Here is a 109482-nt window from a genome sequence, read left to right as displayed (position 1 = left end):
AAAGCGAGCTATTCCCCTTCGCCCCTATCCACTCAATAAAAGTCTCGAAACTGAGTCTTCCCCAATACTGCCATATAGCGAAATAAAAACCCGAAAGTCTCTGGAAAGACTTCCGGGTCACTTCTTTTACTTGCGTAGAAGTTTTTGGTCGATTTCGTTTCTAATTTCTTGTTTGAAAGTATCCAGTGGTTTAGTTGCGGAGTCTTGTTCTCCATAACGACGGACATTGACCGCATTGTCCTGGATTTCTTTGTCACCAACCACAAGCTGGAACGGAATTTTTTGCATTTGAGCTTCACGGATCTTATAACCAATCTTCTCATTACGCTCATCGACTTCGACACGCACACCTGCTTCACGCAACTCATCTTCAAGTTTCTTCGCATAATCGAGATGAACATCTGCGGAGACAGGGATGATTTTCGCCTGAACAGGAGCAAGCCACGTCGGGAATACACCTTTATATTCTTCAATAAGAAAAGCAACAAAGCGTTCCATTGTTGATACCACTCCACGGTGAATAACAACCGGACGGTGATCTTCTCCATCTTCTCCAACGTATGTCAGATCAAAACGCTCTGGCAGGTGGAAGTCAAGCTGAACAGTGGACAATGTTTCGTCTTTTCCAAGAGCTGTCTTCACTTGAACATCCAGTTTTGGACCGTAGAAGGCCGCTTCTCCTTCTGCCTCCACATACTCAAGCTCCATATCTTCCATTGTTTCTTTCAACATCGCCTGCGCTTTATCCCACATCGCATCATTGTCTACATACTTTTCTTTGTCCTCAGGATCTCTGTAGGAAAGACGGAAGTAGTAATCATTGATACCAAAGTCGCGATACACTTCCTGTACGAGACGAACAACACGTTTGAATTCATCCTTTAATTGATCCGGACGAGCGAAGATGTGGGCGTCATTCAATGTCATTGCACGTACACGCTGCAATCCTGCAAGTGCGCCGGACATTTCGTAACGGTGCATCATGCCGAGCTCCGCAATACGAACAGGAAGATTACGATAGCTGTGCAATTGATTTTTGTAAATCATCATATGGTGCGGGCAGTTCATTGGACGAAGGACAAGATCTTCGTTGTCCATTTCCATTGTTGGGAACATGTCATCCTGATAATGATCCCAGTGTCCACTTGTTTTATACAAATCCACACTTCCCAGAACAGGTGTATAGACATGATCATAGCCAAGACGTTCTTCTGTATCTACAATATAGCGTTCAATCGTACGACGGATTGTCGCTCCTTTTGGAAGCCACATCGGCAACCCTTGACCAACCTTTTGATTAACTGTGAAAATATCGAGTTCTTTTCCTAACTTACGATGATCCCTTTCTTTTGCTTCTTCGAGCATTTTCAGGTACTCATCAAGGTGGACTTTCTTTTCAAAAGCTGTCCCATAAATACGCTGCAACATTTGATTGTCGCTGTCTCCACGCCAGTAGGCACCAGAAATACTCAACAGCTTGAAGACTTTGATCTTACTTGTCTGTGGGACGTGTACCCCGCGGCATAAATCGAAAAACTCTCCCTGCTGGTAGATTGTCACTTGCTCTCCTTCAGGGATCGCTTCGATTAGCTCAAGCTTCAAGTCATCGCCGATCTCTTTATACTTTTCAATCGCTTCTTCACGGGAAAGTTCGATACGTTCAATCTCTAAATTCTCATCAACAATGCGCTGCATTTCTTTTTCAATCTTAGGAAGGTCCTCTGGTGTAAGGGATTCTTCCATATCGATATCATAATAAAACCCGTTTTCAATGACTGGACCGACACCAAGCTTCACATTGCCATAAAGACGTTTAATCGCCTGTGCCATCAAGTGAGCGGAAGAGTGGCGGACCACTTCCAACCCTTCAGGATTTTTATATGTCAAGATTTCGATGTCACCATTTTGTTCAATCGGCCTTCTCAAATCATAAGGTTCGCCGTCTAATTTGATCGCCAGGGCTTGTTTTTTCAAGCCAGGGGAGATCGACTGTGCGATTTCTTCACCTGTCGTACCTCTCTCAAACTCCTTGATGTTACCGTCTGGAAATTTGATTTGAATCGCATTCGACATGTTTAACACTCCTTTATCTAAAATAAATATAAAAAACGCCCGTCCCTCAGCATATAAGCTAAGGGACGAGCGTTATCACTCGTGGTTCCACCCAAATTCCCGCAACGTTAGACCATGCGGCTTCGTTCTCCTTAACGCGGATCAGACGCTGTCTATTACTAATGGTATGTTCACAGACAGAGCTCCAAGGTGGTAAACAGTAAAGCCGTCAACAAGGAGCTTCCAGCCGATGGCCCCTCTCTCTGGTCTTGCGCCACTTTATGTTCGTGTCCTTTTCCAAGCCGTTGTTTAGATATGTACGTTATTATATCCATTTAGGAAAAGGAAATCAACCCATTTTAAAAGGAAATTGTGATTTAGGCCTCCACGAAGCTTTTTCTTCGAAAATATTCATCAATAACTCTAAGTTTGAATGGTCCGTTGCATCCGAATAGATGATTAACTCATCTGGTGCATGAGCTAGAGCTGGAGTGACCGGCCATTCAATAGGCAGATGAGCAATACAGTCATCCGGGTATTGCTTCATGTACAGTTTTGTTTCTGATTCACTGATTGGATTCCCTTCATCATGATAGTAAGTTAAACGACCATCATCCAGCAAATGAAGCAGCTGAACACCTGTATCCTTATGATGGACACGGTAACGCCAAGAATCCACCATCAGTTGATAGGACTCTTCTTGCTTATATTCATCAATGATTTTCCCGGTGTATTCAATAAGCGAGTCATGCACGGACTGCAAACAAGCAGCACTGAGTTCATCAAATTCCACAAAGCTTCTGGCAATCAAATAGTCCTGAATAAAAGCGCGTAAATAGTGATAGATCGGTGGAAGCTTAAGTCCTGCGGGTGGTTTATCTTCGAAGTCTTGTCCAATTTCAAGCATCCGTTGAACTTCTTGTGCATCCTCGTAATAGTAACGGTATTTCAATACGCCTTCCATCCACCCGAGCATTTTCCTTTTCCGTATTAATTGTAAAAAGGCACGGATCGCCTCCACATAAGCCGCTCCACTCAATGAAGCATTCATCAACCTCACATCAAAACCGTCTTTATGTTCCTTGAAAATCCAAAGCTTTTGTTCTGAGACAATTGCATTATAGAATAGGATCGCTTCCGTACGATTAGAAAAATGAATGCAAAACACCAAGATTCCCCCTCGTCCCGACTTCATTCAACCACTATGTTCAATGGAAGAAACCAGGAATCATCCCTGATCATCAGCCATTAAAAGTTGACGCTTCTATGACATAAAGTTGGCTATTCCCTGTTATATTTATGTGACAGGAGAGGGAATCATGCTATTGTCTTCTGTTTTGTAATCGTTATCCTCGTCTATTCCTACCATTTACATGGACACCTTCACTCAGTTGGCGGATCCGCTCTGTAATTCTTTTGGCTTTTACTTGTTCTACATCGCCACGGTTACTCGTCATCAACACTTTTTCCAACTCGTTCAAGTTGTAGTTGGAGGTGAAGAAAACGGGGAGTCTTTCCATCATTCGATAGTGGAGAATACTTCCGAGAACTTCATCTCTGAACCAAGCCGACTGAGATTCTGCACCTATATCGTCAAGCATGAGTACAGGGATCTCTTTGAATGCTTCGATCTTTTCATTCATGGAGTCGTCTTTGATGGATGCCTTAATCTCTCTTACAAATTCCGGCATATAGATAACCATAGATGGGATATTCTTAGAGCTTAGTTCATTAGCGATAGCTCCCAGGAAATAAGTTTTCCCCACACCAAACGGCCCATGAAAGTAAAGTCCCTTACTTGGCAGTTCATCATTGAGACCTTCAATGTATTGGACGGTTCGTTCCACAGCAGCTCCCCGATCCGGGTCTTGAAGATCCATCCGTTCTAATGAAGCCTCAAGGATTTCACGTGGCATATGGAGACTTCTCACTAAGGATTTCTGCTCTTCCTGCTGTTCATGTTTCCGCTGACGGCGACATTTGTCATAGATCAGCTTCACATCAGAACCTTCCACTTCTACTCTTGGAACGTAACCAGGAAGGATATTGATACACTCTTCACGTGTTGGACATTTCTCGCAATTTTTTGATTGAGTCCGGTATTCATAGAGTTTGATCAACTGTTTCTCGATGGCTTCTTCCGTTAACTCTTCATGCTCCTGCATTAACTTTTTTACTTCCGAGGATTCCATCACTTCCGTTTTCATATGGTTCATTCGTTTTTGAAACTGCTCGTTGTTACGCATCCATTTTTTTAACGATTGTTGAATAGGTTCCATTGGTATCCCCCCTTTTTAATTCCCTTTGTTCGTCAGCTTCTTAATCCTTGCCGCTATGTCATCCGTATTCACTTGTACCGCTTCTTTTTTCTCATGCTGAGAGTCCTCTTGCTGTTTGAACCAGGCAGGGATAACTTCTTCCTTTTGGTTTTTCCGCTTTTGAGACTTCTGTTTGCCCCATTGCTGATATTTCTGGTGCTCAGCCTTGGCCAGGTTCATCGCTTGTCTCACGGTCGTTACATTTTTTCTGGCCCAGTGACTTGCAATTTTCTCAAGGTAAGGCTTCGACAATTTCATATCCGTTTTTAAAAGAACGTAATGGACAAGCACATTCATAACCCCTGGTGCGATTCCCTGTTCTGTCATCACGTCACGAATCATTTTTAAGTCTTGTTCAGACGCACGATTACCATTGGATACATCCTCAAGCAATTCCCTTGGAGAGATTTCCTCAAGCATCTGAATAAATTGATCCTCTTTTGTCCCGCTTGTGGACGTGTTTTCCACTTTCATTTTCTCTCTGCGGTCTAGAGTTGAATCTCTCTCCCTGCCATTCTTCTGTTCTTTCATGAAATCATGACAGGCTGCCTTCAGTTCCTCTTCCACTAAATAATGATTTTCATCAATAGCCCACGTGATCGCTTTTTCAAGCTCAGTGTTTGAGAGGTCATACAACGTTGCCAACTGGACAATCAATTTCTTATTGCGCCCATTTAGTATTTGTTCTGATGGATACATGCGCTTTTTTAATGCATGGTTCAGCCACTGGAAGTCCACTCGGTCCATAGAAGCTATCGGCCCTCTGGATTCTTGTTGGTGTTTCTGCTGCTTCGCAATGGTTTCCGTTTCTCTTTGGACAGATTCAATCATTTTGTTATGGAAAACTTCATCAAAAGTAGCTGTTACTTCAGTAAAACCCTCAAAGGATTGTCCGGCGTTCAAAAACCGTTTTTTCAAACGCTCATACTTTTCCTTTCCCAACTCATGATGCAGCAACAAAGAGAGCATATCATCAAGGAAAAACTCTTCAGGGGAGAAAGGGGGATGAACTGAGTACAGATATACCACCTGGTGATCTTCATCCATGGAGCGAAACGTTCGTAGTAGACCAATAGCCTCCAGTTTCCCTCTCGCTTCATAAATTTTGTCCAATGGCGCAGACAGGTAAGACATTAATGTATGGTGAGACTGTACCTGTTCCTCTTCCATCATATCCGATTCCGATATAAGGATATGATAAAGTGAAATCGCCAGCCTCCCAACAATCGGCTGGTATAAATGTGACAAGGAACGATGAAAACTACGAGGCAGCTCTCCATTACGTATGATTTTAAAACCGTCCACAGGGAGGAGTTTGCCAATAGAGTAACTCACCGCCTCCACCTCCTTCAATCATTAAAGCTTATTCATTATATTCTAAACAGGAAGCCGGAATTTCACGTGAAACAGACGGCCTCCATCATCTATGATCCTAGAAAAAGAAAATGAGCCGGAACAGGCTCATTCATTGTCTTCATGTTTAATTAGTTCTTTTAATTCGTCGATGAAAACATTGATGTCCTTGAACTGTCGATATACGGAAGCAAAACGAACATAAGCAACTTCATCAATGTCAGAAAGACGCTCCATCACCATTTCACCAATATCTTCACTCATGACTTCAGAAACGCCACGATTTCTTAATTCCTTTTCGATATCCATGGTCACTCGTTCCAGTTCCTCCACGGCCACCGGTCGCTTTTCACATGCTCGAATCAGTCCACGCATCAATTTTTCACGACTGAATTCTTCTCTTGTGCCTTCTTTTTTCACAACAATCAACGGGACTTCTTCAATCCGTTCAAAAGTTGTGAACCTGAATTGGCATTGTTCACACTCACGGCGTCGTCTAATGGACTGTCCTTCTTCAATCGGCCTGGAATCAAGGACTTTTGTACTTTTATAGTGGCAATTCGGGCACTTCACGTATGATCAACTCCACATCATCTTCTTTTCGGCAGTAGTCAGGAAGGATCCACCGTTGTAAACTGACTGTCCAATTTTTTATAAAGCTGAACGATTAAATTCCGGCTGTATCCAAAATCAACAGGACCTCCTGAATCCGTTGTGACAGAAAAGTCTACGGCTGTTCGAAAAGGGCGCACCATGATGATCGTCGCCACTATAAACGCGCGTCTGTTCCCTTTATATTTGACGGTCAGTTCTCCACGTTCTTTAGAACTTGCTACAATTTCTGAAGGCGATGTAAACAGTCCTTCAACAGCACGGAAAAGATCATCATGCTTCGCTTTATAATAGTGTGTGACAAGCGCAGAATCCTTATGCTCTTCACTCGTTTCGGAATGATTGCTGAAATACCTGGAAATAAATGCTTTCACTTACCTAACCCCTTCAATTCCATTCGACATAATCTCCCTTTATTTTAACATGACTTATACAAATAAGAAATAATTATTGAAACCTAAGGTCTTAAACAGATTTTAGTAGGGGTGATTACGAAAGGAGGAGAGCCCTTGACAGCTTCCATAATTATCAATCAGCTTTCCAAGTGAAGTCTTTAGGAGTAACTATCCTTTGATTGGAACAACCGATAAAAGAAGCAGGACGATCTATAATGATAAAAGAAGCCACGCAGATCTCCCTGCGTGGCTTCCCTTTCTATTATAGGGCACGAGACTGCTGTACTTCTACAGGTCCCATTCCTCTTGGTACTTCTACCGTTTCATTCTTACCTGCTTCTAGTGCATCAACAATATACTGTGCAGCGACATTAGGATCAATGCGGTCTCCACATGTATAAACATCAATGCTTGCATATCCATGCTCTGGAAAACTATGAATTGTCAAATGTGATTCAGATATGATGACTACTCCACTAACTCCATGAGGGGCAAATTTATGAAATGCAACTTCCCGCACTTCCGCACCAGCTTTAAGAGCAGCATCTACAAAAACTTGTTCTATATACGACATATCGTTCAATTTTTCTTCATTACAATTCCATAATTCAGCAATTACGTGTCTTCCCATTGTATCCATATTAAGGATCCCCCTTTGTACATTCACTTCAATACCTCTGAAATAACAGCCATGAACTACCACGGGGGAAAGTTAGTCCTGAGAGGTCCTAACCCTTTGAGTAGACATGAATTTATATGAAATTCAGAAGTTCAAGAGAAAGTATATATGGTTTACCCCTAATTTGCAAGAAATATTTTACTCGCTTTTGGACGACTCTTCTTGCTGCTCCCCTGGGGGATTCAGATACAACAGGAGATTGTTGATTATGATACGCGAGCCTCTTTTTCTTGTTTCATCATGTTCCCCACATACTTAGCAAGATCTACCACACGGCAGGAATAGCCCCATTCATTATCATACCAGGCCAGCACTTTCACTTTACGGTCATCAATAACTTGTGTAGTTAACCCATCGATGATCGCGGAAGATGAAGAAGTCGTGTAATCAATGGAAACGAGTGGCTCTTCACTGTATTCCAATATTCCTTTCATTTCACCCTTTGCCATTCTCGCAAAGGTTTCATTCACTTCGTCTGCCGTAACTTCCCTTTTTAAATCGACCACAAGATCAACAAGAGATACATTTGGAGTCGGTACACGCAAGGCCATACCATTCAATTTCCCTTGAAGACTTGGGATTACTTCTCCTAAGGCTTTTGCTGCTCCTGTTGACGTTGGAATGATCGATTGAGTACACCCGCGGGCCCGTCGTAAGTCTTTATGTGGGTTATCTAAATTCTTCTGATCATTGGTGAAGGCATGGACAGTGGTCATCAAACCATTTTCAATGCCGAATTCATCCTCCAACACTTTTACTACAGGGGCAAGACAATTGGTTGTACAGGATGCATTTGAGATGACATCGTGACTGTCCGGCATATAAGTCTCTTCGTTAACACCCATTACAATCGTTGCATCTACTTGTTTTCCAGGTGCTGTAATGATGACTTTTTTAGCTCCAGATTCTAAATGAAGACCTGCTTCTTCTTTTGTTTTAAACTTTCCTGTTGCTTCAATTACAATATCGATATCCAGTTCGTCCCATGGCAGCTCCAATGGGTTCCTTGTTGAACACAGCTTCACTTTTTTCCGATTGACGACCAAGTCCCCATTAACGACATTGACCTCACCTTGAAAACGTCCGTGGACACTGTCGTATTTAATCATGTGAGCAATTGTTTCAGCTGGATAACTTGCATTAACGGCTACCAAATCCATAGATTCATCCGCCACAGCCTTTCTAAATACCATGCGACCAATTCTTCCCAAACCATTAATAGCAATCTTTGTTTTCCCCATGCTGTTCCAGCCCCCTATATATGATATACTTTTACTCTGTAATTCCTAGATTAGTATAACATATTGTAAGCGGTTTTACATACAGAACGAAAACTTTCCACAAAAAATAACACGCCTGCCCAGACGTGTTATTATACGATGCCCCAACCCTGAAGTATGTCTTTTAATTGGTGTAAACTTTCGTTGATTGTTCCAGTATTATCAATGACCGCATCCGCCATCTCTGCTTTCTTTTTTACAGGGATCTGCGCTTGGATCCGCTCTTCAGCATCCTTACGTCCTGACTGGTCTCTTTCCATCAAACGCTCCATTTGCGTTTCTTCATCCACATACACCACAAGAATTTTCTCTACATAATCAGTTAAGTTGCTTTCGAACAGCAATGGAATATCCAGGACGACTGCTTGATATTGCTGCTGTTTATACTGCTCACGTCTCCTGATCATTTCTTCTCTTACTTTAGGGTGGACAATGCCATTCAGCTGTTTTCGCTTCGTCTCATCGCTAAATACGATCTTACCAAGTTTTTTTCGATCCAGATCCCCGTCTTCTTCCAGCACCTGCTCTCCAAAGGTTTCAACAATTTCTTCGTAAGCAGGTTTCCCCGGCTTGACGACATCCCTTGATATTTGATCCGCATCAATAACAGGAATATCCATGTCTCTGAACATTTCTGCTACGGTACTTTTTCCACTTGCAATACTTCCTGTTAATCCGATGACTAAAGTCATCCTGCCACCTCCTTAAGACAACTTAATCAGTCCGATGATGATGAGTAACACTCCAGGTAAAATGGACAAACTTTCTGCTTTATCACTAAGCTTTGAGCCGCTCAAAATTCCACATCCAAGCATGCAGAAAGTCGCTACAGTAATCATAACCGCTGTAAATAAAATAGGAATTCCGATGAGCGCTCCACTGATTCCAGCACCAATGGTATCGAGGGATAGCGCGGCCCCAAGCAGCCATACTTCTTTCCCCCGGATGCCACCGGAGTGGTCCACATCCGCAGCTAAGGGGTCGTTCAGTACTTTTGCCGGATTAAGCCAGGGCTCTTTCTTTTCTTCACTATCCTTCTCTTTCTTGAAAAATTGCCATAAAAAATAGATACCGATTCCGATTAATGCAAGTGCTCCCACGCGTTCGGCTTCTTCTGCTGCCACCACCGCTGCCAGCAAATGTCCAAAATAAGAGGACAATAGAAACATACAACCGGAAACACCCGCAATTAAAAAGACGCCTCTTAAAGTAAGGCCAACCTTTTTCAAACCCAATACGCAGCCGATTCCAAAGCTATCAATGCTGACTGCTGTAACGAACAAAAAAATGAACATGCCAATCCCCATGCATCCCACACCTTCATATCTTAAGCTGTGGGATAGTATATGGGGGTTTACCTAGGAGTGTGTAAGGGTTGACACTTAGGACAAATGTGAGTCCCTCTTCCACTGACCTTCAACTTCGTAATCGGAGTACCACATTGGACACACTCCGAATCCTGTTTTCCATAAACTCGGAGCTTCTGCTGAAACATTCCGATTTCTCCCTGACTGTTCAAATAAGAACGAATGGTCGTCCCGCCCTGTTCGATAGCCTCAAGGATGACCGATATACTCGCTTCACGAATCTTTTCAACCTCAGCTTTTGATAAAGTATTGGCGATTCGCTCAGGGTGAATGCCTGCCCTAAAAAGGGCTTCGTCTACATAAATATTCCCAAGGCCTGCTACAATCGATTGGTCAAGCAGGACCGCTTTCATATTTCTAGACGTTTTCCTCAGCCTCTCATGAAAATAATCGACGGTGAAAGCTTCATTGAATGGATCAGGTCCTAATTGAATAAGCGGTTTGTTTTTAAGCTCCATTCCTTTTGGAAAAGCGTGCATGGTCCCAAATTTCCGCACATCGTTATATCGAAGTTCTGTTCCATCAGTAAAATGGAAGATCACGTGGGTATGCTTCGGCTTTTCGGTCGCACCCTCATAAACGCCGAACTTCCCCTCCATGCGCAAATGAGAAACGAGGGCAATGTCATCCATATGGAAGATTAAAAATTTCCCTTTACGATCAATGTCCTGAATGGTCTGCCCCACCAATAACTGCTCAAACTCTTTAGGATCTTGGGGTTGTTTGATGATATTCCCCCAAAACACGGATACCTTTTCAATCTCTTTTCCTAAAGCGAGATGTTTCAATGTTTTTCTAACTGTTTCTACTTCAGGTAACTCTGGCATTGTTTCATTCTCCTCTTACTTTGCATCATACCAAGTGTCCCCATAAGAAGAATCGACTTTTAGAGGAACATCTAAATTTACGGTATTTTCCATGACAGATGATACAATCTCTTCTAGTTGTTTCACTTCTTCTTTTGGTGCTTCAATGATCAATTCGTCATGCACTTGAAGCAGGACTTTGGCTTGCATGTTCTCTTCTTGAAGTTTTTCTTCAAGGTCAATCATCGCTTTTTTAATAATATCGGCTGCACTTCCCTGAATCGGTGTGTTCATCGCCGTCCGCTCAGCAAAGCTGCGCTTATTAAAGTTCCGGCTTTTAATGTCAGGAAGGTACCGCCTACGGTTCATAAATGTGGATACATATCCTGTCTCTTTCGCTTCCCTCACGGTCTCATCCATATAAGACTTGACTCCTGGATAGCTTTCAAAATATTTATCAATGAAAGCTTGCGCTTCTTTCCGTGTAATACCAAGGCTTTGAGACAGGCCATAATCACTGATTCCGTAAACGATCCCAAAGTTTACGGCTTTCGCCTGTCTTCTCATTTCACTTGTAACGTCGTCCCTCGATACACCGAAAACTTCACTTGCTGTTTGGGTGTGGATATCTTCCCCTTCTCTAAACGCCTGCATAAGCTTTTCATCCTGAGCAATATGGGCGAGGACACGAAGTTCAATTTGGGAATAGTCACTCGCAAACATAACCCACCCTTTTTGAGATGGGATAAAGGCCTGTCTTATTTTACGCCCTTCTTCGAGGCGGATCGGGATATTCTGTAAGTTAGGATCCGTGGAACTTAATCGACCCGTTTGGGTTAAAGCTTGGTTAAAGCGTGTATGAATTTTCCCGGTCTCTTCATGAACGACCTTAAGTAGACCTTCGATATATGTCGACTTCAGCTTCCTGAGCTGACGGTTAAGAAGGATTTTAGGAATGATCTCATGTTGATCTTCCAATTGCTCTAAAACATCCGCAGAAGTGGAATAACCGGTCTTCGTCTTTTTGATTACTGGAAGCTCCAGCTTTTCAAATAAAATGGGCCCTAGTTGTTTAGGGGAATTGAGGTTGAAACTCTCTCCTGCAAGTTCATAAATTTCCTGTTCAACCTTATTCAACCGCTCTTCCAGTTCCTCCCCCATATGTTCCAACCTCTCAACGTCCACACACACACCACGATGCTCCATCCGACCAAGAATAAGCGCTAATGGCATTTCAAGTTCTTTGAATAACTGATATTGTTCATTTTCTTTCAGTTTCTTTTCCATATCCTCTTTCATGTTATAAAGAAGAGATGCTTTTCTTCCAATATGCTCATAGAACTCCTGATCATCATCTGGACGTTTCATTTTAGCGCCTTTTCCATACACTTCTTCATCGTATTTGACGGCTGTTTCACCTAAACGGTGGCCAATCGCAGGAATATCATGGTTATTCTCAGCGGGGTTGATCAAATAAGAAGCAAGCAATAAGTCAAACGTAATCCCCTTCATCTCAATGCCATGACGCAAAAGGGCCACACTGGTCCGCTTCGCATCAAAGACCCATTTTTCATTTTCTGCACTTTCCGCCCACGTTTGAAACGCGTCCGAGTTTTTAGCATTTTCCAAAGTAAGGACAAATTTTCGTTGGTCATTTACAATAGCAATGCCTTCCACTGGCGCCGTATGGTAATTGTCGTAAAGCATTTCGACTACCACCGACTCTTTCCCTGTAAAAAGATCTGCTGTTATTTCCTGCACCACTTCTACATCAATCTCCGGGAGTTCATGAGCTTCTTCAGATTCTGCACCGCCTTCCTGGACACGGGATAGCAGGGATTGGAATCCAAGCTCTTTAAAAAACTCGCTCACTTTTTGAGATTGATAACCGGAATAACCAATATCAGAGATGTTGATTTCGATTGGGGCTTCACGCTCGATGGTAACCAGCTGCTGACTCATCAACGCCTCTTCCTTATTTGTTTCCAGTTTCTCTTTCAACTTCTTCCCACTCACATCACTTAAGTTCTCATAAAGGTTTTCCAGCGTATCAAATTGCTTCAAAAGTTTGACCGCCGTTTTCTCACCAACCCCGGGGACACCAGGAATATTATCAGAACTATCTCCCATGAGCGCCTTCAGGTCAATAATCTGATCTGGCCGTACTTCCATCTTCTCCATAAGGAAAGAAGGGGTGTATGTATCCACATTAGTAATCCCTTTTTTCGTCAGGCTCACGGTTATTTTCTCATTCACAAGTTGAAGGAGGTCCTTGTCCCCTGAAATAACTTTAACTTCAAGGCCCTTTTCCCCCGCCTGTGTCGCAAGAGTTCCTATGATATCGTCCGCTTCATAATTCTCAAGCTGATAATAATTGACTTCAAACGCATCCAGAAGCTCCTTGAGGACAGGGAACTGTTCAGATAGTTCAGAAGGAGTTTTCTGCCGGCCACCCTTATAATCCTCATAAGTTTTATGACGGAATGTTGTTTTACCGGCATCAAAAGCAACGAGCAGATGATCCGGTTGATCTTCTTCCAGAATTTTCAACAACATAGTTGTAAATCCATACACGGCGTTCGTGTACACCCCTTTATCATTGTTCAACAGGGGCAGTGCAAAGAATGCCCGGTACGCAATACTGTTCCCATCAATTAATACCACTTTCTCAGCCATTGGCTCACTCCTCGTTATAGAAGATGCTCGATGGAGGATCTTCGTCTGTTTCTTTTTCCTTAGTCTTCGTTGGTTTAATGAATCAATGTATGCTTATTCAATCGAATCTGAGGTTTCAACACCTGATAAAAAACGCCTTTTTCATCATTCTACCATGTTTACAGTAGAGAGGAAAAAGGCGTGCCTGATCGTTTATTCAAAATAACCTAAAAGTAATTCAGCATAAGGAGAATCCTGAGGAAGGATAATGGTCGTCTCACCATCGATCGTCTTCTTATAGGATTCCAGGGTTCGATAAAGTTGGTAGAACTCTGGATCTTGAGAAAAGGCATTGTTATAGATCTGTGCCGCTTCCTGTTCGCCTTCTGCTCGAATCTTTTCAGCATTGGCTCGAGCTGTAGACAACATCTCCTGTACTTCACGATCTACTTCTGCACGGATTCTGCTCTTATCCGCTTCTCCTTCGGATAGATACTGTTGAGCAATTTTCTCGCGGTCTGTAATCATTTGATTAAAAACCGCTTCTTCATTGGCTTCCGGTAGATCTGAACGCTTGATTCGCACATCATCTACAACAATGCCGTAATGGTCTCTTTGTAAGTATTCGTTTACTTTAGCTGTAATTTCTTCGTTCAATACTCCTCTGGAACTCTCTTCCTCATTAATAATCTCAGAAAAATTCATCTTCCCTAATTCAGATCGGACAATGGAGAAAATAAACTCTCCCATTCTCGCTTCTGCATTCATCTCAGTACGGGCGTTTGCAATCATATTTTCTGGGTCCGTGATGCTCCAGATGGCATAATTATCTATAATCATCCGCTTTTTATCCAATGTGGTAATCTCTTTTTCATCGACATCATAGACCATTTTCTTTTTGGAGAGTGTGGAAACCTCTTGTACTAATGGGATCTTGAATTTAAGCCCCGGTTCTTCGTGAATCTTCACAACGTCTCCAAATTGACGAACGACCTTATACTCTCCCTCTTTAGCAATCACGATCGAATTAATACCGATAAGGAGAATCCCTATAATGACGAGTAATGGAACTCCAGCTCTTACGTACTTCCTGAGATCCTTCTTTTGTTTTTCATTTTCATTAAAAAATTCTTCACTCATGATTCTTCACTCTCCTCATCTTCCGCCGAACTAGGAGGCGCTACATTCTGAACCGTTCCTTGATTTAAAGGCAGGTATTTCATTGTGTTTCCATCATCATTCATAATGTACACGTTAGCCTCTGGTAACACTTCTTCAAGTGTCTCCATGACAAGACGCTCACGGGTAATCGTTTCGTTACCCTGATACTCATCAAGCAAGGCATTAAAACTAGCAACAGCACCGGTAGCCTCTTGAATTCTCTCTACTTTCGCCCCTTCCGACCGTTGAATAATCGCGTCCTTTTCACCCAGCGCTTCCTCGCGCTTCTGATTGGCATATTTTTCCGCTTCGTTCACTTTACTTTGCTTTTGTTCCCGAGCATCTGTCACTTTTGTAAACGCAGAGCGCACTTCCTTGTTCGGAAGATCGACCTCTTGAAGTCGTACGTCTATAATAGATACACCAATTTCATAGCCTTCGACCAAGCTGACCAAGCCTTCCCTTACTTCATTTTCTATCTCTGCTTTACCGGAAGTTAGAGCCTCATCAATTTCACTACTCCCAATCACACCTCGAAGTGAAGAGGATGTGGCATTGAATAAAACTTGTTCAGGGTTTTCTGAAGCAAACAAGTAAGCCGCTGGATCTGTAATCTTCCATTGGACGACAAGGTCTGCCTGTAAGATCATATCGTCTCCTGTAATCATCGTTACTTTATCCGTTTCTTCTCCGCTGTCATCGAAACCGAAATCCAAGCTGAACGTTTCTTTCGACATTTTTTCTACTTCTTGAATCGGCCATGGCATTTTGAAGTGCAAGCCTGGTTCGGTGATGCCGTCTTCAGCTTTCCCAAACGTAAGCACCACGGCTTGCTCCGATTCATCCACGGTGTACCAAGTCGTGATAAGCGCAATAACCAGCAACACACCCACAACGACAAGGCCCGTCCATTTGTAAAATTGTTTAAGACTCATATCGACTTCCCCTTTATCTTTTTATGGATACTATAATTACGGTTATGTAACAAAAAGGTTTCAAAAAAGTAACCTTCATTTTCCAAACTCCCGATTGTGGAAAACTCAGTTTGGATATGTTTTCAGGGTTCAAATACCTAGGCATGGGAGTTTTAATCTTATGCTCGAATCAAACGGAATAGCTGTTTATTCTGGAAGTGGTTTCGAGACACTGATATAGCAAAGGGGCGGAGGGGAATGGCGAGACTCCTGCGGGAAAAGAGTGCTAGGTGAGACCCCGCAAGGCGTCAGCCTGAGGAGGTTCATCGTGCTCCCGCAGAAAGCGATCTATTCCCCGTAGCCCCCATCCACTCAATAAAAGTCTCGAAACTGAGTCTTCAACAAACGTGCCATATAGTGGATTATTGGGTTAAGGGATTGAATTTTGAATGGGGAGTATGGGGGTGTATTTTTACAAGATCATAACGGAATCGAAACAAAAAAAAGGCAGAAGCGAGGGAAGCTTCTGCCAAAAAGAGAAAACACCTTGGATGAAAGGGTTTCAAAGGTATTCTATCGAAGTATTGTTAACCTTAATTTAATGAAATATTAATTTTCCGTAAAATTCTTTGGAATCTCGACATAAAAGGCTGTCCCGACATCCACTTCACTTTCGACATGGATGGTTCCATCATGAGCTTCTACGATATGCTTAACAATGGCAAGACCTAAACCTGTGCCTCCTGAATTCCTACTTCTCGCCTTATCCACACGGTAGAACCGTTCAAAAATCCTTGATATTTCTTCTTCTGGTATTCCGACACCATTATCAGTGATTTTAATCGTTACATGGTTTTTAAGTTCCTGAAATTCTAATGTAACTTCTCCTTCATCACCAGAGTAATTAATGGCATTTGTAAGCAAATTCATGAACACTTGCTTCAAACGGCTGGAATCCCCTTGGATCCATGTACTCCCTTGCACGGATGCATGGAGCTTGACATGTTTTTGCTCGGCATGCTGTTCCACAATGGGCAGTAAATCATTTAATAACCGTTGGACTTCAACCTGTTCTACATTTAAAAGGAAGTCATCTCTTTCAAGTTTGGACAACTCCAGAAGGTCTTGAATCAAGGACTGCAAACGGCCACTTTCCTTCAAGATAATCTGTAAAAACTGCTCAAGCATCTTTTCATCTTTCATAGCCCCGTCAAGCAGGGTTTCTGAAAAGCCGCGAATAGAAGTAATCGGAGTTTTCAATTCATGTGAGACGTTGGCTACAAAGTCTTTTCTCATCTGCTCCAATTGTTTCAGCTCTGATATATCATGGAAAACCAATACGACACCTCTCCACTTATGATCTTCACTGAAAATGGGAGCTCCGGTCACTTCTAGGTGCTTCCGGTCAATATTAACAGGCAGCACAAACGTTTCGCTAACCGTTTCTTCAAACATATATATCTTTTGTACAGTTTCGTGAATGGTTGTGTAAGGAATAGCATCGTGATACAAATGACCGATAAAATCTTTTTGCTCTCCTTTGAACGTTTCTAAGAAAGCACGATTCAAAAGAAGAATATAGCCTTTTTCATCGATCAGCACTAACCCATTCCCCATATTGTTTATAACCGCTTCTAATTGATTCTCCTGCATACCCTTTGTACTCGTCATCTCCTGCAAATTCCTAGCCAGAATATTGATCGACTGGCTAAGCTGTCCTGCTTCACCAAAATGCCCTTCATATGTTCTTGCTTTATAATTTCCTTTCGCAAGTTCTGTAGCGACATTAGCGGCTGATCGAATAGGGCGAATGTATTTAGAGAACACGTTAAACCCAATAACAAAAATGACCAAAAGCCCTAGAAGTAACGTAAATCCAATTAAAAGCCAAATGTTTTTTGTAATATTGGTCAAAGCCTCTACAGGTGAAAGAAGAATAAGGGTGCCATTTATACCATCTACACTATTATTCACAGGGTAATAGAAGATTTCATCCAGCATCTGCCCTTCATTCATCGGGGAAGTGCCACTTTCCACCCGTGTAATCACTTCCTGCTTCTCATCTCTACTTATAACAGGTACAGCATCCACCGTATCAATCATTCTTTGTCCGGAATCTGATATAAAAATCATGCCTGTATTCAACTGTTCACTAAAGTTATATAACTCATCCTGACTTACTTCCCGGTCTTCTGTAAATCGATCCAAATACGTGATGAAATATTGACTTTCTAGCTCTACACGCTGTTCAAATATGTTGATAAAATAGCCGCGGGTCAGTTGAGCAAGAATGATCCCCAGCCCGAGCATGACAATGACCACTAAAACCGTATAGGTCATTAGTGGCCTAGTATTGGAGGTCATTTACTTAGGTTCCTCCATCTTATAACCGAGACCGCGTATCGTTTTTATATACACTGGCTTTTTCGTCTCAGGTTCAATTTTCTCACGTAAATGGCTAACATGAACATCGACAATACGAGTGTCACCGGCAAAATCATAATTCCATACGGCACTTAAAAGTTGGTCCCTTGAAAGAACACGGCCTAAGTTTTGTGCAAGGTACAGGAGAAGTTCAAATTCTTTAGGAGTAAACGTTAAAGGCTCGTCCTTTATTGTTGCTTCGTATTGTTCGGGGTAAATAGATAGATCGGCAATCTGGATGATCTTTTGATCGTTTACAGCATTTTCTCTAACCATTCTTCTTAAGATCGCTTTGATTCTAGCTACGACCTCTCTAGGACTGAATGGTTTGGTCAGATAGTCGTCTGCGCCAAGCTCAAGACCAAGAACTTTATCAAATTCATCGTCTTTTGCTGTCAACATTAGAACAGGAGTATTCACTTGCATTTGCCTTAATTTCTTACAGACTTCCATACCATCCATCCCTGGAAGCATGACGTCAAGAACAATTAAATCAAAGTGATCTTTCGATGCTTTTTCAAGAGCATCCGTCCCGTTATAGGCCACATCTGTCTCATATCCGGCTTGATCAATATTATATTTTAATAAAGTTACAATAGACTCCTCATCATCTACGATTAGAATTTTTTGTTCCAATGCCATCACCTCTACTACAAGTTACTTTCATCATACAATGAAGTTTACAATTTGAATACGGATCTTTACCATTTTTACTTAATCTTAATATAGACACTAAGCTCTTTTTCATCCGCTTAAAGAATCTTAAACGAATAGGAAAAAGAAGCAGGTGGTGCTACGATCTCTAGAGGTATATAGAAAAGAGAAAAAGCCACTGGTCTCTTTTGAGTCCAAGCGGCTTGTGGTATGGAGTAAAAACTAAAAGACACTTCCAAATTTAATAAAAGTTTTCCAACGAGATTGAATTCATAGAATCGGGCTCATATGGGGGTTGAACGATCAGTGTACCTTTCACAACCTCGTCGCCTTCCTCATCATATCCTACTACTTGAAGTTCAACTTGATGGTCTTCTTTATGGATAGCTGTCACTTCGGCATGAAAACGAACATCTGCATAATGATAAACAGGCTTAGGGTATTCTAGGTTTTGCTGAATAATGTGACTACCTGGACCTGGTAAATGCATGGACACAATAGAAGACACCATACCAAACACCATAACTGTCGGTACTACCGGACGCTTAAAAGGAGTCTGCGAAGCATAATCATGCTGGATGTACAAAGGATTTGCATCATCGGTCAAACCTAGGTACATGAGTAGATCACGGTCTTCGACTGTAAAAGAAGTTGTGAATTTTTCGCCCGTTTTTATATCATTGATCTTCTTTCCAAGCTTTCTTTTTTTGCCTAACATATCCTCACCTCTTGTAAACGTTTTCTTCACCGTTTAAAAAAGGGATTCGAGGGTTCCCCCCGAATCCCTTCTTCTTTATTTTAATACATTCAATACATTTTTAACAGAATCCGCCGATTTATCCAACTGCTGTTTTTCTTCTTCTGTCAGTTCAAGCTCAATGACCTCTTCAATTCCATTTCCACCAAGGATCGTAGGAACTCCTAGATAGATTCCATCATATCCATATTCACCTTCTAAATAGGCAATGGAAGGAAGAATTCGACGCTGATCTTTCAAGATTGCTTCTGCCATTTGAACTAACGAAGCAGCAGGTGCATAATAGGCGCTTCCATTTCCAAGAAGACCTACGATTTCTCCTCCACCTTTACGCGTTCTTTCTACAATCGCATCTAAACGTTCTTTTGAGATTAATTTCTCTAAAGGAATGCCGCCGGCGAAAGAATAACGTGTAAGTGGGACCATATCATCACCGTGACCACCCAGGACAAAGCCTGTGACGTCTTTGATGGATACATTAAGTTCTTCAGCAACAAACGTGCGGAAGCGGGCTGTATCTAGAACGCCGGACTGCCCGATGACACGATTCTTAGGTAAACCAGCTTCCTGGAATACTGAATAAGTCATGGCATCAACAGGGTTTGTCAATACAACGATAAAACAATCTGGAGAGTTTTTGACGATCTCTTTAGTCACACTCTTCATGATCTTTGAATTTGTATTGACTAGATCATCACGACTCATACCAGGCTTACGAGCAATCCCTGCAGTGATGATGACAAGGTCTGAATCTTTCGTATCCTTATAGTCAGAAGTTCCAGTAACCTTCGCATCAAATCCCTGAACAGGACTCGCTTCCAACATGTCCAGAGCTTTTCCTTTCGTTGGATCTTCCATATCGGGAATATCAACGAGTACAACATCTCCCAGCTCTTTTTGTGCGAGCATAAGCGCTGTCGTAGCACCAGTGAAACCAGCACCGATTACGGATACTTTGTTTCTACGAATAGCCATCATGACCCACTCTCCCTTATTGATTAGTCCATATTCTTAATCAGTTCATCACCGAACTCAGAGCATTTCACTTCTGTTGCGCCTTCCATCATACGAGCGAAATCATATGTGACAACTTTACTTCCGATTGTTTTGTCCATAGATTTCGTGATTAAATCAGCCGCTTCTCTCCAACCAAGGTGCTCAAGCATAAGCACACCAGAAAGGATAACAGAAGATGGATTCACTTTATCAAGACCAGCATACTTCGGAGCTGTACCATGTGTCGCTTCAAAGATCGCGTGTCCTGTTTCGAAGTTGATGTTTGCACCTGGAGCAATTCCAATTCCACCCACTTGTGCAGCAAGTGCATCAGAAATATAATCACCATTCAGGTTCATCGTTGCAACAACATCGAACTCTTTCGGACGAGTAAGGATCTGTTGAAGGAAGATATCTGCAATCGCATCTTTCACGATGATCTTACCTTCAGCTTCTGCTGCATCCTGAGCTTTGTTTGCAGCGTCTTTGCCTTCTTTTTCTACAATGCGGTCATATTCTGCCCATGTAAATACTTTATCACCATACTCCTCTTCAGCAACTTCATAACCCCAAGCCTTAAAGGAGCCCTCTGTGAACTTCATAATGTTTCCTTTGTGTACGAGCGTGACGTTTTTACGTCCTTCGTTCAATGCATAATCAATTGCTGCACGAACTAATCGCTTCGTACCTTCTTCGGATACCGGCTTAATTCCGATTCCGGAAGTTTCAGGGAAACGAATGTTATGTACACCCATTTCATTTTGAAGGAAGTCGATCACTTTCTTCACTTCAGGTGTTCCTTTTTGCCACTCGATACCTGCATAAATATCTTCAGTGTTTTCACGGAAGATTGCCATATCTGTGTCTTCTGGACGCTTAACCGGGGAAGGTACACCTTCGAAGTAGCGTACAGGACGCAGGCATGTAAACAAGTCCAACTCTTGACGAAGAGCTACGTTCAATGAACGAATTCCGCCACCAATTGGAGTCGTCAAAGGACCTTTGATTGCAATCTTGTAATCTCTGATTGTATCCAGAGTTGCTTCTGGAAGCCACTCACCAGTTTCATCATAAGCTTTCTGACCAGCAAGTACTTCTTTCCACTCGATGGATTTCTCACTATTATATGCTTTATCAACGGCAGCTTCGATCACACGGCTAGCGGCTGCCCAAATATCAGGACCGATTCCATCACCTTCGATGTAAGGAATAACCGGACGCTCTGGTACATTTAGTGTTCCGTTTTGTTCTACTGTAATTTTTTGTGCTTGTGTCACAATAAACCCTCCTAATATTTTGTAAGAAATATGGATGGATCATCCTTTTCTATCATACGTTAAAATAAGTTGAATAAAAAGGGAGGCTTGCCGGCGTACCGGCTGCTCTCTTATCGATCCTCAATTGGTGTATAGCTTTGGCCTTTAGGTCCTACGTATTCAGCACGTGGACGAATCAGACGATTGTTGGAGTACTGCTCGAGAATATGCGCCAACCAGCCGGATACACGGGAAACGGCAAAGATTGGTGTAAAAATATCGTGATCGATTCCAAGACTATGATAAACAGAAGCTGAATAAAAGTCCACGTTCGCTGGAAGACCTTTATTCTCTTTGATATAGTCCTCAATTTTAATAGACATTTCATAGTATTTGGAGTGACCTGTAAGTCCTGTCAATTCACGGGACATTTCTTTCAAGTGTTTTGCACGTGGATCTCCTGAACGGTAGACACGGTGCCCCATACCCATGATTTTTTCTTTATTTTCAAGTTTTTTCTCAATGGCAGGAATCGCGTTCTCTACGCTTCCAATTTCGGTCAGCATCTTCATAACGCGTTCATTTGCACCACCATGCAATGGACCTTTCAAAGCTCCGATTGCCGCCGTCACTCCAGAATACACATCAGAGAGCGTAGCCACACAAACACGGGCTGTAAAAGTAGATGCATTCAGTTCATGATCGGCATGAAGGACAAGTGCTTTGTTAAAGGCTTCTACTTCTAAATCTTCCGGGTCTTTTCCGTTAAGCATATAAAGGAAATTTCCTGCAAAACTTAAATCTTTTTTAGGTGAAACCGGCTCTTCTCCTTTACGGATACGAGCAAATGCAGTTACAACCGTAGGAATTTTCGCTTGTAAACGCAGCGCTTTTCGTTTATTCGCTTCCTCTTCCATGACATCAGACTCAGAATCATAAAGTCCAAGCATAGAAACAGCCGTACGTAAAGCAGCCATAGGGTGTACTGTCGATAGATCATAAGACTTCAGATGATCGACAACCTCAGTCGGAATGTCCATATTTGAAATAAGTTCTTCTTTAAAAGCATCTAATTCTTCTTTTTTAGGTAGCTTCTGATTCCAGAGAAGATAGACAACCTCTTCAAAACTGGAATGATCGGCCAGGTCATCGATATCATATCCGACATATGTCAGTTTATCGTCGATGATAGAACTTATGGATGATTCAGTTGCTGTAATTCCTTCAAGACCTTTAGTTGATGATGACATACAATCTCTCCCTTTCAAAAAATTCCATTTTTCTTGACATTCTCGATAAGAAAACGCTTTACTATTTGCTTATTTAGCTTTATAGGAAAACTACCCCACAGACAATTATAAAGTATTCTGAAGAGAATGTGAATTGAAACCGTTTAATTTTGCAGGATTTTATCGAATATTCCTACCTGATTGTTAGGAATATATAATCATTGATAGCTCCAGATTCATTGTCCGATCAAATCTCGAACTCTTTTTACGCAGGGGAGGTGGATGATATGAATAACCAAATATTGCAAGTGTTCCTGCGCATTATTTTCGTTGTACTTATCACAATCAGCCTTCTATTTCTAATTTATTTCTCATGGATCTACTTGCAGCCATTTATTTTTGCTATAGTGTTATCGTTTTTCTTCCAGCCCTTTATTCGATTGTTAACCATACAGTTGCGAATTCCAAGGGGAGCGGCTATTTTGCTAGTCCTGTTTATTTTCGGCGGGCTTGCAGGTGGAGTCTTTGTGTTATTAGTGGCAGAAATTATTCGAGGTATTCAATATCTAGCATCTGGGGTTCCTGGTCACTTTTATCTACTAACGAACTACTTAACTCAAGGGGCAATGAATCTCTTGAGCCCTCTGGTATCAAGGGGAGAGGCATTCACCGACAAGTTGAGTGTGACTCAGCAACAAAGATTGGAAGAATACTTAGGAATGGCCCAGGAGAAATTCAGTGAGACAAGCCTTTCTTTGTTAAACAGTGCTCTTGAAGCAACAGGCCTTTTCCTTGCAGAGCTGCCATCTTCTTTTGCCTTCACCTTTATTACCCTGCTTGCTACTTTTTTCATATGTAAAGACTGGAATATAATCGTGAAGTTCTTAAGAAAAACCTTCCCCGTAGCTCTTGCTGAACGTATGTACATCTTCCGTGGTGAATTCATCCAAACCATCAAAGGACTGATCCGCGCTCAGTGCATGCTCGTTATGATTTCAACTTCAATCATTGCGACAGGTTTACTGATTATTGGTGCTCCACACCCTCTGACCATAACATTTCTTGCTGCTCTTGTCGATTTCATCCCTTATGTAGGAACAGGTATCATCTTCATCCCATGGATCATCTATCAATTCCTGACGGGAGAATTTATGATGACGATTGGTTTATCCATTCTTTATATGATTGTCATGATCACAAGACAAACTTTAGAACCAAAATTGCTGGCTGATCATTTCGGAGTCCCTCCAATCATCCTTCTCATCAGCCTTTTTCTCGGTTTTCAACTTTTTGGAGGTTTAGGAATGCTGATCAGCCCTATGGTGCTCATGACAATACAGACATTAGTTAAAACAGGAGTGACTAAAGAAATTTGGACATATATCATTGGAAAAACCTAACGATTGTTTCTATTTAGAGAGAGAACTTCAAGCGTTGGTATTCAACACTTGTTAGGCGCCGTAACCGGATACCGAAGAGGCTCAAAGAATAGAGGAATTTCGATTAAGTCCGGCACGTCCTGTGCCAACATCAAATGCCCTCACCTTGTGTTGGGCACCGCATCCCCCGCAGACCCACCCACTCGACAAAAGCCTCAAAACTGAGTCATCAAGTATAGAGAGCTTTTGTGCAATTGAAAGTGAGAATTAGAAAAAGGAAAAAACTCAGAGAAATGAATCTCTGAGTTTGCATTTATTTTCTGTATATTGTAATCGTCCCTTTTTGCATGGCTTTTTGAATCGCATTTCGGATCACGCGTTTAATAGGGAGTCTGGTTGCTGGGAACAACAGTAAAAAACCAATCGCATCTGTGATGAAGCCAGGTGTAAGCAATACCGCACCACCGACAAGTATACAGGCACCATCCAAAAGGGTATCTTGAGGCATCTGTCCATACTGTACGGACTGTTGAAAGTTCCTAATCGTTTCTAATCCCTGCTTCTTCGCCAGCCATGCACCTAACACACCCGTCATAATAATTAATAAAATGACCCATAATGGTCCAATTAAGTTTCCTGTCCATATGAGCACGCCAATCTCTAATGCGGGTACCACTAAAATAAACAGCAATAACCAACGAAACATAGCATCTTCCCTTCTTTCCATTTCCTCTATTATACCTTTTTTCAGAACACAATGAAAAGAAAAGGCAGGGAAGTTAATACTCCCCTGCCTTTTTCAATCGATCTCTTACTTATAAAACACTGGCATGACCTTCGTAAATATCTCCGCGTGAACTATCAATAGTAATATCAGAGCCATCCTTGATCAATTCAAGAGCATCATTAACCCCAACAATTACTGGAATACCAAGACTTAATCCTACAACAGCTGCGTGAGATGTAAGTCCACCTTCCATTGTAATAATACCGGCCGCTTTTTCAATGGCTGGCATCATGTCACGGTCAGTACCTTGGGTGACCAGGATGTCTCCATCCTCGATGCGGTCGATGGCCTCTTGTGCATTTTTAGTAACAATAGCACGTCCATAAGCACTCTTCTGGCCTACGCCTTGTCCTTTGACAAGGACATCTCCAATGACGTGTACTTTCATCAAGTTTGTCGTACCACTTTCACCAACAGGTACCCCACCAGTAATGACTACACGGTCACCGCGAATGGCAAGACCGGAAGCAAGACTGCGTTCAACAGCAACGTCCAGCATATCATCCGTAGAGTAAGCGCGAGGTCCCATCACAGCATAAACACCCCAAACAAGTGATAGCTTACGGTTTACTTCTTCATCAGAAGTGATCGCTACAATCGGGGCTTTTGGACGGTACTTAGAAATCATCCGTGCCGTGTGCCCGCTCTCAGTAGGTGTAACAATCGCTGCTGCATTCAAATTAATAGCGGTATGAGTAACCGATTGACTGATCGCATCTGTGATTGTCATATCGCTATGTTTTGAACGTTCCTGCAATAGAGCCATGTGATTTAAGCCTGTTTCTGTTTTGCTTGCAATGTTATGCATGGTTTGAACGGCTTCAACAGGGTAATCTCCTGCTGCAGTTTCACCTGATAGCATAATAGCATCTGTACCATCAAAGATGGCGTTCGCAACGTCTGACGCTTCTGCACGTGTTGGACGTGGGTTACGTTGCATAGAGTCAAGCATCTGAGTAGCTGTAATGACAGGCTTACCTGCTTCATTACACTTACGAATTAAACGCTTTTGAACAAGCGGTACATCTTCAGCTGGAATTTCGACACCAAGGTCACCACGAGCAACCATCAAGCCATCGCTGACTTCAAGAATATCATCGATGTTGTCGACACCTTCTTGGTTTTCGATTTTAGGAATGATTTGAATGTGACTGGCGTTATGCTTCTCAAGAAGTTCTTTAATTTCCAGGACATCTGACGCACGACGTACGAAAGATGCAGCGATAAAGTCAACGCCTTGCTGAATTCCGAACTCGATATCCTTCGCATCTTTTTCTGTAATTCCAGGCAAGTTGACACTTACGTTAGGAACATTGACACCTTTTTTGTTTTTTAATGGGCCATTGTTCAATACAGTCGTCTTAATTTCATTTTTCTCTTTGTCGATTTCTTCTACCTGAAGTTCAACAAGGCCATCATCCAACAAGATCTTAGAGCCTGGGTGAACATCGTTGATCAATCCAGGATAAGTAACAGAGAAGCGTTCAGCATCTCCTTCAATTTCATCCATAGAAACATAAGTCGTCGAGCCTTTTTCCAAGTAAGCTTCTCCATCTTTCAATATTCCCGTACGAATTTCCGGGCCTTTTGTATCAAGTAGAATAGCTACAGTCTTTCCTGTCGCTTTAGAAGCTTCACGGATGTTGTCAATTCTAGCTCCGTGCTCCTCAAAATCTCCGTGAGAGAAATTCAAACGAGCAACATTCATCCCTGCTTCAATAAGCTGGGTCAATTTTTCTACAGACTCAGAAGCAGGTCCGATTGTACTAACGATTTTTGTTTTTCTAAACATTTTATTTCCTCCTCAAGTGCCTCTTGCATTATATAGATAGTTCTTTGGAAAGACGATACATATCGAAGTCGATCTTGTGCTTCGTGTTCAGGATTTCTACAATATCATGATCTACCAATTTATTCTCCTGTATACCTACCATACGACCGGCATGTCCGTTCAACAATAAGTCCACCGCATAAGCGCCAAGACGACTTGCCAATACACGGTCAGCAGCACTTGGAGAACCACCTCGCTGCGTATGCCCAAGAACGGTTACACGTGATTCTAAACCAGCAGCTTCATCAATTTTCCGACCAAGGTCTACAGCACTGCCGACACCTTCAGCTACAATAATAATGCTGTGCTTCTTGCCACGATCATGACCGCGCTTCAAACGATCGATGATGTCTTCAAAATCATCCTCAGCTTCTGGGATGATGATGCTTTCAGCTCCGTCTGCTAGTCCAGCCCAAAGGGCAAGATCACCAGCGTCACGACCCATAACTTCGATAATAAATGTACGTTCATGGGACGTAGCTGTGTCACGTATTTTGTCAATGGCATCAATAATCGTATTCAAGGCTGTGTCAAACCCAATTGTGAAATCAGTTCCAGGGATATCATTATCGATCGTTCCTGGAACACCAATGCATGGGTATCCTTTTTCCGTGATTTTTTTAGCCCCCATAAAGGTACCATCACCACCGATGGCTATCAAGCCCTCGATGCCATGTTTTTTCATTTGTTCGATCCCTTTAAGCTGACCTTCTTCTGTCTTGAATTCCTCACAACGAGCAGAGTAAAGCTTTGTACCTCCTCGTTGAATGATGTCCCCAACAGAACCAAGCTCCATCTTTTCAATGTCACCATCAATTAAGCCCTGGTATCCGTACTTAATCCCATAAACCTCTAAACCATGATAGATCGCCTTACGAACAACTGAACGAATGGCTGCATTCATTCCTGGAGCGTCGCCCCCACTGGTAAGTACTCCGATTTTCTTCATTCTCATCACCTCAAAAGTTTTCTAATTATGTTGTCCCCAACCAAAGATGAATCGAAACCTCCGTCTATTTTTATAAGGATAGCCTATCCTCTAGTCTATACAATTAATAAAACTTCAACATTCCATTCATCAATGATAGCGTTACCATCCTGTTAAGATGCGAAAAGTCGCACCAAAGTGCGACCTTTCTTTACGGACTTATTATTTTCAACCATCCTATTATAAATCAAGATAGGTGTAATCGCCAATATTTTTATATTTTAAGAAACGTTTTTCTAATAGTTCGTCAACTTCAAGAGCGCTCAACGTTTCTAAAGAGTTGGAAAGGATTTTCTCAATTTCCTGGGCCTGGGCCTGGATATCCCTGTGTGCTCCTCCTCTTACCTCTGGAATGACACCATCGATCACATTTAATTTTTTCAAATCATAAGATGTGATTTTCATGGATTCTGCTGCTTCTTGGGCAAGGCCTGCATCCTTCCATAAAATAGAGGAAGCCCCTTCAGGAGATATTACGGAATAAGTGGAATTTTCAAGCATGAAAATGCGATCTCCGATGCCAAGACCGAGGGCACCCCCACTACCACCTTCACCGATCACTATACAAATGACCGGAACTGTGAGTCCTGCCATTTCCATCAAGTTTCTCGCAATCGCTTCACTTTGACCTCTTTCTTCTGCTGCTTTTCCTGGGTAAGCTCCTTTTGTATCAATAAATGTAATGATCGGTCTTTTGAATTTATCCGCCTGTTTCATTAAACGGAGAGCTTTTCTGTACCCTTCAGGATGCGGCATACCAAAGTTACGACGAATGTTTTCTTTTGTATCTTTTCCTCTCTGGTGACCGATTACGGTTACGGGCTGACCTTTGAACTTAGCAATTCCAGAGACAATCGCGGCATCGTCCCCAAAATTACGATCCCCATGAAGCTCAAGGAAATCTGTGAATAGATATTCAATATAATCAAGCGTTGTCGGTCTTTCAGGGTGGCGTGCCATTTGTACACGATCCCATGGAGCCATCCTGTCATACACATCTGTTTCAAGTCTTTCCAATCGTTTCTCTAGTGTGACGATTTCGTCGCTTAGATCCATTTCACTATTCTCAGTCAGCCGCTTCAAATCAGAGATCTTCTCTCTTAATGCAATGACAGGTTTCTCGAATTCAAGTACGTGCTTCACGATTGGTCACCTCCCACATTATGAAGATCAAGAACCGTCGTTAATGTCTTTTTCAAGTCATGTCTGTGAATGACTTTGTCTAATTGACCATGCTCTAGAAGAAATTCAGCAGTCTGGAAGTCTTCTGGCAGTTTTTCGCGAATCGTTTGTTCAATGATTCTCCGACCCGCAAATCCAATCAAAGCACCTGGCTCTGCAAAATTATAATCTCCAAGTGAGGCAAAGCTCGCTGAAACTCCACCAGTTGTCGGGTGAGTCATGACTGAAATGAAAAGACCACCATCAGCATGGAGGCGCTGGAGAGCAACAGATGTTTTCCCCATCTGCATAAGGCTGAGAACACCCTCCTGCATCCTTGCTCCACCGGATGCTGTAAAAATGATAAATGGAATATTTTCCTTTCTAGCATTCTCGATGGCATTCGTGATCTTTTCACCTACGACCGAACCCATACTCCCCATTCGAAAACGGGCATCCATTACAGCCACTGCTGTTTCCATGCCATTCAATTTTGCCTTTCCGGTAACCACTGCTTCATTCAGGTCAGACTTCTGACGGTCTTTTTCCAGTTTTTCTTCATATTCCGGGAAATGCAATGGGTTATTTGAGATCATGTGCTTGTCCCATTCTACAAAGGATTCCTCATCAAATAAATGTTGGATGCGTTCATAAGCACTAAGACGATGATGATGATCACAATGAGGGCAAACATTCATATTTCGATTTAATTCTTTTCTATAAAAGATTTTTTGGCAGTTTGGGCATTTCTGCATCAAACCTTCAGGTACATCCTGCTTTGCTTCTTGGCTGGGAATGGATGCGTATCTTTTTTTCTTGCTGAAAAAGTCTCTTAGCAAGGTGATTCCTCCTTTGGGACAAAGCTTCCTTTCTTATCAATATACATAAATTCCATTTCGTAATATGACTCATTCTGTCGAAGTAGATTCGACACGATACGATTATTGAAATAGACGTATAATTTTCAATGTATCTTCTTCCTCCATGACGTTCACCAATTCTTCATACCATTCATCCGAATAGTTTACATCATGGACAGTATGGGTAAATCCTGAGATGAATTGCCACATCGAAAGAAGGAGAGGTTGATCACAGAGGCTGAATAAATATTCAAATACCTTTTGGTGTCTCTGTGTGTATGAATGGCCGGAAATGATTGCTTTTAACTCAATCCAATTCCGGCTGTCCAAATTCCCGTTCAACAAGAACAGAACTTCTTTTTCTATCATTTGTTTAGCGGTCATCAACTCACTCTTGGTCCTCGATTCATTAAGTAAAAAATTGGAAAGCAGTTCAACCATATGGTAAGGGCGATAGGCTCTCATATAGGTGCCCTCACCCCTTCTGGTTTCAATCAACCCAAGAAGCTCCATCGCTCGAAAGGCCTCACGAATTGATGATCTGCCTACATTCAACTGTTCACTCAATTCTCGTTCTGAAGGGAGCTTATCTCCAGGCTTTAACCGATGCTCTTCAATGTATGATTTCAATTGTTGAAGAACACCTTCATAAACTTTTCCTCGCTGCTCCTGGGTCACGTTCCCGGACACCTCTTTTCATCTCTAACCACAATCAATTTATGTAGAAGGAGAAACCGAAAGGCTCCCCCTTCTCATATCAATCTTCGTCAATTAAAGTCAGTTGTCTAGTTTTTTCTGCCACTTCTTCAGGGTCTACGTGATGACGGGCGACCCCGGACTCCATCGCCGCTTTCGCTACACTTGCAGCAACTGCTGGTGCCACCCGTGGATCGAATGGTGCAGGGATTACGTAATCCTCACTCAACTCATCCTCACTTACTAAGGAGGCAATGGCTTCGGCCGCAGCAATCTTCATCTTTTCATTGATTCGAGTTGCTCTTACATCCAATGCACCACGGAAAATCCCCGGGAATGCAAGCACATTATTTACCTGATTAGGAAAGTCAGAACGGCCTGTCCCGATGACACGCGCTCCGGCTTCTTTTGCATCTTCCGGCATAATTTCAGGTTCAGGATTCGCCATGGCAAAGATGATCGAATCATCGTTCATTTTAGATACGGTCTCTTTTGATAGCAGCCCTCCGACGGATACCCCAATGAACACATCCGCACCTTCCATGACTTCTTCAAGATTCCCTTCTGTACGGTCTTTATTCGTAATTTTAGCAATTTCATCTTTTACATCGTTCATTCCATAATCGCGGCCTTCGAAAATAGCTCCTTTGGAGTCACACATGATGATGTCACGAACACCGAAATGATAGAGCAATTTAATAATAGCAATTCCTGCAGCTCCGGCGCCATTAGCCACCACTTTGATTTCTGAGAAGGTTTTTCCAGTTATTTTTAATGCATTCATTAATCCTGCTACTGTAACGATTGCCGTCCCATGTTGGTCGTCATGGAAGATTGGAATATTCGTTTCTTTCTTTAGTCGATCTTCGATGATGAAGCAGTTGGGTGCAGCGATATCTTCCAAGTTCACACCGCCAAAAGTAGGTTCCATCAATTTCACTGTCTGAACGATCTGGTCAATATCACGCGTGTTCAAACAAATGGGGAATGCATCTACTCCTGCAAAGCTCTTGAATAAAGCAGCTTTCCCTTCCATGACTGGCAGGGCAGCCTCAGGACCAATATTTCCAAGACCAAGAACAGCTGATCCATCACTAACAACGGCTACCATATTGCCTTTCATTGTATAATCGTACACCGTATCTTTATGGTCATAAATCTCTTTACAAGGCTCTGCCACTCCAGGGGAGTAGGCAAGACTCAAGTCTCTGGCATTTCTGACAGGAACTTTCGAATGGGTTTCAAGTTTCCCTTTATTGACACGGTGTATATGCAAAGCTTCATCTCTTAAATTCGACACGACGACACTCTCCTTTTAAACTTATAGTGAACCGACCTTGGTGGTCTGACCACCATTAACCTCTTAATTATAACAGATGAATATAGCGTGTAAAGAAATACAAAAATCCGGACTGAGGTTTTATTGATCTGGCCCTGCTTTCACAGGTCTGACTGCTACGGATGACTCCCCGAAAAATTCATTCAATTTCCCCATCGAGACGTCATTCACTTCAAGACAATAGGTTTCATCCAGTTTATAAGTCACTCGATCTTCGGATCGAAAAATGAAGATTGGTGTATTCCCCGGGAAATATTCAGCAAGCTTTTTCAATTTTTCTATAGAATAGCGCTCCTGTTCTTCCGTCACCTTGATAAAAAGTCGTTGTTTTTGTCTCTGTGGAACTTCATCCATCCCTAAAGGGGCCGCATGGTTAATGATCAATTGTTTCTGTCCTTTTCTTTCATCGACTTTCCCCTGTAAATGGACGAGCATCTGTTCTTTCATCCAAACTTTTAAATTTCGATAGTTTTCCGGAAAAAGAACAGCATCCATTTCCGCGGTTTCATCACTAATGGTCAAAAACGCCATCGGGTCGCCTCGTTTTGTGCGTATTTCGCGGAGACCATCAATAACTGCGGCAACCTCGACTTGTTTCCTTCTAAGACGGTGCGCCTGTCGAACCGGAAGAACCCCCTCCTCATCAAGTTCTTTCCGTTGATGTCCCAATGGGTGTTGAGACATGTAGGTGCCTAATACTTCTTTCTCCATCGACAAACGCTTCAAAGGTGGGAAAGGATCCACTTCCACCATTTCCATGTCCAGCTCATTTCCGAAAAATCCAGGTTGATCTTGAAATTCCTTAAAAAGCTCGCCCTGCTCTAAAGCTTGGTCAATGCTTGCAAGAACGCTCGCTCTATTTTGGTGAAGGTCGTCGAAGGCGCCCGCAAGAACAAGGTTTTCAATCACCTTTCTTGAAACAACCTTTCCGTCAACACGGAGGCAGAAATCGTTAAGGTTCCGAAAAGGTCCCTTCATTCTCTCTTCAATGATTGCTTGGGCGGCCTGGTAGCCAACCCCTTTGACAGCTGTCATTCCAATTCTGATTTCTCCTGAGTCATCGTGATTCAAAGCTTGACTTTTATTCACAGATGGAGCCTTAACCTTAACGTTCATATCTCTGGCTTCACGAATATATAACGTCATCTTTTCATGATCTCCTAGATGAGCATTCATCAACTCTGCCATAAAATAAGAAGGATAATGGGCTTTCATGTATGCTAGTCTGTAAGAAATCAAGCTGTACGCAACGGCGTGGCTTCTGTTGAATCCATAATTGGAGAACTTGACAATCCAATCGAATAACTGTTGAGCAATCGAATCAACATAGCCTTTTTCCTTACAACCGTGGACAAAGGTCAACCGTTCTTCTTCCAAAACATTGCCTTGCTTTTTACTCACTGCCCGTCTTAAGAGATCAGCTTCACCTAAAGAGTATCCTGCCACACGACGAGCGACTTCCATGATCTGCTCTTGATAAACCAGTACCCCAAACGTACGGTCAAGAATCGGCTTTAAATCAGGATGTGGGTATTCAATCTTTTCCCTTCCATGCTTCCGATCAATATACAAAGGAATATATTCCATCGGGCCTGGTCTGTACAGCGCGTTAACTGCAACAACATCTTCAAAATGACTCGGTTTTAAACGAAGCAGCACATTTTTCATTCCTTGAGACTCCAATTGAAAAACTCCATTGGTTCTTCCTTCTTTTAAGAGATCAAAAGTTGGACCGTCATCCAGCGGAATATGATTAATTGAAAAATCCTTTTGACGATATCGTTTTACTTTCCGTTCCATTCTTTCAAGGAAAGAAAGATTCCTGAGACCTAAAAAGTCTATTTTGAGAAGTCCCACTTTTTCCAGGTCCCCCATGGCATATTGGGTTAAAGATACAGGACCCTGACTTTTCAATAGAGCCGTATAGTTCACTAGTGGTTCTTCACTTAAAACGACACCGGCCGCATGGGTTGATACATGTCGCGGAAGCCCTTCAAGCTTCGTAGCCACTCGAAACAACAACTTTAAACGTTCCGAGTTTCTAATATACTCTTTCAGATCCTCCGATTTCTTCACGACTTCCACGAGTGAAGAAGTAGTCGTTTTAGGAATTTGATGAAGGATGAAAGAGGCATCACTTTCATCTATTTTCAATACCTTGAACAACTCTCTTAAAACACCCCTGGCCGCAAACGTACCAAATGTACAAATTTGAGCCACATGATCACTCCCATATTTCTCAGCTACATAGGAGATCACCTCGTCCCTACGATGATCCGGAAAGTCAATATCTATATCAGGCATCGTAATTCTTTCTGGATTGAGAAATCGTTCAAATAACAAGTGATACGCTACCGGATCCACCTGAGTAATCCCCAGCAAATAGGAGACGATGGATCCCGCCGCAGAACCACGACCCGGACCTGCATGAATCCCATTTTCCCTCGCGTAACTGATGAAATCCCAAACGATTAAGAAATAATCACTGAAGCCCATTGATGCGATGATGGATAGCTCATGATTCAGTCGCTCCTCTGCTTGATGGCGAACATCTGCGTCGTATTTTTGAGGCAGTGAAGCTTTACATAGCTCGCGTAAGTATTCATCTGAACTTTTATCTTCTGGAGAAGGATAAGAAGGAAGCAATTGCCTGTTCAATTCCAATTCTACCTGGCACGCATCCACTATTTCCTTCGTTGTTTCAAGGGTTTCCGGCCACCATTCTCCAAAAAAGTTCTCCATGTCTTCTTGAGACTTCATATAGTAATGATGATCATTGTTTTCAGGGCTATACCGTACTCCTTCTTCAATGGCACGCAAACATTGGAAAGCATCCGCATCCCCGCGATCCAAATAACGCACATCCCCAATGGCCACGACCTTCATTCCGTTACTATTCACCCATTCTTTTAGAGGTGTATGTAAGTGGCGCTCTGACTGAAGATCACGATCCTGGATACTCAAGTATAAACGATTCTTCCCTAAGAGATTTACCCAGCGCGCTCTAGAATCCTCTATTTTGTCAGCCATACGATTAGAAATCGACTCGGCCCACGGAGAACTTGAGGTGATCTGAATGAAAATCAACCCTTCTTTGTACGTAGCCAATTGCTCTAGTGTAATATTTTCCTTTTCTGTTTGTACGATCGTACTTATTTCGAGCAGGTTGTGGTACCCTCTGTTTGATTCCGCCAACAGAATCATTGGAAAGGAGAATGATTGATCAATGACATTGGTCTTCAGACCAATGAGCGGTTTTACCCCCTCGTTCTTACATTCTTCATAAAAGGAAACCGCTCCGCTCATCGTATCCTGATCAGTAAGAGCAACAGCACCAAATCCGGATTTTTTGGCTGTTCGTACAAGATCCTTGATTTTAATCGTACTGTTCATCAAGCTATACCCCGATTGCACATTCAAATGGGTAAATGTCATTTCGCACACCTTCTTTCATGTAAATTATAGCTACTCTTGAGTTTGGATGAAAGCCTTCTGCATAAAGAAAGAGTTGAAAGAATAATGGTTAGGTAAGAGACAATTTTCAGATAGCGAAAAGAGGGACAAGATGGAAGATCGTTTAGTCATATCCATGATTCAATGCTTCTTTATCGCGTTCGGTGTAATCGTAGGCGGAACCATTATCGGAAGTATAGGAAGTTTATTAACTGGGGAAGCCGCTTTAACATCCATGTTTCGGATTGCAAAAGGGTTGAGGATTTGGGCCATCGTGGCAGCCATTGGTGGAACATTTGATGCCATCAGCAACTTTGAAAAAGGAATTTTTGACGGTTCCACTTTTGATATCTTCAAGCAGGTGATGATTATTATTGCCGCGATGGGTGGAGTGAAAACAGCGCTGCTTCTTTTTGAATGGTTATTGGGTGATGAGGTGACATAATGCATTTTCCTGCCTATCATAAAAATAAGGAATGGAGACGTTTTTTTGCAGGTCTTGTGTTGGGTGCAATTATTGGTTATGCCTTTTTCATTTATGTTCATGGGCAACTCCAGCAAAAATATACAGAAGAACATATAGAAATGACGGCACAATTAAGTGAATGGGAAACCAAATATGAAGCTCTCCTAAATAACCAGGATCAACAATCAGAAGGGAAGCCCATGAATGTTAAAGAAATAAGTGTCGTGTTTACAAATGCAAAAAAACTTGAGGTGGACCTGTTGACCCAGCACCAATTGAATGCGTTGGTCAAAGATCAACTCGTCACTGTATCAGGAAAAGATGTCTCCATCGTTGCTGATCAAGTCGACCTCATTATTTCAACGATTGAAAATAAAAACTACGTTGTCGATGATTTCACTTATGAGTTAAAAGTGACGAGATTAATTGTAGCTGAAACCATGCAGCTGCATCTAGAAATTAAACTGAAACGTTAGAAACTTGAGCAGGCTTAGTCCGCCTGCTCGTTCTTGTACTTCTGACATTCCATTTCAAGTTCTTTAGCAATTTCCTCCGTTTCTTCCCAAGAAGAAGCTGAAGCACCTGAGGCCATCGGGTGGCCGCCTCCATTATGGTTGGCTGCAATCCCATTAATTACCGGCCCTTTCGAGCGTAAACGGACGCGTATGGTTTCTTCTTCCTCCACGAAAAATGCCCATGCAAGCATTCCTTCTATGTCCCCAAGCAAACCTACGAGCTGACTCGTTTCCGAAGGAGAAACGTTAAACTCATCCAACGTATTACGGTCGAGCCGAATCGTTGAATACCCAGCCTCATGCACGGTGAAATTCTGTAAAACATATCCTTTCAACTTGGCAACATGAACAGGAGTCTTATACATCTCATTATATAAAGTTGGTCGATCGAACTCAAAATTCACAAGATTCGCTGCATAAGACAGCGTCTGTTTCGTCGTACTCGGAAAAAGGAATCGCCCCGTATCCCCTACAATTCCTGCGTAAAGAAGTCGAGCTGCCTCATCATTAAGGACCAACCCTTCCTCTGAGAACTCAGAGTACAATTGATAGATCATTTCCGAGGTGGAGCTTGCGGTTGTGTCCACCCATTGGATATCTCCATAGGCATCTACTTCCGGGTGGTGATCGATTTTTATTAGTACGTCTCCCTGATCATAGCGTTGGTCATCGATACGAGCCTGGTTTGCGGTATCGCACACGATCGTAAGAGCTCCTTTAAAGGCTTCATCAGGAACTTCATCCATCGAAGCAAGAAACTCAAGAGAAGGTTCACCTGTGCCGGTAATGAACACTTGCTTTTGTGGAAAAGTGGCTTGAATTAATGTAGCTAAACCAGCCTGCGATCCATAGGCATCCGGGTCTGGACGCACATGACGATGGATGATGATGACTTCGTGATCCTTGATAGCTTTCATAATGGCCTGCTTACTCATATAAAAGTCCTCCTCTTTTGCTTTGCGTGTTATTTAATCATAGAATTCTATGCACAGGTAGCCTTTTCCGAAAAAAAAAGCTACAATAAAAGAGAAATTTAAACACAGGAGTCGATCAAATGATTATTTTTCCGATCCTTATATTAATCTCTTTTGTGCTTTACATCTACTACAAGGTGATGATTGTTCGTTCCAACGATCCTTTAACTCAAGAATACTTAAATAGTAAGTCCAAGCTTTTCCTTGGAAGTTTCATTTTCTTTTTTGGGATTAACCAATATGTATTCTACCAAACGAAACTTTCCCTTTTTGTAGGCCTCGTATTCATTACCCTTGGTATTTTCCAAGCCCAGCAGGGGTGGAAAGCAAGCAAGCATTACCGGGCAGAATTTCAAAAGCACCGTACAAGTCCCCAATCTTAAATATCTAAGAAAAAGTCGCTGTTGTTCAGCGACTTTTTTTATCGGTCAATGAGCTGGGCCATGAGGAGAGCTTTTCCAACAATGGACTTCTCATGATGAACCTCGATGTCTACTTTTGCAAATTTCCTTCCGACCTCCAAAATCTGAGGACGCACTTCGATATCGCTTTCAATTTGAACAGGTTTAATAAAATAGACCGAAATGTTTTCAACCACAAGATCGCCCTTTTTATATTTCCTTAATAATCTACTTGAGGCTTCTGTAATTAACGAAATGAAAACACCATAAGACATCGTTCCTAGTGGGTTCGTCATCTGGGGTGTTACTTTGGTCTGCCATACAGGATTTGAGTCATCTTCTGCAATGACCTCCATACGGTTTGTCGCCAGATCATCAATCGTTTCGCCTACCTGAGGCTGCCTTTGGATATGCTGCAAAGCTTTTAACACGTCCTGTCGGGAAATGATCCCTTGAAGTTTATGAGAAGGATCAACAACGGGCATCAGTTCAATCCCTTCCCAAACCATGACATGGGCAGCATTCGCAAGAGAGGTTTTCGCATGTACGGTCATTGGATTTCGAGTCATGACTTTTTCAATCCGTGTCTCTTTATCTTTACCGATCACATCTCTTGATGTGACGATGCCGACCACACGATTCTGTTGATCTACGACTGGATAACGGCTATGGCCAGTGGCTGTGTTAAATTCATGCCACTTGGCAACCGGATCCAATGACTGCAGGAACTTTGATTCCTCAAAGGAAGTATAAATATCATCAACAAGTACAATTTCTTTTTTTATCAATTGATCATAAATGGCTCGGTTGATCATCGTTGCGACTGTGAATGTATCATAGCTGGTAGAGATGACGGGAAGCTTCTTTTCATCAGCCAGCTTCTTAACCGTTTCACTCGTATCGAATCCACCCGTTATTAAAACGGCTGCCCCTTCTTTAACCGCAAGCTCATGAGCATTTGTCCGGTTCCCTACGATAAGAAGAGAACCCGCTTCTGTATAACGCATCATCGCTTCAAGCTTCATCGCACCTATGACGAATTTACTTAGGGTTTTATACAAACCCTCCCGTCCGCCAAGCACTTGACCATCGACGACATTCACAATTTCAGCAAACGTCAATTTTTCTATGTTCTCTTTTTTCTTCTTTTCAATTCTGATGGTTCCGACACGTTCCATCGTGCTGACAAGGTCCTGATTCTCCGCTTCTTTGATGGCCCTGTAGGCTGTACCTTCACTGACATTCAATGCTTTCGCTATTCTTCTGACAGATATTTTACTGCCGACTGACAGGGATTCAATATGTTCCAGGATCTGTTCATGTTTTGTTGCCATACGCCCACCAAACTTTCTAACTGTACTAATCCAATTTCTTATAATTGTTATTATACAGTTGATACAGATGATCCGCAATTTCTTCCTGAAGTTTCAGAAAAAGCCGTTTGTCATTGAGTAGACAAACGGCTTTGAATATTGCAGGCTTAAAGCTCGATGGATTCTCCCGGCTTTAACGCCGTACCTTTTCCTGGTTTCACTTCTTGAGCAAATGCATCCCCGTCCTGAGCAATTAAATCAAAGGTGTTGTAGTGGACAGGCACGACCTGTTTCGCTTGGATCCACTCAGCAGCAACGAGCGCATCAGAAGGTCCCATCGTGAAATTGTCACCAATAGGGAGGAAAGCAAGATCAATGTCATTCCTTTCCCCGATCATCTTCATATCCGAGAATAAACCAGTGTCTCCGGCATGGTATATGGTTTTTCCATCAATCGTCAGTAAAATACCCGTAGGCATCCCAGTGTACACGATGGTTCCATCCTCTTCCTGATAAGAAGAGCCGTGAAATGCCTGGGTGAATTTCACCTGTCCAAAATCAAATTCGTGACCTCCACCAATATACATTGGATGAGCATTCAAGCCTTTATTTCCAAGGTAAGTAGCTAACTCGAACGGAGCGATAACCTGAGCATCATTTCTTTTTGCAATCTCAAAAGTATCCCCGACGTGATCGTTGTGACCATGAGTAAGTAAAATCACATCTGCTTTCACTTGATCTGCATCCAGATCTGTATTCCCGTTGTCTGAAATGAACGGATCAAAAAGAATGGTTTTTCCATTGGCTTCAACTTTCACTACAGCGTGACCATGATAAGAAACTTTCATCCATAACACTCCTTTTATCGATTGCTAATTTAATAGTTCCGCCAAGCTTCTTCATACTTTTGAATGAGATGTGGATGGATAAGGGTATTGGGTTCCATCTTGACCACTTGGCCTTCACCATTCAAGATTTCCCCATCTTCATCTTTTCCAAACACTGTCATGGATTGAAACACTTCCTCTGTCAGATATTCAGTTTCCACAGTAAATTGGACCTCTTCAATCGCTACCGGTTCCCGTGCAGCCATAATGAATCCCCAATTTCCGAAGCTCGGAACGTCCACATGAAAATTTTCCGTGTACAGACCCGTGGAAGCCACCGTTTTATCAATTGTCCAATACACTTCTGTCGCAAAAAGCGGACTAGTCGCCTGGATCATTACTGCGCCTCCAGGGGATAGATGGTTTCTCACTAAAGAATAAAACTCCCGCGTATAAAGTTTGTTCAGGCTTTCGTTATTCGGATCAGGAAGGTCGATAATGATTACATCATAAAATTGATCTGCATTCTCTAAAAACTCGAACGCGTCTTTATTTAATACGTTAACCCTTGAGTCATCAAGAGCTCCCTTATTTACTTGCAGCAGATGATAATTGGATTGTGCAAGATCTGTGACAGCTGGATCAAGGTCAACGAGCGTGATCTCTTTGATTTCCTGATACTTCAATAACTCATTAGCCGCAATCCCATCTCCCCCGCCAAGGATAAGGACATTGTCTTGCTTATCAGAAAAAGCGACGGGAGGGTGGACAAGTGTTTCATGATAGCGATGTTCATCTGTTGAACTGAACTGCAAAGAACCGTTTAAATAGAGGCGTGTATCCCCTTGCTCTTTTGTAAGTACAATTCGCTGATAAGCGCTCTCTTCCATATGAATGATTGGATCTTTATATAGCTTTTGTTCGAAAGAGAAGGCCATTTCTTCACCGAAAAATAATCCACCAATAAGAAGTGCCCCGATTAGGATGGCTCCTGTCAGATGGATAGAGAAGCGCTTAATTTCAGAGCGGAATAAATACAAGACTAAAACGGCGACGGCTAAATTAATACAAGCCACAAAGAATGCACTTTTCACCATGCCCATTTGCGGCCTGAGATAAAAAGCAAAAAGTAGCCCACCAATCAATCCACCTGCATAATCAGAAAATAGTACCCTGGCCGTGCTTCTGTTGAGCTCCACACCTATTTCATTGGCCTTTCTAATCAGGATCGGCAGTTCAAGACCAGTCAAGGCTCCAATGGTAAATGTGACCAAGTATAGGAACAGTGCATCCGTTCCTGCAGGAGCAAAAGCCGTCATACCAAACATCGTGAAGCTTGAAAAACCTCCGATCAAGGCCACCATGAATTCAATCCAGATGAACGTGACAATCAGCTGCTTCATCACTCTCTCACTTATACTCGCACCGATCCCCATGCCGGTAAGGAACAAACTGATCGTTAACGTGTACTGCTTTACACCATCACCGAGAATATAGGAGCCAAGCGCACCAAATAAAACTTCAAAAATAATCCCGCATATGGAAACAATGCCTGAGGCCCAGTATATAAAATGACTTTTTCTAATATTCGCTTCCACTTTGTTCACTCCACTTAAACTTGTATGTTAAAAAGCCACTATGAGAATGATTCATAGTGGCTTCTCTCAAATATTCTCAGGCCGTTATGTAATGGACGCACCGATTACAAAGGCTAAACCAATCGATACACCCATCGTAATGATTCCGACCGCTGTATTATTTTCCTTCAATTTCGTTTCCACAGAAAACTTACGTGTGAACAGTTCAAATAAAAGGTAGGCAATCATTTGGAGGACAACTCCGTACGCTCCCCAAACCAACGTATCCCATACAGTGAAACTATGATAAATGGCGAATGACAGGACAATACAGATTCCAATGATTTTCCCTGCAATCGACATCGCCACTGCCTGATTCCCCTGCTTTACCTCTTCCCAATCCTTATACTGTCTGGTTAACCACTCAAAGATAACCAATCCAATTACAACAATCACAACAGCCATCACAAAATAGCCTAACGTAGCCAAAAATGGTTCCATAATGATAACCTCCTTTATTTTCCTGTACCAGGACCGCCCCCGCGGGTTGATGACCCTCTCATAGAAGTGGTTCCACCTGAATTATAATTCCCGTACATCCCATATCCACCATAACAGTTCCCTGTCTGCTGGCAATTTGCCCTTCGGCGCTCATACCAATCATTCGATCCCAAAGAACGGTTAAGAATAGATCCTAAAAATAAACCACTAAAGAAACCGGGAGAATAATGATTCCTTACAAAATCATCGGATGCAAGTTCAATCGTAATGACCCCGGGTTCCTCCGTACTTTCCTGGAGGATAACAAAATGATCTGGATAAATGAGAGCCTGCTTATTTTCCTGCCTTTCACTTATTTCTTCAGGAGGTATCGCTGAGGACAAAGAATCTGAGACCTCTTTTAACGTCAGTTCTCTTGTCATATAAATTCTCGAGATGCCCTGTTCGGATCGAACCGTATCCAATAGAGGGAAATGATCCTCAATCAATGATTCGATATCGTTCTCTTCCGAATTTTCAATTCCACTTAAAATTTCAGACCGATCGGGCTCTGAAGGTAGTTCACCATATGTATCTTCGGTATAAGAACCTGACATTCCTCTTTGGTCATCTCCGCCAAATACATTGAACAATAAGAAAAAGGCAATGATTCCTACGACTATGATCCCTGCATAATCTTTCAACACACATCCTCCTTCCACAGAACAAAGGCTCAAGGAGCGACCCGGAGTCAACACACGCATAATCAAACGGCCGCAAGAAGGTGATTCCCCTTTGCAAGCCGGATGCCTTATATCATGAATACCGGGCGCCGGAGCCGGATGCCGCTATATTGGAAAATCCTATCCTTAACTCGGACTTCGCTAAAATCCCAGGCCATAAAACAACCGTGCCTGACCACTTGGCCAGGCACGAATCATGGACCAGAGATTACTCTTTGTTCATCTTTCTCTTCAGTTCTTCTAACTCATTATCTACACTATCTTTGTTATCCAAATCTTCGAATTCATCGTCCAGGGAGCGGCTTTGGGAAGACATATCCTCACTCGTTTCAGCCTCTGCTTCATAGTGCATGACTTTTTCTTCCATACGCTCAAAACCTTGTCGGGACTGATCCCCACCAATGTTAGACATCGTGCGGTTCATCTTCGTGCGCGTTTTGGCGGACTCGGCACGCGCTTTCAAGGAATCTTTCTTCAGCTTCATCTCCTGATATTCCTTTTTCATTTCGTCTAGTTTTTGACGAAGGTTGTTCGCATCCTGCTGAGCACGCTCCCATGAAGCCTTGAATTGGTCCGCCTGGTCCTGATGATTCTTCTTGTCTTCGAGGGCACGGCGAGCCAAATCTTCATTTCCAGCCTCAATGGCTTTTTCAGCCTGCTTCATGCGCTTATCTACAAGAGCTTGAGAGTCATCGTATTTTCGTTTCAACATCTTTTCATTTGCGATCTGCTTCGCTACCGCACTTTCCGCTTCGCGGATGTCATTCTCCATATCACGCATGAATTGATCAAGCATTTTCACAGGGTCTTCTGCTTTATCCAACATGGCGTTCAACTCTGAACCTACGACTGTTTTTACACGATTAAAAAATTTAAACATTTTTCTTCCTCCTTATTTTGAACCAGCCAAAATTTTGATTTCATAGGATTCGATCTCATACCCAACACTCGCTTCTACTTCACTGCCCCATGATTCAAGGCTTAGATACGTCGCTTCATCTTCAGACATATACTCTGCATAACGGGACGTCCGGCCATTAATGTTTGTACTTCTTCCCTCTCCCGTTACGCGTGCTTCCCCTTCTTCATCTTTAAAGAAAGTTTGACCCTCGTATTCGAGTTTTTCAGGGAAGGGCAGAGATACGGGGAGTTTGACCGTCTCATATACCCCTAATTCAAGCTCATCATCCATTTCAGCAGCCAGCCACTTCGTTCTCATACCTTCTAATAGCTGGTATGAGAACCACTCATAACCACCGTCACGATACGTAATTTTCCCTACAACTTCATAATCCACAAGATCGTACGTGACAATGTCACCGACTTGGATATTCAACGGTGTCCGTTCTTTTACTTCTGGTGCCTGTTTTTCACTTTTTGAAAACAATCTAGAAAAGAAACCCAAATCTTCACCTCTCCTTCAACTGTGACCCTGTGTACCTGTATGTACGTGTCTCGTTCTTAAAAGGTTTCACTTTTTCTTTTTATTTTACGCTGGAACTTTAAGAATCTCAAATTCTTGGCCATATCGTGATTTTTTTCATTTTTTTCTGTATCAAGAACCTTTGTTTTTTCTGAAAAGAGCGTATAATCAGAAAATATCTTTCTACATAAGGAGTTGAATATGATGAAAACATTAGAAAAAGTAAGTCAATTTGCAGGCAGCACTTTCGCCATCTGGGTTCTCCTTTTTGCGGCCTTATCTTTTTATCTTCCAGGAGGATTCACATGGATTGCTCCCTATATTGTTCCCTTATTGGGAATGATCATGTTTGGAATGGGACTGACTCTATCTAAACAAGACTTCCAGGAGGTATTCAAAAGGCCGAAGGATGTAGCGATAGGTGTGGGAGCACAGTTTACGCTCATGCCGCTTCTCGCTTTTCTATTAGTGACCATCCTTCCTGTCTCACCAGAAGTAGCGGTAGGTGTCATTCTTGTAGGATGTTGTCCGGGTGGGACTTCCTCCAATGTTATGACTTACCTTTCCAAAGGCGACACGGCTCTTTCCGTTTCTATTACAGCTGTATCGACTCTGCTTGCGCCTATTTTCACCCCTTTACTCGTTTGGGTATTCGCCAGTCAGTGGCTCCCGGTTTCAGCAGGGGCTCTTTTTGTCTCCATTGTTAAAATCGTTCTTGTACCGATTATACTAGGTTTGGTCGTCCAAGCCATTTTTAAGAAAAAAGTACAAGCAACGGTGAAGGCTCTACCACTTATATCAGTGATCAGCATTGTAGCTATTGTCGCTGCTGTCGTAAGTGTCAATCAATCTCAAATCGCCAAGACGGGGGCAGCTATATTCGCGATTGTTGTCGTTCACAACATCCTTGGTTATCTAGCTGGCTACGGTTTAGGGAAGCTGTTCCACATGGAACCGGCCAAACAACGAGCAATTTCCATTGAAGTTGGTATGCAAAACTCAGGTCTTGGAGCGTCTCTTGCAGCTGTTCACTTTAACCCACTCGCTGCTGTACCCAGTGCTATTTTCAGTGTTTGGCACAATATTTCCGGCCCCATCATTGCAACCATCTTTAGAAAACAGAAGGATACTGATATAAAAGATACAAAACAAAATCACATCAAATCTGCCTAAAAAAACACCGTTAAAGATTAATATTCCAAAAACTCCCGATGATCTAACTCTCAGGTTTTCTGACAGCCATAGTTCAACACTGAGCCTGGAAACAGGGGGGTTAGAGGATATAAAAAAAAGCGTGGACGTGAGTGAAGTCCGCGCTCTTTATATATATCTTTATTTATTAAAAAGTTGCTTGGCCTCTGTATATTCAAGACCTTGAGCTTCAGCAACCGCTTTGTAGGTCACATGCCCTTCAAGCGTGTTAAGACCCTTATAAAGTGCCTCATTTTCCTGACAGGCCCTCTTATATCCTTTGTTCGCTAACTGAAGAGCGTATGGAACCGTAACGTTCGTTAACCCGATGGTGGACGTCCTCGGAACAGCGCCCGGCATGTTAGCTACCGCATAGTGAAGAACCCCATGCTTTTCATAAGTAGGATCATCATGAGTGGTGATTCGATCAGTGGTTTCGAAAATGCCGCCTTGGTCGATGGCAACATCAACAATGACAGATCCTTCATTCATCGATTTGACCATATCCTCTGTCACGAGGCTTGGCGCTTTAGCCCCTGGAATAAGAACAGCTCCAATAACTAGATCGGACTCTTCCAAGGCCTCTTGAATATTTAGCGGGTTCGACATCAACGTGTTGATATCAGAACCAAAAATATCATCAAGCTGGCGCAATCGTTCAGGGTTCAGGTCAATGATGGTGACATCCGCTCCAAGTCCCATGGCAATCTTAGCTGCATTTGTACCTACAACGCCTCCACCGATAACAGTGACTCTTCCGCGTCTTACACCCGGGATGCCTCCTAACAGAATTCCTTTTCCACCTTTTGACTTTTCAAGGTATTGGGCACCAATTTGGGAAGCCATCCTTCCTGCTACTTCACTCATCGGCGTCAAAAGCGGGAGTGATCCATTCGGCAATTGAACGGTCTCATATGCAATTGAAGTAACCTTCTTACTTACAAGAGCTTTCGTCAATTCCGGTTCCGGAGCCAAGTGCAAGTAAGTAAATAAGATCAGTCCTTTATAAAAATATCCGTACTCTTCCAGAAGAGGTTCTTTTACTTTCATTACCATTTCCTGACTCCATGCTTCCTGAGCTGAACCAACGATTGAAGCACCAGCTTCCCTGTACTGATCATCGGTGAAGCCTGAACCTAGTCCTGCACTTGTTTCTACGAACACTTCATGCCCTGCGTTGGTCAAGCTGACCACCCCAGCAGGCGTCATCGCTATACGATTCTCATTGTTTTTGACTTCTCTTGGTACTCCTATTTTCACTGCAGCCCATCCTCCTTATTCTATACATGAAATTTACTTCATCCTGAAATGCTTTTCATACAAGTCTTCAAAAATAAGAAAAGAAAGCCCTTTTATTGTACCAAATGTTTTCTATAGGATGAAGAACATCCAAAATTCGACTATTTCTTTATGACTTATCGGTGCCTGTGGATAACGTCCAATCCCCCGGTGACTTCATAAATCGTAGCTGTAATCATATCCGAATCTTCCTGACATAAAAAATCGATGGTTCGTGCTACATCTTCCCCCGTCCCCGGGCGGCCGATCGGAGTTTCTTCATCTCTACTTTTTCTACTCACTTCGATGCAAGATTCCTTCCACTCTCCTGTTATGTTTCCCGGACAAATCATATTTGAAGTGATTCCATATTCTGCTTCTTCATAAGCAATCGTTTTAGTCAGGGATACAAGACCAACTTTTGCTGCTGCAAAAGCAGAACGATAGATCCACCCTGAAGCCGATTGTGCCCCTTGGAAGCCGTAGTTAATGATCCTACCGAAATTTTGTTTTCTCATTTGAGGAACAATGGCTTTCATAAGGTGAAACACCGCATCAAGGTTTCCTCGAATCATCGAATTCCATTCCTCTTCTGTGTAGTCTATTAATTTTTTTCTTTCAAAGATATAGGGACCTGCATTATTAATTAAAAAATCAACTCTACCAAAGCGCTTCAAAGTTTTTTCTATAAGGTAATGGATCTCCTCCTTCTTTGTCACGTCAGCTTTTATAATTTGAATTCTGTCTTGATCTTCAGGGAAATCGTCTAGCAAAGAAAGGGCTTTAGCTTCATCACTTCTATATGTAACAGTAATGGAATGATTTTGTTTCAGCATGTGCTCGGCTACTTTCCTCCCTAGCCCTTTGGTGCCAGCTGTAATCAGTGCATGCCTCATATTTTAAAAACCTCCTTAAGTCTCTATTTTCATTTACACTTGAGTCGCCTTTCTGTACAATGATTGGGTCAGAAAGGACGTGAATGTTTTGAGAGCTTATGCTCCCCGGAAACAATTAATTGAACATTATGGTTTAGAGGCTGTTCCTGCTGAAAAACGGGACACCCCTTGGTACCGCTTTGCTTTCATACAGATTGCCATAGCTGCCAATGCAGGCAACTTCCTCGTTCCCGCATTGGCTGTCTTGGAAGGAGGACTTTCCTTCTGGGCAGGGGTCATCTCGACGATCATCGGAGCACTTCTCGGCTTCTTACTAGTATCTTTCTTATCCTTACCAGGTGCCCGACTTGGCATCCCGGCTCAATATGCACTGCGTACAATTCTCGGAGTAAATGGTACCCGATTTTTATCTGCCCCGATCCGGAGCCTCACTTCCCTTTATTGGTTCAGTGTACAAACCATCGGTGGGACTTATGTCGTCCAGCAACTAATCTTACGTCTGACCGGAATAGATCTTCCATTTTGGGTCTACTCTATTCCGCTTTCGATACTCATGGTTACACTTGCGATTGTTGGTTTTAATGCGGTAAAACAAGCCATGAGCTATTTTTTACCTTTATTACTTATCGGTGAAGCAACGATCTTGTATGTTTACTTTACTACAAATCAAACCCCCGGTTCACTGATGATGCTTCATAATGGAGGGATGGAAGGGTCATTCTCGTCCATGTTATTTTTTGCAAGCCTCGCGTTTGTTCAGTATGTATCAGGCGTAAGTGCATCAGCGGATATGACGAGGTATGCAAAATCCCCTTCTCATGGTTTTTATGGATTACTCATTGGTAATGGTATCGGCTTTTTCATTACAGCGGTCATCGGGTGTGCCTCTGCTTATCTGTTTCACGATCTTAACCCGTATGTATCATCCACTGCCTTAACGAATTCTCCGCTTCTTATAGCGATTATTACAGGGACGGCCATTATTTCCATGATCAGCATTAATGTCAGTAATGCGTATACAGGTGGATTCAGCCTTTTGAATACCTTTCCAAAACTTTCTAGAGTTCAAGCCGCTGTTATGTTCGGCGCAGTAGGTGTGATGCTCAGCGGTTTCCCTGCTCTTGTAAATGAAGCAGAATCTTTTATTTCTTTGCTTGGTGGATTGATTATTCCTATCTCAGCTGTTATTTGCAGTGATTACCTCATTGTAAAAAGAACCCGTTTAAACGACGAAGATTTGTCTCTATTAACGAAACCACGATACGTGAACATCTTAGCCATGGGAGCGATTTTGACAGGAAGCCTGCTTTATTTCCTTCTTCCTGATGCATGGTCACCAGGTTTTTCAACATTCTTCGTCATTTTCACGATTTACCCTATCTTTATAAAGAGAAGATAACGTAATTACCCCAACAGCGTAAAGCTGTTGGGGCTTTTATTAACGGGAGTCTTTTTTCTTATTTCCGGATTGGTAACTTTCATTGATCGACTGCATAAGTTGTTGTTCCTGCTCCATATCTTTTTCTCTCTCGATTGGATTCTTCGGTTTCTTCACGTGTACCACCTCCCTGTTTAGTTTTCTCAAAATTGTTATAATTATGCGTCAATTGCGCGTCTATCCAATAAACAGGCATGATATAATAAGAATATAGAAAAGAGAGGAGGCATCCAGCATGACTTTTGAATATAAGGATATTGTTGTGGCAGTCGACGGCTCCGTTACGGCAGAAGTGGCCTTTAATAAAGCCATTGACATTGCGAACCGAAATGAGGCGAAGCTGGTACTAGCTCACGTGGTGGATACACGAGCCTTTGCAACCGTAGAAGCCTATGACCGTTCCCTCGCGATCCGCGCCGAACAATATGCGACCGAATTATTAAATGACTACCAGGAAAAAGCAGAAAAAGCCGGTGTGAAGAACGTAGTTGTTGATATTGAATACGGTTCCCCAAAAGTAAAAATTGCTAAAGATGTCGCTCCGAAATATAATGCTGATCTTATTATCTGCGGCGCAACAGGCTTAAATGCGATGGAACGTTTCTTTATCGGTAGTGTATCCGAACATATCACAAGATACGCGACCTGCGATGTACTTGTAGTGCGCCCGGATAATGCGAAAGAAAAAGAAGACAAATAAAAGAACCCCGGATCCGGGGTTCTTTTATTTGTCTTTATTCAGTTCTCCAACAATGTGTGGTAGTTCAGGAAGTATCAATCGATCCATCGCGAGCTTTACGGCGCCAGAAGAACCTGGTGTAGAAAATATAGCCGTTCGTCCAGATACACCAGCAATGGCACGTGACAAGATCGCTGCAGATCCGATATCCTCCGTGTAGCTAAGCATTCTAAAAATTTCTCCAAAGCCAGGCATCTCTTTCTCAAGCATCCCTTCAATCACTTCAATCGTTATATCCCGTTTGGCAACCCCTGTACCGCCGTTTATTAAAACCGCATCGATGTCGGGATCGTCCACCCCACTCTTCGTATAGTCACGAATTTCACTTTGTTCATCTTTTACAATATGGTATTTACTTACCGTGTGTCCGGCATTCGTAAGCTTTTCGATCATCAACCTACCACTTTTGTCGGTTTCTTCTGTGCGTGTGTCGCTCACGGTGAGCACAAGGCAGGAAACTGAATCACTTCCTCTTGCTTTATGTTCTTCAACAGCCAATCAAGACGCTCCTTCCTGGTTCATAAGGTGACGGTATTGATAGAATTTCATGGCAAACTCTGTCACCTGTTTGGTTAGATGGTAGTTCGAATAAGCTCCTATCGCGATACTGATGAATGGTAAACCTTGAACGAGCTTTTTTCTGAACATGAGGATGAATAAGGATTTAAAACACTGTTTCATCGGTTGTTCCATCCAACCTTCATCTGTCAATTGATCCTCCCCTGCAAAGATGAAAGGGTGTTCTTTCTTCTTCACTTCTTCAATCAACTCGTTCCAAGCACTCGCTTTTAACCTTTTCGGTAAAGTAGCAGCATGAAATACTTTGAGGGAAATCATCATTTCATAAGGATGGTTCATTTCATGTCCAAATGTTAAACCAATCAGCTGTATCGCTCTTATATTCATGAGCATCATCAGAGGGTAATCCATCCCTAGAAAAAGCCAGCCGCCGGCCCCTGTCAAGCCACCCTGCGCAAATGAATAAAGACGCCCCCTGGCCATCTGCTGCTCAGCTATGTAGGTTAACTGTTCTACGGTCAGCTCTTTCTCCATATCTTCAATTTTTTCAATCTGATTGGAAAAAATTCTCCCCACCGTTAGAATCCGTTCTCTGGCCTCGTATTGATAAGAGGTTCCTTGTAAAAAAGCATGGGTATGAAAAAACCAGGCATCTAATTTTGAGAAAAATGCTTTTTTCACTTGAGGATCCACATTCGCCAAGCTTTGTTGAACCCAATGATCATAAACCATTTCAAAATCATTCGGCTGATACTGCTGGTATTGCTCCAACCATGTTTTTAATTCGGTACGTATTCGTTGGTGTGACAAAGCGCTCCCTCCTCGTCTTTGTTCCTTACCATATATTGTAGACTGAAAGCTCAAAAAAAAGCAATCGCACCCGGGTGCGATTGCTTTTCCTATTATAGTCCTTTTTCAACGGTGTCACGAGCAATCATGACTTCTTCGTTTGTTGGAATAATCATGACCTTCACTGGGGAGTGAGGGTAGTTTACAAATGCTTCTTTTCCACGAACTTTGTTAAGAGCAGGATCCCAATATACGCCCATGAACTCAAGACCCTTGAGGACACGTTCCCGCATAGCCACACTGTTTTCACCGACACCAGCTGTAAAGATAATTCCATCGATGCCGTGCATACGTGCAGCGTAAGAACCGATATATTTGTGGATACGAGCGGAAAAGACTTCAAGAGCGAGCTCCGCACGCTCGTCCCCATCTTCAGCACGCTTTTCGATATCTCTCAAGTCACTGGAGAAACCAGAAAGAGCAAGCATCCCACTTTCTTTGTTCAAAACATTCATGACTTCGTTCGCTGTTTTGCCTGTTTTCTCCATGATAAATGGAATCAATGCAGGGTCGATGTTACCAGAGCGCGTCCCCATGGTAACCCCAGCAAGTGGGGTGAAGCCCATAGATGTGTCAATGGACTTGCCGCCTTCGATGGCTGCAATACTCGCACCATTTCCTAGGTGGCAGGATAGAAGTCGAAGCTCTTCCACTGGGCGTCCCAACATCTCAGCAGCACGTTCTGAAACATACTTGTGGGAAGTACCATGGAAACCATACTTACGGATGCCATAGTCTTCATAATACTCATATGGCAGGCTGTACAGATAAGACTGTTCCGGCATGGACTGGTGGAATGCCGTATCAAATACAGCTACGTGAGGTACGTTCGGAAGCACTTCACGGAAAGCGTTGATTCCAGTTAAGTTTGCAGGGTTATGCAATGGAGCCAAGTCGGATACATCCTCGATTTCTTGGATGACTTCATCCGTAATGAGTACAGATTCGCTGAAACGCTCGCCTCCGTGAACGACACGGTGCCCCACACCATTGATCTCATCAAGAGATTCGATGATTCCATTCGCAGTCAATTTATCAAGAAGCATTTTCACAGCTTCTCCATGATCAGGGATATCAGTTACGGTTTCATCTTTTTCATCATTTACTTCAATTGTAAATACAGCATCATTCAAGCCGATACGCTCGACTAGTCCTTTGGTAATTACAGTTTCTTCAGGCATTTCAATCAGTTGGAATTTCAGTGATGAACTACCTGCATTTATAGCAAGAATTTTATTACTCAACGTTGCTCATCCCCTTAAAAATATAGGTTCGTAATTTTCTACCACTACTATTTAATCACCCGTTATCATCGATTTCAAGGTCACTGGGCTATGATAACGTTTACTTGTTATATTCGTTATTTTCTCACAATTGCGTTCTTTTATATTCATCAAACCATTGGTTCATTTGAGCAAGGATATCCGCCATTCCATTCGGATTCTTAAAGGAAGGAAGCTTGGCCAACAATGCTTGCTTAGGTGCTTTCGTTTCTTGACCTTTTTTCTGTAAAATCAAGATGCTCTTTCCATGCTTTTCATCTTTAAATAAGCTGTCGGAAAGCTGCAGCATTCCCACGATGTGAGCATGCTCACGTAAGAATTCATTCAGCGCCTTAGACTGCTCACTTTCAAAAAGGAAGTTCGGCACAATAAACATAAGGAAGCCGCCTTCTTTTGTATAATTCAATCCCTGCTCAATAAACAGGTGGTGAGCATACGACAAGCCTTCGTCCGCTTTCAGCTTATATCTTGCTGCTTGAGCGTCATCCGGATAATATCCGACAGGGAGATCAGCCAGTACAAAGTCTACAGGCTCCATTAAGAAAGGGGCCAGGCTGTCCTGGTGGAAGAACTCAATTTCATTTTTTTGCAAATTAGCATTCGCAACGGCAAGCTGAATAAGGGTAGGGTCTACTTCACTGGCATATGCTTGCAGCTTCATATCCAGCTGGTTCATAACGGAAGTCATTAAATTTGCGCTTCCTGAAGCCGGATCGAAGAGTTTCAGGCTTTCTTTCCCCTCAAACAATTTGGAAGCCAGGTAACCCATGAACATGGCAACAGAATCTGGTGTGATCAAATGTTGCTGCTGAGTGGCTCCCTTCATACCCTTGAGAATGGCCAGTTGGACCGCTTTTCTTATTTCTTCTTTTTCAAACTCTTCTTTTTTTACCTTCAACAGTTCATTCGTTAGAAAAGTCTGCAAAGAATCTCCCATGTCATCAAATGGCTGGCCATTGAACAGGACATCCATCGTTTCTGCAATCGCTTCTAAATAGGTAATATTCAAGTCTTCGGATATCACCGTTGAAGTATCATCGATCCATTGAAATAGTTTTTCCACTTGTTCCTGCTTCATAATCATTCTCCTTCAAATAAAAATCATGCTTGGTAAACTTTATAGGACCATCTCAAAAGAAATTGGCGCAGCTGTTTGAATCAAACATGATGCGCCAACCTTCATTTACGTTTTCATCTATACCCACCATATCGAATTCCACCCCTCAATTCAACAATGTTAAACTTTCCCGATTTGTTTGAAAATTGTGTGCGGTTTCAAGAATGAAATGATAAAATGACATCAAGCTATACATAAGAGGAGGATGCTAGATGAACGACCAACGAAGAAATTTATACTTTTTTTATCAGCAAACCGAAGAACTAAATGATAAATTGGAGTCCTTATTCCAACTCGCCCGAGACAACGATTTCCATGTCGTTGAGGATTCCGCAGATGCCAACATCATCATTGCTGTAGGGGGCGATGGCACCTTCTTGCAGGCTGTCCGCAAAACGGGGTTCAGACAGGACTGCCTTTATGTAGGAATTAGAACCGGCCATGAAGCAGGTCTTTACTGTGACTTCGACATCGATGACCACGATGAAATGATTGATGCGATGAAGAATTCTGAAGTGGAAGTACGCCGTTTCCCAGTTATTGAAACAACCATTAATGATGAATCCACTTTCATGTGTTTAAATGAATGCAGTGTACGCTCGACGTTAATCAAATCCATTGTCATTGATGTCCACATCGACGACTTGCATTTTGAAACTTTCCGCGGAGACGGATTAATCATTGCAACCCCTACTGGGAGCACCGCTTACAATAAATCCATCAACGGCGCGGTCGTGGATCCAAAACTTCCGTGTTTCCAGATCAGTGAGCTCGCATCCCTTAACAATAACCGCTACCGCACACTCGGTTCCTCCTTTATCTTAAGTGGAGAACGATCATTGAAGCTAAAAGTCCGCCAAGATGGTAATGACTATCCGATTATCGGCATGGATAACGAAGCCTTTTCCATTCGTAATATTCATGACGTCACAATCAATCTTAGTGAAAATGTCATTAAGACCGTCAAACTTAAAAACAATACGTACTGGGACCGCGTTAAACGTACGTTCCTCTAAAAATACCCAACACCTGAAAAAGGAACTTCCAGCACATTGGAAGTTCCTTTTTCATATAAAAATACTTATTATACATAAGCACCCAATTGTTGAATAACTTGTGTTGATAAGTAATCAAGAACGTTGGTAGACAATTTCTTCGTCTACTACGGTCATGGTAACCGTTGCATCTGCCAGTTCGTGGGACTTCAGGGCAAAGAGATCTCTATCCAATACGGTAAAATCAGCAAGGAAGCCTTCCTGAATCATCCCTTGCTCATCCTCCTTGTGAATGGCTTGAGCACTCCCCTTTGTATAAAGGGATATGGCTTCATAAACGGTAAGCTTCTCTTCGGCTTGATAGACGGCGTGATCATAAGATGCCCTTCGATCTACAGCTGCCCGGATACCAAGCAAAGGATTAATTTCTTCGATGGGGGCATCAGATCCACCGGCACACTTAATTCCTGCTTCAAGCAACGTTTTCCAGGAGTAGGAATTCTTCAACCTTAGATTCCCTAGACGTTCAATGACCCACGGAAAGTCAGAAGCAACGAAAGTCGGCTGGATATCCAAGACGATATTTAAACGCTTCAATTGATGAATTAACCCAGGGCTTAGAATCTGTGCATGGATAATCCGATCCCGTTCTCCATTCTTAAGGGGATTAGATGCGATGGCGTTGGCAACCGCTTCGACAGCTCCGTCACCAATGGCGTGGACCGCTACCGGCATGTCCCTTTTCCTTGCTTCTTTCACAAGTTGATCAAGCTCTTCATTTGTGTGGATAGCCACTCCATGGTTTTCCGGATCATCTGCATATGCATCTTTTAACCATGCCGTTCTACCTCCTAATGCTCCATCAGAGAAAATTTTCAAAGCCCCTAATTCCACAAAGTTTGTTCCTTTTTTGAACCCTAGTTTTTCTTGATCTACCTGTTCAATGACGCCATGATGAATAAGAAGGTGGGCACGAAATTTTGTTTTTTTCCCATCAATCACATGTAGAAAAGCGTCAAAAGTTTTTCTGAAACCCCCGTAGTAGTTTAAGTCTTCACTATGGCCGCCTACCAGGCCAAAAGAATGCATGTCCTTAACGGCTAAGTCCGTAGCTTTTCTCAAATATTCAGGTGTCACTTCAGGCATGGCATCTTTAATTAATTCCTGTGCCTGGTCATGGAAGTAACCTGTCGCTTCTCCTCGCTCATCCCTTACGATCACCCCACCTTGTGGGTCTTTGGTGTCTGCTTCAATCCCGGCCATGGTCATCGCTTTTGTGTTGGCTAGAAGGGCATGTCGACACACCCTCGTCAGCATCATCGGGTGTTCGGATGAAATCTCATCAAGCTCATCTTTATGTATAATGCGTTTTTCTTCCCATTGATTTTCATTCCATCCGTCTCCGATAATCCATTCGCCCGCCGGAAGTTGTTCTGCGTGTTGTTGTAAGGCTTGTTTCACTTCTTCTGCAGACTTCATGAACGAAAGATCAAGCCTCATCAATCGCTCCCCGTGGCCGATAATATGCAAATGACTATCCGTGAATCCAGGGTACATGACAGCCCCTTTTAAATCGTGTTCTTCCGTAATTTGATCTTTGTAGGTTTGATATAAAAGCTGGGTATCACCAACTGCTTTTACCTTTCCCTCTGCAGTCACGACCGCTTCCACCCATTCTCCTTCTTTTTTCATCGTATATATTTTCCCACCATACCAAAGCTTCACTGTAAACACTCCCTCTTTCTTCCTTTTATCTATACCTTAATCTATATGGGGACAGAAATGAAGTACAAGCCATTAAAAGAAAAGGGGAAGTCTCTCTTTTCGGGCAGCGAGGGATCATCGTTCTGCATTCCATTTATTTTCTGGACAATAAAAAACCTCTGGCTATCGAGCCAGAGGGTAAGTAATCTAGAGTAAATCATCGAATTCATCGTCTTGTTGTCCTGAATGATGATCAGGGGAGACTTCAATAATATAGGATTCTTCCAACGCTTTATCCATATCACGGCTGAAATCTGAATTGGATTCATAATAATTGGCATTTTTCCGTGTCGGTTTTGTCTTAGGTGCTTTCGGTACAAATACTGTACAGCAATCTTCAAAAGGGCGTATAGAAATTTCATAAGTTCTAATTTTCCTGGAAATATCTATGATCTCTAACTTGTCCATAGAAACAAGCGGCCGGATGATTGGATAATTTGTGACTTCATTAATGGTATTCATACTTTCCATCGTCTGACTGGCTACTTGTCCAAGACTTTCACCTGTCGTAATGGAAAGAAGGTCATTTTTGGCAGCCACCTGTTCACTGATTCGCATCATCATTCGGCGCATGATGGTCATGCTGTATCCTTCTGGCATTTCACGATGAATCTTCTGCTGAATTTCTGTGAATGGAATAACATGAATCTTTACCTTTGAACCAAATTTGGATAAGGCCTGGGCAAGGTCGATGACTTTTTGTTTTGCCCGTTCGCTAGTATATGGTGGGGAATGGAAATGAATCGCTTCAATATCAACTCCGCGTTTCATAGTCAAATAACCGGCGACAGGACTATCAATTCCTCCTGAAAGCATCAATAAGCTCTTCCCTGTGGTACCAACGGGAAGCCCGCCTGCTCCTGGGTAATCCTGGGCCGTCACATAACATCCTTCATGACGAACTTCGACTTTTATTTCCACATCCGGGTGGTGCACATCGACCTTAACATTTTCCGTTTGACGGAGGATATGTCCACCTAATAAAGGGTTAAGCTCCTGAGAAGGAATAGGAAAAGTTTTGTCCGTCCGCTTGGATGATATTTTGAACGTGCTAGCATTCCTTGCATCACGGAACGCAAGCATAACAGCTTCTTTCATTTGTTCTTCTTCTTTTTCCACTTCCACAGCGAAACTCAAGCTATGGATGCCGAATACTTCCTGGCATTCTTTCATAACTTCATGAGGATCTTCCCCGTTCAACAGGACAAACATACGCCCTTGTGTCTTTTTAATCGTTGTGTTTGGATACTTTCTCAGCTTTATGGCAATGTTACTTTGCAGTTTTTGTTCAAATGCCCGTCTGTTTTTCCCTTTTAACGCCATTTCACCATATCGAATCAAAATCCGATCAAAATTCATTATGCTCACCCCATCGTCGCTTGTAAGTTTTCAACGGTTTGATCTAATTTTTTCAGGAATAGATCTATTTCCTCTTTTTCATTCCTTGTAGAAAGACTGACGCGTAAAGCAGAAGTCGTCCGCTCATAATCCAAGTTACACGCCTTGAGTACAGCACTCACATCCGGCTGTTTGGAAGAACAAGCCGATTTGGTGGAAATGAAAATCCCCTCTTCTCCTAGGGCGTGAATAATCACTTCAGGTTTAAATCCTGGAATGGAAAAGTTTATGATATGAGGAGCTCCATCCTGCGGTGAATTGATTTTACTATAATCTCGCAGCATGAGTCCTTTCCATAACATCGTTCTCATGGTACTTAAATGGTTTACTTTTTGTTCGCGATTCTCATGAAGAAGACGGAGGGCTTTTACAAACGCTACCGTTCCAGGTAAATTTTCTGTTCCAGCTCTAACTTCTGATTCCTGACTTCCTCCATGCAACAGAGGAAAAATACGCACGTGCCTTTGCATGAGTAGAGCCCCTGTTCCTTTCAATCCATGAATCTTATGCCCGGAAAGAGTGCAAAGATCAATACCCCACTCTTTAACGGAAAGATCCATTTTGCCTAACCCTTGAACATGATCGACATGGAAGAAGACTTTAGGATAAGCCTTGAGTATTTCCCCGATTCTTTGCACGGGCTGAATAGTACCAAGCTCATTGTTCACACTCATCACGCTGACAAGAATCGTATCGTCTCTTAACGCTTGTTTTATATCTTCGGGATTAACTTTCCCGTTCTGATCAACATTTATATAAGTGACTTCAAAACCCAATGTTTCCAGTGCCTTGAATGCTTCCATAACAGAAGGGTGTTCAATTACAGTCGTAATCAAGTGCTTCCCTCTTGTTTGGTGTTGAAGCGCAATCCCTTTGATCGCCATATTGTTTCCTTCCGTTCCCCCTGATGTAAAAACCACTTCCTGAGGGTCAACATTTAATAGCTGGGCTGCTTGTTTCCTTGATCGATCCAATAAACGTTCAGCTTCGCTCCCAAAACGGTGAACGGATGAGGGATTGGCAAAATATTGGTCCGCAACTTTTTGAAAACTCTCCAAAACTTCATGATGTGGATGAGTAGTGGCACTGTTATCTAAGTAGATCATGGGCTCTGACTCCTTTTTTTTCGAATTGCAGCTCATTATTTTATCATAACACGAAGGCAAATGGAACACTTGGTCCATGAACAAAAAAAAGCACCTGCCTTACGCAGGTGCTCTACATCTTAACTATTGTCATTTTCATTTAATTCAAGTGAATCAAGGAGGGTATCGATGCTGAGTTTTCCGTCTTCACGAACATCATTGATCCAGTCTTTCGTCAATGTTCTTTCTCCAATGATCGTTGAAACCTCATTTTCTACTCCCATGTTTCTTTCAAAAAAATCAGCGGCTAGTGAATGATTCAGGCTTTTACCCTCTGGATCGATGGCCCTGATAAAGCCATGCTCTTCACTATCCAACACCTTAGTATCTGGACTCAGAAAAAACACACTAAGGACAATACCCCATATGAGAGCGGTTCCCGAAATCAATCCAACCATAATTCGCTTTTTCAAATGAAACACTTCCTAAACGAGGACTTCTTCCTCTTTGTCAATTTTGGAAAGTGCGGACGGATCCACTTCTTTAATGGCCTCTGTAGCGAGGTTCAGCGCTTGTTCATAATGATAAGACCTGAACTTTTCCTCTGCCTCAAGGAGTCTAGCTGCTAAGATTGGATACTTGCTTCTATAACGATTGCCGCATTGAATCACGCGTTCTGCAAGCTGAGCGGTTTCCATAACCTTTTCAGCATCGTGACTCAACTGCTCTGTCATTTCCATAGCTTCGTCCAATTTTTCGTTGACCACAGCCATATCGAGCGGCTGGGCTTCAAGGCTCTGGAACACCTCATCTACTTTGTGACTTGCTGCTTTCATATCTTCATAGATCGACGTAGGAATGCCAGGAATATTACTTCTTTTTAATCTACGATGAGTATCCAAAAGAAGGCTTTCCATCTTCGTCAATTTCTGCTTGGCTTCTCGTTCATCTTTCCTGAGGTTTTGGACACGCTCTTGGAAATATCCATGTTGTTCTTCAAGCTCTTGCAATTGTTTTTCCGTATCTTCAACCTCTTCGCGGAGAAGGGCATAGGAAGTTTCACCATCTGCTCGTCTGAAATCAAGGCTTGTTATGCGTTTACGCATTTGATTCAACCACTTCTTCAAGCTTCGGTGAGACTCCAAATGTCCTTCCTCTACTTGATACGTTTGTTGTATTTCCTCTAGTTCCCGTTCCGTGTCCGCCAAAACATATTCCAACTCATCCAACTGAGCTTTAAGCGGTACAAATTGCTTTTCTACATAATGATGAGCCACCGCTTCACTTTCCAGCAGCTGATACATTTCCTGGATTCTTGTCTGTATTTCTGCCAAGGTTTCTTCAATTCCTGATTGATCTCCCTGCTCCATTTGAACGAGCATTTCCTCCAAAGACCGCTCATATTTATGTAACTCTGGAAGGAAATCAAAATGAGAGATACGGTAACCTTCCGCCTTCATCTCTTCCACACCGATTTTCAGCTCTTTCAACTGTTCAGGTAATTCAATCTTCACTTGTTTCAATCGATCAGGGAAATGCTGGACATCCTCCTGCAATTGTGTAGTCTCTTGACGTATCGTTTGCACAAGAGTATTGGCTTCAATGTAATCCCCTTGCTCAGTTAATTGTTCATATTCGTGGAGCTTGTCCTTCAATTCACCCACTCTTTGCTCAAAAACGCGGACAGCTTTGCCATATTGGTGACGGTTTTGAATAAGAAGTTTGGTAAGCTCTTTCAATTCCGGCTCCATCGATTCAATTTCCAAACGGCTTTGCTTTTCAGAATCAAGGAGGTCTTCCAACTCTTGAAGCATCATTTTGATGTCTTCCTCAATGGCTACTAACTTTTTCTCGGTGTTAGCCAAGACGACTTTTACTCGTTTAAAACGATAGCGATCCGCCGCTTCTTCTGCATCGAAAAGGTCTTCCTCAAGCTCCGGCAGCTCTTTAGTCAAAATTTGATCCCAGCGAGCCCGCCACGCTTCGAACTTTTCCTGAGTCTCACCAGAAAGGTTTAAACTTTTCACTTTGGATAACTCTTCAGTGACGCGTCGGTTCATGATATCCATTTTCCAACCTTCCAGGCGATCCACTTCATCATAGACCTTTTTCCGCCAAATCAGCCCTATGATGAACAATGCGATGAGTAGTAAAATAGCCCCGATGACGTACTTCATAAACAGCCTCCTTACAATAAACGTGCCATACGGATGTATTACGTTCCGAATTGTGATTTAGTTGTTTATAATGATACCATGTAAAACATCCTTTTGGCTAAAATATTTCAAATTTATTATCATATTGACAAAAATTTCAAGCGCAAAGGAGAGACGACTATGATTGATGGTCACATCCATACACCTTATTGCCCCCACGGCTCTTCAGACACCCTAAAAAGTTACATTGAACAAGCCATAAAACGCGGGTATCATTCCATGACATTTACAGAGCACGCGCCGCTTCCTTCCTCATTTAAAGATCCCGTTCCAGAAAAGGACAGCGGGATGTCTTTTCAACAAGTGGAAGAGTATTTAAAAGAAATCGATCAGCTAAAAGCAGAATACAAAAAGGAAATTCAGATTCAGAAAGGATTCGAAGTGGATTATATCGAAGGGTATGAAAAAGAGGTGGAAAGCTTTCTTAATACCTATGGTCCCTCTCTTGATGACAGCATCCTATCCGTTCACTTCTTAAGGGGACCAAGCCAGTGGTACTGTATCGACTACAGCCCGGACATGTATAAAGAAGCGATTCATGATTTCGGTGGCTTGGATCAACTTTATCATGCCTACTACAATACGCTCACCCAATCGGTACTCAGGGAGTTAGGCGATTACAAACCAAACCGTGTCGGGCATATGACGCTTGTGAAGAAATTCCAACACCTCTATCCCGCGCCGAAGAATTGGGAAAAGCAGGCTCAATCGTTCCTTCAACTCGTTCAGAATCATGGATATACCCTTGATTATAACGGGGCAGGAGTAGTGAAAGAGCACTGCAAAGAGACTTATCCTCCATTACAAATGGCAAGACAAGCCTCTTCCATGGGCATTCCTTTAATTTATGGTTCTGACGCTCATACAGCATCGGGGCTAGGTCAAGGATACAGCTCAATCGACCATCAGCTTCTCAAGCTTTAGCAAGCTCTTGGACGGAGCGGTGATCGTTCATTAATCCACTATACATTTCTACAAAATGGTTGAGAGAAGCGTCTGTAATAAATGGATCTTTAAACTCATGTGGCATCATGAACGGAGCATTTAATAGTCCTTTCAATTGAAGCAGGCATAATTTTTCTTTGAAAGTGACATCAATATGGGAGTTTTTATCGAAAAGGATTTGAGTGAGTAAATGGTTCTCTTTTGCCAAGTAAGTGACGAGCATTTCTCGTGCAAACGTTGTGTTCAACGTAAGCTCCCTATTTAACAAACAAGATAGTTGATAATTTGATTGTTTATAATGTAGAATTTTTTTCACTAATTGATTTAGACGATATTCGCCTTCTGAGGGTTCCTCGTTTTCCAGCATTTCAAGATAAGGCTCGAAATAGCTGACGGCGAGTGATTCAAAAAGGCCTTGTTTGCTCTTAAAGTAGTAATGGATCAACGAGACATTAACATTAGCTGCCTTCGCGATATCTCGGACAGATGTTCCATTAAAACCTTGGCTGTAAAAAAGGCGGCAGGCTACATCTAACACTTTGTCACGCGTTACGTTTGGTCGGCTCATTATTTTTCCCCCTCAGGAAAAGATTCTCTACATTTGTTGGATTTCCTGCTTGCAATCGTCCATCAAATACCGACAGAAAATTCTGTTTTTTGTCGAATACTATAAGCTCAGGAGGTATATTCATGTTCCAAACCACTTCTTACAAAGGTACCAAAAATGAAAAATACGATCTGGTCATCAAGCAATTAAAAGCTCTCATCGAGGACGAGCCAGATCAAATCGCAAACTTGTCCAATGCATCTTCTCTTCTCAACCAGTTCTTAGATGATGTCAATTGGGTCGGCTTCTATTTGTGGAAAGAGAGCCAGCTTGTTCTCGGGCCATTTCAGGGTCTTCCCGCTTGTGTCCGGATCCCATCAGGCAAAGGGGTTTGTGGTACAGCCGTAGCCGAAAAAAAAGTTCAGCGTATTGAAGATGTCCACGCGTTTCCTGGACACATTGCTTGTGACGCTGCCAGCCAATCTGAAATAGTCGTACCCATTGTAAAAGATGATGAAATTTTCGGTGTCCTAGATATCGACAGCCCTTCCAAAGGAAGATTTGATGAAGTGGACGAAGAGAAACTAGTTGAATTCGTACAAACCTTACAAGAATACATTTAAAAGAAAGCCGCTGGAGTGTTTTTCACTCCAGCGGCTTTCTTTTAGCTTTTCTCCTTAATTGGATGGGCGGTTACAATTCGGTTTCTTCCAGAACTTTTAGCTTTATACAGTGCTTGATCCGCTTGCTGGACAATTTGCTTTCGGTTCGGCCTGAGCCATTCTGATTTCCACGGAGCAATCCCGCAGGAAACGGTTACAGCAGGAGAAGTGGAGAGCGCAATCTTTTCTCGGATCATTTCTGTCAAGTCATGGGCTTCTTCAGATGGAAGCATTGGAAGGTAGACAGCAAGCTCTTCTCCTCCCCACCGTGCGGATAGACCTTGATCGCCGATGACGGTTTTGATAATGTCAGCCACTTGGCAAATGACTTCATCACCCACCTGGTGGCCATAGGTATCGTTGATGTTTTTAAAATTATCGATATCAAAAAGAATCAAGTTGCCATTCTCATCATGCTTGACATGTTTTTCCACGCACTCATCTAAATGAACCCTGGAGTGAAGTTTTGTTAGATAATCAGTGATGACCGCCTTCTCCAACTCTTCCCTCAGAATTGAATTTGCAAAAGCCAACGTAGAATGGGCGACCAGCGACTGTAGAAGCTTGAATGACTCAAACGTAAAAAAATACGGATCTTTATGGAGAACGATAGCCAGACCGCTGATATGTTCATGATCTTTCATTGGTACAGCCATCAGAGAACGATACTGCAGAACATGGTCGATTGGCTTCGCCTCCAAATCACTTATGAAAAGCGGCCCTTCTTGATGAGATATGGATTCAAGTGCATAATGCACAAGAGCGCTTGATTCGGAAGAAATGAAGTATTCCGTACTCCCCTCAAGAACGTTATGACTTGAAAGCTCTTCATACGTAACAAAACCGACTTCATCTGCATGAAAAGACTGTTGAATTTTATAGGCCATATAACGAATCTTTTCAGTTAAACGCATATTGGAGTTGAGTTTTTGTGAAGTGGAATTAATTAATTGCAGGTCACTGTTTAACTTTCTTGATTGTTGATAAAGTTGGGCATTTTCAAGAGCCTTCCCTGCTGTATTGGCTATAAAAATGAAGAATTCAACATCTTTTTTAGGAAAATACAAATAATCCGGGGTCACAATTTTTAACACCCCGTATATGCCTTGTTTCCCTTTAAGCGGAGCATACAGAATGGAGCGCTTTTCACCCAAATGATCTTCTATTTGTACTTCACCTGTTAAATAAGCCTGGGTACTTGCGCTTGACTCAAGGTCCATATCGTAGGTGAGCTCGCGGACAGGCAGATCATTATCTTTCGTATAATCATTCGACAACAGCAAATAGTATTGAAAATCGGGATAGGTTTTTCTTAAGGTTTCAATAATTTCTTTTAAGACTCCATCTGTATCGATCGAAGAATGAAAGTGAGAAGTTACTTTGTATAACAACTCGTATTTTTTCTCTTCCTCCATGGACGTATAAAAGCCTTCAAGCTTTTTTATGCATTTGGTAACCTCAAAACCGATAGCACGCAGGAAACGATCCTCCATCTGCACGGAAGACGCCCCTTTCAAGACTAGATACCCAAAGGTTGTACCCCCAGAGTGCAGGGAAGTTATTCTTAACGAAGAACCAACTGATTTTGCATCAATGAGCTGGTGCACGTCAGGTTCACTTGTCGTTTGGGTATGTAAATCATCCAAAGAAAAGTGACTTCTCAATGACTCTTCAGCAGCTCCCCCCTTTGAATAAAGTTGAAAGCGCCCTTTCCATTCATCCAGTAAATAAATGGCACAAAAAGAGGCTTGTGAAAAGCTTTTTATTTCATCAGTCAGGTTGACAACAAACTGTTCAAACGTATAGGGTGATTCTGAAATCATATATTCAAACAAAAGACTTTGTAGTTTTTCCAGTCTCTTTTTTATGAGGGATTGGACAATCATTCGACTCACCTATCTTCCCTAACAAACGATTTGAGTATATTGTACCATTACTTTAATCACAAAAACGACCATTAATATGTAAAAATATATCTTTATTAACTGTTCACTATTATATCATTCTATTACTGTATTGTTCGGAACCATATTCTTGTGCTCCCTGCTTCGTTTTCGGATTGAAGCATTCTTACAATGCCTTAGAGAACTCTTACATAGACAGAGGAGGTTACTGGAAAAATGGATGGGTTATTCATTATCCTCTCAGCCAGTGCTTTTCCCCATTTTTCATTCCAACCCCCTTGACTTCTATTCCTAATAGGATTACAATGTTCGTTGTGTAAAATAAATGGCAGCCTATGTGAACCACCATTGTCATCATTTTGTTCCTCGTTATGAGGTGCATCGTGTAACTCTCTGCTGCTGGGGCGAAGGTGCATGAAAACATAATGAGCAATGATCGAAGGGACACACTGTTTTTATTTTATGCAAAATAAAATAAAAAGGAGGAAATTCCTATGGCACGTTATACAGGTCCAACCTGGAAAAAATCACGTCGTTATGGTATTTCTTTAAGCGGAACTGGTAAGGAGCTTGAAAAGCGCCCTTACGCTCCTGGACAACATGGTCCAAACCAACGTAAAAAACTATCCGAATTCGGTCTTCAACTACAAGAGAAGCAGAAGCTTCGTTTCATGTACGGTTTGACTGAGCGTCAATTCCGTCGCTTGTTTGAAGAAGCGGGTAACATGAAAGGAATCCACGGTGAAAACTTCATGATCCTTCTTGAATCCCGTTTGGATAACCTTGTTTACCGTCTAGGTCTAGCTCGTACGCGCAACCAAGCTCGTCAGCTAGTTACTCACGGTCACGTTACTGTTGATGGTGGTCGCGTTGATATCCCATCTTACCGCGTAGCTCCTGGTCAAGTGATCAGCCTTCGCGAAAAATCTCAAAAGCTTAACGTCGTAGAAGAAGCGATCGAAGTAAATAACTTCGTACCAGAATACCTTACTTTCGATGAAGACAAGCGTGAAGGAACGTACACTCGTTTCCCTGAGCGTTCTGAGCTTCCTTCTGAAATCAACGAAGCTCTTATCGTTGAATTCTACTCTCGTTAATTTCTGCTTTTGCAGATTCACGACAAAAGCGCCTTTGGAATGTTATTTACATTTCAAAGGCGCTTTTTTTTATATTATAACTATAGTGCAGAAAAGGAAGTACTCTCCCTCTGCTTTCATTAAACAAAGAGGCAGACCACAATGGTCTGCCTCTTCCCTCGTTATTGGAACTTAATCAAGAAGTACTTTTTCTTTCCACGACGGATAATAGTAAAGCGATCTTCAATCCGATCTTCCTCACCAATGGTATGTTTAAGATCCTGATTGCGTTCACCGTTAATATAAACAGCTCCATTGCCGATATCCTCCCGCGCCTGACGCTTAGAGGAGGAAATGCCTGCGTTCACAAGTAAATCCAGCAGCTGCGGTTCTTTTTCTTCGGAATTGTATGTTGGAACATCTTTAAATCCTTGCTCAATTTCCGCGCCTGATAAAGCCTTTATATCTCCACTGAATAAAGCAGCAGAAATGCGCTCCGCCTGCTTTAATGCTTCCTCATCATGGACGAGTTTTGTCATTTCTTCAGCTAGACGACGCTGAGCCACACGTTTTTCCGGTTGGGCTTCTACTTCTTTTTCAAGTTCAGAAATTTCCTCTAAGCTCAGGAATGTGAAATACTTCAGGAAGCGGATGACATCACGATCATCTGCGTTGATCCAGAACTGATAGAATTCATAAGGAGACGTTTTTTCAGGATCAAGCCAGATTGCTCCACCAGCTGTCTTCCCGAACTTCGATCCATCAGCTTTCGTAATCAACGGAACAGTCAAACCATAGGCTTCCACTTCTTCTTCTCCTGCGGCAGATCGTCTCAGCAGCTCAAGGCCCGCTGTAATGTTCCCCCACTGATCACTTCCACCGATTTGAAGGGTGCAATTCTCTTTTTGATACAACTGCTGGAAGTCAAGAGACTGCAAAATCATGTAAGAGAACTCTGTATAGCTGATTCCCTGCTCAATGCGGGACTCTACAGAATCTTTTGCCAACATATAGTTGATACCAAAGTGTTTACCAGTATCCCGAAGGAAATCAATGATGGTCATTTGCGATAACCACTCATGGTTATTTCGCGCAACCGCTGCATTTTCACCTTCATCAAAATTTAGAATTCTCGCCAATTGTTCTTTAATACTCTCACTGTACCCTTGAACGACCTCCGCACTGTTCAACTGCCTTTCACTTGAACGGCCACTCGGATCACCGATCATGCCTGTACCGCCACCCACTAGGGCAATCGGACGGTGTCCTGCTTGTTGGAACCTTTTTAACATGAGTACTGGAAGCAGATGCCCAATATGCAGACTATCCGCAGTCGGATCAAAGCCACAGTATAGCGTTACCTGATCTGTTTCAAGGTGCTTTTTCAACCCTTCTTCGTCTGTCATCTGGTTGATTAAACCACGTTGTTGTAAATCCTTCAAAATATCCATTGGATCACTCCTCAATCTGTTATAAGTAGACTTGTGCTAAGGTCTAAGAGATGAATTTTCTGAAAACAAAAAAAGACCTCGCCCCCCTGTGAAAAGGGACGAGGTCTCGCGGTACCACCCTTGTTGCACACATACGTATCATGTGCCACTCCGATCGATAACGGCATTTCACCGTCTTCTGATTCATACCAGAAGAATGCTCCAGGTCGTAATTCAAAAACAATTGTGTACCGGCTCTCACCCACCGCCGATTCTCTGAAACAGGGAATTGTTTTTTACTCCAGTCCTTCAACGCACATATATTCACCTACGTATATATTTATCACAACACAATCCAAAAAGCAATAAACCCGGGGTAGAATTATATGCTATATTCCCTGGGTGTGTTATAATATTGGTGGATTTTTTAGGAGGTATTATCATGTCTAATAAACCGGAAAACGGGCGAAAAAAGCTGGATTTGCGCTCTTTATGGGAGAGTGGGACCATCCAGAAAAATGGCCGGATCACCTATGATGTCGTATGGAACGTCATCTTATTTTTTATCATCATCGGTGTTATCGGGTTGTTTTTCGCAGGTGGTGTAGGCGCCGGCTATTTCGCTTCTCTTGTGAAAGATGAAGAGGTCAGAAGCGAAGAGCAAATGAAAGAAACGATTTATAACTATTCAGAGACCTCGACCATGTTATTCAATGATGGAGAAACCGAGATTGGTGACGTCAGATCAGATCTCTATCGTGAGGAAGTCCAACTGGATCAAATCAGTGAAGATTTGAGAAATGCTGTAATTGCGACAGAGGATGAGTATTTCGGGGAACACAAAGGCGTGGTTCCAAAAGCGGTTATGCGAGCAGTCGTTCAAGAAGTAACCAACTCCTCTGTAAAAACAGGTGGAAGTACATTGACCCAGCAGCTGGTCAAAAACCAGATTCTAACAAACGAAGTGTCGTTTGAACGTAAAGCCAAGGAAATGCTGCTGGCATTGAGAATTGAGCGTTTCCTTGATAAAGATGAGATATTGGAAGCCTACTTAAACATTGTACCTTTCGGTCGAAATGCGAATGGACAAAATGTGGCAGGCGTACAAACAGCCGCTCAAGGTATTTTTGGTGTAGATGCCAAAGACTTAACATTGGCTCAATCCGCTTATATTGCAGGCTTACCTCAGTCTCCGTTTGGCTACACTCCTTTTTATAATGACGGAACGATCAAAGAACCAGAAAACCTGGAAGCGGGAATCGACCGCATGCACGAAGTTCTGGAACGTATGCACGAGGCTGGGTACATCACCCAGGCAGAGTATGATGAAGCAATGAAGTTCGAGATTAATGAAGACACGTTAACCGATCCAAAGGCTACTGTGCTAGGGACATACCCTGCGATTAACCAGGAAGTCCAAGGCAGAGCGAAAGCACTCATAAAAGAGCACTTAATGAAAGAAAACGGTCATACTGAAGAAGACCTTGCAGAAGATGAGGCTCTAACGGAGGAATACGACACCATGGCCGAGCGCGAACTTTCTTCCGGCGGATACCAGATTCATACGACACTAGATAAAGAGGTCTATGACGCTATGCAGAAAGTGAGAGATACCTATACGGAAAGGAATTGGCCATGGGGTCAAAAAACGGTCTTTGACAGCGATGGACAAAAAGAAAAAGAAGAGATTCCTCTCCAATTAGGGAGTATAATCATCGAAAACTCGACAGGTAAGATTTATGGATTTATCGGCGGCTATGATTTCGAGCTAGAAAACATGAACCACGCAACTCAGGCTGACCGTTCAAATGGTAGTACGATGAAACCACTACTAGTTTATGGCCCAAGCTTTGACATGGGAGAAGCCCAACCAGGCTCAGTCATCGCAGATGTTCCTTACAACTATCAAGCACCACCATATAAAGAAGTAAGAAACTTCTCCAGAAACCACCGTGGTTTTGTATCGGCCCGGTATGCGCTAGCGCAATCTTACAACGTTCCAGCAGTAAAGCAATATAACAAAATTAAAAATAAAAACCCAGTTGAAAAATACCTTGAGAAGATGGGTATGGAAGACAACTTATTAAAAAATGTAACGATAAACGGCCAGGTATATAATGATTATGAGGCTGAATCAATGGCCCTTGGAGGTCTCACTAAAGGAATAACAGTAGAACAAAATGTGAACGCCTATGCTACCTTCGGAAACATGGGTAAATTCGTGGATGCGTATATGATTGAAAAAATCGAAACTAAAGATGGAGAAACCATCTATGAACATGAAGTGGAAGAAACAGATGTTTATAGCCCACAGGCTGCTTACCTAACGATCGATGTCATGCGTGATGTACTGGAATATGGAACAGGATCCAGAATTCGTGGCATGCTTTATAACCGAGGCGTGGACTGGGCCGGAAAAACCGGAACTTCCCAATCAACCCGAGACTCCTGGTTTGTCGCGACAAACCCTAACGTCACGGTTGGAATGTGGACAGGTTTTGCGGAAGGAAACATGCAGCACTTGAATTACAACTCTCGGACACAGGGCTTATGGGCAGACGTCGTCAATGCCGTATCTGAACTCCGACCAGAGTTGATGGTTCCAGATAATGACTTCCAAAGCCCAGGTGGTTTAGTTACACGATCTTATTGTGCAACATCAGGATTACTGGCATCGGATCTATGTTCTTCTGTAGGTCTTGTGGAAAGCGATCTGTACGATGCCGACTATGCACCAACAGAAGTAGATGACAGCTTGATCAGCGGTGATTTTGTACGTGTCAAAGATCAACTGGTTGTAGCAGGTCCAAACACACCTGGTGAATTTATTATTGATGGTGGCGGAGTTACACTCAGCCCTGAATTCTTAGAAGAAAATGGATATACAAGTTCTGAAGTATTAAAAGAACTCTTACCGAATTCAGGCGCATGGTCTAAAGTGGCTCTCCCTTCTACAGAAAGTATCGGATCCACGGCTTCTTCTATCGATAACGATGGAAAGGCACCGGCTGCACCAAGTTCCGTAAGTGCTAGTGGATCGGCTATTTCCTGGACACCATCCTCCAGTAGCGATGTTGTAGGATACCGCGTCTATCGCGCTTCTACTCCGGGTGGCTCCTTCTCGTTTATTGGAAATACGACAGACAATTCCCTCGGCTTCTCAGGAGGAAGCGGAATTTATGCTGTAAGAGCCGTCGATTACTTCGGTCAATCTTCAGGATTATCCGGAACGACGACCGTAGGGAATCCTGGCGCACCAGAACCGTCGGATGATGAAGAAACCTCTTCCGACAATTCTGATTCAGGAAATGACTCTTCCGATAATGGGAATGGGAACTCTAATGATTCAGACGAAAATGACTCTGGTGAGAATGAATCTGATGATGGAAGTTCAGATGAGGATGACGAATCAGAGAACAATGATTCCGGAGACAGTGAAACCGGAGGCGACAACTCTGGAGGAGATTCTGACGGAGAAAGCTCTGGAGATGGTTCAGGTAATGATTCAGGTAATGATTCAGGTAATGATTCAGGAGAAAGTGATTCTGAAGCAGACTCTCAATAAAATTGAACATTAAAGGAAAAATCCGATCGGCTTGCCGGTCGGATTTTTGTATTCATCATGAAAAACAAGCAGGGTTTCATGTATAATGGAGGAAATTAGTAAAATAATCTATCAATCTATGACAGGTGGTGGCTGAATGAATCATGAAAAGACGTATCATTACGAGGCATTTGACACAGAACATGGACCTGTCATCGTAGAAGGTCCATTGCCCTCTAATGATCTTGAGAAGTACACATTCAATGAAGGTTTAACTGCCTTCCGCCCTTCAGAAAAACAATTCGAGGCCATTAAAGGAATTGCAGACTTTGAAGAAGGACGCATTATTATTGCAAGGCACAATGAAGAAATCGTCGGGTATGTAACTTATCTCCACCCAGACCCTCTAGAACGTTGGTCAGAAGGAAACATGGAGGACCTCATAGAGCTTGGAGCAATTGAAGTCATCCCCAAGTTTCGTGGCTATCGGATTGGTTCTCGACTATTGAAAGTCTCTATGATGGATGAGTATATGGAGAACTACATCATCATCTCAACCGAATATTATTGGCACTGGGATCTCAAAGGAACAGGGCTGAACATTTGGGATTATCGAAAAGTCATGGAAAAAATGATGGCAGCAGGTGGACTTACTCCCTCTCCAACCGATGATCCAGAAATCATTTCCCACCCTGCAAACTGCTTGATGGTGAAAATAGGACGCCATGTTTCCGAGTCTTCTGTTGAACAATTTGATAAATTAAGGTTTTTAACAAGACACCAATACCGAATGAGGAGGTAGTCATATGTTAGTGGAAGAAATCATGAAAGAGAAAGTCATTACACTTTCACCTGAAGAAACCATTGAGAAAGCACTGAAACTCCTTCATGAACATCATATTCGCCATATCCCGATTATCAACGAAGAAAATGAAGTCATTGGTATCGTCTCTGATCGCGATGTCAGAGATGCAAGTCCTTCAACCTTTGAAAAAGAAACCAATTATGAAGAGCTGAAAAACCCGATTCGCTCCATTATGACCTCTCCTGTGACAACGGTTCATCCTCTGGATTTTGTAGAGGAAGTGGCATCAATCTTTTATGAGCAGGAAATTGCCTGTGTACCCGTGACTCGAGATGAAAAACTGGTCGGAATCATAACAGAAAAAGACATGTTGTACACGCTCATTCAACTGACGGGTACACACGTCCAAAGTTCACAAATTGAAGTGAAAGTAATCAACAAACCAGGCATACTCCCACAAGTCACTCAAGTATTCGGTAAAAGAAAAGTAAATATCAGCTCAGTCCTCATTTATCCTTATAAACCTGATCCTAAATACAAAATCATTGTTGTAAGAATTCAAACTATGAATCCCTTGCCTACGATCGAAGACTTAAAATCTGAAGGCTACGAAGTTCTTTGGCCTCAAATGCCAGGGATTCCAACATGACGTGTCATGCTGGATTCGTCTACTCCGATGATTTTACGACGTACCGTTTTCGTGAGGATCATCCTTTCAATCAAATGCGTGTGGTGATGACCAAAGAATTGTTAGAAGCTGCAGGTGCGTTATCTGAAAAGGATATGATAGCTCCACGTTTGGCTACAGAAGAGGAGTTGTCGCTCGCGCATAGTAAAAAGTATATCGAAGCTGTCAAGAAAGCTGGGCAAGGGTTATTGACAGAAGATGAAGGTATGGAGTACGGGATAGGCACCGAAGACACTCCGATTTTTAAAGGCATGCATAAAGCATCTCAGTTACTCGTCGGGAGTACATTATCGGCAATTGATGCAGTCATGGAAGGAAACGTGAAGCACGCATTGAACCTTGGCGGGGGCTTGCATCACGGTTTTGAACGTAAAGCCTCTGGATTTTGCATCTATAACGATGGTGCCGTAGGAATAAAATATATACGAGAAAAGTACAAAGCTAAAGTCCTGTATGTAGATACCGATGCGCACCATGGAGATGGTGTTCAGTGGGCTTTTTATGATGACCCGAACGTATGCACTTTTTCCATTCATGAAACAGGACGATACCTCTTTCCCGGCACGGGAAACGTAAATGAACGTGGATTGAAAGAAGGCTACGGCTATTCTTTCAATATACCAATCGATGCTTTTACGGAAGATGAATCTTTTTTAAACGTTTATGAATCCGCTTTCAGGGAAATTGTCGATTTCTTTAAACCGGATGTCATTGTCACACAAAATGGGGCGGATGCCCACCATTTTGACCCTTTAACTCATTTGTGCTCCACAATGAAAATTTACGAAGCTATTCCTAAATTGGCTCATGAACTCGCTCACGAATATTGTGAAGGTAAATGGATTGCTCTCGGTGGGGGCGGTTATGACATTTGGAGAGTGGTCCCACGTGCTTGGGCACAAATTTGGAAAGTGATGAACGATCAAACCCCTTTTCAAGGTTCCTTACCAGTAGAGTGGGTTCAAAAATGGCAGAAGGAATCTCCGGTTAATCTGATAGAAACATGGCATGATCCATCTGATGCATTCAAGCCAATCCCACGCCGGGAAGAAATAACGGAAAAAAACAAAAAAGTGTTAGCAAAAGCCTTACAATTAATCCACAATCAAAAGAAATTCAATTCTATGTAATAAAGAAAAAGCCACTACTCTTTCAGTAGTGGCTTTGTTTAGGTAGAGGAACTTTCATAATCCGGATCAAGAATTACAATTTCCACTCTCCGGTTTTTGCTCCAATTTTTTTCCGAGTCATTCGGCGCAACCGGTCTTGTTTCTGCATAAGCGACCGCAGTAAAGCGTTTAGGATCTAAGCCTTCTGTATTCGTAAGGATATAGCGAATGACGCTGCTTGCTCTAGCTCCAGATAACTCCCAATTTGAAGGATAACGATAGGTGTTGATCTGCCGATTGTCGGTATGGCCCTCCACTTTCACGAAATTAGGAATGTTCGTTAACAGTGTCCCTACTTTTGTCAAGAAAGGTTTCGCTCCATCCAGAACTTCAGCACGGCTCGTTTCAAACAGCAATTGTTCTTCTAAGACCAGCACAACTCCCCGTTCTGTTTGAGTGGCAGCAATGATGTCACTGAGTTCGTTTTCCTTAAGAAACTCATCAATTTCTTTTTTTAGTTCTTCGAGATCTTCCTTCTGCTCGGCCTCTTTGGATGCAACATGATCCGGGTTTTCTGTGGGGTCTTCAAATTCATTATTTTTCTCCCCATTCTCCTGGATCTTGGTTTGCTCTGTAGGATAGTCGCTCTCAATAGCTGATGGATAAAAATCGAAGATCATCCGATTACGAAAGGATTCTGCTATGGCTTCAAATTTCACTAGATTAATTTGAGACATGGAGAATAGAAGAATGAAAAACACAAGCACCAATGTAATCATATCCGCATATGTAGTCATCCATTTCGGTGCACCCTTCTTTTTTTCCTTTCTACGCCTAAGATTCATTAGCTGTAGCTCCTAATGTTTCTTCCTCTACTTGTTCTTTTTCTTCGAGATTTTTATCACTCTCAGATAGAAAAGCGCTCAGTTTCTCTTCTAAGATCTTAGGGTTTTGTCCTGACTGAACACCAATGACACCTTCAATAATGACTTGTTTTATGAATATTTCTTCATACGTTTTGTTTTCAAGCTTTCCGGCCATTGGGATAAAAACTAAGTTGGCAAGCAATGTACCGTAAAAAGTAGTGAGCAGAGCTACAGCCATTTGAGGGCCAAGAGTTGCAGGATTGGATAAGCTTTGTAACATAAGAACCAAGCCAATCAGAGTCCCAATCATCCCCCATGCAGGTGCATACTCCCCTGCCTTCTCAATAATTGCTCTGCCTTTTTGATGCCGCTCTTCAACAGCTACGATTTCTGCTTTCATAATGTCGTTGATGACCTCTGGTTCGATTCCATCTACAGCAAGAAGAATCCCCTTCTTAATAAAAGGATCTTCTACTTCTTCCAGTTCTGTCTCAAGAGCAAGTAAACCTTCTCTCCTTGCTTTTTCCGATAAGCTGACGAATAAGGAAATCAAATCTCTTAAATTCATGTCACTCGTTTTAAAAGCCTCTTTGGTCACCCGGAACGTGAGCTTCACTTCACTCATATTGAAGTTTACTAGAATCGCTGCCGTAAGACCCCCAAGAACGATCAAGATCGAAGACACTTGAATAAACGACTTAAATCCCCCGAAACCGGCGTTTGCCATGATCCCAAACATGACCATGGCAAATCCGACAGTAATTCCGATGGGAGTCAATAAATCTTTTTTTGTCATTCCACTCTCTCCTCAGTTTCGAACAAGTACCTTATAGTACATATATCGGTACTATTTCTGCTGAGTTGAGTTTCTTTCGATAATTCTATGTGGCAAAATGACGTTCTGCTCTTCTACTTCTTCCTTATTCATGAATTTCGTCAGTAGACGCATCGCCACCGCACCAATATCGTACATCGGCTGCACCACTGTAGAAAGCGTTGGGCGTACCATTGTAGCTAAACGTGTGTTATCAAAGCCGAAGACTTCCATGTCCTCTGGAACACGAATCCCGCGGTCTTGTGCGCCGTGTATAACACCAAGAGCCATTTCATCTGAAGAGACGAAAATCGCAGTCGGCTGATTATCCATCTCCACGATCTGTTCTAAAGCTTCAAGTCCTGAATCATAAGAGTAATCGCCCGTAACCATCCATTTTTCTGGCTGGTCTTCACCACTTTCTTTCATGGCACGTTTGAAGCCTTCTACTTTTTCTGTATTAATCACCGTATTTTCCGGTCCTGATACAAAAGCGATTTGCTTGTTATTTTCAAGCAGCAGCTTCGTTGCATCATAAGCAGCCTCTTCGTAATTGATATTGACAGATGGTGTTTCTTTTGTCTCATCCACCGTTGCAGCCAGAGCAATCGGTACAGATGAAGTTTTGAATTCACGGATATGATCTTCGGTAATGTCTCCGCCCATGAAGATCAGCCCGTCCACTTGTTTACCTAACATGGCATTGATTAAATGAAGTTCTTTATCTTTATTCTGATCAGAGTTACTCAGAATAATATTATAATTATACATCGTTGCGATATCTTCAATTCCGCGCGCTAGTTCAGCAAAGAAAATACTTGAAATATCGGGAATGATTACTCCGACGGTTGTCGTTTTCTTGCTTGCTAATCCACGAGCGACAGCGTTCGGACGGTACCCTAGTCTTTCAATGGCATCATGTACTTTTTTGCGAGTCGCAGGTTTTACATTCGGGTTCCCATTAACCACCCTCGATACCGTCGCCATCGATACATTGGCCTCTCTTGCTACATCATATATTGTTACATTCATCATGCATCCTCCTTCGTCAAATCCAGTCGTTCTTTTTTGTTCAATAGGATAATCATACGATAAATCCCTTACCCGCGCAATATTCGTAACTTTTCTCTGTATTATTATACCCTAAATATTATAACGGATAGCCGCTTCCCTGCAAAAGAATAAGATAAAGGTAAACTCCATTAATGAGATTTCCATAGAATCATCAATTGGAAGAGCCTGAGAACACAAAAAAAGTTAGACTGGCTGACCAGCCTAACTTTTCATAGCAATTGCTCTCATCTATGACTTCGCAAGGATAAAATGTGGGTCTTTAAATATTTTTTAATTCTTCCATGAATGAGTGGAACGTCGGGATATCCATTTGTTGTGCTGAATCGGACAGGGCTACAGCTGGGTCTGGATGAACCTCTGCCATTACTCCATCTGCACCAATAGCTAAAGCCGCTTTTGCAGCAGGTAGTAATAGATCACGACGCCCTGTAGAATGTGTAACATCCACCATTACAGGTAAGTGAGTTTCTTGTTTTAGGATAGGTACTGCAGAGATATCCAGGGTATTTCTCGTTGCTTTTTCATACGTACGGATGCCCCGTTCACAAAGAATGATATCTTGGTTTCCTCTTGAAATAATGTATTCCGCTGCATTGATGAACTCAGAAATTGTCGCGGACATCCCTCTTTTTAATAGGACCGGTTTATTCACAGAGCCGGCCGCTTTAAGAAGTTCGAAGTTCTGCATATTACGTGCACCAATTTGGATAACATCCAAGTAATCCAGGGCTTCTTCCAAGTCCGCAGGATTTACGATTTCACTGACAACTGCTAAGTCTTGTTCGTCTGCTGCCTGTTTAAGCATCTTAAGACCTTCGATCCCCAGCCCCTGGAAATCGTAAGGGGATGTTCTTGGCTTGAATGCACCTCCGCGCAGAAGTTTAAGCCCTTGATCTTTGACAGCTTTTGCAACGGTTGAGACTTGTTCATAACTTTCTACGGAACAAGGCCCCATGATGAAGGAAGGTGCTCCACTTCCAACCTTTTCTCCTTTAATTTCTACAACTGTATCTTCAGGTTTTTTCTTCCGTGATACAAGCAGGGCTTTCCTGTGATCATCTTCTTGTAACTCCAAGGCTGCCTTGAAAATTTCTTTGAATAAGTGAACGATTGTTGAATCCTCGAAAGGACCCTTATTATGTTGAGATAATTGGTTGAGCATGGCTCTTTCTCTCACAGGATCAAAACGGTTCATCCCCTGCTGCTCTTTGATCTGACCAATTTCCTTTACCAGATCACCGCGTTTATTGATTAAATTCAAAAGCTGTAAATTTACCTCATCTAATTGGCTACGCAGCTGGTCAAGATTTTGATTACTCATTATGTTCGTCCCCCTACAAAGAATTTAGTGTTATGAAATGGATGAATACTTTAAATAATTAGGGACAATTATAGCTAATATTTCGACAGTTGTCACCCCTATAAAAGGTTTTCATGAAATTCTTTATGAAAAGTTTAATGAACCTTCATAATCATTAGCTTCCTAAACAAAAAATGGCCTGCTCTTTGGCAGGCCTACACATGTTAGACTCCCAATAATCTCTCCTTAGTAATTGCTGAGTGACTGTCATGCCATACAGCTTCACCTTCTTGAAACTGAATGACCTGAGGAGACTCATGACGGATTCCTGTGAATTCAGCAATGTGACCGGACAATTCTCTCGATTCCTGTACATAAAGGATAAAGCATGGAACAGATGTTTCTTCAGCAAAGCGATCGTACTGTTGGTGAGCGGCTGCACTAATCGGACATGTTAAACTATGCTTCAGTAAGAAAAACTCGTGGTTCGCTTCTACGATGTTTATAAATTCCTCTTTATTTTTAATCACTTCTTGTTTCAAGATGATTCCTCCTTCAACAGAAAAGATGGAGGTTGAATGTTCAACCCCCATCTCATATTTCATTATAAATTAGATGATGTCGTGGAATCTTGCTGCTTTTCAAGCTCTTGTGCAGCTTCCTCAATGGCTTCTGCCACTTCTTGAGCTGCTTTTTCAGCTTCATCTTCTTCATTTGAACGGAAGTTCTTCACTTTATCTTTCACAGCTCCACTGAACTGCTGGGATTTCTCTGTTACGTTTTTAGAAAGTTGGGAAGAAGACTCTACAGCCTTATCTTTCCATACGCCACCTTTTTCATAAGCAACGTCTTTCCACTCTCCTGCACGCTCTTTCCATTCACTGGAACTACTATTGATATTTTCTCTAAGTTCACGACCAGACTTTGGTGCGAAAAGTAGTGCGACGGCAGCTCCTACCAGTCCACCAATTAAGGAACCTAGTACGAAATCTCTCCCATTACCATTTTGTTGATTTTGTTGACTCATAAACGAATTCCTCCTTAAGATTTAGTCTCATCTTTCTTTGCTTTTTTCCACAAATTGATGGCCACTTGCCCCCATTTCATGGCTTGAGCTGCTGTATCCGTATTTTCATGGGCTGATTGGGTTAACCCTTTGGATACAGATCGAATGGACTGGTTGAACTCTTGAACTGTGTCACCGATGCCTTTGACTCCGTCAACTAAAGTATTCAACTTTTGTGACTTTTCTCCGACATCTTCAGCCAATTTATTGGTTTTATTCAAGAGCTCGGTTGTCTCTAAGGTGATTCCTTCCATTTGCTTTTCCACACCCTCAAGTGTGTCAGCAACATTGTTCATCGTACGGCGCACCGCCGTAAGTGTCCTCGCCAAAAATATGACAAGAACAGCAAAAGCCACTGCTGCAATCAATGCAGCAATGTACAGAATAATAATCATTCCCCCTGCACACTCCTTCTTATGTAATCAACACAGTTTAGTTTATACCCTAAATGGGCATTTCTAAACGTGATGGCTACTATAAATGGACTTATTCGCTATCTAATCCCCAAATTCCTTCAAGATTCGGATATTTTGTTCGAAAAAGTTCCCTTTTACTTTTATCGTTTGGCTAACATTTCACTCCACCAAATATTTTCTAGATGGACAGACTCCATTTCATAACAGCGAGATATTGCCGTTAAGTTGGACAGTCGATAAATGGGGATGCTTGAGAAGATTGGGACACTTCCGCGGAATGGATTGGCTTACAACCTGTCATTCCTTTAGCACGGGTGTAATGTAAAAACCGATAATTTTCCACCCCCATGACTTTTCCAATGTCAGGAGTTCTGGCTGGATCAAAACCAAGTCTTCCTTAGCCAGCCATATACTTAATTAAAGAATAAAAAACATGCGGCTTTTATAAAAGCCGCATGTTAGATTAGTCGTTCTGCTTTTCATAAGCCTCTTGGAACTTCTGAATATCCCCTGCTCCCATGAACAATAGAACACCATTTTCATGTGCTGAAAGCTGCTCGACTTCTTCCAATTGCAATACACGGGAGTCTGGAATTAACTCCTGCAGATGATTAATCGTCAGTTTCCCTTCATTTTCTCGGGCAGAGCCAAAGATATCGCAAAGGTAAACTTCATCCGCTTCATTCAAACTTTCCGCAAATTCATTAAGGAAGGTCTTAGTTCTAGTAAACGTATGAGGCTGGAAAATCGCGACAACAGGCCGGTCCTTATACTTTTTACGTGCCGTTTCAATCGTGGCTGTAATTTCAATGGGATGGTGTGCATAATCGTCTACTAATACCTGATCATGCCACTGCTTTTCAGTAAACCGCCGTTTAACACCTTTAAATGTAGCAAGCTTTTTGATTTCCTCTGACTGCATGTTTTCATAATGACACAAAGCGATGACACTTAACGCATTCAATACGGTGTGATTGCCGTATTGTGGAATGGTAAAGGTATCATAATAATTATTTCTGACGAACACATCAAATGAAGTTCCTTCTGATGTTTCGGTTATGTTCTGAGCTTGGAAATCATTGGTATCTGCCAGTCCATAATACAGAACCGGTACATTCGCTTGGATATGTTGGAGGTGCTCATCGTCCCCACAAGCAATGATTCCTTTTTTCACTTGTTTCGCCATTTCCTGAAAGGCCTGGAATACATCATCAATACTACTGAAATAATCAGGATGATCAAAATCAATATTCGTCATGATGGCGTAATCCGGTTGATACGAAAGGAAGTGACGGCGATATTCGCACGCCTCAAAAGCAAAATATTGGCTATTCTCATGTCCCTTACCTGTACCATCTCCAATAAGATATGAAGTCGGGTAGTTTTCAGATAAGACATGTGCCAATAATCCTGTCGTTGAGGTCTTTCCATGGGCACCAGTCACTGCAATACTTGTATAATTCTGCAGCCACTCTCCTAAAAACTCATGATACCGATAAAACGGCAGTCCCTGCTCTTTTGCTTCTTGGATTTCCTCATGGTCATCACTAAAAGCATTCCCAGCAATGATCGTCAATCCTTCATGAATATTTCCCTTTGAAAAAGGCAGGATTTCTATATTCTTAGATTCTAAAACTTCCTGAGTAAAAAAACGTTTTTCAACATCTGATCCTTGAACTTTCTCACCAGAATCATGAAGAATCTGGGCAAGCGAACTCATTCCTGTTCCTTTGATACCAATGAAATGGTAAGTTGTCATAAACAAGAACCTCCAAAATAAAGTGGGTCACTTTAAGTATAGTATATGTAATAATCATGGATATGCGATTTAAAGTTGCGCTATAAAAAACCGCGCACCTGCATTACCTAATCATATCACGGAATGGACTGCAGAAAAAGTAAATATGACCCAATCAAAAGGCACAAACCATCGATGTCCGTGCCTTTCTCAAGCGATCATTCCTCTGCTCCAGTATATTCAACATATTCCAAGCGTGGATTATGCTTGTACCTTCTACCTTCCTTGGCTTGAGGTTCACCATCAATCAATACATTATCCCCTGTAAAACCAATTCCAATTTTCAATAAACTACCACCGACACCGTACATATCTACAGGTACTTTCTTTTCTTCAAATGCTCGAATGCGTTCTTTGGTAAATCCACCGCTGACTACAATTTTCACATGCTTGTACCCTTCCTGGTCCAAGGCACGTCTGAGAGCAAAAATTAATTCAGGGTTTACTCCCCTTGGATCAAAAGTACCCATAAGATGCTGATTTCTTAAGAAGTATTTGTCCACCAGGTTACGTGAAGTATCTAAACGAACACCTTTCAATTCATCTCCGAATTCTCGAGCTACATTTAAAGAATCAGTTATGACATCATTGTTGTAATCAACAAGGGCCATCAATTGATCATCTGGAAATTGTTGATGATAGGCTTTCGTTGCGGCTACGACATCGCCTTTGAACATCTGGATCAACGCATGAGGCATGGTCCCCATGCCCTCTTTGCCCCACCACTCATTCATGGCGTGGGTCGCTTGAGCTGTGGAACCACCAATAAAAGCAGAATAACCATCGCCTGATTGCTGCGTGAAATGATCATCCCGGTCACCCATAAAAATGATTGGTTTCTGCTTACCGGATGAACGAGCTGCTTTAACGACATTATATACATTGGTGGCAACAGATGTTCTTCTCGCTAAGATCCCATCAATAATCCCTTCTAAAAACCCGAAATACTGATAAGGACCAGTAACTGTTAGAACAGTCTCATAAGGACTGATTTTATCTCCGTCTTTCAAAGAATGGATTTCAAGCTCTTCCGGGTGCTCGGCGAACGTATGAATCAACGCGATGACTTCATCGGTTCCGCATAGTACCGCATGATCCTTTTGAAAAAATTGCATCGTTACTTTATTATCAGGTAAATGATTTTCTACAATATCTCTTGTCTTTAAAAAGTAGACAGCAGAAAACCAGCCTTCTGCTACACGTTCATCAAATTTAAACGTTTTGTTCGTTAACCGGCTGATTTCGCCATTCAACTTCAGTGCTATTTCCTTCATGGCTTAACTCCTTAAACATAGAGGTCGTGATCTCTCTCGTTTTCATTCACTGTTAATCATATAAAATTGAGAAGTTTTGCACAAGGTTTTTGCCGAAATGAACGATTTACTCCATCATTTCTTCGATTTGCTGCCTTGTTAATAAGATGTCTCTCGGCTTACTTCCTTTTTGTTCCGAAATAATTCCATAGGCTTCCATCTGGTCAATCAATCGGGCGGCCCGATTGTACCCTACCTTGAACCGGCGCTGAATAAGTGACGCACTTGCTCCATTATGCTCAAGAACAAAATCTACAGCTTCGTCAAATATTTCATCCGTTTCTTCTTCTGTGGAAACCTGCTTCATCAACTCTTCCTGGTGAAAGAGGTATTGCGGAGGAGCGACCTTTTTCACATGGTGAGTCACTCTTTCAATTTCATCATCAGAAACTAAAGCCCCTTGGATACGAACAGGCTGACCTGAACCATTTTCAACAAAGAGCATATCGCCTCTACCCAGAAGTTTTTCGGCTCCCCCTGAATCAATGATGGTTCTAGAATCCACTTGTGATGACACACTAAAAGCGATCCTTGTCGGTATATTAGCTTTGATCAATCCGGTAATGACATCCACAGACGGTCGCTGGGTTGCTAGCAGCAAATGAATTCCGCAGGCCCTTGCTTTTTGTGCGATGCGGCAAATAGCATCTTCGACATCCTGTGGGGAAACCATCATTAGGTCGGCGAGCTCATCAATGACAATGACTAAATAAGGAAGTTTCTCAGAGTCTCTCTGTTGCTTCTTCATTTTTTCATTGTAACGCTCAACGTCCCGCACCCCTTCTTCTACAAATTTTTCATAACGCTCTTCCATTTCTTTCACAGCCCACTTCAATGCAGTGGTGGCTGCTTTAACGTCTGTAATAACCGGTGACACAAGGTGCGGAAGGTCATTATAGGGGGCGAGTTCCACCATTTTCGGATCAATAAGCAAAAACTTCACATCTTCATGGTGTGCTTTATACAAAAGGCTGATCAAGATCGTGTTGATACATACACTCTTTCCTGATCCCGTCGCACCCGCAATCAAACCGTGAGGCATTTTCTTCAAGTTTGTAACTATAGAATCTCCACCGATATCGAGACCTAATCCAACCGTCAGTGGGGAATCATCATTTTGGAAAGCTTCGGATTCAAAGATCTCCTGCAACCCGACCATCATGGATTGTTTATTAGGGATTTCGATTCCTACGGCTTGTTTTCCTGGGATCGGCGCCTCTATTCTTATGTCTCTTGCTGCCATACTAAGTTTGATATCATCAGACAAGTTGGTAATTTTACTCACTTTGACCCCTGGTTCCGGCTGCACTTCAAACCTTGTGACTGTTGGACCTTTCATTGCATTAACGACTTTTGCACGCACATGGAAGTGTCGAAGAGTCGTTTCAAGTAGTTCCATTTGTTCTGTTATCCAACTATCATCTAGAGAAGTTGGACGTACTGGGTCTTCAAGCAGATGAAGAGGCGTATGGTACTCTATTCTTTCACTTTTTTCTTCTATGACTTCCTTGACTGCAGGTTCACCTTTTTTTGGTTCAGGCTTTTTCTCCTGCCTGTTAGGGATATTTCCATGATCACGATTTCTTTTGTCCCGTGGCGTCATCAGGACATTAAAAGGCACACTACGTTTTGCCCCCTCTTTCTTTTTCGAAGGTTCATGGGCATTTGAGGCCTTTTTATTTTTCGTTTCGTTTTCAAATTGAGGTGGTTCTGCACTCTTAGGTTTTTCCACTTCGGTTTGTTGATACATTTCTGTTTCTTCATCAGAAGGATCGGTAGAGGTCGAAAGATTTTCTACCATGTGTTCTTCTACTAATTCAGTTTCCGGCTGGTCCGTATTTTCTTTTGGAGACATCTCCTCTTCCTCACTAAGAGAGGAAGGTTCTTCTTGTTCCTCTTCGTTCTCCTGCTCATTTTCAAGTTCTGTTTGCGTATCCTGTAATTCCGTGACTTCAGAATCTGAATGATCCAGTTGCCCGGTTTCGATTTCTTCATTATTCGTGCTTGCATCTTCTTGGTCATCGGCCATGGATAAAGCTGACTCTTCTTTGGCCTGATTCACACTGTGTGTTTCCTCAAGTTCAGACAACGAGCCTGTCTGTCTTTCATTCGTTTCTCTTTCACCATCAAAGGAATTTGAAGTCGTTTCATCCTCTTCATATTCGTTCACTTCTGAAGGATTTAATGAGTCTTCTTCTCCTCTTTGAATAGCCTCTTGCAGAGATTCAGAAAGGCTCTCTTTGCCCCCCTTTTCTACTTCATCCTCTTGATGTTCTTCATCTTTTCCTTTTTCTAAGGGGATATCCTGTGTGTTTGTTACACCTGAATTTTCATTGTCCATCGATAAGGTTTCTTCGACTGAGTCTTCTGCTGGTTGGTCCATTTCCTCATCAGCGAATGTGAGACCCCGATACTCTTTGGATATACTCGGTCTGATGTCTCTTAGGTACTCACTTCCAGGCTCTTCCTTCGTCTCCTTGGACAAGGTGTTTTCCGTAGTGGCCGCCTCTTCCCGCTCCAGGATTTTCGGTAGATCGGAAACAGTTTTCGGTCTAGAATTTCCTTCATCGACACGTGCTCTCATCCGCTTCCGCAATTCCTGCCATTGCTTTTCATCATTGGAATCCGTAAAAAATTCCGGTTGTGATTGCTGTTCTTCAACGGCATATTCCAACCTTTCCAAGCCTTTAGTAAGTTGGCGTGCTTGGTAACCGTAAATAGGGGATGGAACATCGGTCGGCGTGAATGGGATTGATGAAGTTTCCGGAAGCTCATCAGTCCCATTTTCTTCTTTCCTCGGCCTTTTCTTTCTTTGGGGAAACTCCTCCACAGGTTCCTGTTTTTCAACTGGTTTCTTGCGCCGAGGACGTTGATAACTTTCATTTTCATTTTGAGCTTTTCCTGGAGCATCCGGAATCACAGGAAAACGAAATTCACCTTGTTTCGGGTAGCGGTACGTCATTTTTGTTTTAGCGTTTACATCATTTCTTTCTTCTATTTTATGTAGCGTCTCCTGGTCATTTTTTTCTTCTGTATCCAGCAATTTTTTCATCTTATTTCTTAAGTCTTTCCACATTACGTTCACTCTCTTTTCAATTTTAAAATCACATATAGGATTATCCCTATTTTAACAGGTTTGAGGCATTGGTTGGTTTACAATACCTTTAAAAATGACTTTTGAATCAAAAAAAGCAAAGCAGCTGGGCTACTTTGCTTATCTTTATCCTGATTAAACTTCAAAAGGCTGCCCAATAACAGCATCTTCGTCAAGAACTAAGATTCCTTTTTCTTTTGGTGCATCTGGTAGGTTCAACTCTTTTGCGGAACAAATCATGCCGGAGGAAGGAACGCCTCTCAACTCCGCATCTTTAATTTTCATTCCACCAGGCATAACCGCTCCTACTTTAGCAACAACGACTTTCTGCCCCTGATCAATGTTTGGCGCACCGCAGACAATCTGCAATGTTTCATCTCCAACATCCACTTGACACACACTCAATTTGTCGGCGTTCTCGTGGCCCGCTTTTTCCTTCACATATCCAACCACGAACTTTGGACTTAAATCAAAGTCTAGAACATCGTTGAGCTGATTTTCAGTAAAAAGGTCTTTAATTGGAGTTAGCATCTCTTCGGTCATACGCATTTTCCCTTGCCCATCGAGGTTAAAGTACTTAGAGGCGTTGAAAATATTGTAGCCAAGCAAAGAACCGTCCTTGCTATCTGTTATTTTCACTACATCTCCGTAAGCTTCCTGTTTAAAAGTATCGCGGTTTCCTTCTTTAATTGGAATGATCAGGACATCTCCGATTCCTTGCTTGTTGTAAAATACATCCATGGTCTACTCTTCCTTTCGATCCTTATTCGGTTTCTTCTGAGCAAGAATGAAAATCGGTTCCAGCTGCTTATCCTCATATAAAAACGATAAGGAAGTAACAGGCACCGTTCCTTCTGCAAAGAATTTCATAGCCATCTGGGCTAATATATCATATCCTTCAGAATTTTGGACATCTGCAAAGATAATAACATCCTGGTGAGGGATGCTGATGGCAAGCTCACCTTTACACTCAGCTTTAAGCTTTTCCAGAAGAGCTTCGTTCAGGATACGACTTGCATCGTAGCCGTCCCCTGCTGAATGGAAATAGAAGTCATTTCCATACACGCTGTCTTTTTTCATTTCAACAGGAAGAGAACGCACATTAAAGCCAGCCACTTCCTTAACCCTGTCTAAAGACCAACCTTCATCTTTTAACATTTTCTCATCAATCAATTGATAAGATTTGCCTAAATCCAAAGCATAATATATACGTGTTTCTGCTGTATGGTCAACATAAATCAACTTTTTCCCCTGTTCTGTTTCCGTGGGAAAAGAAGCGGCTCTTATGACAGGAAAAATGTTCTGCTCTTTACCTGTCAACTTGTGATCTTCATTCATAACTCGAAGAGCTTCTTTCACATGGTCTTCTAGCTCATCAATAGCTTCCTCTCCCCGTGCCTCATACTTTGATATTACATTAGGCAGTGTAATGGTAATTCCTTTTCCTGAGTGGCTCCACTCGACACGGAAAGTATCTTTATCTCTATTGAATGTCGTCTTCCATTGATCATTCGCTAATCGTTCTTCAAGTTTTTTCTTCATCTTGATACTTGTCATTTTCATCTTTTTTCCTCCTTTATAATGGGAAGAAAGAATTTGTACATTATTTTCGTTTCTTCAAAACTACATCGTTTTCTATTATACACATTTATACCTACATAACAAAAGCACAACGCTATTCTACGATATGGCAGGATTCTTTTTCATTCCTTTGATGTTCTGCTTAAATTGCAAGTGTCTAGGGATGGAGATTGAATAAAAAGAAACAGACCGCGCCTTGGCACGGTCTGTTTCTTTTTATTGGTCAAGTTTGTTGATAAATTCTTCGATCTGTTCTTTTGTTTTTCGGTCTTTACTCACAAAGCGGCCAACTTCTTCTCCATCTTTGAAGGCAAGAAAACTCGGAATACCGAAAACATCGTTTTCTGCGCAGATGTGGATGAATTGATCACGATCGACATATACAAATGTCCAATCTGAATACTTATCCTCCAATTCTGGAAGAAATGGTTCAATCACCCTGCAATCTGGACACCAGTCTGCAGAAAATAAAAAAATGACAGATTGTTTATTTTGTAGTTCTTTCATTTGCTGATCTGATTCTAGTGTAATCATTTCTGGTCACCTCCAACGCTATTCTAGCACAACATCAATCGTATTGAATAATCATATCACCTGGTTGGATCCACCCTTTTCTGCGGAACCAGAAGGCTACGAGATAACTGATCAAGGCAGGACCTATAAAGTGAAAAACGATAATGATCCAGAAGATTTCCCAGGAGAAACCCATGGACTCAAATGTCATAATTTGGCCCACAAATCCACTTGTCCCCATTCCTGAACCGGCCGCATTATTTTCTACACTCAACCAGACGGCGGCAATAGGAGCAAGGACTGCTCCAGCTATGGTTGGAGGAAGTATGATCAAAGGTTTTTTTACCACATTCGCAATTTGAAGCATAGATGTTCCGATCCCTTGAGCGAGAGCACCACCAAATCCGTTATCTCTGTAACTGATGGTGGCAAAACCGATCATTTGTGCTGCACAACCCACCGTGGCTGCTCCGGCCGCCACACCATCTAAGGAGAGCATCAAAGCAATGGCCAAGCTGGAAATAGGTGCTGTCAATGCAACTCCCATCAAAACAGCCACAAGTGCCCCCATGATGATGGGCTGTTGTTGAGTCGCCCAATTAATAAGGCTGCCTACTCCTGCCATAAAACGTCCAATCGGGGCCCCGATCGCTGCCGCCACACAATAACCTATAATAATTGTGACAAAAGGAGTCAGAATGATATCTATTTTGGTTTCTTTACTGACAATCTTTCCGAATTCCGTCGCTATTAAAGCGGCAATATAACTTCCTGCCGGGCCGCCTAACTCTGCGCCGGACGCTCCGCTGAATAATGCTGCAAATATGACGAGCGGAGGCGCTTTTAGACCATAAGCAATCGCAGCTCCAATGGCTCCGCCCCATATCTTCGTGTCCATTGCAAAAGTACCCATCTCTACAAATGATTCTGATAGAACAATAATATCTGTCTGTTCGCCAATCGTTTTAATAATTAATCCAATAATTAGTGAAGAAAAGAGCCCTAACGCCATATAGCTTAATGCGGTGACAAAATATGCCTGAAAGGACAACTGAATCCCTTTTCTTTTTAAAAAAGTAAGCATTGCTCAACCTCCTGATTCGACCAAAACTATCATACACTCAATTCAAACAGGTGTAAATACACTTATGTTTAGTCAATATAAGCCAAAAGACTCCCTCCCATGCGTATTCCTCCTATTGTTTTACTAGATAAAAAGTTCTATAATTAATCAGTATATAGAGAAATTTGCAAATTTTTCGAAGGAGGGGTCGAATGAGATCGATTAAAGGCCGGATGCGTTTTCTGTTAATCGTAGCGGTCGTTGGAATTTTCGCCATCTTTGTTTTTTCTACATATTTTTTTCAAGAACAGAAAGAGATGGCACAACGATCAAAAAAGGTTCAACAGTCACTCGCTGATAGTCAAGAAATTAATTACTTAATGTCTAAAACCTTGATTGAACAACAAACTTTCTTCCATAAGCCGAGCGCTGACCAAGGGGAGGCAGCAACTGCAGCCATCCAATCAGTAAAAGAAAAAGCCACGAACTTTGCCAAAACGTATAAAAGTTATCCTGAGATTGGCAATCAATTCACGGAAATCACTAAAAAAGCTATGGAGTATGAAGAAGAACTAGGTCCTTTGGTCAATATGTATAAATTAGTGGGCTTTACTGAAGATAAAGGGCTGCATCAACACATACAAACGTCCTATAAAAAGTTCAATGATGTGATTGAGTCTGTGAATAGTGAACCATTGAAAAATTCTTTGCTCGCCATGAAAGTAAGTGAACGAAATTACATTAATGAACCAAACTCTGAGCAATTATCTGCATTTAAAACCAGTTCTCAAAATTTCAAGGAAACCATTAAAGAAATGGATTTGGATCCAGATCAGTCTTCCATCTTGAGCAGGAACCTTTTAAAGTATGAACAGACGATTAACTCCATGGATAATACATTCACACAGGCGAACTCCATTCGCGCATCCTTTGAAGGGATTGCAGCCGATGTTTCAAGTCAGGTGGATCAAGTTATGTCCACAGCCAATCAATTAAATACTACGATGCTTGAAGAGCAGCAACAGAGACAGCAATGGTTAACAACATTACTCGCAATTATTGGCGGAATCATTTTATTAGCCATACTGACCACTGGTTTCTTCTTGATTCGTTCCATAAAAAAATCCATTAACAGTCTAAAGGAAAGTGCCACAATTATTGGTGACGGCGATCTATCTCATCGAGTGGATTTGACTTCCAAAGATGAGATGGCTGAGCTAGGCTTACAGTTTAACCACATGGCTGACAGAATGGAACAATCCGTACGTAAGGTACTACAAGCAACAGGTATCCTTAATACATCTTCTGAAAGTCTTGCAACAATTTCTGATCAAACAGCAAATCAAGCGGAGGAAGTGAACGAAGCCATTAGTCAGGTAGCAGCTGGCTCTCAGGACCAAGCTCAAAAGATTGATGAAACTCACCAATTCATCCAGCAAGTCACAGAAGCGATCACTGATACAAAAAAAGCTACGGGAACAATAGAAGACAGACTGATGGAAGCAGAAACCGAAGGCCATGCCGGTTTACAAACAGTCGCTGAATTAGAAAAGACTTCCAAAGACTTCATCGAACTTGCCTCCCACATGGCAGAGGAAGTTCAGAACGCTTCACGAAAATCTGAAGAAGTAAACAAAGTGGTCACAACCATTGAAGGGATTGCGGACAGTACAAACCTGTTAGCCCTGAATGCCGCTATTGAATCAGCCAGGGCCGGTGAAGCAGGAAAAGGCTTCGCTGTTGTTGCCGATGAAGTTAGAAAATTAGCGGAGCGTTCCAAACAGGAAGCAGGAAGCATTCAAGAAATGGTCACAGTCATGTCTACCCAAATGACGACTCTTTCTGATGAAGCAGAGAAATTTAAACACTACCAATCTTCACAAGGGAAAGCTGTCATTCAAACGAAAGATGCTTTCGACCGAATCGCCTCCTATGTACAATCTATGAATGAACAAATCCAGGAAGTAAATGAAGCTGTTGACGGTGTAGATCGTGTAAATGAAGAAGTGAAAGAAAGGCTCCAAAGTATTAGTGTAATTTCCGAAGAAGCAGTAGCTACAGCAGAGGAAGTCGCCGCTTCTAGTGAAAATCAATTAACATCCATAGAAAAAGTTCACCATTCAGCTACTGATCTTCAAGGACTTTCACAGGAACTTTCTGCTGAAATCAGCCAGTTCACCATCAATGAAAATACAGAGAATAGTCAGGAAGGAATGGAATCTGAAGCCTTGGATGAAGCTTTCAAGGAAGCGGAAGACCAATTGGAAACGGGTGACTTTGAAGAACATTCAATTTCCAAAACGAACAACAAAGAAGAACCCATCCATGAAGAGGAAAGGTTATCTTCATAACTACAGAGAAGTCCAGCAAAAGACCCTTTGCTGGACTTCCTTTTTCACATCTTTCATACTAATGAAAAGGGATTTTTAAGGAGGATAAACCAATGGAATTAACGATTTATTTAGCAGGTCAGATTCATGATGATTGGCGAAATGAGATAAGAAAAAAAGCAGAAAAAGAAAAATTGCCCATCAACTTCGTAAGTCCTCAAGAGAATCATGCACTTTCTGACGATATCGGAGAGAAGATCCTAGGGGAACAGCCAAGTAAAGTGTATCGTGATGATGCTGCATCCAGTATAAATAATTTCAGAACACGTGTTTTGCTGCAGAAATCTGATGCCGTCATCGCTTATTTCGGTGAGTCATACAAACAGTGGAATACAGCAATGGACGCAGGAGCGGCCATCCAAGCAGGAAAGCCGTTAATTTTAGTTAGACCAGAATCTCTTATTCACCCACTCAAAGAATTATCTAATCAAGCTGATGTAACCGTAGAGACATTGGATCAAGCCCTTGAAGTCCTCACCTACTTATACGAATAAACCTCTCTACTAGGGGGCTCATGTACCTGGCAAGATTATGGTAGACTCGATTTCAAAACTTGTGTTGAGAGGATGGAGCTGCGAGGAATGCCTCGCTCCCCAACCACCCCTGACACTCAAAGAGGGCAAACGATCCCCAAAGATCTCGATAAGGAGTGTTCCTCAATCGGGATCTTATGTACATTAACTGAAAGACATAAGAAAAGGATGCATCGAATAAAGATGCATCCTTTTCTTATTGATCGTAGGACCACTGTCCTTTTAACAATTTCACTACATGGGTGAACATTTCTTCCCTGTGAATGACGCCATTCGTAAAAATCCCGATGGCCCCTTCTTTTTTTCTTACATCATGTTTGTCCGTATATTCATCCATGACTTCCCCAAGCTCTTTCCCTTTTTCCAATCCTGCTTTAATTTCATCAGGAAGGGGGATACGAGCACCGCTCGCGGTGTAGACGTTCTCTTTACTATCTACTAGCGCCCCCCAATTACATAGGTAGAGATCATCTTCAATCTCCATGACTCCACCTTCAAGTCCAATTCCTATATTGGCTTTGTTTTGAGATGCACATTCCCTCGCACGGTTGATTGCCCCTTCTAATGTCTCTTCATCAGAAAAAGGTTGAGCTGCAACCTTCGATTCTACTTCCATTCCGATGACTTCCATGTCCGGAAATACACTTTTTACGGATTCAATTTTCGTTGGGTTTTGGGATCCCACATAAATTTTCAGCATAGCGAGCACCTTTCTCCTTCTCTAGCCGTTTATTGCCATTATTTCTCTTGATTGAGGACTTCATACAAGATCAATGGGACCTGTTCACCAATTTTAGCATAAAGTCACGCCGGCTGAAATCAGCTGGCGTGACTTCCATTTCTATTACACATTTCTTCTGATTTGGTCCACGGTATTTTGATCTGTTGTTTTTACCAGTTTGACTAGAAGCTCTTTCGCCGCTGCATAGTCGTCTACATGAATAATGGAAGAAGATGTATGGATGTAACGGGAACATATACCAACGACCGCGGATGGAACCCCATCGTTCGCCATATGAACTCTTCCTGCATCCGTTCCCCCTTGAGAAACAAAATACTGATAAGGAATATCATGAGTTTCAGCAGTATCGAGTATAAATTCACGGATCCCTCTATGTGTCACCATTGAACGATCGAGAATTCTTAAGAGGGCCCCTTTACCTAACTGGCCAAACTCCTTCTTATCCCCACTCATATCATTAGCAGGTGAAGCATCCAGCGCATAAAAAATATCTGGCTGAATCATATTAGCTGCTACCTGTGCTCCTCGCAGTCCAACTTCTTCCTGAACTGTAGCACCTGAATAAAGTTTGTTCGGAACCTTTTCTCCTTGCAACTCTTTTAATAGCTCAATGGAAAGGCCGCAACCATAACGGTTGTCCCATGCTTTTGCCAGCACTTTCTTTTCATTAGCCATTGGCGTGAATGGACAAATCGGCACAATCGGCTGTCCTGGCTTAATTCCGATTTCCTTAGCATCGTCTTTGTCATCCGCACCAATATCAATGAGCATATTTTTAATTTCCATCGGTTTTTTCCGTTGTTCAGGTGTCAAATTATGGGGAGGGATGGAGCCGATCACTCCGACTACGGGCCCTTTATCTGTCATGACCTGAACACGCTGGGCAAGCATGACCTGATTCCACCAACCTCCAAGGGTTTGGAAGCGAAGCATACCGTTATCCGTAATTTGCGTAACCATGAAACCTACTTCATCCATATGACCTGCCACCATGACGGTAGGTCCTTTCCCATTCTTCAATCCAAAAACGCCGCCCAAACGGTCTTGTACAATTTCATCTGAGTACTTTTCAAGTTCCTGTCTCATAAACTGTCGAACAAGGTGTTCATTCCCAGGTGCGCCCGGGAGTTCTGTCAATGTTTTAAAAAGACTTTGCGTTTCTTGATTCATATGTACATCTCCTTTTTTTCCTTCTTTCCATAGTTTAACGGAATTTTGAAAACGTTTCTACAAATGTGTCGTGTTTATAAGTTTTGATTTCCTTTTATCGGGAATATTTAGTATACTGTGGGTTAGAAATAAGTTGTGAGGTGATTGGTTATGAACTGGAAAAAAGTCGCACTAGCAGCTGGTGTAGGAGCATTAGCAGGCTATGTAGTAAAAGAGCAATTGAGTAATGGCCAAGGAGTGACTCCTGAAAAAGCATTAAAGATTGCTAAAGAAGCTTTTAAAAAGCAAGGACCGATCAGTGGTTCATGGATTTACATGAAGCCGGAAGAATTGAACAAGAATGGAATTAATTATGATGTGTACCGTGGAGGTATTTCTAAAAACCAGGACGGAGAAACATCTCAATTTGAATTTTACATCGATACAGAAACAGGAACAATTGTTGACGTTGCCGAAACTACAGCTTAAACATAAAAAATACCCTCGGTCTCGAGGGTATTTTTTATTGATAGTGGTGTTCCTTCTCCTTTAGCTTGTCCAAAACTTGTCCTTCCTCATCAAACTTCAACGCTCTGTACACAGCATCATGGTAAAAAACATACCACGCACGCCGTTGATACCCATACTCCATCCACTTCTTCTTCTCATGTACAGAGGTTACTGGATAATCATCATACGCGAGGGCCCAGAGCGGATTTTGGTGTGCATGCGTTGGCATAAGGTCTGCCATGTGAATGAATACATCATCCCCATCTTCAAAAGTGATGATGGAGTGTCCATGGCTATGGCCACTTGTATGCATCATCTTCAAACCAGGCAACACATCCAAGGAACGTTCAAACGTATGTACCTTTCCTTCGACAGCTTCCCAATTCGCCTGCCAGTACGTATTTTTTGACCTCATATTTGGATGGCGCATTTCGTTCCATTCCACTTTGCTTGTGTAGATGGTCGCGTTAGGAAAAGTAGGAACGAGCTCATCACCTTCCCATCTCGTCATTCCACAAGCATGATCAAAGTGCATATGAGTCATAAGCAAGGCATCGATCTCTTCCGGCTTTATATTTAAGCTATCTAAACAACGAAGGATGGAAGACTCTTCCCAAACTCCAAAATTACGTTTTTGCTTATCAGACATCTTGTCATTTCCTATTCCTGAATCGACCAGCATCTTTTTCCCATCAACCTCTAACAAAATCGGATCTGTTCGCAATTCTATTTGATTGTTTTCATTGACAGGGTATTTTTTGCTCCATAATGGTTTCGGAACTACTCCGAACATAGCTCCCCCATCCATATGAGTCACCCCACCATTCAACCAGGTCAATGAAGCCCGTCCCACTTTCAGTTTTTCCACCGTAATCTCCTCCCAATACCAAAGATAGCTCTAGTTTATCACAATAACTAGAGCTAATGAAAACGGTATCATCCAGGGAAACGTGCGGTGCAACGATAGATGGGCTGCCCTTTTGCGGAGAATTTTTCTTCATATTCCGTCTCCACATTTAAAGGATCTTCATCTGCATGCAAGTCCACTGAGACATCTTCCAATATCATCCCGTAATTTGAGAAACTTACGAGAGAGTACTCAAAGAGTCCTTTATTATCTGTCTTCAATGTAACTTGACCTTCTTCCTTCAACACGGCTTGATACTGTTCTAAAAACGTATGGAAAGTCAAACGGCGTTTTTCATGTTTATTCTTAGGCCATGGATCTGAAAAGTTCAAGTAGATATGATCCACTTCGTTATCTTCAAACAGATCCCTTAGGTCTTTCGCATTTTCGTTAACCATGCGGACATTGGTTGTTTCAGCTGCTAGGATTTTCTTGACAGCTCCGACAATGACACTTTTCACAAATTCCAATCCAACAAAATTAATATCCGGATGCTGTTTCCCCATACCAGCAATGAACTGACCTTTACCTGAACCTATTTCTAAATGCAAGGGCTGTTCTTGGTTAACAAAAAGCTCCTTCCATTTGCCTTTCATTTCAAACGGTTGTTGGACCACAACTTGATCATTTTCCCTTAAAAAGTCATCGGCCCAAGGTTTATTTCTTAAACGCATGTAATGGATTCCTCCTTCTTATCGATAAAATGGTACCACGAAGCTGCTTAAAATAAAAATTTTTCTCGTTTTCCTTGGTATATAAGGGAAAACGGATGTAAACCGTCTATATCAGACGATGCATGAGCTAATCATACACCACTATGAATATCAACGATAAATTTCGAAATATGAATGGTTTAAGGGGTTGGGTTGTAAGCGCTTTCTGATATAGCATTAGTATCGTGCCTTATTAAATAGACAGGAGTGATGATCAAACATATGAAAATGATCTCTAAAGCGATTGAACTGACTGTATTGGCTGTTTTCTCTGTACTATTTGCAGGTTATGCACTATTTATATATCCTTTTGAAAAATTATCAGAAATGATGAGCGCTGAAGTGAAAGAAAAGAAACTTAAATATACACCAGCTAAAAAAAAAACCGTTGCCTAAGCAGCGGTTTTTCTTTTTACATCAAATTCTCTACTCTTTCACGATCGCTCCCTTTACTTGAAGACTAAGTTTCGGGACTTTTGTTGAGCGGCGGGGGCTGCGGGGAATAACTCGCACTCAGAGGGAGAGCGGTGAGCACATCCCGCACCCCTTAAAGGAAGCCTGGCCTGGTTGAAATAATGAATAACACCCCCTGGCCATGGATACGGGGTCAGGGAAATGGTGAGACTCCTGTGGGAAGTACGTGGTAGATGAGCCCCAGCAGAGCGTTAGCTCGAGAAGGCTCATCACTCGCCCACGGAAAGCGAACCTTTTCCCGGAGCCCCTAAGCTCCCATAAAAGTCTCAAAATCAAGTCTTCCATAATCCTGCCATTTAGTTGAATATGTATGAAGTTAAAAAGTTCCATCTGAATAAATTCAGATGGAACTTTTTTATATGATTTCATGCTTTCTCATAATTTTTTTCAGCTTCTCTGTCCGAATGGAAGCTTCATCGTATTCGCCTCTCATTTGATGCCATTGTATGAAAGCCAACGCCTGCGACACAGAGTACCACTTCATTCGTTCATACATATGAGAATCAGGGTAAATTCCATATTCTTTTAACCATACATTCCAGTGATCTTCAGGGATATAATTGTATAAAAGCATGCCAAGATCAAGAGCTGGATCAGCTACCATTGCGTTATCCCAGTCGATAAGGTAAAGCTGGTCTTTGGAAGACAACAACCAATTATTATGGTTTGTATCGCAGTGACAAACGACGTGTACATCATGGTGGACACGGTGAGCATGTTTTTCTAAGAACTTAATGGCTTGATGAATTTCTATACGAGGATCGACTTGATCCAGGATTTTTTGGTTTTCTTTGATATCTTTCAGGACTTCATCCGGTGTTAACGGATGTTTCCCAAGTCTCATTAGCATATCAAGAAGTTCTGTGGAATGGTGGATCTTGCTAAGAAGGTTAGCCACACGTCTATGTTTCATTTCCTCAGGCTTAAGTTCGCGCCCTTCCAGCCACTCCTGTGCTGTGATTACATCTCCGTTCTCAAGCCGTTTGGTCCAAACAAGCTTTGGCACAATACCTTCAGCAGATAAAACGGCTAAAAAGGGGGAAGAATTTCGTTTTAAGAATAAACGTTTTCCTTCGGTCTGAGCGTAGTAGGCTTCTCCTGTCGAACCGCCTGCTGGTGTTATCGTCCAATTACTACCAAGAATATGTTCCAACCAATTCACCTTCAATTCCTCAAATCCTCTTGTGATTGAATCACGTCTTTGTTTGTTGTTCTAGTATATCGTACTTTGGTAATGATCCAAAATTTTCATGATACCGATTCAACAGTTACCTTATTTTAGATTAACCCATCATTCTGTCAACTTTCAAGAGATATCTATCAATCCGAGTAGAATGTTGTCGATGTTTCCGCTTTCTTAATGCTGCAATCAAAGCAAGACCCACTTTGACCGTCCACTTGAAAAGGCAGCGGTTGTTCTGAGCTTATCTGCACAGTGGAAGCTCTCCACTCTTCCACTTCCTTCATTCTCGTATGCAAACCAAAAAATACGCTGACAAACATGGCCAACAGCTTTTTTTTAGAAATCGGTTTGACCACTAGTATGGATAACCCTTTACTATTTATCTTCGCTTTCGGGGCAATCTTCATTCCACCCCCATAATAAGAATGATTGGTTATGGTCACCATCATAGCCTGGTGGATATTGATTTGTTTCCCATCAAGAAAAAGCTCAAAATGGATGGGTTTGACTTTCGAAATAGATCGAAGAAGAGCAAAGGGGTAGGTAAGTTTAGTGATGTGAAACTTTCTAGTCCAAGATCTGTATTTTTGCTCATTCGCTGCATCTACTACTAAACCATCAAGCCCAAAGCCGATACTATTTATAAACGTACGTCTTCCTTGCTTCTGCCTTTGATTAAGAATGTAGTCAGCAAGAAGGACCTTTTTTTTCTTTGGATTTCTCACATAGGATCGGAACAGCTTTAGGCCTCGCTTTTTCAAGGTCAGGCCCCGTGCAAAATCATTCCCGGAACCCGCTGGTATAAAACAAACGGGAGTGTCAGAATAATGTCTTATTCCATTCACAACTTCATGGAGTGTCCCGTCGCCACCAAGGACAATAATACCTTTTAAAGTCTCATGGTGTATTTTCGTCACTTGAAGTGCCAACCTTTCTGCATGCCCGGGTTCTTGAGTTAGGAATGACCGACAATTCTCTTTCTTGTATAACGTTTCTTTTTGTATTCGTCGAAATAGGTTCATCGCTTTACCATTACCAGCTGCGGGATTGACAATCATTATGTACATGAGACATTTCTCCTACCTATGTGATCATATCATTATACAACGTTCCTATTATTCTAGTATACTATTAGTAAAAAAGGAGGAATATATTTTGGCTACCGATTGTCAATATTGTGGTACTTCTGTATTTATACCAGAACAGGGTGCATTAGTTTTGAACTCCAAACATTCCAATAAAGAAGGAAGTGTATTTCCGCTTCGTCTCACCTATGAAAGTCCGGAGGCAAAAATATACACCTATAATAATAAAGATGAATTAAGACTGGCGCTCGTCGATTGGTTTGAAGAGACGATACCAGATTACTGGGTACATATTCTCAATACCGAAAATTCTCAATCATTTCCGATATCCATTCGACATTTATATGAGAGGTTACAATACCCTGAACTAGCGGAGCTGATCCATTCCGGGCTTTTTCAGTCACACTTACAACCAATCGTGGACATGAAGAACAACCGCGTTTATGGATATGAGTCTCTACTTCGGACGAAAGACCTTTCTGTCCCACCAGGGGAATTATTTTCATACGCCAGCCGCTCTGGTTTACAATCCATGCTTGATCAAAAAGCCCGAAGGACGGCGGTAAAAGCAAAGTCCGAACATCTCAATTCAGGAGATAAGATCTTCATCAACTTTTTACCATCGACGATCTATGTCCCAGAATTTTGCTTGAAGCACACATTCCAAATCGTTAAAGAATTCAACATCGATCCAGAAGACCTAGTTTTTGAAGTCGTTGAAACAGAGAAAATCGATGATGTTGAACATTTGAAGTCCATTCTCGAAACGTACAAGGCTTCAGGAATGAAAGTGGCATTGGATGATGTCGGTTCTGGTTACAGCACATTAGAGATGCTCAGCCTGCTCCAGCCGGATTATTTGAAAATTGATCGTTCTTACATTCGAAATTGTCATACAGACGTGAACAATCAAGCTTTTCTATTCGATGTAATGGAACGGGCAAAACAGTTAAACATCCACGTACTCGCTGAAGGGATTGAATTGCAGGAAGAATGGGAATGGCTTCAACGATTAGGTGTTGATTTTGGCCAAGGTTATTACATCGGTAAACCTCAGGCTGTGCCGGAAAAGGAACTCATCCTTCCATAAAATTTTCATCCATGTCCCATTCTGGACGTTTAACAGCAGTTGTTCGACAATGCTTCAGCAAACATTCTGCTACCTTCAATTGATCATGCTTCATCGGAGACCTAGCTGCCCTTTTCTCATGCAACCATAAGGAGTAGTGGTCTTTACCAATCCAATCCGTTTGATAGGGCACTTGTCCTTGTCCCAAATCGAATCGCATGTTTTGGGATAAGACGACTTTGCGGTAAGGAAAGTCCAATCGGTATTTTTTCAGTACACTTTTCACAAATGTTTCCGTCCTTCGGAGGGAGTGCATTGGGCTTAGCACCCTGCTCTGCACCCCTTCCTTTTCAATAATCCAACTTTTTTCTGAAACGGGATGGATCAATTCACCGGTTGGATGAGAAAGAATAGAGATGATTTCAATACCTGATGGCCCTATAAGCAGGTGGTCAATCTCTACCTCTGCATTTTTCATTTGCACAACAGGCTCAAACATAAGAAGAAAGGTATCCGGAAAACGTTGTAAGAAATACTTCAAATCCTTGTTTTCTTTGTAAGAGGAAGCAAGAAACGATTTCTCCCTTAAAGTGGTCGTCGCCCATTTCAATTGAAAAGGGATTAAACCATCTAAGTAGTATTGCTTCAAGTCTTCTTCAGAGGAAGGGAAATCCAGCTCCCTCACCGAAACTTCATTGTTTGTTTCCTGTTCCTCTTTTGGTTTCTTTTTGAAAAAATTTTTAATTCCTTTAGGCATGCTTTCTTCTCTTCTTATGCCTTTTTCTGTTAGTTCTTCCGTCCAACCTTGTTCGAACCGTTTCTTCATTTTATTCCAGTGGTCACTTTTCAATTTCACAAACTGGCTTGGATATTGATAGATATTCGTTTCATATCTGGAAATATAATCCTTCAATTTAATTAGTTGTGCCATATTAAATCTTCTGACCACCTTTAATCGTCGCCACTGTTTCGTATTTAGGATGGTTTCCAGGGTGGATACGGAAAAAGGAGAATTCGTTCACAACCATTTCATACGTCTCCAATAGGACAGAGTCCTTGGAAGCGTCTATTAATGGGGACACCCCTTCTGCCTGCTTTTTGGCCAGTGTGATATGCGGATTGAACTTGCGTTTTTCCTTTTGAAAGCCTAACTCTTCACCAATACCGTCCACTTTTTCTTTTGTCTCCATTAAGGAAGGTACCCTCTGCACTCCAGCATGGAAAACCCTTGGCCGCTCCTGGTCACCGAATCCCCCGGCCGGACCCACAGTTAACGGATATGCAGAAGGCCAACTTTCATTTCTCAAACGGTGCACATATCGTTCAACCGTTTCATCGGAACAACTTCCAAGAAACTTTAGTGTGATATGCAAATCTTCCTTTGCCGTCCAATCTTTATAATTCATTGTGCCTCGTAAAATAGACTGCCAATCCATCAATTTTTCACTAATCTCAGCATTGACTTTTATACCAATAAAATAATGACTCATGCCATACGCTCCTTCCATTCAGGTTGAAACATTTTGTTAACGACCAGAAGAATGATGATTCCTATACAAGTCATAAGAGAAAATACGCCATACATGAAAGAAACACCTCTAAGATCAATGAACAACCCTCCAATGAATGTAAAACAAGCATTCCCAAGACCGTTTCCGACAGCTGAATACAAACCCACAGCTGTAACCCTTACATCATCGGGTGCCAGTTCCCGTACTAGAATGAGGGCAGCAGGTATGTAAAGTCCAACGGAGATTCCCTGGGCAACCGTCGTTGCGTAGACGATTGTACTGGAAGGTTCAAAATAATAAAACAACCATCTTAAACAAGAGATCGATGCACTGAAGATGATAATAAATACGACCCCAAAACGATTGATGACCCTTTGAGCGAATTTCATGAATGGAGCTTCACTTCCAGCAGCAAGTAAAAATGCAAGCCCTACTCCAGAAAGTGTCCCCCCTACAGCTAAAATAAACGTACCGAAATAATAATTATTCGCTAGGACTGGGCCAAAGATGAGAAAGTTAGATACAAGAAAAAGCAAAAAAGGCTTTTCTTTAAGTAAAGTTTGTAATCCTTCTCTAAAGGAAACCGTCACCTCATCGGCTCGCTTTGGAAATTCAAATAACGTGATTAAGGCGAAGAGTAGTCCTAACGAAAAAGAATAAAAAATCCAGGTCATCGATCCAGTTGCTTCTGTCAACCGGCCTAAGACAAAGACAGCCACAGCGAAACCAACCGCTCCCCATAGCCTGATGTTGCCATATTCCTTTCCATTCCGTTGGACAAAATTCAATGATAGGCTGTCAGACAAAGGAACAATTCCTGACTGGAACAACGCGATACAAATGATACCTAGTAAAAGGACGGGGAATAACTGCAACCAGGGATAAAAAAATCCCAGTACAGAAGCGAAAATGGAAGCGATCATCAATAATCGTTTCGGATTCCTTGTATAGTCACTCAGCATCCCCCAAACCGGTTGTACAAAAATGGTGACCAGGGGAAGGGCTGCGATGACCATACCGATTTCGGTGTGAGTCAGCCCTTTTTCCTCTTCTAAAAAGACAGATAATAATGGAAAGATGGAACCGAAGGCAAAAAAAGTGAAAAAGTAAAACATCTGAATAAAACGATATGTCTTCTCCGCTGATTGTTCGGGCATTGCGTGGTCCCTCTCTTTATCTTGTCAATTCATATAGACTTTCAGCATAGATTTCAATGGCTTTGATCATATCAGTAATTCTTACATGTTCGTCCTTTTGGTGAGCGGTGTCCGGACTATCTTCGAATAAAGCACCGAAAGCTACTCCCGCTTCAAGGGCTCTCGCATAGGTCGCCCCTCCCATCGTCTTCACTTCCGCTTCTTCACCTGTAACTTTGTTATAAACAGATAGCAATGTTTTTACAAACGGATGGTCCTTTTCCAGGTGAATCGATGCCAAGTGATCATAGACCTCATACGTACCTTTATTTTTTTCAGCAAAATCTTTTAATTTCTGATCAATGGCACGATAATCTGCACTTACAGGATACCTAAGATTGAAGCCAAGCTTACACGTCTGTTCATCCATTTCGATCGAACCAAGGTTTGAAGTGAGAGGTCCCGACACTTCATCCATTTGCTTTACATTCAGCCCTTTGCCATCTGTCGTTTCAAAAGCCTTATATATCTTTTGTATAAATGATTCATACTCACCATTCAGAGGAAGGGATTGTAGGAAACGTAATAAAGCTGTAATGGCATTCAACCCTTCTTCCGGCTTGCTAGCGTGCACGGCATTCCCTTTCACTTTCACCTCATATCGTCCGGCTGCAGACTTCACTGTCCCTTCGAGCTTGTACTCGGCTGAATAATCATTGAAAACCTTCTCTATATCCAGAGGCGATTCAATCCAAGCCACTGCCTCATCAGGCACCATATTTAAACGGTCACCACCATGCACAGAAACTACCTTCGTTTTTTCCTTACTTTCAGGTACTGGATAGGTGATATAGCTGTCTAGCAACCCTTTTTCAGCATGAATGACCGGAAAGGATGCATCAGGGGTGAAGCCTAGAGAAGGCATCAACTCCTTCTTAAAATAATAATCAATCCCCTTCCAGTCTCGCTCTTCATCCGTACCAAGAATCAATCGAATTTTTTTCTTCGGTTCGAACCCTTCCTCTTTTAAAAGTTTCAGAGCGATGTAGGCAGCCATCACCGGCCCCTTGTCATCTTGAGCACCACGGGCATATAACTTTCCATCCCTTATGGTTGGTTCAAAGGGAGGTGTGGTCCAACCGGAACCTGCCGGGACAACATCCAAATGGCCAAGAACACCAATGATTTCATCTCCCTCTCCGAATTCAATATGGCCACCATGTCCATCCACGTTTTTAATGATAAATCCATCATCTTGCCCTATACTCATCATTTTCTCCAACGCATCATGAATCGGTTTTCCATAGGGATACACAGAATCTTCCTCAAATACACTAGGAATTTCCAATAACTCCATCACGTTCTTTACATATTCCTTTTCGTACTTTTTACTTAACGCATGAAAGTCCATACTTATTCTCCTTTACTTAGAATTTTCTCATATGTTGGTTTATCACATACAGCATATAACTCTGCATCGTCCGGGATGGGTTCATCTAATTTACGATTAATAGTTAGATCATTCCGATCAGCAATTAATGTTGCACCATCATCAAGTAAAGACTGAAAAGCATCCCGATAGGTTCTCCAATTGCCTTTCTTCGGGATGTAATATAGGTCTTCTCCTACCGATCTCTTAAGCAACTGTCCATAAATGCCGGACACACCTTTTCTAAAAGCTGAGCGGACGGCAAGAGAAGAAATTGTTTCATTGGAAACGATGAATTCATCGATTTGGGCATGCTTGAAATTTTTCACATGTTTTTCTTCCATAATCTCCGCAATGGTATGAACATTAGGTGCTACAGTTTCAATAGAAGAAGCAATTAAGAGGGTTTTCCCATCTGTCATCTGTTCATTCCCCAACCGCTCATCTGCAAAGATTAGGACGGCTCTTGCTTGAGATATGTTTGCCTTTTCCAATGTATCTTCGTCTGAAGCTTCGCCTTTTATGTAGTGGATGTTTTCTGTAAGGATGGGAGCTTCTTTTAATTGATCAATGATGACAATATTGCATTGCTTGTTTGTTTCCATCATTTCCTTTACAGCAAAGTGGGCCTTTTGAGACCATCCAATAATGACGAAATGACCGCTCTCTTTATACACAATATCACCTTCCAGTCGTTTTTTTCGGAAAATGGCTAAGCCATCAATAATTTTTCCTATCACAATACCAATAAGTCCAATACCTATGACATATAATAGTATCGCAATGGAACGTCCTGCTACCGTCACCGGAAAATAGTCACCATACCCTACAGTCGTAACTGTTGTCATCACCCACCAAAAGCCATCAAAGAGAGTTGGGAAGGTATCCTTTTCCACAACAACAATTAAAATACTTGAGAACAGAATAAGAAGAGCGCTCGCAGTGAAAAGGACAGTATTGTTTACTCTTACCATTTTAAAAAAGATCTTCCGAAGTAACATCATCGGTCCAGCCTCCTAACTTTTAATATTTTGTAAATTAGATGAATAATCTGTAAATTGAAACGATTATAGTAGCACGTTCCGTCTCATTATTGTAGAATGAAACCAACTTCAGAGATACACATGCACCACAAGTTCCATACAATGACGATTAAGGAGTGGTTTTTTGAATCATCCATCATCCCGCATGCTCAATCGGATTAAAGCTGTTTACCTCTATATTAGAGACCGGGGAACAGTAACGACTAATGAGTTAGCAGACGAGTTCGGTATCACTGACCGTACTATGCAGAGGGACTTAAGCATTTTGGAATATAACGGGCTGGTATCTAGTCCGCATCGTGGAAAATGGACAATCACTGAAAAGAAAGTCAAAATATCATAGAAGATGAGGATATAGATGACACCCGGAAAAAATTCCGGGTGTTTTTTTGATTGATTATTCAAAGATGTCTACTGTTCTAAGTTTGTGATTCCCATCAAATAGTCAATCTCTTCATCTGTCAGTTCTCTGTACTCTCCAAGTTCAAGATCATCATCCAGCTCAAGTTCGCCGATCATGACCCTTTTAAGATAAGTCACCTTCTTATCAACGGCTTCAAACATACGTTTCACCTGGTGGAATTTCCCTTCAGTGATTGTCAACTCTATTTCGGAAACATCTCCGGATTCGAGAATAACCAATTTCCCTGGCTTGGTTTGATAGCCGTCATCCAAGGTGACGCCTTCAGAGAATCTCTTGACATCTTCTTCAGTTACTTCTCCATCAATGACAGCGAAGTATGTTTTTCCGACATCTTTCTTGGGAGAGGTTAGTCGATGATTAAGCTGTCCATCGTTCGTGATCAACAACAATCCCTCTGTATCTTTATCCAGTCTGCCAACAGGAAACGGGTCAAAGACCTGGTCCTCAGGCTGCAAAATATCAATCACCGTTGGATCATGGGCATCTTCCGTCGCAGAAATTAAATCGCCAGGTTTGTTCATCATCAGATAAATGAATTCTCTATACTCTACTTCCTCCCCCATCACTGTGACTAGATCTTCACCAGGGTTCACATGGGTTTTTGGGCTCTTTTCAGGGTTTCCATTAATTCGTACGTTTCCACCCTTCAAAAGAGTTTTTACTTCTTTCCTTGTGCCATATCCCATATTAGCTAAAAGTTTATCAATTCTCATCTTGGACAAAACCTCCTTTTATCCTCTTTTTAAAAATCTATCCAATATACGAACACGATCACCTAAGACACGCTCAAGCAGTGTTGTTTGATAGGTTAACCACAGGTAAACAAGACCTCCAGCACCAATACTGAAGAACAGAACAATCAGTGCATCCAGTCTACTTTCCATTGGATCTAAAATGAAGCCAAGCACCCATTTGATCAAGAGCACAACGAGTGCCATGATTGTTGTCAAAATCAAAACGAGCAACGTCCTCTTAAACAGCTGTTGGTAAGAAAATTCAATGGAAGTGAAAATACGTCCGAAGTTAAGGATAACCGCTGCAGCAACACCAATGCCTGTTGCAATGATTGCACCTTTTGCTCCAAATAGTTGAATGAGCCACCAGTTTAGTCCCAGTTTCAACAGTATCCCTGTCCCAAGACTTATGACAGCAAAATTCTGTTTGTTGATCCCTTGTAGGATGGAGGAAGTTACTGTATATAATGCCAGGAACAATCCGACAGGCGCATACCAGCGTAATAAATCTCCACGATATTCGAGCTCATCCACCCCATAGAATGTCCCATAAGCCTCAAAAGCGACGACAGAAAGACCGACGACAGCTGGGATAATCAATAAGGCGACGATTTGTAGCGCCTGGTTGATCTGGTGATTCAAACGTTTCATCTCATTTTTAGTGAAAGCCTGAGTGATTGCCGGTAAAAGAGCTAACGATAACCCTAGACCTAGTGTGACCGGAATCATAATTAATTTATGACTCAGGAAATTGATGATTGAAAAAGCATTGTTATACTCCAATCCGGAGGCTTTAATTGCTTTTTCTAATGTGAACTGATCGACAAGCTGATACAGGGGTGTAGCAATCCCCACTAGGATGAATGGGCCTGCATAAGCGAATAACTCTTTGAACATATCCTTGTTGGATAAGCCATACGTGTACTCTTGAGCCTCTAACTGACGATCCAGAAACGGCTTTCGTTTTCTCCAATACCAATAAAGGACAATACAAGAAGCAATTCCTCCAATGAATGCAGCGAACGTTGCAAAACCAACCGCTTGTGGAATAGGTCCTTGAAGAACTTGTACAATAATAAAAACAGAAACAAGCAAGAATACAATTCTTACAATTTGTTCAATCACCTGTGAAACGGCTGTAGGCGCCATAGATTCATGCCCCTGGAAGAACCCTCTTGTAATACTCATCGGCGGTATGACAAGTAAGGCAAAGCTGACCATCTGTATGACCATCGTGGCATGTCCAAGGCGATCAGAGTCTTCACCAACCGTCCATGCAGCCACCTGCTCTGCAGAAAAGAACAAGATCAAGAATGCCAATACACCAGTAATGGACATAAGCGTCAAACCAGCTTTTAACATCTTTCGTCCTGTTTCATAGTCTCCCAAAGAGTTATACTTTGAAACAAACTTGGAGACAGCTACAGGTACCCCCATACTGGAAAGACTAAGTAATATGCTGTAAGGGACGTAAGCAATCGAGAATAAATCTGTTCCTTCCGTACCTACCATATTTTCAAACGGAACGGTATAAATCATTCCTAGAAACTTTGACAAAAATGTTCCGGCCGTTAATAACATCGTACCTTTAAGTATCTTTGACATAATTCGCTTTTCACCTTCAATTTTATTGTAGAATCGACCTCATCTATTTTATCATAGATAAAGGAAGAACAAGGAACGAATGACCTAAGAAAGGAAGACATCCATGACTTACCAAGTAACTGTCATTGGTGGAGGCCCATCAGGACTCATGGCTGCAATTGCTGCCGCCGAGCAAGGTGTCGACACTCTACTGATTGATAAAGGAAAAAAACTAGGAACAAAGCTGGCTATATCTGGCGGAGGACGTTGTAATGTCACGAACCGCCTTCCAGAAGATGAAGTGATCAAACATATACCTGGAAATGGTAAATTTTTATACAGCCCTTTTTCTGTATTTAACAATTATGACATTATCGATTTCTTTGAAGGCCTTGGTGTCGCACTGAAAGAAGAAGACCATGGACGAATGTTCCCTGTCAGTAATAAGGCCAAAGATGTCGTCCAAGCCCTTCTGAACCGTATGGACGAATTGAATATTGAAGTTCGCACAGAAACTCCTGTGGACGCCATTCATTACGGAGAAAACGAACACCATGTGATCTTAAAATCCAAGGAAAAGATTGTGACCCGGTCCCTTATTCTTGCTGTAGGTGGTAAGGCTGTACCTCACACGGGCTCCACTGGGGATGGATACGCATGGGCGAAAAAAGCGGGGCATACCATTACGCGGCTTTTCCCAACAGAAGTGCCCCTTCTTTCCAAAGATCCATTTATTATAAACAAAACTTTGCAAGGGCTCTCCCTCAGAGACGTGGATGTCTCTGTGTTAAATGAAAAAGGTAGAAGAATTGTCACCCACCGGATGGACATGTTGTTCACCCACTTTGGCTTATCAGGCCCCGCTATTCTAAGATGCTCTCAATATGTAGTAAAAGAATTCATGAAAGGACATCGTCCTGTAACCATCGAAATTGACGCGCTACCTGATGAGAAAGAAAATGTTCTATTAAACAAACTACAAAAGATGATGGAAGAACATGCAAAGAAAACTTTCAGGAACGTGATTAAGGGTATGGTGCCGGAACGACTACTTGATTTTGTTCTTGAGAAATCCGAAATAGCTCCGGATGAAAAGTCTGCCAACATATCAAATGAAAAATTACGGAATTTCACTCATATGTTGAAAAACTTCCATGTCCATGTTCATGACTCTCAGCCGATAGAAAAAGCCTTCGTCACAGGCGGTGGTGTGTCAATAAAAGAAATCATCCCCAACACGATGCAATCCAAGCTTATGGAACGCCTTTATTTCTGCGGGGAAATCCTTGATATCCACGGTTATACGGGTGGATACAACATTACCTCTGCCATGGTCACCGGTAGAGTTGCAGGTATGCATGCAGCATGGGAATCTATGTCATAAATCAAAAATAACTGTAGCTTCAATACCATGTTCAACTTTTGACAGGATTATAGAAGGATCGATATCGACTTTCCTGAGGAATCTTACCACACTCCTAGGGAAAGCGAGTCGGTCCCAACGCTCCTCAAAAGTACCCAAAGTTTAGCCTCCCACATTCGGGAGTTTATGTTTAAAAAGGTTGATACAAAAAAAGTCGAGAGAGGGTTAGCCCTTTCTCGACTTTCTTTGTTCATATTCTTTCAATCTACCTAGTTCCTCATTTATTAAATGCTGCATCTCTTCACGATCTTCCTGAGAAACAAGAGGATCGCTCTCATCCCAATCGACCATGTACACAATATAAAACCTTCGAATCCGTCTAAAATAAACCGTAGAATATGGAAACTTATCAAAATACCCTCGGACCATTTTTCTTCTTGAGTAGCTCCAACGCACTAGTTGCATTTGGATCCCTCCGAACATACATTCTCATGTACAGTATAACGAGGATTACTAAGAAACACAACAATTTCTACCAAATAAATACAAGTCCTAAATAAGCGAAGAGAAGACTGCTAAATAAATATAAGAATCCATACGTTTTTAGTCTTTCATAACGGTTGGTGATGCCAAATACTCCGACAAAGGCAAGCCAAACAATAATCCCTACAAAGAAGATGTGTTGAAGAAAACCGATGTCCTCCTTCAACGATACAAAATAAAAACCAAGTGGGATTAATAAAAGCATCATTGCGTATTTCCAATTCCAAAACGTATTCCTTTTCCTTACCAATTCCGCCATTGTCTACATCCTTCCTCTCATAAATCTCATAAATAAATCTTCATTTATTACATTTCAGTTTATTTCCATGTACTCAACAGTTGGCTCAGCTTAGTAAAAGTTAGGAATGCTATGTACACTACTATTTTACCAAATGTTTTCAGATATCCATAACTAAACAACCCTTCAGGAATATTCCTGAAGGGTTGACGTATAACGTGGCGG

At 42.1% G+C, this 109482-nt stretch carries 101 protein-coding genes and 1 other annotated feature; of the genes, 22 read left to right on the top strand and 79 right to left on the bottom strand.

Going from position 1 to position 109482, the window contains the following annotated elements; genetic code table 11:
- Window positions 1–126: 126 nt before the first annotated feature.
- The 20 genes from thrS to citZ all read right to left on the bottom strand — a co-directional run bounded on the left by thrS (window position 127) and on the right by citZ (window position 22929).
- Window positions 127–2073 carry a threonine--tRNA ligase gene (gene thrS, locus HFA01_RS00500; protein WP_146812611.1) on the bottom strand — a complete coding sequence of 649 codons (1947 nt, stop codon included), beginning with the start codon at window positions 2071–2073 and terminating at the stop codon, window positions 127–129.
- A 328-nt stretch (window positions 2074–2401) separates the two neighbouring features.
- On the bottom strand, window positions 2402–3220 hold the full coding sequence (ytxC, locus tag HFA01_RS00495) for a sporulation protein YtxC (RefSeq protein WP_146812610.1): 819 nt from the start codon (window positions 3218–3220) through the stop codon (window positions 2402–2404).
- Between the two features lie 178 nt (window positions 3221–3398).
- Window positions 3399–4331, bottom strand: a complete 933-nt coding sequence (gene dnaI / locus HFA01_RS00490; protein WP_146812609.1) for a primosomal protein DnaI — start codon at window positions 4329–4331, stop codon at window positions 3399–3401.
- A gap of 15 nt (window positions 4332–4346) precedes the next feature.
- Window positions 4347–5705 (bottom strand): replication initiation and membrane attachment family protein, encoded by a 1359-nt coding sequence (locus tag HFA01_RS00485; protein WP_146812608.1) that lies wholly within the window; start codon window positions 5703–5705, stop codon window positions 4347–4349.
- 126 nt (window positions 5706–5831) lie between these two features.
- Window positions 5832–6296, bottom strand: a complete 465-nt coding sequence (gene nrdR / locus HFA01_RS00480; RefSeq protein ID WP_146812607.1) for a transcriptional regulator NrdR — start codon at window positions 6294–6296, stop codon at window positions 5832–5834.
- 38 nt (window positions 6297–6334) lie between these two features.
- On the bottom strand, window positions 6335–6709 hold the full coding sequence (locus HFA01_RS00475) for a cytosolic protein (RefSeq protein ID WP_146812606.1): 375 nt from the start codon (window positions 6707–6709) through the stop codon (window positions 6335–6337).
- Window positions 6710–6992: 283 nt separating this feature from the next.
- On the bottom strand, window positions 6993–7370 hold the full coding sequence (speD, locus tag HFA01_RS00470; RefSeq protein WP_115824217.1) for an adenosylmethionine decarboxylase: 378 nt from the start codon (window positions 7368–7370) through the stop codon (window positions 6993–6995).
- A gap of 245 nt (window positions 7371–7615) precedes the next feature.
- Window positions 7616–8650: a glyceraldehyde-3-phosphate dehydrogenase gene (locus HFA01_RS00465; RefSeq protein WP_146812605.1), complete on the bottom strand. Its 1035-nt coding sequence runs from the start codon at window positions 8648–8650 to the stop codon at window positions 7616–7618.
- Window positions 8651–8781: 131 nt separating this feature from the next.
- The gene (gene coaE / locus HFA01_RS00460; RefSeq protein ID WP_146812604.1) at window positions 8782–9381 is read right to left on the bottom strand and encodes a dephospho-CoA kinase; all 600 of its coding nucleotides are present in this window, start codon (window positions 9379–9381) and stop codon (window positions 8782–8784) included.
- Between the two features lie 12 nt (window positions 9382–9393).
- Window positions 9394–9996 carry a sporulation membrane protein YtaF gene (ytaF, locus tag HFA01_RS00455; protein ID WP_146812603.1) on the bottom strand — a complete coding sequence of 201 codons (603 nt, stop codon included), beginning with the start codon at window positions 9994–9996 and terminating at the stop codon, window positions 9394–9396.
- A gap of 47 nt (window positions 9997–10043) precedes the next feature.
- Window positions 10044–10883: a DNA-formamidopyrimidine glycosylase gene (gene mutM / locus HFA01_RS00450; RefSeq protein ID WP_146812602.1), complete on the bottom strand. Its 840-nt coding sequence runs from the start codon at window positions 10881–10883 to the stop codon at window positions 10044–10046.
- A gap of 15 nt (window positions 10884–10898) precedes the next feature.
- Window positions 10899–13538: a DNA polymerase I gene (gene polA / locus HFA01_RS00445; protein ID WP_146812601.1), complete on the bottom strand. Its 2640-nt coding sequence runs from the start codon at window positions 13536–13538 to the stop codon at window positions 10899–10901.
- 192 nt (window positions 13539–13730) lie between these two features.
- Window positions 13731–14657, bottom strand: a complete 927-nt coding sequence (hflC, locus tag HFA01_RS00440; RefSeq protein WP_146812600.1) for a protease modulator HflC — start codon at window positions 14655–14657, stop codon at window positions 13731–13733.
- The gene (hflK, locus tag HFA01_RS00435) at window positions 14654–15613 is read right to left on the bottom strand and encodes an FtsH protease activity modulator HflK (protein WP_146812599.1); all 960 of its coding nucleotides are present in this window, start codon (window positions 15611–15613) and stop codon (window positions 14654–14656) included. The genes hflC and hflK overlap by 4 nt, the downstream gene beginning before the upstream one ends.
- A gap of 588 nt (window positions 15614–16201) precedes the next feature.
- Window positions 16202–17956 (bottom strand): two-component system histidine kinase PnpS, encoded by a 1755-nt coding sequence (gene pnpS, locus HFA01_RS00430; RefSeq protein WP_146812598.1) that lies wholly within the window; start codon window positions 17954–17956, stop codon window positions 16202–16204.
- The gene (locus HFA01_RS00425; RefSeq protein WP_146812597.1) at window positions 17957–18652 is read right to left on the bottom strand and encodes a response regulator transcription factor; all 696 of its coding nucleotides are present in this window, start codon (window positions 18650–18652) and stop codon (window positions 17957–17959) included.
- 259 nt (window positions 18653–18911) lie between these two features.
- A complete protein-coding gene (locus HFA01_RS00420; RefSeq protein WP_146812596.1) occupies window positions 18912–19388 on the bottom strand; it encodes a MaoC/PaaZ C-terminal domain-containing protein in 477 nt (158 codons plus the stop codon).
- 75 nt (window positions 19389–19463) lie between these two features.
- Entirely contained in the window at window positions 19464–20402 is a 939-nt protein-coding gene (mdh, locus tag HFA01_RS00415) for a malate dehydrogenase (RefSeq protein WP_089650784.1), read from the bottom strand.
- Between the two features lie 23 nt (window positions 20403–20425).
- Window positions 20426–21700, bottom strand: a complete 1275-nt coding sequence (gene icd, locus HFA01_RS00410; RefSeq protein ID WP_146812595.1) for an NADP-dependent isocitrate dehydrogenase — start codon at window positions 21698–21700, stop codon at window positions 20426–20428.
- A gap of 110 nt (window positions 21701–21810) precedes the next feature.
- Window positions 21811–22929, bottom strand: coding sequence for a citrate synthase (citZ, locus tag HFA01_RS00405; protein ID WP_146812594.1), 1119 nt, complete (start codon window positions 22927–22929; stop codon window positions 21811–21813).
- Window positions 22930–23195: 266 nt separating this feature from the next.
- Between citZ and ytvI the strand changes: the two genes are divergently transcribed.
- The gene (gene ytvI, locus HFA01_RS00400) at window positions 23196–24308 is read left to right on the top strand and encodes a sporulation integral membrane protein YtvI (RefSeq protein ID WP_146812593.1); all 1113 of its coding nucleotides are present in this window, start codon (window positions 23196–23198) and stop codon (window positions 24306–24308) included.
- Window positions 24309–24600: 292 nt separating this feature from the next.
- Here the strand turns inward: ytvI and HFA01_RS00395 are convergent, their stop codons facing one another.
- From HFA01_RS00395 to dnaE, 8 genes are all read right to left on the bottom strand, one after another.
- Complete coding sequence (locus HFA01_RS00395) at window positions 24601–24993, bottom strand: FxsA family protein (protein WP_146812592.1); 393 nt, start codon at window positions 24991–24993, stop codon at window positions 24601–24603.
- A gap of 109 nt (window positions 24994–25102) precedes the next feature.
- Window positions 25103–26866 carry a pyruvate kinase gene (pyk, locus tag HFA01_RS00390; RefSeq protein WP_146812591.1) on the bottom strand — a complete coding sequence of 588 codons (1764 nt, stop codon included), beginning with the start codon at window positions 26864–26866 and terminating at the stop codon, window positions 25103–25105.
- A 28-nt stretch (window positions 26867–26894) separates the two neighbouring features.
- Window positions 26895–27854, bottom strand: a complete 960-nt coding sequence (pfkA, locus tag HFA01_RS00385) for a 6-phosphofructokinase (protein WP_146812590.1) — start codon at window positions 27852–27854, stop codon at window positions 26895–26897.
- A 219-nt stretch (window positions 27855–28073) separates the two neighbouring features.
- Window positions 28074–29036: an acetyl-CoA carboxylase carboxyltransferase subunit alpha gene (locus tag HFA01_RS00380; RefSeq protein WP_146812589.1), complete on the bottom strand. Its 963-nt coding sequence runs from the start codon at window positions 29034–29036 to the stop codon at window positions 28074–28076.
- Window positions 29033–29893, bottom strand: a complete 861-nt coding sequence (accD, locus tag HFA01_RS00375; RefSeq protein WP_146812588.1) for an acetyl-CoA carboxylase, carboxyltransferase subunit beta — start codon at window positions 29891–29893, stop codon at window positions 29033–29035. The genes HFA01_RS00380 and accD overlap by 4 nt, the downstream gene beginning before the upstream one ends.
- Window positions 29894–29995: 102 nt before the next feature.
- Window positions 29996–30592: a FadR/GntR family transcriptional regulator gene (locus tag HFA01_RS00370; protein WP_146812587.1), complete on the bottom strand. Its 597-nt coding sequence runs from the start codon at window positions 30590–30592 to the stop codon at window positions 29996–29998.
- Between the two features lie 79 nt (window positions 30593–30671).
- Entirely contained in the window at window positions 30672–31910 is a 1239-nt protein-coding gene (gene ystJ, locus HFA01_RS00365) for an NADP-dependent malic enzyme (protein ID WP_089650539.1), read from the bottom strand.
- Window positions 31911–32030: 120 nt separating this feature from the next.
- Entirely contained in the window at window positions 32031–35384 is a 3354-nt protein-coding gene (dnaE, locus tag HFA01_RS00360) for a DNA polymerase III subunit alpha (protein ID WP_146812586.1), read from the bottom strand.
- Between the two features lie 130 nt (window positions 35385–35514).
- Between dnaE and ytrH the strand changes: the two genes are divergently transcribed.
- Window positions 35515–35847: a sporulation membrane protein YtrH gene (gene ytrH, locus HFA01_RS00355; protein WP_089650537.1), complete on the top strand. Its 333-nt coding sequence runs from the start codon at window positions 35515–35517 to the stop codon at window positions 35845–35847.
- Window positions 35847–36344, top strand: a complete 498-nt coding sequence (gene ytrI, locus HFA01_RS00350; RefSeq protein ID WP_146812585.1) for a sporulation membrane protein YtrI — start codon at window positions 35847–35849, stop codon at window positions 36342–36344. The genes ytrH and ytrI overlap by 1 nt, the downstream gene beginning before the upstream one ends.
- Window positions 36345–36358: 14 nt before the next feature.
- Here the strand turns inward: ytrI and HFA01_RS00345 are convergent, their stop codons facing one another.
- Window positions 36359–37318: a DHH family phosphoesterase gene (locus HFA01_RS00345; RefSeq protein WP_146812584.1), complete on the bottom strand. Its 960-nt coding sequence runs from the start codon at window positions 37316–37318 to the stop codon at window positions 36359–36361.
- Between the two features lie 119 nt (window positions 37319–37437).
- Here HFA01_RS00345 and HFA01_RS00340 point away from each other — a divergent pair, with 119 nt between their 5' ends.
- A complete protein-coding gene (locus HFA01_RS00340) occupies window positions 37438–37740 on the top strand; it encodes a YtpI family protein (protein ID WP_146812583.1) in 303 nt (100 codons plus the stop codon).
- A 38-nt stretch (window positions 37741–37778) separates the two neighbouring features.
- On the opposite strand, the gene HFA01_RS00335 is transcribed toward HFA01_RS00340, so the two are convergent.
- From HFA01_RS00335 to HFA01_RS00305, 7 genes are all read right to left on the bottom strand, one after another.
- Window positions 37779–39092, bottom strand: a complete 1314-nt coding sequence (locus tag HFA01_RS00335; protein ID WP_146812582.1) for a DRTGG domain-containing protein — start codon at window positions 39090–39092, stop codon at window positions 37779–37781.
- Between the two features lie 146 nt (window positions 39093–39238).
- Window positions 39239–39919: a metal-dependent hydrolase gene (locus HFA01_RS00330; protein ID WP_146812581.1), complete on the bottom strand. Its 681-nt coding sequence runs from the start codon at window positions 39917–39919 to the stop codon at window positions 39239–39241.
- A 29-nt stretch (window positions 39920–39948) separates the two neighbouring features.
- The gene (locus HFA01_RS00325; protein ID WP_146812580.1) at window positions 39949–41496 is read right to left on the bottom strand and encodes a polyamine aminopropyltransferase; all 1548 of its coding nucleotides are present in this window, start codon (window positions 41494–41496) and stop codon (window positions 39949–39951) included.
- 84 nt (window positions 41497–41580) lie between these two features.
- Window positions 41581–41976 carry a DUF350 domain-containing protein gene (locus HFA01_RS00320; protein WP_146812579.1) on the bottom strand — a complete coding sequence of 132 codons (396 nt, stop codon included), beginning with the start codon at window positions 41974–41976 and terminating at the stop codon, window positions 41581–41583.
- A 14-nt stretch (window positions 41977–41990) separates the two neighbouring features.
- A complete protein-coding gene (locus tag HFA01_RS00315) occupies window positions 41991–42662 on the bottom strand; it encodes a DUF4247 domain-containing protein (RefSeq protein WP_246139231.1) in 672 nt (223 codons plus the stop codon).
- Between the two features lie 244 nt (window positions 42663–42906).
- On the bottom strand, window positions 42907–43578 hold the full coding sequence (locus HFA01_RS00310; protein ID WP_146812577.1) for a PspA/IM30 family protein: 672 nt from the start codon (window positions 43576–43578) through the stop codon (window positions 42907–42909).
- Between the two features lie 12 nt (window positions 43579–43590).
- Window positions 43591–44103 carry a DUF4178 domain-containing protein gene (locus tag HFA01_RS00305; RefSeq protein ID WP_146812576.1) on the bottom strand — a complete coding sequence of 171 codons (513 nt, stop codon included), beginning with the start codon at window positions 44101–44103 and terminating at the stop codon, window positions 43591–43593.
- 222 nt (window positions 44104–44325) lie between these two features.
- Between HFA01_RS00305 and HFA01_RS00300 the strand changes: the two genes are divergently transcribed.
- Window positions 44326–45294, top strand: coding sequence for a bile acid:sodium symporter family protein (locus HFA01_RS00300; RefSeq protein ID WP_146812575.1), 969 nt, complete (start codon window positions 44326–44328; stop codon window positions 45292–45294).
- A 159-nt stretch (window positions 45295–45453) separates the two neighbouring features.
- Here the strand turns inward: HFA01_RS00300 and ald are convergent, their stop codons facing one another.
- Both ald and HFA01_RS00290 read right to left on the bottom strand, forming a co-directional pair.
- Window positions 45454–46572 (bottom strand): alanine dehydrogenase, encoded by a 1119-nt coding sequence (gene ald, locus HFA01_RS00295; protein ID WP_146812574.1) that lies wholly within the window; start codon window positions 46570–46572, stop codon window positions 45454–45456.
- Between the two features lie 155 nt (window positions 46573–46727).
- Window positions 46728–47486 (bottom strand): SDR family oxidoreductase, encoded by a 759-nt coding sequence (locus HFA01_RS00290; protein ID WP_146812573.1) that lies wholly within the window; start codon window positions 47484–47486, stop codon window positions 46728–46730.
- 79 nt (window positions 47487–47565) lie between these two features.
- On the opposite strand from HFA01_RS00290, the gene HFA01_RS00285 reads away from it, so the two are divergent.
- Both HFA01_RS00285 and HFA01_RS00280 read left to right on the top strand, forming a co-directional pair.
- Window positions 47566–48885, top strand: a complete 1320-nt coding sequence (locus tag HFA01_RS00285; RefSeq protein WP_246139230.1) for a purine-cytosine permease family protein — start codon at window positions 47566–47568, stop codon at window positions 48883–48885.
- Between the two features lie 274 nt (window positions 48886–49159).
- Entirely contained in the window at window positions 49160–49624 is a 465-nt protein-coding gene (locus HFA01_RS00280; protein WP_146812571.1) for a universal stress protein, read from the top strand.
- A 24-nt stretch (window positions 49625–49648) separates the two neighbouring features.
- Here HFA01_RS00280 and HFA01_RS00275 read toward each other — a convergent pair whose 3' ends face one another.
- The 4 genes from HFA01_RS00275 to HFA01_RS00260 form a co-directional block, all read right to left on the bottom strand.
- Entirely contained in the window at window positions 49649–50161 is a 513-nt protein-coding gene (locus tag HFA01_RS00275; RefSeq protein WP_146812570.1) for a MogA/MoaB family molybdenum cofactor biosynthesis protein, read from the bottom strand.
- Window positions 50162–50992: an EcsC family protein gene (locus tag HFA01_RS00270; RefSeq protein ID WP_146812569.1), complete on the bottom strand. Its 831-nt coding sequence runs from the start codon at window positions 50990–50992 to the stop codon at window positions 50162–50164.
- A 92-nt stretch (window positions 50993–51084) separates the two neighbouring features.
- Window positions 51085–52275: an acetate kinase gene (locus HFA01_RS00265; protein ID WP_146812568.1), complete on the bottom strand. Its 1191-nt coding sequence runs from the start codon at window positions 52273–52275 to the stop codon at window positions 51085–51087.
- 124 nt (window positions 52276–52399) lie between these two features.
- Window positions 52400–53392 carry a class I SAM-dependent methyltransferase gene (locus HFA01_RS00260; RefSeq protein ID WP_146812567.1) on the bottom strand — a complete coding sequence of 331 codons (993 nt, stop codon included), beginning with the start codon at window positions 53390–53392 and terminating at the stop codon, window positions 52400–52402.
- Between the two features lie 251 nt (window positions 53393–53643).
- Here HFA01_RS00260 and HFA01_RS00255 point away from each other — a divergent pair, with 251 nt between their 5' ends.
- Window positions 53644–54447: an NAD kinase gene (locus HFA01_RS00255; RefSeq protein WP_146812566.1), complete on the top strand. Its 804-nt coding sequence runs from the start codon at window positions 53644–53646 to the stop codon at window positions 54445–54447.
- A 114-nt stretch (window positions 54448–54561) separates the two neighbouring features.
- Here the strand turns inward: HFA01_RS00255 and HFA01_RS00250 are convergent, their stop codons facing one another.
- The 5 genes from HFA01_RS00250 to ezrA all read right to left on the bottom strand — a co-directional run bounded on the left by HFA01_RS00250 (window position 54562) and on the right by ezrA (window position 60850).
- The gene (locus HFA01_RS00250) at window positions 54562–56151 is read right to left on the bottom strand and encodes an amidohydrolase (RefSeq protein WP_174787795.1); all 1590 of its coding nucleotides are present in this window, start codon (window positions 56149–56151) and stop codon (window positions 54562–54564) included.
- A 186-nt stretch (window positions 56152–56337) separates the two neighbouring features.
- Entirely contained in the window at window positions 56338–57549 is a 1212-nt protein-coding gene (gene thiI, locus HFA01_RS00245; protein ID WP_146812565.1) for a tRNA uracil 4-sulfurtransferase ThiI, read from the bottom strand.
- A 5-nt stretch (window positions 57550–57554) separates the two neighbouring features.
- Entirely contained in the window at window positions 57555–58694 is a 1140-nt protein-coding gene (locus HFA01_RS00240) for a cysteine desulfurase family protein (protein WP_146812564.1), read from the bottom strand.
- A gap of 119 nt (window positions 58695–58813) precedes the next feature.
- On the bottom strand, window positions 58814–59146 hold the full coding sequence (locus tag HFA01_RS00235) for a hypothetical protein (protein WP_146812563.1): 333 nt from the start codon (window positions 59144–59146) through the stop codon (window positions 58814–58816).
- A gap of 12 nt (window positions 59147–59158) precedes the next feature.
- A complete protein-coding gene (ezrA, locus tag HFA01_RS00230) occupies window positions 59159–60850 on the bottom strand; it encodes a septation ring formation regulator EzrA (RefSeq protein ID WP_146812562.1) in 1692 nt (563 codons plus the stop codon).
- Window positions 60851–61009: 159 nt separating this feature from the next.
- On the opposite strand from ezrA, the gene hisJ reads away from it, so the two are divergent.
- Window positions 61010–61813 (top strand): histidinol-phosphatase HisJ, encoded by an 804-nt coding sequence (gene hisJ / locus HFA01_RS00225; RefSeq protein WP_146812561.1) that lies wholly within the window; start codon window positions 61010–61012, stop codon window positions 61811–61813.
- Here hisJ and refZ read toward each other — a convergent pair.
- Window positions 61803–62402 (bottom strand): forespore capture DNA-binding protein RefZ, encoded by a 600-nt coding sequence (gene refZ / locus HFA01_RS00220; protein WP_146812560.1) that lies wholly within the window; start codon window positions 62400–62402, stop codon window positions 61803–61805. The two genes, hisJ and refZ, sit on opposite strands and share 11 nt — an antisense overlap.
- 122 nt (window positions 62403–62524) lie before the next feature.
- On the opposite strand from refZ, the gene msrC reads away from it, so the two are divergent.
- On the top strand, window positions 62525–63004 hold the full coding sequence (gene msrC / locus HFA01_RS00215) for a free L-methionine (R)-S-oxide reductase MsrC (RefSeq protein WP_146812559.1): 480 nt from the start codon (window positions 62525–62527) through the stop codon (window positions 63002–63004).
- 41 nt (window positions 63005–63045) lie between these two features.
- Here the strand turns inward: msrC and HFA01_RS00210 are convergent, their stop codons facing one another.
- Window positions 63046–64929: a sensor domain-containing diguanylate cyclase gene (locus tag HFA01_RS00210; protein ID WP_146812558.1), complete on the bottom strand. Its 1884-nt coding sequence runs from the start codon at window positions 64927–64929 to the stop codon at window positions 63046–63048.
- Window positions 64930–65441: 512 nt separating this feature from the next.
- Here HFA01_RS00210 and rpsD point away from each other — a divergent pair.
- Entirely contained in the window at window positions 65442–66044 is a 603-nt protein-coding gene (gene rpsD / locus HFA01_RS00205; protein ID WP_075034553.1) for a 30S ribosomal protein S4, read from the top strand.
- A gap of 161 nt (window positions 66045–66205) precedes the next feature.
- Here the strand turns inward: rpsD and tyrS are convergent, their stop codons facing one another.
- Window positions 66206–67474 (bottom strand): tyrosine--tRNA ligase, encoded by a 1269-nt coding sequence (tyrS, locus tag HFA01_RS00200; protein WP_146812557.1) that lies wholly within the window; start codon window positions 67472–67474, stop codon window positions 66206–66208.
- A 91-nt stretch (window positions 67475–67565) separates the two neighbouring features.
- Window positions 67566–67775: a binding site (T-box leader), on the bottom strand.
- A gap of 120 nt (window positions 67776–67895) precedes the next feature.
- Between tyrS and HFA01_RS00195 the strand changes: the two genes are divergently transcribed.
- From HFA01_RS00195 to HFA01_RS00180, 4 genes are all read left to right on the top strand, one after another.
- On the top strand, window positions 67896–71018 hold the full coding sequence (locus tag HFA01_RS00195; protein ID WP_146812556.1) for a transglycosylase domain-containing protein: 3123 nt from the start codon (window positions 67896–67898) through the stop codon (window positions 71016–71018).
- Window positions 71019–71154: 136 nt separating this feature from the next.
- Window positions 71155–71799, top strand: a complete 645-nt coding sequence (locus HFA01_RS00190; RefSeq protein ID WP_146812555.1) for a GNAT family N-acetyltransferase — start codon at window positions 71155–71157, stop codon at window positions 71797–71799.
- Between the two features lie 4 nt (window positions 71800–71803).
- Window positions 71804–72451, top strand: coding sequence for an acetoin utilization AcuB family protein (locus tag HFA01_RS00185; protein WP_146812554.1), 648 nt, complete (start codon window positions 71804–71806; stop codon window positions 72449–72451).
- Window positions 72448–73620: an acetoin utilization protein AcuC gene (locus tag HFA01_RS00180; RefSeq protein WP_146812553.1), complete on the top strand. Its 1173-nt coding sequence runs from the start codon at window positions 72448–72450 to the stop codon at window positions 73618–73620. Before HFA01_RS00185 ends, HFA01_RS00180 begins: the two co-directional genes overlap by 4 nt.
- A gap of 38 nt (window positions 73621–73658) precedes the next feature.
- Here HFA01_RS00180 and motS read toward each other — a convergent pair whose 3' ends face one another.
- The 14 genes from motS to HFA01_RS00110 all read right to left on the bottom strand — a co-directional run bounded on the left by motS (window position 73659) and on the right by HFA01_RS00110 (window position 88518).
- Window positions 73659–74444, bottom strand: a complete 786-nt coding sequence (gene motS, locus HFA01_RS00175) for a flagellar motor protein MotS (RefSeq protein WP_146812552.1) — start codon at window positions 74442–74444, stop codon at window positions 73659–73661.
- A complete protein-coding gene (motP, locus tag HFA01_RS00170; protein ID WP_146812551.1) occupies window positions 74434–75261 on the bottom strand; it encodes a flagellar motor protein MotP in 828 nt (275 codons plus the stop codon). Before motP ends, motS begins: the two co-directional genes overlap by 11 nt.
- A 51-nt stretch (window positions 75262–75312) precedes the next feature.
- A complete protein-coding gene (gene ccpA, locus HFA01_RS00165; RefSeq protein ID WP_146812550.1) occupies window positions 75313–76311 on the bottom strand; it encodes a catabolite control protein A in 999 nt (332 codons plus the stop codon).
- Between the two features lie 301 nt (window positions 76312–76612).
- Window positions 76613–77674 carry a bifunctional 3-deoxy-7-phosphoheptulonate synthase/chorismate mutase gene (locus HFA01_RS00160; RefSeq protein WP_146812549.1) on the bottom strand — a complete coding sequence of 354 codons (1062 nt, stop codon included), beginning with the start codon at window positions 77672–77674 and terminating at the stop codon, window positions 76613–76615.
- Window positions 77675–77877: 203 nt separating this feature from the next.
- Entirely contained in the window at window positions 77878–78195 is a 318-nt protein-coding gene (gene ytxJ, locus HFA01_RS00155; RefSeq protein WP_146812548.1) for a bacillithiol system redox-active protein YtxJ, read from the bottom strand.
- Between the two features lie 62 nt (window positions 78196–78257).
- Window positions 78258–78680 (bottom strand): YtxH domain-containing protein, encoded by a 423-nt coding sequence (locus HFA01_RS00150; RefSeq protein WP_146812547.1) that lies wholly within the window; start codon window positions 78678–78680, stop codon window positions 78258–78260.
- 14 nt (window positions 78681–78694) lie between these two features.
- The gene (locus HFA01_RS00145) at window positions 78695–79114 is read right to left on the bottom strand and encodes a DUF948 domain-containing protein (protein ID WP_146812546.1); all 420 of its coding nucleotides are present in this window, start codon (window positions 79112–79114) and stop codon (window positions 78695–78697) included.
- Window positions 79115–79598: 484 nt separating this feature from the next.
- A complete protein-coding gene (murC, locus tag HFA01_RS00140) occupies window positions 79599–80894 on the bottom strand; it encodes a UDP-N-acetylmuramate--L-alanine ligase (RefSeq protein ID WP_146812545.1) in 1296 nt (431 codons plus the stop codon).
- 197 nt (window positions 80895–81091) lie between these two features.
- Window positions 81092–82207: a nicotinate phosphoribosyltransferase gene (locus HFA01_RS00135; protein WP_146812544.1), complete on the bottom strand. Its 1116-nt coding sequence runs from the start codon at window positions 82205–82207 to the stop codon at window positions 81092–81094.
- 106 nt (window positions 82208–82313) lie between these two features.
- A complete protein-coding gene (locus tag HFA01_RS00130; RefSeq protein WP_167506121.1) occupies window positions 82314–85322 on the bottom strand; it encodes a DNA translocase FtsK in 3009 nt (1002 codons plus the stop codon).
- A 153-nt stretch (window positions 85323–85475) separates the two neighbouring features.
- Window positions 85476–86081 carry a YtpR family tRNA-binding protein gene (gene ytpR, locus HFA01_RS00125; RefSeq protein ID WP_146812543.1) on the bottom strand — a complete coding sequence of 202 codons (606 nt, stop codon included), beginning with the start codon at window positions 86079–86081 and terminating at the stop codon, window positions 85476–85478.
- A gap of 3 nt (window positions 86082–86084) precedes the next feature.
- Window positions 86085–86903, bottom strand: a complete 819-nt coding sequence (locus tag HFA01_RS00120) for a DUF1444 domain-containing protein (RefSeq protein WP_146812542.1) — start codon at window positions 86901–86903, stop codon at window positions 86085–86087.
- A 234-nt stretch (window positions 86904–87137) separates the two neighbouring features.
- Window positions 87138–87455 (bottom strand): thioredoxin family protein, encoded by a 318-nt coding sequence (locus HFA01_RS00115; protein WP_146812541.1) that lies wholly within the window; start codon window positions 87453–87455, stop codon window positions 87138–87140.
- A gap of 34 nt (window positions 87456–87489) precedes the next feature.
- The gene (locus tag HFA01_RS00110) at window positions 87490–88518 is read right to left on the bottom strand and encodes a PTS sugar transporter subunit IIC (protein ID WP_146812540.1); all 1029 of its coding nucleotides are present in this window, start codon (window positions 88516–88518) and stop codon (window positions 87490–87492) included.
- A gap of 191 nt (window positions 88519–88709) precedes the next feature.
- Here HFA01_RS00110 and HFA01_RS00105 point away from each other — a divergent pair, with 191 nt between their 5' ends.
- Both HFA01_RS00105 and HFA01_RS00100 read left to right on the top strand, forming a co-directional pair.
- Window positions 88710–90848, top strand: coding sequence for a methyl-accepting chemotaxis protein (locus HFA01_RS00105; RefSeq protein WP_146812539.1), 2139 nt, complete (start codon window positions 88710–88712; stop codon window positions 90846–90848).
- Window positions 90849–90940: 92 nt separating this feature from the next.
- Window positions 90941–91381: a YtoQ family protein gene (locus HFA01_RS00100; protein WP_146812538.1), complete on the top strand. Its 441-nt coding sequence runs from the start codon at window positions 90941–90943 to the stop codon at window positions 91379–91381.
- A gap of 235 nt (window positions 91382–91616) precedes the next feature.
- Here HFA01_RS00100 and HFA01_RS00095 read toward each other — a convergent pair whose 3' ends face one another.
- Together HFA01_RS00095 and HFA01_RS00090 are read right to left on the bottom strand one after the other, a co-directional pair.
- Entirely contained in the window at window positions 91617–92117 is a 501-nt protein-coding gene (locus tag HFA01_RS00095; protein ID WP_146812614.1) for a DUF84 family protein, read from the bottom strand.
- Between the two features lie 147 nt (window positions 92118–92264).
- Window positions 92265–93332: a M42 family metallopeptidase gene (locus HFA01_RS00090; RefSeq protein ID WP_146812537.1), complete on the bottom strand. Its 1068-nt coding sequence runs from the start codon at window positions 93330–93332 to the stop codon at window positions 92265–92267.
- Window positions 93333–93482: 150 nt separating this feature from the next.
- Here HFA01_RS00090 and HFA01_RS00085 point away from each other — a divergent pair, with 150 nt between their 5' ends.
- Entirely contained in the window at window positions 93483–93800 is a 318-nt protein-coding gene (locus HFA01_RS00085; RefSeq protein WP_075034533.1) for a PepSY domain-containing protein, read from the top strand.
- Between the two features lie 34 nt (window positions 93801–93834).
- Here HFA01_RS00085 and HFA01_RS00080 read toward each other — a convergent pair whose 3' ends face one another.
- Together HFA01_RS00080 and trmB are read right to left on the bottom strand one after the other, a co-directional pair.
- The gene (locus HFA01_RS00080; protein ID WP_146812536.1) at window positions 93835–94689 is read right to left on the bottom strand and encodes a YtnP family quorum-quenching lactonase; all 855 of its coding nucleotides are present in this window, start codon (window positions 94687–94689) and stop codon (window positions 93835–93837) included.
- Window positions 94690–94757: 68 nt separating this feature from the next.
- Window positions 94758–95402 carry a tRNA (guanosine(46)-N7)-methyltransferase TrmB gene (gene trmB / locus HFA01_RS00075; protein ID WP_146812535.1) on the bottom strand — a complete coding sequence of 215 codons (645 nt, stop codon included), beginning with the start codon at window positions 95400–95402 and terminating at the stop codon, window positions 94758–94760.
- 261 nt (window positions 95403–95663) lie between these two features.
- Here trmB and HFA01_RS18745 point away from each other — a divergent pair, with 261 nt between their 5' ends.
- A complete protein-coding gene (locus tag HFA01_RS18745; RefSeq protein ID WP_167506119.1) occupies window positions 95664–95837 on the top strand; it encodes a hypothetical protein in 174 nt (57 codons plus the stop codon).
- Between the two features lie 433 nt (window positions 95838–96270).
- Here HFA01_RS18745 and HFA01_RS00070 read toward each other — a convergent pair whose 3' ends face one another.
- Together HFA01_RS00070 and HFA01_RS00065 are read right to left on the bottom strand one after the other, a co-directional pair.
- Window positions 96271–97077: a phosphotransferase family protein gene (locus HFA01_RS00070; RefSeq protein WP_174787796.1), complete on the bottom strand. Its 807-nt coding sequence runs from the start codon at window positions 97075–97077 to the stop codon at window positions 96271–96273.
- 158 nt (window positions 97078–97235) lie between these two features.
- Window positions 97236–98165, bottom strand: coding sequence for a diacylglycerol/lipid kinase family protein (locus HFA01_RS00065; RefSeq protein WP_146812534.1), 930 nt, complete (start codon window positions 98163–98165; stop codon window positions 97236–97238).
- A gap of 88 nt (window positions 98166–98253) precedes the next feature.
- On the opposite strand from HFA01_RS00065, the gene HFA01_RS00060 reads away from it, so the two are divergent.
- The gene (locus HFA01_RS00060; protein ID WP_146812533.1) at window positions 98254–99273 is read left to right on the top strand and encodes an EAL domain-containing protein; all 1020 of its coding nucleotides are present in this window, start codon (window positions 98254–98256) and stop codon (window positions 99271–99273) included.
- Here the strand turns inward: HFA01_RS00060 and HFA01_RS00055 are convergent.
- The 5 genes from HFA01_RS00055 to HFA01_RS00035 are packed head-to-tail and all read right to left on the bottom strand — an operon-like array spanning window position 99260 to window position 104332.
- Window positions 99260–100183: an NERD domain-containing protein gene (locus tag HFA01_RS00055; RefSeq protein WP_146812532.1), complete on the bottom strand. Its 924-nt coding sequence runs from the start codon at window positions 100181–100183 to the stop codon at window positions 99260–99262. The genes HFA01_RS00060 and HFA01_RS00055 overlap by 14 nt on opposite strands.
- A 1-nt stretch (window position 100184) precedes the next feature.
- Complete coding sequence (gene thpR, locus HFA01_RS00050; RefSeq protein ID WP_167506120.1) at window positions 100185–100742, bottom strand: RNA 2',3'-cyclic phosphodiesterase; 558 nt, start codon at window positions 100740–100742, stop codon at window positions 100185–100187.
- Window positions 100739–101920, bottom strand: coding sequence for an MFS transporter (locus tag HFA01_RS00045; protein ID WP_146812530.1), 1182 nt, complete (start codon window positions 101918–101920; stop codon window positions 100739–100741). Before HFA01_RS00045 ends, thpR begins: the two co-directional genes overlap by 4 nt.
- Before the next feature lie 16 nt (window positions 101921–101936).
- A complete protein-coding gene (gene pepV, locus HFA01_RS00040) occupies window positions 101937–103310 on the bottom strand; it encodes a dipeptidase PepV (protein ID WP_146812529.1) in 1374 nt (457 codons plus the stop codon).
- Between the two features lie 2 nt (window positions 103311–103312).
- Entirely contained in the window at window positions 103313–104332 is a 1020-nt protein-coding gene (locus HFA01_RS00035; RefSeq protein ID WP_146812528.1) for a potassium channel family protein, read from the bottom strand.
- Window positions 104333–104516: 184 nt separating this feature from the next.
- Here HFA01_RS00035 and HFA01_RS00030 point away from each other — a divergent pair, with 184 nt between their 5' ends.
- Window positions 104517–104714, top strand: a complete 198-nt coding sequence (locus tag HFA01_RS00030) for a DeoR family transcriptional regulator (protein WP_371860294.1) — start codon at window positions 104517–104519, stop codon at window positions 104712–104714.
- A 68-nt stretch (window positions 104715–104782) separates the two neighbouring features.
- On the opposite strand, the gene HFA01_RS00025 is transcribed toward HFA01_RS00030, so the two are convergent.
- Together HFA01_RS00025 and HFA01_RS00020 are read right to left on the bottom strand one after the other, a co-directional pair.
- Window positions 104783–105508 carry a pseudouridine synthase gene (locus HFA01_RS00025; RefSeq protein WP_146812527.1) on the bottom strand — a complete coding sequence of 242 codons (726 nt, stop codon included), beginning with the start codon at window positions 105506–105508 and terminating at the stop codon, window positions 104783–104785.
- 18 nt (window positions 105509–105526) lie between these two features.
- Window positions 105527–107134 carry a putative polysaccharide biosynthesis protein gene (locus HFA01_RS00020; RefSeq protein WP_146812526.1) on the bottom strand — a complete coding sequence of 536 codons (1608 nt, stop codon included), beginning with the start codon at window positions 107132–107134 and terminating at the stop codon, window positions 105527–105529.
- Between the two features lie 103 nt (window positions 107135–107237).
- Between HFA01_RS00020 and HFA01_RS00015 the strand changes: the two genes are divergently transcribed.
- A complete protein-coding gene (locus tag HFA01_RS00015) occupies window positions 107238–108497 on the top strand; it encodes a BaiN/RdsA family NAD(P)/FAD-dependent oxidoreductase (RefSeq protein WP_146812525.1) in 1260 nt (419 codons plus the stop codon).
- 204 nt (window positions 108498–108701) lie between these two features.
- On the opposite strand, the gene HFA01_RS00010 is transcribed toward HFA01_RS00015, so the two are convergent.
- Window positions 108702–108941: a protein YuzH gene (locus tag HFA01_RS00010; RefSeq protein WP_246139229.1), complete on the bottom strand. Its 240-nt coding sequence runs from the start codon at window positions 108939–108941 to the stop codon at window positions 108702–108704.
- Between the two features lie 67 nt (window positions 108942–109008).
- Window positions 109009–109278 (bottom strand): hypothetical protein, encoded by a 270-nt coding sequence (locus HFA01_RS00005; RefSeq protein WP_146812524.1) that lies wholly within the window; start codon window positions 109276–109278, stop codon window positions 109009–109011.
- Between the last annotated feature and the right edge of the window lie 204 nt (window positions 109279–109482).

It is taken from the genome of Halobacillus faecis (assembly GCF_007991335.1).
In the GTDB taxonomy this organism is placed as follows: domain Bacteria; phylum Bacillota; class Bacilli; order Bacillales; family Halobacillaceae; genus Halobacillus; species Halobacillus faecis.
Note: the sequence above shows the minus strand (reverse complement) of the source record. Positions and strands in the feature narration are given on the sequence as shown.

Bases quoted from the DNA above. Each gene is read 5' to 3' on its own strand.
- thrS (WP_146812611.1), bottom strand. From the start codon at position 2,073: ATGTCGAATGCGATTCAAATCAAATTTCCAGACGGTAACATCAAGGAG.
- dnaI (WP_146812609.1), bottom strand. From the start codon at position 4,331: ATGGAACCTATTCAACAATCGTTAAAAAAATGGATGCGTAACAACGAG.
- speD (WP_115824217.1), bottom strand. From the start codon at position 7,370: ATGGATACAATGGGAAGACACGTAATTGCTGAATTATGGAATTGTAAT.
- HFA01_RS00465 (WP_146812605.1), bottom strand. From the start codon at position 8,650: ATGGGGAAAACAAAGATTGCTATTAATGGTTTGGGAAGAATTGGTCGC.
- coaE (WP_146812604.1), bottom strand. From the start codon at position 9,381: ATGACTTTAGTCATCGGATTAACAGGAAGTATTGCAAGTGGAAAAAGT.
- ytaF (WP_146812603.1), bottom strand. From the start codon at position 9,996: ATGGGGATTGGCATGTTCATTTTTTTGTTCGTTACAGCAGTCAGCATT.
- mutM (WP_146812602.1), bottom strand. From the start codon at position 10,883: ATGCCAGAGTTACCTGAAGTAGAAACAGTTAGAAAAACATTGAAACAT.
- polA (WP_146812601.1), bottom strand. From the start codon at position 13,538: ATGGCTGAGAAAGTGGTATTAATTGATGGGAACAGTATTGCGTACCGG.
- hflC (WP_146812600.1), bottom strand. From the start codon at position 14,657: ATGAGTGAAGAATTTTTTAATGAAAATGAAAAACAAAAGAAGGATCTC.
- hflK (WP_146812599.1), bottom strand. From the start codon at position 15,613: ATGAGTCTTAAACAATTTTACAAATGGACGGGCCTTGTCGTTGTGGGT.
- pnpS (WP_146812598.1), bottom strand. From the start codon at position 17,956: ATGACCTCCAATACTAGGCCACTAATGACCTATACGGTTTTAGTGGTC.
- HFA01_RS00420 (WP_146812596.1), bottom strand. From the start codon at position 19,388: ATGTTAGGCAAAAAAAGAAAGCTTGGAAAGAAGATCAATGATATAAAA.
- mdh (WP_089650784.1), bottom strand. From the start codon at position 20,402: ATGGCTATTCGTAGAAACAAAGTATCCGTAATCGGTGCTGGTTTCACT.
- citZ (WP_146812594.1), bottom strand. From the start codon at position 22,929: ATGTCATCATCAACTAAAGGTCTTGAAGGAATTACAGCAACTGAATCA.
- ytvI (WP_146812593.1), top strand. From the start codon at position 23,196: ATGAATAACCAAATATTGCAAGTGTTCCTGCGCATTATTTTCGTTGTA.
- HFA01_RS00395 (WP_146812592.1), bottom strand. From the start codon at position 24,993: ATGTTTCGTTGGTTATTGCTGTTTATTTTAGTGGTACCCGCATTAGAG.
- pyk (WP_146812591.1), bottom strand. From the start codon at position 26,866: ATGTTTAGAAAAACAAAAATCGTTAGTACAATCGGACCTGCTTCTGAG.
- pfkA (WP_146812590.1), bottom strand. From the start codon at position 27,854: ATGAAGAAAATCGGAGTACTTACCAGTGGGGGCGACGCTCCAGGAATG.
- dnaE (WP_146812586.1), bottom strand. From the start codon at position 35,384: ATGACATTTACCCATTTGAATGTGCAATCGGGGTATAGCTTGATGAAC.
- ytrH (WP_089650537.1), top strand. From the start codon at position 35,515: ATGGAAGATCGTTTAGTCATATCCATGATTCAATGCTTCTTTATCGCG.
- ytrI (WP_146812585.1), top strand. From the start codon at position 35,847: ATGCATTTTCCTGCCTATCATAAAAATAAGGAATGGAGACGTTTTTTT.
- HFA01_RS00345 (WP_146812584.1), bottom strand. From the start codon at position 37,318: ATGAGTAAGCAGGCCATTATGAAAGCTATCAAGGATCACGAAGTCATC.
- HFA01_RS00340 (WP_146812583.1), top strand. From the start codon at position 37,438: ATGATTATTTTTCCGATCCTTATATTAATCTCTTTTGTGCTTTACATC.
- HFA01_RS00335 (WP_146812582.1), bottom strand. From the start codon at position 39,092: ATGGCAACAAAACATGAACAGATCCTGGAACATATTGAATCCCTGTCA.
- HFA01_RS00330 (WP_146812581.1), bottom strand. From the start codon at position 39,919: ATGAAAGTTTCTTATCATGGTCACGCTGTAGTGAAAGTTGAAGCCAAT.
- HFA01_RS00320 (WP_146812579.1), bottom strand. From the start codon at position 41,976: ATGGAACCATTTTTGGCTACGTTAGGCTATTTTGTGATGGCTGTTGTG.
- HFA01_RS00310 (WP_146812577.1), bottom strand. From the start codon at position 43,578: ATGTTTAAATTTTTTAATCGTGTAAAAACAGTCGTAGGTTCAGAGTTG.
- HFA01_RS00300 (WP_146812575.1), top strand. From the start codon at position 44,326: ATGAAAACATTAGAAAAAGTAAGTCAATTTGCAGGCAGCACTTTCGCC.
- HFA01_RS00290 (WP_146812573.1), bottom strand. From the start codon at position 47,486: ATGAGGCATGCACTGATTACAGCTGGCACCAAAGGGCTAGGGAGGAAA.
- HFA01_RS00280 (WP_146812571.1), top strand. From the start codon at position 49,160: ATGACTTTTGAATATAAGGATATTGTTGTGGCAGTCGACGGCTCCGTT.
- HFA01_RS00260 (WP_146812567.1), bottom strand. From the start codon at position 53,392: ATGAAGCAGGAACAAGTGGAAAAACTATTTCAATGGATCGATGATACT.
- HFA01_RS00255 (WP_146812566.1), top strand. From the start codon at position 53,644: ATGAACGACCAACGAAGAAATTTATACTTTTTTTATCAGCAAACCGAA.
- thiI (WP_146812565.1), bottom strand. From the start codon at position 57,549: ATGAATTTTGATCGGATTTTGATTCGATATGGTGAAATGGCGTTAAAA.
- HFA01_RS00240 (WP_146812564.1), bottom strand. From the start codon at position 58,694: ATGATCTACTTAGATAACAGTGCCACTACTCATCCACATCATGAAGTT.
- ezrA (WP_146812562.1), bottom strand. From the start codon at position 60,850: ATGAAGTACGTCATCGGGGCTATTTTACTACTCATCGCATTGTTCATC.
- hisJ (WP_146812561.1), top strand. From the start codon at position 61,010: ATGATTGATGGTCACATCCATACACCTTATTGCCCCCACGGCTCTTCA.
- refZ (WP_146812560.1), bottom strand. From the start codon at position 62,402: ATGAGCCGACCAAACGTAACGCGTGACAAAGTGTTAGATGTAGCCTGC.
- msrC (WP_146812559.1), top strand. From the start codon at position 62,525: ATGTTCCAAACCACTTCTTACAAAGGTACCAAAAATGAAAAATACGAT.
- HFA01_RS00210 (WP_146812558.1), bottom strand. From the start codon at position 64,929: ATGATTGTCCAATCCCTCATAAAAAAGAGACTGGAAAAACTACAAAGT.
- rpsD (WP_075034553.1), top strand. From the start codon at position 65,442: ATGGCACGTTATACAGGTCCAACCTGGAAAAAATCACGTCGTTATGGT.
- tyrS (WP_146812557.1), bottom strand. From the start codon at position 67,474: ATGGATATTTTGAAGGATTTACAACAACGTGGTTTAATCAACCAGATG.
- HFA01_RS00195 (WP_146812556.1), top strand. From the start codon at position 67,896: ATGTCTAATAAACCGGAAAACGGGCGAAAAAAGCTGGATTTGCGCTCT.
- HFA01_RS00190 (WP_146812555.1), top strand. From the start codon at position 71,155: ATGAATCATGAAAAGACGTATCATTACGAGGCATTTGACACAGAACAT.
- HFA01_RS00185 (WP_146812554.1), top strand. From the start codon at position 71,804: ATGTTAGTGGAAGAAATCATGAAAGAGAAAGTCATTACACTTTCACCT.
- HFA01_RS00180 (WP_146812553.1), top strand. From the start codon at position 72,448: ATGACGTGTCATGCTGGATTCGTCTACTCCGATGATTTTACGACGTAC.
- motS (WP_146812552.1), bottom strand. From the start codon at position 74,444: ATGAATCTTAGGCGTAGAAAGGAAAAAAAGAAGGGTGCACCGAAATGG.
- motP (WP_146812551.1), bottom strand. From the start codon at position 75,261: ATGACAAAAAAAGATTTATTGACTCCCATCGGAATTACTGTCGGATTT.
- ccpA (WP_146812550.1), bottom strand. From the start codon at position 76,311: ATGAATGTAACAATATATGATGTAGCAAGAGAGGCCAATGTATCGATG.
- HFA01_RS00160 (WP_146812549.1), bottom strand. From the start codon at position 77,674: ATGAGTAATCAAAATCTTGACCAGCTGCGTAGCCAATTAGATGAGGTA.
- HFA01_RS00150 (WP_146812547.1), bottom strand. From the start codon at position 78,680: ATGAGTCAACAAAATCAACAAAATGGTAATGGGAGAGATTTCGTACTA.
- HFA01_RS00145 (WP_146812546.1), bottom strand. From the start codon at position 79,114: ATGATTATTATTCTGTACATTGCTGCATTGATTGCAGCAGTGGCTTTT.
- murC (WP_146812545.1), bottom strand. From the start codon at position 80,894: ATGACAACTTACCATTTCATTGGTATCAAAGGAACAGGAATGAGTTCG.
- HFA01_RS00135 (WP_146812544.1), bottom strand. From the start codon at position 82,207: ATGAAGGAAATAGCACTGAAGTTGAATGGCGAAATCAGCCGGTTAACG.
- HFA01_RS00130 (WP_167506121.1), bottom strand. From the start codon at position 85,322: ATGTGGAAAGACTTAAGAAATAAGATGAAAAAATTGCTGGATACAGAA.
- ytpR (WP_146812543.1), bottom strand. From the start codon at position 86,081: ATGGATGTATTTTACAACAAGCAAGGAATCGGAGATGTCCTGATCATT.
- HFA01_RS00120 (WP_146812542.1), bottom strand. From the start codon at position 86,903: ATGAAAATGACAAGTATCAAGATGAAGAAAAAACTTGAAGAACGATTA.
- HFA01_RS00115 (WP_146812541.1), bottom strand. From the start codon at position 87,455: ATGATTACACTAGAATCAGATCAGCAAATGAAAGAACTACAAAATAAA.
- HFA01_RS00110 (WP_146812540.1), bottom strand. From the start codon at position 88,518: ATGCTTACTTTTTTAAAAAGAAAAGGGATTCAGTTGTCCTTTCAGGCA.
- HFA01_RS00105 (WP_146812539.1), top strand. From the start codon at position 88,710: ATGAGATCGATTAAAGGCCGGATGCGTTTTCTGTTAATCGTAGCGGTC.
- HFA01_RS00100 (WP_146812538.1), top strand. From the start codon at position 90,941: ATGGAATTAACGATTTATTTAGCAGGTCAGATTCATGATGATTGGCGA.
- HFA01_RS00090 (WP_146812537.1), bottom strand. From the start codon at position 93,332: ATGAATCAAGAAACGCAAAGTCTTTTTAAAACATTGACAGAACTCCCG.
- HFA01_RS00085 (WP_075034533.1), top strand. From the start codon at position 93,483: ATGAACTGGAAAAAAGTCGCACTAGCAGCTGGTGTAGGAGCATTAGCA.
- trmB (WP_146812535.1), bottom strand. From the start codon at position 95,402: ATGCGTTTAAGAAATAAACCTTGGGCCGATGACTTTTTAAGGGAAAAT.
- HFA01_RS18745 (WP_167506119.1), top strand. From the start codon at position 95,664: ATGAAAATGATCTCTAAAGCGATTGAACTGACTGTATTGGCTGTTTTC.
- HFA01_RS00065 (WP_146812534.1), bottom strand. From the start codon at position 98,165: ATGTACATAATGATTGTCAATCCCGCAGCTGGTAATGGTAAAGCGATG.
- HFA01_RS00055 (WP_146812532.1), bottom strand. From the start codon at position 100,183: ATGGCACAACTAATTAAATTGAAGGATTATATTTCCAGATATGAAACG.
- thpR (WP_167506120.1), bottom strand. From the start codon at position 100,742: ATGAGTCATTATTTTATTGGTATAAAAGTCAATGCTGAGATTAGTGAA.
- HFA01_RS00045 (WP_146812530.1), bottom strand. From the start codon at position 101,920: ATGCCCGAACAATCAGCGGAGAAGACATATCGTTTTATTCAGATGTTT.
- pepV (WP_146812529.1), bottom strand. From the start codon at position 103,310: ATGGACTTTCATGCGTTAAGTAAAAAGTACGAAAAGGAATATGTAAAG.
- HFA01_RS00035 (WP_146812528.1), bottom strand. From the start codon at position 104,332: ATGATGTTACTTCGGAAGATCTTTTTTAAAATGGTAAGAGTAAACAAT.
- HFA01_RS00030 (WP_371860294.1), top strand. From the start codon at position 104,517: ATGCTCAATCGGATTAAAGCTGTTTACCTCTATATTAGAGACCGGGGA.
- HFA01_RS00025 (WP_146812527.1), bottom strand. From the start codon at position 105,508: ATGAGAATTGATAAACTTTTAGCTAATATGGGATATGGCACAAGGAAA.
- HFA01_RS00020 (WP_146812526.1), bottom strand. From the start codon at position 107,134: ATGTCAAAGATACTTAAAGGTACGATGTTATTAACGGCCGGAACATTT.
- HFA01_RS00015 (WP_146812525.1), top strand. From the start codon at position 107,238: ATGACTTACCAAGTAACTGTCATTGGTGGAGGCCCATCAGGACTCATG.
- HFA01_RS00010 (WP_246139229.1), bottom strand. From the start codon at position 108,941: ATGCAACTAGTGCGTTGGAGCTACTCAAGAAGAAAAATGGTCCGAGGG.
- HFA01_RS00005 (WP_146812524.1), bottom strand. From the start codon at position 109,278: ATGGCGGAATTGGTAAGGAAAAGGAATACGTTTTGGAATTGGAAATAC.